Annotated in this window: 118 protein-coding genes, 1 other RNA gene and 1 pseudogene (1 of these 120 running past the window's edge); 12 read left to right on the top strand and 108 right to left on the bottom strand. The window is 31.1% G+C overall.

Annotated elements, in window-relative coordinates; genetic code table 11:
* The 14 genes from FVE72_RS05790 to FVE72_RS05730 form a co-directional block, all read right to left on the bottom strand.
* Nucleotides 1-688: the beginning of a hypothetical protein gene (locus tag FVE72_RS05790; RefSeq protein ID WP_026737616.1), read on the bottom strand. 752 nt of this gene lie to the left of the window's left edge; 688 of the gene's 1440 nt are visible here — the first part of the coding sequence; the start codon lies at nt 686-688; its stop codon lies beyond the left edge, outside the window.
* Between the two features lie 20 nt (nt 689-708).
* On the bottom strand, nt 709-2550 hold the full coding sequence (locus tag FVE72_RS05785; protein ID WP_026737615.1) for a hypothetical protein: 1842 nt from the start codon (nt 2548-2550) through the stop codon (nt 709-711).
* 53 nt (nt 2551-2603) lie between these two features.
* Nucleotides 2604-3140, bottom strand: coding sequence for an autotransporter-associated N-terminal domain-containing protein (locus tag FVE72_RS11455; RefSeq protein ID WP_026737614.1), 537 nt, complete (start codon nt 3138-3140; stop codon nt 2604-2606).
* A gap of 349 nt (nt 3141-3489) precedes the next feature.
* On the bottom strand, nt 3490-5919 hold the full coding sequence (locus tag FVE72_RS05780) for an alpha-amylase family glycosyl hydrolase (protein WP_232049422.1): 2430 nt from the start codon (nt 5917-5919) through the stop codon (nt 3490-3492).
* Between the two features lie 11 nt (nt 5920-5930).
* Nucleotides 5931-6524, bottom strand: coding sequence for a ComF family protein (locus FVE72_RS05775; RefSeq protein WP_081724183.1), 594 nt, complete (start codon nt 6522-6524; stop codon nt 5931-5933).
* A 100-nt stretch (nt 6525-6624) separates the two neighbouring features.
* Entirely contained in the window at nt 6625-6825 is a 201-nt protein-coding gene (locus tag FVE72_RS05770; protein WP_006807293.1) for a zinc ribbon domain-containing protein, read from the bottom strand.
* Between the two features lie 10 nt (nt 6826-6835).
* Nucleotides 6836-7195, bottom strand: a complete 360-nt coding sequence (locus FVE72_RS05765; RefSeq protein WP_026737611.1) for a YraN family protein — start codon at nt 7193-7195, stop codon at nt 6836-6838.
* A gap of 20 nt (nt 7196-7215) precedes the next feature.
* A complete protein-coding gene (locus tag FVE72_RS05760) occupies nt 7216-7833 on the bottom strand; it encodes a ribonuclease HII (protein ID WP_051411756.1) in 618 nt (205 codons plus the stop codon).
* A gap of 1 nt (nt 7834) precedes the next feature.
* Complete coding sequence (locus FVE72_RS05755; protein ID WP_146966440.1) at nt 7835-8875, bottom strand: RluA family pseudouridine synthase; 1041 nt, start codon at nt 8873-8875, stop codon at nt 7835-7837.
* Nucleotides 8876-8911: 36 nt separating this feature from the next.
* Nucleotides 8912-9334 carry an HD domain-containing protein gene (locus tag FVE72_RS05750; protein ID WP_006807291.1) on the bottom strand — a complete coding sequence of 141 codons (423 nt, stop codon included), beginning with the start codon at nt 9332-9334 and terminating at the stop codon, nt 8912-8914.
* 82 nt (nt 9335-9416) lie between these two features.
* On the bottom strand, nt 9417-10313 hold the full coding sequence (locus FVE72_RS05745; protein WP_026737609.1) for a pseudouridine synthase family protein: 897 nt from the start codon (nt 10311-10313) through the stop codon (nt 9417-9419).
* Nucleotides 10310-11380, bottom strand: a complete 1071-nt coding sequence (locus FVE72_RS05740; protein WP_026737608.1) for an asparaginase — start codon at nt 11378-11380, stop codon at nt 10310-10312. Before FVE72_RS05740 ends, FVE72_RS05745 begins: the two co-directional genes overlap by 4 nt.
* Before the next feature lie 153 nt (nt 11381-11533).
* The gene (locus FVE72_RS05735) at nt 11534-12199 is read right to left on the bottom strand and encodes an HAD family hydrolase (RefSeq protein WP_146966438.1); all 666 of its coding nucleotides are present in this window, start codon (nt 12197-12199) and stop codon (nt 11534-11536) included.
* A 25-nt stretch (nt 12200-12224) separates the two neighbouring features.
* Complete coding sequence (locus FVE72_RS05730; RefSeq protein ID WP_006806996.1) at nt 12225-12446, bottom strand: DUF896 domain-containing protein; 222 nt, start codon at nt 12444-12446, stop codon at nt 12225-12227.
* Nucleotides 12447-12591: 145 nt separating this feature from the next.
* Between FVE72_RS05730 and FVE72_RS05725 the strand changes: the two genes are divergently transcribed.
* Nucleotides 12592-12966, top strand: a complete 375-nt coding sequence (locus FVE72_RS05725) for a carbonic anhydrase (RefSeq protein WP_026737607.1) — start codon at nt 12592-12594, stop codon at nt 12964-12966.
* Nucleotides 12967-13087: 121 nt separating this feature from the next.
* Here FVE72_RS05725 and FVE72_RS05720 read toward each other — a convergent pair whose 3' ends face one another.
* The 3 genes from FVE72_RS05720 to thrB all read right to left on the bottom strand — a co-directional run bounded on the left by FVE72_RS05720 (nt 13088) and on the right by thrB (nt 15513).
* Complete coding sequence (locus tag FVE72_RS05720) at nt 13088-13396, bottom strand: DUF898 family protein (protein ID WP_026737606.1); 309 nt, start codon at nt 13394-13396, stop codon at nt 13088-13090.
* A gap of 25 nt (nt 13397-13421) precedes the next feature.
* Nucleotides 13422-14507 carry a thymidine kinase gene (locus FVE72_RS11565; protein ID WP_026737605.1) on the bottom strand — a complete coding sequence of 362 codons (1086 nt, stop codon included), beginning with the start codon at nt 14505-14507 and terminating at the stop codon, nt 13422-13424.
* Between the two features lie 97 nt (nt 14508-14604).
* Complete coding sequence (gene thrB, locus FVE72_RS05710; protein WP_026737604.1) at nt 14605-15513, bottom strand: homoserine kinase; 909 nt, start codon at nt 15511-15513, stop codon at nt 14605-14607.
* Nucleotides 15514-15732: 219 nt separating this feature from the next.
* Here thrB and FVE72_RS05705 point away from each other — a divergent pair, with 219 nt between their 5' ends.
* Complete coding sequence (locus FVE72_RS05705; RefSeq protein WP_006806988.1) at nt 15733-16296, top strand: C40 family peptidase; 564 nt, start codon at nt 15733-15735, stop codon at nt 16294-16296.
* Between the two features lie 179 nt (nt 16297-16475).
* Here FVE72_RS05705 and dnaN read toward each other — a convergent pair whose 3' ends face one another.
* The 28 genes from dnaN to FVE72_RS05565 form a co-directional block, all read right to left on the bottom strand.
* Entirely contained in the window at nt 16476-17603 is a 1128-nt protein-coding gene (gene dnaN, locus FVE72_RS05700) for a DNA polymerase III subunit beta (RefSeq protein ID WP_006806989.1), read from the bottom strand.
* Between the two features lie 19 nt (nt 17604-17622).
* Nucleotides 17623-18444, bottom strand: a complete 822-nt coding sequence (locus tag FVE72_RS05695) for a sigma-70 family RNA polymerase sigma factor (RefSeq protein ID WP_026737603.1) — start codon at nt 18442-18444, stop codon at nt 17623-17625.
* A gap of 39 nt (nt 18445-18483) precedes the next feature.
* Entirely contained in the window at nt 18484-19503 is a 1020-nt protein-coding gene (locus tag FVE72_RS05690; RefSeq protein ID WP_026737602.1) for an NAD(P)H-dependent glycerol-3-phosphate dehydrogenase, read from the bottom strand.
* 27 nt (nt 19504-19530) lie between these two features.
* Complete coding sequence (gene plsY / locus FVE72_RS05685) at nt 19531-20151, bottom strand: glycerol-3-phosphate 1-O-acyltransferase PlsY (protein WP_026737601.1); 621 nt, start codon at nt 20149-20151, stop codon at nt 19531-19533.
* A 2-nt stretch (nt 20152-20153) separates the two neighbouring features.
* Nucleotides 20154-21614: an MATE family efflux transporter gene (locus FVE72_RS05680; protein WP_026737600.1), complete on the bottom strand. Its 1461-nt coding sequence runs from the start codon at nt 21612-21614 to the stop codon at nt 20154-20156.
* Between the two features lie 24 nt (nt 21615-21638).
* Nucleotides 21639-22775 carry a lipid-A-disaccharide synthase gene (gene lpxB / locus FVE72_RS05675; protein ID WP_006807002.1) on the bottom strand — a complete coding sequence of 379 codons (1137 nt, stop codon included), beginning with the start codon at nt 22773-22775 and terminating at the stop codon, nt 21639-21641.
* Nucleotides 22768-23574 carry an LpxI family protein gene (locus FVE72_RS05670; RefSeq protein WP_006806985.1) on the bottom strand — a complete coding sequence of 269 codons (807 nt, stop codon included), beginning with the start codon at nt 23572-23574 and terminating at the stop codon, nt 22768-22770. The genes lpxB and FVE72_RS05670 overlap by 8 nt, the downstream gene beginning before the upstream one ends.
* On the bottom strand, nt 23574-24353 hold the full coding sequence (gene lpxA, locus FVE72_RS05665; RefSeq protein ID WP_006806991.1) for an acyl-ACP--UDP-N-acetylglucosamine O-acyltransferase: 780 nt from the start codon (nt 24351-24353) through the stop codon (nt 23574-23576). The genes FVE72_RS05670 and lpxA overlap by 1 nt, the downstream gene beginning before the upstream one ends.
* 33 nt (nt 24354-24386) lie before the next feature.
* The gene (gene fabZ / locus FVE72_RS05660) at nt 24387-24812 is read right to left on the bottom strand and encodes a 3-hydroxyacyl-ACP dehydratase FabZ (protein WP_006806992.1); all 426 of its coding nucleotides are present in this window, start codon (nt 24810-24812) and stop codon (nt 24387-24389) included.
* Nucleotides 24813-25328: 516 nt separating this feature from the next.
* Nucleotides 25329-26168, bottom strand: a complete 840-nt coding sequence (lpxC, locus tag FVE72_RS05655; protein WP_026737599.1) for a UDP-3-O-acyl-N-acetylglucosamine deacetylase — start codon at nt 26166-26168, stop codon at nt 25329-25331.
* A 14-nt stretch (nt 26169-26182) separates the two neighbouring features.
* Nucleotides 26183-28384 carry an ATP-dependent helicase gene (locus FVE72_RS05650; RefSeq protein ID WP_026737598.1) on the bottom strand — a complete coding sequence of 734 codons (2202 nt, stop codon included), beginning with the start codon at nt 28382-28384 and terminating at the stop codon, nt 26183-26185.
* A 161-nt stretch (nt 28385-28545) separates the two neighbouring features.
* Complete coding sequence (locus FVE72_RS05645; RefSeq protein WP_026737597.1) at nt 28546-28902, bottom strand: TM2 domain-containing protein; 357 nt, start codon at nt 28900-28902, stop codon at nt 28546-28548.
* Between the two features lie 113 nt (nt 28903-29015).
* Nucleotides 29016-30254 (bottom strand): GNAT family N-acetyltransferase, encoded by a 1239-nt coding sequence (locus tag FVE72_RS05640; protein WP_026737596.1) that lies wholly within the window; start codon nt 30252-30254, stop codon nt 29016-29018.
* Nucleotides 30255-30343: 89 nt separating this feature from the next.
* Nucleotides 30344-30609, bottom strand: an RNA gene (gene ffs / locus FVE72_RS05635) — signal recognition particle sRNA large type.
* A gap of 225 nt (nt 30610-30834) precedes the next feature.
* Nucleotides 30835-32097 (bottom strand): dihydroorotase, encoded by a 1263-nt coding sequence (locus FVE72_RS05630; protein WP_026737595.1) that lies wholly within the window; start codon nt 32095-32097, stop codon nt 30835-30837.
* Nucleotides 32097-32855 carry an orotidine-5'-phosphate decarboxylase gene (gene pyrF / locus FVE72_RS05625; protein ID WP_026737594.1) on the bottom strand — a complete coding sequence of 253 codons (759 nt, stop codon included), beginning with the start codon at nt 32853-32855 and terminating at the stop codon, nt 32097-32099. The genes FVE72_RS05630 and pyrF overlap by 1 nt, the downstream gene beginning before the upstream one ends.
* Nucleotides 32856-32874: 19 nt before the next feature.
* Nucleotides 32875-33330 carry an aspartate carbamoyltransferase regulatory subunit gene (gene pyrI / locus FVE72_RS05620; protein ID WP_006807008.1) on the bottom strand — a complete coding sequence of 152 codons (456 nt, stop codon included), beginning with the start codon at nt 33328-33330 and terminating at the stop codon, nt 32875-32877.
* Nucleotides 33331-33340: 10 nt separating this feature from the next.
* A complete protein-coding gene (pyrB, locus tag FVE72_RS05615; protein ID WP_026737593.1) occupies nt 33341-34276 on the bottom strand; it encodes an aspartate carbamoyltransferase in 936 nt (311 codons plus the stop codon).
* A 50-nt stretch (nt 34277-34326) separates the two neighbouring features.
* Nucleotides 34327-34524 carry a hypothetical protein gene (locus FVE72_RS05610; RefSeq protein ID WP_026737592.1) on the bottom strand — a complete coding sequence of 66 codons (198 nt, stop codon included), beginning with the start codon at nt 34522-34524 and terminating at the stop codon, nt 34327-34329.
* A gap of 110 nt (nt 34525-34634) precedes the next feature.
* A complete protein-coding gene (locus FVE72_RS05605; RefSeq protein ID WP_036056107.1) occupies nt 34635-35165 on the bottom strand; it encodes a type III toxin-antitoxin system ToxN/AbiQ family toxin in 531 nt (176 codons plus the stop codon).
* A 298-nt stretch (nt 35166-35463) separates the two neighbouring features.
* Complete coding sequence (locus tag FVE72_RS05600) at nt 35464-36828, bottom strand: B12-binding domain-containing radical SAM protein (RefSeq protein WP_026737591.1); 1365 nt, start codon at nt 36826-36828, stop codon at nt 35464-35466.
* A 75-nt stretch (nt 36829-36903) separates the two neighbouring features.
* Nucleotides 36904-37317 carry a hypothetical protein gene (locus tag FVE72_RS05595; protein WP_006807011.1) on the bottom strand — a complete coding sequence of 138 codons (414 nt, stop codon included), beginning with the start codon at nt 37315-37317 and terminating at the stop codon, nt 36904-36906.
* Nucleotides 37318-37536: 219 nt separating this feature from the next.
* On the bottom strand, nt 37537-37725 hold the full coding sequence (locus FVE72_RS05590; RefSeq protein WP_026737590.1) for a hypothetical protein: 189 nt from the start codon (nt 37723-37725) through the stop codon (nt 37537-37539).
* A gap of 87 nt (nt 37726-37812) precedes the next feature.
* Entirely contained in the window at nt 37813-38487 is a 675-nt protein-coding gene (locus FVE72_RS05585) for a hypothetical protein (RefSeq protein WP_146966436.1), read from the bottom strand.
* Nucleotides 38488-38809: 322 nt separating this feature from the next.
* Nucleotides 38810-39439 (bottom strand): orotate phosphoribosyltransferase, encoded by a 630-nt coding sequence (gene pyrE / locus FVE72_RS05580; protein ID WP_146966433.1) that lies wholly within the window; start codon nt 39437-39439, stop codon nt 38810-38812.
* Nucleotides 39440-39463: 24 nt separating this feature from the next.
* Nucleotides 39464-40108: a transcriptional regulator gene (locus tag FVE72_RS05575; RefSeq protein ID WP_036056383.1), complete on the bottom strand. Its 645-nt coding sequence runs from the start codon at nt 40106-40108 to the stop codon at nt 39464-39466.
* Between the two features lie 23 nt (nt 40109-40131).
* Nucleotides 40132-40635, bottom strand: coding sequence for a hypothetical protein (locus FVE72_RS05570; RefSeq protein ID WP_026737586.1), 504 nt, complete (start codon nt 40633-40635; stop codon nt 40132-40134).
* Between the two features lie 21 nt (nt 40636-40656).
* Entirely contained in the window at nt 40657-41010 is a 354-nt protein-coding gene (locus FVE72_RS05565) for a MerR family transcriptional regulator (RefSeq protein ID WP_006806993.1), read from the bottom strand.
* A gap of 81 nt (nt 41011-41091) precedes the next feature.
* On the opposite strand from FVE72_RS05565, the gene FVE72_RS05560 reads away from it, so the two are divergent.
* Complete coding sequence (locus FVE72_RS05560) at nt 41092-41880, top strand: SDR family NAD(P)-dependent oxidoreductase (RefSeq protein WP_026737585.1); 789 nt, start codon at nt 41092-41094, stop codon at nt 41878-41880.
* A gap of 58 nt (nt 41881-41938) precedes the next feature.
* Here the strand turns inward: FVE72_RS05560 and FVE72_RS05555 are convergent, their stop codons facing one another.
* The 43 genes from FVE72_RS05555 to FVE72_RS05350 all read right to left on the bottom strand — a co-directional run bounded on the left by FVE72_RS05555 (nt 41939) and on the right by FVE72_RS05350 (nt 86777).
* Nucleotides 41939-42922: a BMP family ABC transporter substrate-binding protein gene (locus tag FVE72_RS05555; RefSeq protein ID WP_026737584.1), complete on the bottom strand. Its 984-nt coding sequence runs from the start codon at nt 42920-42922 to the stop codon at nt 41939-41941.
* Nucleotides 42923-43004: 82 nt separating this feature from the next.
* Nucleotides 43005-43463, bottom strand: a complete 459-nt coding sequence (locus tag FVE72_RS05550) for an NUDIX hydrolase (protein ID WP_026737583.1) — start codon at nt 43461-43463, stop codon at nt 43005-43007.
* On the bottom strand, nt 43460-44041 hold the full coding sequence (locus FVE72_RS05545; protein ID WP_036056380.1) for a hypothetical protein: 582 nt from the start codon (nt 44039-44041) through the stop codon (nt 43460-43462). Before FVE72_RS05545 ends, FVE72_RS05550 begins: the two co-directional genes overlap by 4 nt.
* Nucleotides 44042-44045: 4 nt before the next feature.
* Nucleotides 44046-44627, bottom strand: coding sequence for a DUF1003 domain-containing protein (locus tag FVE72_RS05540; RefSeq protein ID WP_036056104.1), 582 nt, complete (start codon nt 44625-44627; stop codon nt 44046-44048).
* A gap of 159 nt (nt 44628-44786) precedes the next feature.
* A complete protein-coding gene (gene lon / locus FVE72_RS05535; RefSeq protein ID WP_146966431.1) occupies nt 44787-47177 on the bottom strand; it encodes an endopeptidase La in 2391 nt (796 codons plus the stop codon).
* An 89-nt stretch (nt 47178-47266) separates the two neighbouring features.
* On the bottom strand, nt 47267-48496 hold the full coding sequence (gene clpX, locus FVE72_RS05530) for an ATP-dependent Clp protease ATP-binding subunit ClpX (protein WP_146966429.1): 1230 nt from the start codon (nt 48494-48496) through the stop codon (nt 47267-47269).
* A 20-nt stretch (nt 48497-48516) separates the two neighbouring features.
* A complete protein-coding gene (clpP, locus tag FVE72_RS05525; protein ID WP_026737580.1) occupies nt 48517-49086 on the bottom strand; it encodes an ATP-dependent Clp endopeptidase proteolytic subunit ClpP in 570 nt (189 codons plus the stop codon).
* Nucleotides 49087-49121: 35 nt separating this feature from the next.
* Nucleotides 49122-50405, bottom strand: a complete 1284-nt coding sequence (gene tig, locus FVE72_RS05520) for a trigger factor (RefSeq protein WP_026737579.1) — start codon at nt 50403-50405, stop codon at nt 49122-49124.
* A 2-nt stretch (nt 50406-50407) separates the two neighbouring features.
* Entirely contained in the window at nt 50408-52087 is a 1680-nt protein-coding gene (gene recJ / locus FVE72_RS05515; protein ID WP_309299796.1) for a single-stranded-DNA-specific exonuclease RecJ, read from the bottom strand.
* Nucleotides 52088-52102: 15 nt separating this feature from the next.
* A complete protein-coding gene (gene rbfA / locus FVE72_RS05510) occupies nt 52103-52465 on the bottom strand; it encodes a 30S ribosome-binding factor RbfA (RefSeq protein WP_026737577.1) in 363 nt (120 codons plus the stop codon).
* 39 nt (nt 52466-52504) lie between these two features.
* Nucleotides 52505-55471 (bottom strand): translation initiation factor IF-2, encoded by a 2967-nt coding sequence (gene infB / locus FVE72_RS05505; protein WP_146966426.1) that lies wholly within the window; start codon nt 55469-55471, stop codon nt 52505-52507.
* Nucleotides 55449-56000, bottom strand: a complete 552-nt coding sequence (locus tag FVE72_RS05500) for a DUF448 domain-containing protein (protein ID WP_026737575.1) — start codon at nt 55998-56000, stop codon at nt 55449-55451. Before FVE72_RS05500 ends, infB begins: the two co-directional genes overlap by 23 nt.
* Nucleotides 56001-56022: 22 nt before the next feature.
* Nucleotides 56023-57120: a transcription termination factor NusA gene (gene nusA, locus FVE72_RS05495; RefSeq protein ID WP_026737574.1), complete on the bottom strand. Its 1098-nt coding sequence runs from the start codon at nt 57118-57120 to the stop codon at nt 56023-56025.
* Nucleotides 57120-57608, bottom strand: coding sequence for a ribosome maturation factor RimP (locus tag FVE72_RS05490; RefSeq protein ID WP_026737573.1), 489 nt, complete (start codon nt 57606-57608; stop codon nt 57120-57122). Before FVE72_RS05490 ends, nusA begins: the two co-directional genes overlap by 1 nt.
* Before the next feature lie 188 nt (nt 57609-57796).
* A complete protein-coding gene (locus FVE72_RS05485; RefSeq protein WP_006806399.1) occupies nt 57797-58441 on the bottom strand; it encodes an HIRAN domain-containing protein in 645 nt (214 codons plus the stop codon).
* A 19-nt stretch (nt 58442-58460) separates the two neighbouring features.
* Complete coding sequence (locus tag FVE72_RS05480; RefSeq protein WP_232049490.1) at nt 58461-59213, bottom strand: HAD family hydrolase; 753 nt, start codon at nt 59211-59213, stop codon at nt 58461-58463.
* A 174-nt stretch (nt 59214-59387) separates the two neighbouring features.
* Nucleotides 59388-59864, bottom strand: coding sequence for an AAA family ATPase (locus FVE72_RS05475; RefSeq protein WP_026737571.1), 477 nt, complete (start codon nt 59862-59864; stop codon nt 59388-59390).
* Between the two features lie 29 nt (nt 59865-59893).
* On the bottom strand, nt 59894-60043 hold the full coding sequence (locus FVE72_RS11210) for a hypothetical protein (protein ID WP_154669370.1): 150 nt from the start codon (nt 60041-60043) through the stop codon (nt 59894-59896).
* Between the two features lie 252 nt (nt 60044-60295).
* Nucleotides 60296-60736: a hypothetical protein gene (locus tag FVE72_RS05470; protein WP_026737570.1), complete on the bottom strand. Its 441-nt coding sequence runs from the start codon at nt 60734-60736 to the stop codon at nt 60296-60298.
* Nucleotides 60737-60751: 15 nt separating this feature from the next.
* The gene (gene typA / locus FVE72_RS05465) at nt 60752-62569 is read right to left on the bottom strand and encodes a translational GTPase TypA (RefSeq protein WP_081724181.1); all 1818 of its coding nucleotides are present in this window, start codon (nt 62567-62569) and stop codon (nt 60752-60754) included.
* A gap of 228 nt (nt 62570-62797) precedes the next feature.
* The gene (gene secA, locus FVE72_RS05460; protein WP_026737568.1) at nt 62798-65476 is read right to left on the bottom strand and encodes a preprotein translocase subunit SecA; all 2679 of its coding nucleotides are present in this window, start codon (nt 65474-65476) and stop codon (nt 62798-62800) included.
* Between the two features lie 166 nt (nt 65477-65642).
* The gene (locus FVE72_RS05455; RefSeq protein ID WP_051411754.1) at nt 65643-66044 is read right to left on the bottom strand and encodes a hypothetical protein; all 402 of its coding nucleotides are present in this window, start codon (nt 66042-66044) and stop codon (nt 65643-65645) included.
* A gap of 72 nt (nt 66045-66116) precedes the next feature.
* On the bottom strand, nt 66117-67028 hold the full coding sequence (locus FVE72_RS05450) for a deoxyribonuclease IV (protein WP_006806378.1): 912 nt from the start codon (nt 67026-67028) through the stop codon (nt 66117-66119).
* Nucleotides 67016-67795 carry a TrmH family RNA methyltransferase gene (locus tag FVE72_RS05445; RefSeq protein ID WP_146966424.1) on the bottom strand — a complete coding sequence of 260 codons (780 nt, stop codon included), beginning with the start codon at nt 67793-67795 and terminating at the stop codon, nt 67016-67018. The genes FVE72_RS05450 and FVE72_RS05445 overlap by 13 nt, the downstream gene beginning before the upstream one ends.
* A gap of 13 nt (nt 67796-67808) precedes the next feature.
* Entirely contained in the window at nt 67809-68150 is a 342-nt protein-coding gene (locus tag FVE72_RS05440; RefSeq protein WP_006806414.1) for a histidine triad nucleotide-binding protein, read from the bottom strand.
* Between the two features lies 1 nt (nt 68151).
* Nucleotides 68152-68586: a ribose 5-phosphate isomerase B gene (gene rpiB / locus FVE72_RS05435; RefSeq protein WP_006806411.1), complete on the bottom strand. Its 435-nt coding sequence runs from the start codon at nt 68584-68586 to the stop codon at nt 68152-68154.
* Between the two features lie 168 nt (nt 68587-68754).
* Nucleotides 68755-69141: an acyl-CoA thioesterase gene (locus tag FVE72_RS05430; protein ID WP_026737566.1), complete on the bottom strand. Its 387-nt coding sequence runs from the start codon at nt 69139-69141 to the stop codon at nt 68755-68757.
* A gap of 10 nt (nt 69142-69151) precedes the next feature.
* Nucleotides 69152-69394, bottom strand: coding sequence for a KH domain-containing protein (locus FVE72_RS05425; RefSeq protein ID WP_006806396.1), 243 nt, complete (start codon nt 69392-69394; stop codon nt 69152-69154).
* 52 nt (nt 69395-69446) lie between these two features.
* A complete protein-coding gene (locus tag FVE72_RS05420) occupies nt 69447-69707 on the bottom strand; it encodes a DUF4911 domain-containing protein (protein WP_026737565.1) in 261 nt (86 codons plus the stop codon).
* The gene (rsmA, locus tag FVE72_RS05415; protein ID WP_006806390.1) at nt 69691-70527 is read right to left on the bottom strand and encodes a 16S rRNA (adenine(1518)-N(6)/adenine(1519)-N(6))-dimethyltransferase RsmA; all 837 of its coding nucleotides are present in this window, start codon (nt 70525-70527) and stop codon (nt 69691-69693) included. The genes FVE72_RS05420 and rsmA overlap by 17 nt, the downstream gene beginning before the upstream one ends.
* An 11-nt stretch (nt 70528-70538) precedes the next feature.
* Nucleotides 70539-71093: a hypoxanthine phosphoribosyltransferase gene (gene hpt, locus FVE72_RS05410; RefSeq protein WP_026737563.1), complete on the bottom strand. Its 555-nt coding sequence runs from the start codon at nt 71091-71093 to the stop codon at nt 70539-70541.
* A 197-nt stretch (nt 71094-71290) separates the two neighbouring features.
* Nucleotides 71291-72430 (bottom strand): trans-sulfuration enzyme family protein, encoded by a 1140-nt coding sequence (locus FVE72_RS05405; RefSeq protein ID WP_026737562.1) that lies wholly within the window; start codon nt 72428-72430, stop codon nt 71291-71293.
* Between the two features lie 14 nt (nt 72431-72444).
* Nucleotides 72445-73824 (bottom strand): APC family permease, encoded by a 1380-nt coding sequence (locus FVE72_RS05400; RefSeq protein ID WP_006806392.1) that lies wholly within the window; start codon nt 73822-73824, stop codon nt 72445-72447.
* A gap of 234 nt (nt 73825-74058) precedes the next feature.
* Entirely contained in the window at nt 74059-74508 is a 450-nt protein-coding gene (locus FVE72_RS05395; protein WP_026737561.1) for an META domain-containing protein, read from the bottom strand.
* A 259-nt stretch (nt 74509-74767) separates the two neighbouring features.
* Nucleotides 74768-75757, bottom strand: a complete 990-nt coding sequence (locus FVE72_RS05390) for a Fic family protein (protein ID WP_026737560.1) — start codon at nt 75755-75757, stop codon at nt 74768-74770.
* Nucleotides 75758-76062: 305 nt separating this feature from the next.
* On the bottom strand, nt 76063-76971 hold the full coding sequence (locus tag FVE72_RS05385; protein WP_026737559.1) for a hypothetical protein: 909 nt from the start codon (nt 76969-76971) through the stop codon (nt 76063-76065).
* 156 nt (nt 76972-77127) lie between these two features.
* A complete protein-coding gene (locus FVE72_RS05380; RefSeq protein ID WP_026737558.1) occupies nt 77128-78063 on the bottom strand; it encodes a Kiwa anti-phage protein KwaB-like domain-containing protein in 936 nt (311 codons plus the stop codon).
* 12 nt (nt 78064-78075) lie between these two features.
* Complete coding sequence (locus FVE72_RS05375; RefSeq protein ID WP_146966419.1) at nt 78076-78615, bottom strand: hypothetical protein; 540 nt, start codon at nt 78613-78615, stop codon at nt 78076-78078.
* Nucleotides 78616-78641: 26 nt separating this feature from the next.
* The gene (locus FVE72_RS05370; RefSeq protein WP_146966417.1) at nt 78642-79364 is read right to left on the bottom strand and encodes a hypothetical protein; all 723 of its coding nucleotides are present in this window, start codon (nt 79362-79364) and stop codon (nt 78642-78644) included.
* Nucleotides 79357-80589 carry a restriction endonuclease subunit S gene (locus tag FVE72_RS05365; RefSeq protein WP_146966415.1) on the bottom strand — a complete coding sequence of 411 codons (1233 nt, stop codon included), beginning with the start codon at nt 80587-80589 and terminating at the stop codon, nt 79357-79359. The genes FVE72_RS05370 and FVE72_RS05365 overlap by 8 nt, the downstream gene beginning before the upstream one ends.
* The gene (locus FVE72_RS05360; protein ID WP_026737556.1) at nt 80582-82219 is read right to left on the bottom strand and encodes an HsdM family class I SAM-dependent methyltransferase; all 1638 of its coding nucleotides are present in this window, start codon (nt 82217-82219) and stop codon (nt 80582-80584) included. Before FVE72_RS05360 ends, FVE72_RS05365 begins: the two co-directional genes overlap by 8 nt.
* Nucleotides 82220-85303: a DEAD/DEAH box helicase family protein gene (locus tag FVE72_RS05355; protein WP_026737555.1), complete on the bottom strand. Its 3084-nt coding sequence runs from the start codon at nt 85301-85303 to the stop codon at nt 82220-82222.
* A 505-nt stretch (nt 85304-85808) separates the two neighbouring features.
* Nucleotides 85809-86777: a tyrosine-type recombinase/integrase gene (locus FVE72_RS05350; RefSeq protein WP_036056098.1), complete on the bottom strand. Its 969-nt coding sequence runs from the start codon at nt 86775-86777 to the stop codon at nt 85809-85811.
* A 521-nt stretch (nt 86778-87298) separates the two neighbouring features.
* On the opposite strand from FVE72_RS05350, the gene FVE72_RS05345 reads away from it, so the two are divergent.
* Complete coding sequence (locus FVE72_RS05345) at nt 87299-87505, top strand: hypothetical protein (protein WP_026737553.1); 207 nt, start codon at nt 87299-87301, stop codon at nt 87503-87505.
* 157 nt (nt 87506-87662) lie between these two features.
* Here FVE72_RS05345 and FVE72_RS05340 read toward each other — a convergent pair whose 3' ends face one another.
* Both FVE72_RS05340 and FVE72_RS05335 read right to left on the bottom strand, forming a co-directional pair.
* Complete coding sequence (locus tag FVE72_RS05340; protein ID WP_026737552.1) at nt 87663-89423, bottom strand: 1-deoxy-D-xylulose-5-phosphate synthase; 1761 nt, start codon at nt 89421-89423, stop codon at nt 87663-87665.
* 16 nt (nt 89424-89439) lie between these two features.
* Complete coding sequence (locus tag FVE72_RS05335; RefSeq protein ID WP_026737551.1) at nt 89440-89787, bottom strand: MerR family transcriptional regulator; 348 nt, start codon at nt 89785-89787, stop codon at nt 89440-89442.
* Between the two features lie 158 nt (nt 89788-89945).
* Here FVE72_RS05335 and FVE72_RS05330 point away from each other — a divergent pair, with 158 nt between their 5' ends.
* The 6 genes from FVE72_RS05330 to FVE72_RS05305 all read left to right on the top strand — a co-directional run bounded on the left by FVE72_RS05330 (nt 89946) and on the right by FVE72_RS05305 (nt 95212).
* A complete protein-coding gene (locus FVE72_RS05330; protein ID WP_026737550.1) occupies nt 89946-90893 on the top strand; it encodes a PASTA domain-containing protein in 948 nt (315 codons plus the stop codon).
* The gene (gene rsgA, locus FVE72_RS05325) at nt 90880-91806 is read left to right on the top strand and encodes a ribosome small subunit-dependent GTPase A (protein WP_036056096.1); all 927 of its coding nucleotides are present in this window, start codon (nt 90880-90882) and stop codon (nt 91804-91806) included. Before FVE72_RS05330 ends, rsgA begins: the two co-directional genes overlap by 14 nt.
* Nucleotides 91807-91832: 26 nt before the next feature.
* Nucleotides 91833-92468: a ribulose-phosphate 3-epimerase gene (gene rpe / locus FVE72_RS05320; protein WP_146966413.1), complete on the top strand. Its 636-nt coding sequence runs from the start codon at nt 91833-91835 to the stop codon at nt 92466-92468.
* 33 nt (nt 92469-92501) lie between these two features.
* On the top strand, nt 92502-93164 hold the full coding sequence (locus tag FVE72_RS05315) for a MarR family winged helix-turn-helix transcriptional regulator (RefSeq protein WP_006806482.1): 663 nt from the start codon (nt 92502-92504) through the stop codon (nt 93162-93164).
* A gap of 111 nt (nt 93165-93275) precedes the next feature.
* Nucleotides 93276-94859 carry an Rqc2 family fibronectin-binding protein gene (locus FVE72_RS05310; protein ID WP_146966411.1) on the top strand — a complete coding sequence of 528 codons (1584 nt, stop codon included), beginning with the start codon at nt 93276-93278 and terminating at the stop codon, nt 94857-94859.
* Nucleotides 94860-94951: 92 nt separating this feature from the next.
* The gene (locus tag FVE72_RS05305) at nt 94952-95212 is read left to right on the top strand and encodes an HPr family phosphocarrier protein (protein WP_006806484.1); all 261 of its coding nucleotides are present in this window, start codon (nt 94952-94954) and stop codon (nt 95210-95212) included.
* A 130-nt stretch (nt 95213-95342) separates the two neighbouring features.
* Here FVE72_RS05305 and abc-f read toward each other — a convergent pair whose 3' ends face one another.
* The 16 genes and pseudogenes from abc-f to FVE72_RS05230 all read right to left on the bottom strand — a co-directional run bounded on the left by abc-f (nt 95343) and on the right by FVE72_RS05230 (nt 112341).
* The gene (gene abc-f, locus FVE72_RS05300) at nt 95343-96806 is read right to left on the bottom strand and encodes a ribosomal protection-like ABC-F family protein (protein ID WP_026737547.1); all 1464 of its coding nucleotides are present in this window, start codon (nt 96804-96806) and stop codon (nt 95343-95345) included.
* A gap of 347 nt (nt 96807-97153) precedes the next feature.
* The gene (locus FVE72_RS05295; protein ID WP_146966409.1) at nt 97154-98764 is read right to left on the bottom strand and encodes a CTP synthase; all 1611 of its coding nucleotides are present in this window, start codon (nt 98762-98764) and stop codon (nt 97154-97156) included.
* Nucleotides 98765-98973: 209 nt separating this feature from the next.
* A complete protein-coding gene (locus FVE72_RS05290) occupies nt 98974-99960 on the bottom strand; it encodes a class II fructose-bisphosphate aldolase (protein ID WP_026737545.1) in 987 nt (328 codons plus the stop codon).
* A gap of 118 nt (nt 99961-100078) precedes the next feature.
* Nucleotides 100079-100786: a glycoside hydrolase family 25 protein gene (locus FVE72_RS05285; protein ID WP_026737544.1), complete on the bottom strand. Its 708-nt coding sequence runs from the start codon at nt 100784-100786 to the stop codon at nt 100079-100081.
* A gap of 27 nt (nt 100787-100813) precedes the next feature.
* Complete coding sequence (serS, locus tag FVE72_RS05280; RefSeq protein ID WP_026737543.1) at nt 100814-102085, bottom strand: serine--tRNA ligase; 1272 nt, start codon at nt 102083-102085, stop codon at nt 100814-100816.
* A gap of 17 nt (nt 102086-102102) precedes the next feature.
* Entirely contained in the window at nt 102103-102870 is a 768-nt protein-coding gene (locus FVE72_RS05275) for a hypothetical protein (protein ID WP_026737542.1), read from the bottom strand.
* A 52-nt stretch (nt 102871-102922) separates the two neighbouring features.
* The gene (lpxK, locus tag FVE72_RS05270) at nt 102923-103879 is read right to left on the bottom strand and encodes a tetraacyldisaccharide 4'-kinase (protein WP_026737541.1); all 957 of its coding nucleotides are present in this window, start codon (nt 103877-103879) and stop codon (nt 102923-102925) included.
* Between the two features lie 26 nt (nt 103880-103905).
* On the bottom strand, nt 103906-104817 hold the full coding sequence (gene whiA, locus FVE72_RS05265) for a DNA-binding protein WhiA (RefSeq protein ID WP_026737540.1): 912 nt from the start codon (nt 104815-104817) through the stop codon (nt 103906-103908).
* A gap of 24 nt (nt 104818-104841) precedes the next feature.
* Nucleotides 104842-105657 (bottom strand): toxin-antitoxin system YwqK family antitoxin, encoded by an 816-nt coding sequence (locus FVE72_RS05260; protein ID WP_146966406.1) that lies wholly within the window; start codon nt 105655-105657, stop codon nt 104842-104844.
* Nucleotides 105658-105671: 14 nt separating this feature from the next.
* Nucleotides 105672-106247 (bottom strand): TMEM175 family protein, encoded by a 576-nt coding sequence (locus tag FVE72_RS05255; RefSeq protein WP_026737538.1) that lies wholly within the window; start codon nt 106245-106247, stop codon nt 105672-105674.
* Between the two features lie 18 nt (nt 106248-106265).
* Complete coding sequence (locus FVE72_RS05250; protein WP_006806628.1) at nt 106266-106763, bottom strand: hypothetical protein; 498 nt, start codon at nt 106761-106763, stop codon at nt 106266-106268.
* Nucleotides 106764-107045: 282 nt separating this feature from the next.
* On the bottom strand, nt 107046-107309 hold the full coding sequence (locus FVE72_RS11440) for a GH36 C-terminal domain-containing protein (protein WP_232049504.1): 264 nt from the start codon (nt 107307-107309) through the stop codon (nt 107046-107048).
* Nucleotides 107310-107420: 111 nt separating this feature from the next.
* A pseudogene (locus FVE72_RS05245) lies at nt 107421-109258 on the bottom strand (alpha-galactosidase); the annotation flags it as partial.
* 45 nt (nt 109259-109303) lie between these two features.
* Nucleotides 109304-110134 (bottom strand): carbohydrate ABC transporter permease, encoded by an 831-nt coding sequence (locus FVE72_RS05240; RefSeq protein WP_036056094.1) that lies wholly within the window; start codon nt 110132-110134, stop codon nt 109304-109306.
* 36 nt (nt 110135-110170) lie between these two features.
* Nucleotides 110171-111058: a carbohydrate ABC transporter permease gene (locus tag FVE72_RS05235; protein WP_232049489.1), complete on the bottom strand. Its 888-nt coding sequence runs from the start codon at nt 111056-111058 to the stop codon at nt 110171-110173.
* A 47-nt stretch (nt 111059-111105) separates the two neighbouring features.
* Nucleotides 111106-112341: an ABC transporter substrate-binding protein gene (locus tag FVE72_RS05230; RefSeq protein WP_026737535.1), complete on the bottom strand. Its 1236-nt coding sequence runs from the start codon at nt 112339-112341 to the stop codon at nt 111106-111108.
* A 204-nt stretch (nt 112342-112545) separates the two neighbouring features.
* Here FVE72_RS05230 and FVE72_RS05225 point away from each other — a divergent pair, with 204 nt between their 5' ends.
* Both FVE72_RS05225 and FVE72_RS05220 read left to right on the top strand, forming a co-directional pair.
* A complete protein-coding gene (locus FVE72_RS05225; RefSeq protein ID WP_332069765.1) occupies nt 112546-113331 on the top strand; it encodes a helix-turn-helix domain-containing protein in 786 nt (261 codons plus the stop codon).
* A gap of 21 nt (nt 113332-113352) precedes the next feature.
* A complete protein-coding gene (locus tag FVE72_RS05220) occupies nt 113353-113934 on the top strand; it encodes a histidine phosphatase family protein (RefSeq protein WP_026737533.1) in 582 nt (193 codons plus the stop codon).
* Between the two features lie 84 nt (nt 113935-114018).
* Here FVE72_RS05220 and FVE72_RS05215 read toward each other — a convergent pair whose 3' ends face one another.
* Together FVE72_RS05215 and FVE72_RS05210 are read right to left on the bottom strand one after the other, a co-directional pair.
* Nucleotides 114019-114630, bottom strand: a complete 612-nt coding sequence (locus tag FVE72_RS05215; RefSeq protein WP_146966404.1) for a flavodoxin family protein — start codon at nt 114628-114630, stop codon at nt 114019-114021.
* A 61-nt stretch (nt 114631-114691) separates the two neighbouring features.
* Nucleotides 114692-115168 carry a DUF302 domain-containing protein gene (locus FVE72_RS05210; protein ID WP_051411751.1) on the bottom strand — a complete coding sequence of 159 codons (477 nt, stop codon included), beginning with the start codon at nt 115166-115168 and terminating at the stop codon, nt 114692-114694.
* Nucleotides 115169-115343: the final 175 nt, after the last annotated feature.

The following is a 115343-nucleotide window of genomic DNA, read 5'->3' as shown; positions in this document are numbered from 1 at the left end:
GAGAAGCAACTTCATTAGTTTCTGCATATATTCCTATAGATTTATCTCCTGCAACATTTATTGTACCGTCATTGATTTTTTTATCAGTTTCGTAAGGTAGCAAAGAATTTTTAGCTGAAGCAAAGGCTGCAAGTCCCGCTCCTTCTGTTGTTATACTTATTTTTCCGTTAGTATTATTATGTAAAGAACTTCCGTTAATTCCGTATGCTCCTATTCCGCTGTCAACTATAATTTCATTTTCATTATTTATTGTTCCGTAAGCAATACTTAGTGCAGGACTTCCTTTAGTCGCAAAGTTTCCTCCTGTTATATTGACAATTCCTTTGTTAATGTATTGATTAGTAGTATTGTCTGTTGCTGTTGCTAAAGAGCCCATTGCAAGCCCCGTTCCATCAATAGAACTTACTGTTCTTCCGTTTAAAATTGTAAACTTCTCATTTGCCAATCCCACGTTATTAAAAGCATCTGTGCTGTTTGAATTTAAGTTTACATCAGTATCCAAATTAAATTCCGAGTTAGTGTAATAAATCTTATATCTATGCCCATTTGTGTTAAAAGCAGCCAACTTCATTTTATCTTTAATATCCGACGAAGTTCCTGAAGTCGAAGTCCAAGTTACCGGAGCATGATGATCATTTATACTGATAACAACATTATCTTTTTTAAGATTTACGGTTACATTGTTCATCCCTTTGTATTTTGCAGTTGCTAAAGGTGTTGCTCCTTCATAATCGGAACTGTTGTTTTATCTTTTTTATTCGGATCCAATGTTTTTATATTCTTCCAAGTTTGAGCAGGATCAGGCTTCATATCATAAACTTCTTCTGTATGAAGGTTTGTCGGCATAGCAACATCTAAAACAGTACCTTTTTGAGAAACCATCATGATACCGTTTTTAGAATATTTTCCAAAATGAATATTTACATCATTTACTTGCAAAGAGTGCACAGGATCCTTATCAAAAACTACTCCTGCCATTTCATCTTTTGCTCCTAAATCTTCACTTGGAACTATCCCAACTCTTTGTCCTGATCTGGCAAATATTCCTATATTATTTTCTACATATTTCTTATCGCCTTTGGAATCTCCTAAAGCAGTTTGCTCTGTCGCATTATTATCAATAGCAAGTTTATTTCCTATAATAGCATTTGCTCTTATTTCTCCTTGATAGATTCCTACTCCTGATTTCTGCCAATTAGCTTTTCTTGTTGCAGGATTTCCGATAGTGCTTGATGAACCTCCGGGTCTCCAACCATGGTTATTCTGTCCTATCATTTGTCTCGGTGCATCATAAGTATTTACAGGATCTAATGTTATTCTGTTATTAAAGAGTAAAATAACATTTTCATCTCCGTAAGATTCAGGTGCCTTAGTCAATTTTATAGAAGGTGTCATTCCTTCTAAAGTTCTGTCTACAATTCTTCCGTCATCTCCCGAAACATCACTTGTACCTTCTCCTATCAGATTTTGATAGTTAGGAGTATATCCTAACCCTGAATAAACAAGATTTCCGGAACCTTCCAGTTTATATGTTCCTTTACTGTCTATATCAAACGACCCTTGTGCTCCATAAGTTGAGTAAACAGAGTTTTTATTTGAAATAATGTTCGCATCAACTGTTCCTTTAAATGCTCCACGCTGTTTAGAGGAACCTGACCAATAGTTATGGGTAGTTATAGTTTCATAAGTTGCCGGATAGATATAGAAAATCGTATTTTCATTAGGTACTGCATTTGCATTTCCTAAATTAACTATATCTGCTGTCGTATTTTCAAATTCCAGCTTACCTGCGTGCCATGTTTCCATTGAAAGGAAAACTGCTCTTCCATATAAATAGCCGTGTATATTATTTAAAGTTCCATCCCATACTGTATGAATACCTATTACCCCATCTTTATTCCAGTTAGTTTTCCCTATTCCTCCGACATTTCCTGCTGCATAGACTCTAAAGTTTTTAACCTGAAAACCATTTTTCTTAACTCCGTTTTCTACATAATTATTTACAGCAGAGTTATTAAAATAGAGAACTGCCAGTGATCTGGGAACGTTTCTATATAAAGTTCCTTCACTGTATCTCCATCCTCTTGTATTTTGATCTATTCCTGATTCATTTACCAATGTTCCGTTTTTTCCTTCATTGTCGTTTGCATCAGGTTTAAAACCTGACCAAAATTGATGGTTATCTCCGTCATTATAGTTAGGTCTTGTATCTTCACCGACATATGAAGGCTTATTATCACCGCTTCCTATATTGTGTTTTGATGTTTCAAATTTTTTCCATGCTCCATAACCGTCAGGATCTATATGTGCCGTCTTACCGTAACTGTTTACCATTCCACGATCAAATAAAAAATCTGCAAATGGTTTTGTATTTGGTTCCGGTAAATCAAGAGCAAAATCAGGTGTTGCAGGCTCAGGTACATTTAATGAAGGCGGATCCATATCAGGAATATTTAAAGGATCTAAACTTGGTGTTGCTATGCTAACTGTCGGTGCAGGTACCGGATCCAGTTCAACAGATTTCGGTCTGATAGATGCATCTACTTTCAATTCAAGTATCGGCTCCTGAGCTTGTGTTGTACTCCTTATTCCGTATCCCGAGTTCAGTCCCTTTCTTGCACTTGAAGATGCCGAATAAGGATTGTTGATTGCGGCAACTTTTTATAATTAACACTTAAAGGTGAAACTGCTCTTTCAAAAAGGTTATTGCTTCTTGCAAATACACCTTCATAGGGATATTTTTCAGCTTTATCCCCTCTTCCCTTATATGTTCCTCTCGAACTGTTATAAAAATAATTCATTCCATATTGCCAGCTGCTCCATGGAGATTTTACTACGTGATCTCCCTGTTCCATTAACTGAATCAATTCTAAATTTGAATTTCTCAGTAATCTGTTATTTTCTCTTTTTGCCTTTTTAAATGCTATATGCAAGTCATTTATTGACGTATTTAATTCTTTTTTTGTCTGATTTATCACATTTTCCGTGTTCTTAACTTCAGGCGATGTCAATGTATCCGAAAAAGATAACGTCCCTACCAAAAGAAATGTTAATAACAAACTTTTAGTATATTTGATATTTTTACATCTTTTGGCAAATGTTCTTAAAGTTTTTTCAATTTTTTTCAAATTATTTTTCATCTTTTTTGTATTTCCTTTCTATAATCCATCATTTAAAATTAAGCCATTAAAATAAAATATAACTCCTTTTTTAAGCAGTCCCGAATTTATATTTTTTATTTATCTTTGTAATTTTATCATATTTAACATTTAATATAAAGCCCTATTTTATGAATACAAAACAAAAAACTAATGTTTTTAAAATGTTATTTTTCAATAATATAAAGATTTTTAGAATTAGATATACAAAAATGATAACTAATTATTTTCACATACAAAATATATATTTTTAAAAGTGAAAAATGGAAATTTAAAAAGAACCGCCGAAACAGAAAACATCTCTGTTAAAAGCAGTCCTTTTGTTATTAAACTATTTAAAAGAATCAAATATATTAGTGTCTTTACTGTGCAACACTTTTACTTCATAAGGTTTTACAATCAGATTTATTTTTTTATCCGAAATCGAATATTTTTCTCTTGTATTCAGCTGATTAGTGTAAAAACCGAACAACTTAGGTACAAATAAACTCAAAGGATAAGAGTCTCCGCTATTATTTACAACTACTATTATCGAATCTTTTTTATTCGAGATTTCATAGGTTATAAAGTCCACATTAGGAGTTTGAGGATTAATATCTTTTCCCTGATAAGTTTTTGCCTTCCTTTTTTCTTCACTCAAATATCTGCTTATTTCAGCATCTATTCTGCCTTTTGTTTTAGGATCATTATACACTTCCAAAACTTTGAATTTACCGTTTTTAAACAGCTCTTTATAATCTTTTCTTATTTTAAGCAGATTTCTGTAATGATTTTCAATCTCCGTATTTATAGTTACAGGATAAGAAATCGTCTTATTTACTTCGTTTATCTGTACATTCTCAGGTAATGTTCTTAGTCGTGTTTTGTACTTATTAATGTCATCTGTCTCATTCTCATAAGGCATATAATCTTCCCATAACATAGGTTTTCTATTTCTCGGTGAATCGGCTCCCCACATACCTTTTTCATCTCCGTAGTAAATAACAGGCGACGCAGGCAGCATCATCTGAACAGATATTATTTCTTTAAATTTATTTACTGCATTTCCGTCATACAAATCAGGTCTTATGTTCAAATATCCCTGATTTGACTGGTTATTTCTGTCAAAAACTCTGTTAGGATTAATTACTCCGCTGTATATTCTGTCTGTATCCAGAGAGTCTGCAAAAATTTGCGTTGCATTAAATCTCTCACTGGAATATTTATTATATATTTCGTTGAGTTTTGTAGCAAATTCCACACTTCCTATTTTATAATTGGAATTGGTATTTATCATATATTTTGTTAAATCATTTATAATATTATAGTCGGCACCGCTGTCATAAACTCCCGCAGTTATGTCCTCACCGAATTTATTGGTAAATTCTCCTGAAATTAGTAAATCCTGCTTATACTTTTTCAATGATTCGGTTATATTAATCAAATATTTCTTATTTTTGTTGTCATAATACACATATCTTATTCCGTCAATTCCGTCATCATCGGAATAATTTTTAAAAGTCCCGTCAGGACCTAAAACCCACTTTTTCATCGAATTTTCTATATAATCTCTCACATTTTTATTGGAAAGATCTAGTCTTAAATCACTTTCATCAAGATACCAGTCTTTGTATCTCGAATCCATTCTTGCGAAAAATCTGTTGGAAGTAATATCCGGAGCTACTTCGAGTACGACTTTAAATCCTTTTTTATGAGCTTCTTTTACCAAACTTGCCAACTCCAAATCCGAATCAGTCCACACCCACGTACTCGGGTCCGTCATATTTTCATCCAGTAAATCTTTTCCCGTTTTGCTGTTATATATAAGGAGATTCAGCTCTTTATCGCCGTTTTTATTGTGAACTTTCCCTTTAATGTCCAGTCCTTTATTAGTTCCTGTCTGCTCCAAATGTCCAAAATACGGATCTACGTGATTAAAATATATCGTGTCGTATTTATGGTTGGATAAAGAATAAAAAGGCGACGAAAGAATCAAATATTCCACTCCCAATTCTTTCAAATAATCAAGTTTGTCTTTTATTCCCTGTAAATCTCCTCCATAATATCTGGAATAGTTTTTTACCTCATTTAACGCATTTTCTTCCCACACATTTTTCGTCTCATAATTTCCATTCCAGTCATTTACGGTAAATTCGGTATTATAGGCTCCTGTTCCCCACTGTGCGGCTACAAGGTCCTTTTTTTGAGTTCCCGAACGTATCTGCCCTGTCGGAGCTATAAAATCATCTGTACCAAACTCATTAAATATAGGATCGTTGTCAGGATTACCGTTTCTGAAAGAATCTATATATATCTGGTATCCTACGGAACTCTTGGACCAGTCGGGTACATTAGTCAGACTGTCGGACTTTTCATAATGAAATTTATACACGGCATTTTGGGAAGTAACCATGTTTTTTCCGTAAAAATATTTAACTTTATTATCGACAAGCCTGAAATAATAATCCGTACTGTTATTCGGAATTTCTCCTGTAAATATTTCTTTTCCGCCGTAATTTCCTATACTTCTCATCATTACGGTTTTTCCTCCGTAGATAATCTCCGCCGAATAAACATCATTATTTTTAGTTTCCAGTATTATTCTGACATTTTTCTCTTCTTCTACTCTGTATTCAGGACTTTCTTCATGATAAACCGATTCAGTGTCTATATAATTATCATCTCTTTGACTGTATTTTGTCAAATTTTCATTGGCAGTATTTCCTGCAGAATATAAAACTGCCGCATTTGTTAATATAAGTAACAATATTATTTTTTTCATTTTAGATAATATCATATTTCTCCCTTATTTATTTTGATTTCTCTTGCAGCTGCAAGGCAAAAAACCGTAATTTCCGTCTTAGACTTATTTGTAATTTCCGCATCTTCCTTAACTGTTTCCAAAATACTCTTTTTTATTTCTCTTAATGTAGCTCCTGTTGTTATTATATCGTCAATTATAAGTATCTTTTTATTTTTAAAATTGGTATTTTTTCCTATATAAAAGCTTCCTTTAATATTTTGTTCTCTCAGCTTTTCATCAAGCAATTTATGCATTTTTTGGGTGTTTTTCACACGTTTCAGCTGAATATAATTGATGTTGAGATATTTAAGAATCTCATCGACCTGATTATATCCTCTTTCATTCATCCTTTTTCTGTTTACAGGAACACTTACAACATAGTCTATTTTTTCTTTCTTTAAAACAAACTCAAATTCTGCTTTTATCATTTCGGCAATTAATTTTGCCAAACTCTTTTTCCTATGATATTTATACGAAAAAATCAACTTTTTAAACTGCTCGTTATAATCCCAAATATAATATATATTATTTAATTTTCTCAATTTTTTCAAATTTAAAAGCTCGTTTTCAGTTTTATCCGACACAATCCCATACCCGACTAACTCCTCCCCCGAAATTATATCTCTATTTTTAAATAAAAGACCTTTAAAATTGAAAATGCATTTATATAAATATGATTTTAAATCAGTAATTTTTAATCGGTTTTTTAACCTTTTCAATTACTTTAGCCGAGTATGTTTCAGTATAACCGCAATTCTGACATATTTTCAAATAAAATGTATCAAGTGTGATTTTTGCTTCTCCGAGTTTTTTCACAGGTAAAACAGTTGTTTTTATTTCACAACTTGTCGACCCGCATTTCAGGCATTTATCGTTGTTTTTCATCTTTATCACCTCAAAACGCATTTTTTATCCAGTTAATATCATTTTTCAGTTTATTCCCTATAATTCCTATAACATCATATCTGACACCGTTTTTCCATTTATTTTTGGAAATATATATCTGTGATGACTGTATTATTTTTTCCTGTTTTCTTTTATCGACTGCTTCTACAGCTTCCCCGTAAATATTGTTCTTTCGGTATTTCACTTCTACAAATACCAAAGTTTCCGAAGACTTTTCCAAAAAAATCAGATCAATTTCTCCGTATTTGGTATAATAGTTGCTTTCAACAAATAAAAGATTTCTCTCTTCCAAATAATTTTTAGCAATTTCCTCATACTCAAACCCTACTTCCCTTTTACTTTTTCTCAAATAACCTCAACCTCCCGTTTTTATTTTTTATTTTCTTTTTCCCCCAATATTTTACTTAAAAAAGATTTTCTGTGATATTTACAAGGACCTTTCTCAAGTAATATTTCTCTATGTAATTTTGTTGCATACCCTTTATGCTTATCAAATCCGTATTCAGGAAATTCTTCGGACATGTCTTTCATCATTTTATCTCTTGTTACTTTTGCTATGATAGATGCCGCTGCAATGGACAAAGACTTGGAATCACCTTTAATTACAGCTTCCTGCTCTCCTTCATATTTACGAATCTTATGATTTCCATCCACAAGCACTATATCAAAATCCGATTTTTCCTTTATTTCATTTATTGCTCTTCTCATTGCCGAAAAAGTTGCATTAAGTATATTTATATCATCTATTTCTTTTTCATCGGCAATTCCCGTTCCTACAATACATTTTTCTTTTATAATCTCAAACAGCTGTTCTCTCTTCTTTTCACTCAATTTTTTTGAATCGTTTATTTCATCCAGTTCTTCAAAATACTGAATTATAATTACCGCCGCAGCTACTACGGGTCCTGCCAGAGGACCTCTTCCCGCTTCATCTACCCCTACTATTATTTTGTTATAACTATTATCAAATTCTGCTAAACTGCCCATCCTACTCCTCTAAACTGCTCAAATCGACTTCGAGCTTTGTATTCTTCAACGCATTTTTAAAGTCTTCGGGTATTTCTCCGATAAATTTCATCGGCTTTTCTGTAACAGGATGTAAAAACTCAAGTTTATAAGCATGAAGCATCTGTCTTTTTTCGCTGTCTTTTCTCCCGTAAACCTGATCGCCCAATATCGGATATCCCAAATATTTCATATGAACCCTTATCTGATGTGTTCTACCTGTTTCTATATAAACTTTGACAAGAGTAAACAATTCATTTGACAAAATCACATTATAGTTTGTAATTGCTTTTTTTCCTTTGTCATTTTCTTTCAAAACGGACATTTTTTTTCTGTCATCGGCATCACGTCCTATTTGAGTTTCCAATCTTCCGCTTTCCCGATTCAATTTACCTTTCAATATTGCAAGATAAGTTTTCTTTACTTCCTTTTTCTGAAACATTTCTGCCAGTTTTATATGAGCCTTATCATTTTTAGCTACTACTATAAGTCCACTCGTATCCTTATCCAGTCTATGAACTATTCCCGGTCTTATTTCTCCGTTAATTCCCGATAAATCTTTTATATGATACAAAATCGCATTTACAAGTGTTCGGGAATAATTTCCGTGAGCAGGATGTACTACCATTCCCGCTTTTTTATTTATAACGGCTATATCTTTATCTTCATAAATTATATTTATATCTATATTTTCAGCTATTATTTCCACTTTTTCCGCTTCAGGTATTATGATTTCTATCTTATCGTTTTCCTCAACTTTATATGAAGACTTTACACTTTTATTATTTACCGATACATTTCCGTCTTTTATCAGCTGTTGTATTCTGCTCCTCGTCAAATCCGTCTTTTCCGACAAAAAGCTGTCCACTCTTTTATTTGTTTCCTCCGTAGAAACTGTTACTGATATTTTTTCTTCGCTCATTGCCTTTTCTTCATTTTGTTCGGAAAAATCATCAGAAAAATCTTCAACAATTTCTATTTCTGTATTTTTTCTGTCCGAAATTTTTTCTTTTTTTCTTCCCATTTCCCCTTTTTTTAGCCTCCGTTTCTTTTAAAAAACTCAACTTGCATCATCACATTTCTGAAAAATTTTCATTTTTCTTGAACAGTTCTTTTTATGATGATTTCTGATTAAAATACTCAGTTCTTTATCAATATTTTTCATTTTTTCAGAACCTTTTTCGGCATGATTTCTCAATCCTGTTTTTATTCCGATTTTATGAAATATCCTTGTTATAAATAACACTTTCCCTTTACCGCAGTCGTGGAGTAACGCCAGTTTTAAATATAGTCTGTCATCTTTCAATCCTGTATTCTTAAGTTTTTTATATACTTCCAGCGAATGAAATTTATCGTATTTACTCATATTTTGAAAAATTTTACGCTCCTGAACAGTCAAATATTCCATAGCTTCTTCCGACAACTCTTTATTTATTTTAGGGAAAAAATACTCTTTCCCCTTTTTCACTAAATAATTTATCATTATTTTATACTTTCCTTTAATAAGTCCTCATAAATCATTTCTAATAATTATACCCTATAATTATACCCTATTTTCCTTAGATTTACATAATATCTGAATTTTTTTCTTTAATAACAATATTTCCTATAAATTTTCTCATTTTTTTTATATTTTTCCCATTTTTTCCGATTATTTCACTTTTATTTTTTTTACTCACATAAAACACATAAAAATATTCATTTTTCTCAATATTCTCTATTTTCTCCGAAATATTTCCTAATTCCGACAAAAATTCCTTACTATTCATCAACATATTTTTATCAACTTCTTTAAAAATGAGTTTTTTCAGTTCTTCGGACATTTCAACTTTTTCCAAAGTCAAATATTCTCCCGGCAAAGACTTCATTTTATTATTTAAAATAAAATTACTCATTATTCTCACCTGTTGAGGTAAAAATCCGTCTCCTTCAAAATATAACTTCCCGTTTTCAAATCTGACAAAAACTTCTCTAATATGATTTTTCAGTTTTTCTCCTTTTTTTGAAGTATATTTTTTAAAATTCTTTTTTCCTGACAATTTTTCACAGTTTGATTTAATTTTCTCCTCATCATTTTCTATAAGATTTTGAGGATATTCATAAATATAAAAGCGTTTGCTTACCATTTGAGGAAATTCGAGAAAAGGCACTGTTCTGACAATTTTTCTTATTTTCAGTCCATCAATTTCTTTATGAAAATTTTCTATATATTTTTTAGAATTTATATATAAAATATTTTCTTTTGCACTTACATCTTTATCAGTTCTTCCCGCCTGCTGAATACCCTTGAATATCTTTAGACCGTTCATCTCAAGTAATTTTCTAAACTCTGATTTTAGACTTTTTCCTTCAGGATTTTCATCAAAAGAATCAAATTTTTTTCCGTCATACTCCACAAAAAACAGATATCCGAAATAATTTGTATTTTCAAAGCCTCTTATTAATTTATCAACTTCATTCATTTAGTAAGTTCTCCCACAATATTTGTTACAAGTCTTTCTTTTATTTTCTCTCTATCGTCATACTTTCCTAACAGGCACATAAATTTTGTAATTGCCGCTTCAGGTGTCATATCATAGCCGTTCACAACACCAAGTTGAGTAAGTACAGCATTTGATTCGTATAAACCCATTTCCACACTTCCCACAGTACATTGAGTTATATTCAATATTATTACTCCGGAATTTATTATGTACCTTATTGTTTCCAAAAATTCTTCATTTTGAGGAGTATTCCCGCTTCCATAAGTTCTCAAAACGAGTCCTTTTATATTGCTATTATCTTCAAATATTTTCTTTAAAATTTGAGGATTAAAGCCCGGAAAAACATCCATCATTAAAACATCCGTACTTATTTGATAATCTACATAAAACTGTCTATCCGATTGAGGCAAAAGCCTTTCTTCATAAACTTTTATCTTAGAACCTGCCTGTCCCAAAGGCAGATAATTCGGTGAAGAAAATCCGAAATAATTTGTAGAATCAAGTTTTCTCGAGCGATTTCCTCTAAAAAGATGATCTCTGAAAAATATACACACTTCGGGAACTACCGGCAGACATTCTTCGCCATTTTTAAACTCAGGATTGTCAGCCTGTTTTTCAATTATTTCGATAGAAGTCAGCAGATTTTGGAGCCCGTCACTTCTCATTTCCCGAATAGGTCTTTGAGCTCCTGTCAATATTACTGTTTTATTAAGATTTTTCAACATAAAAGACAGTACACTTGCAGTGTATGACATAGTATCCGTTCCATGTAATATTACAAATCCTTTATATGCTGCATAATTTTCCTCGATTATTTTCCCAATTTCGAGCCATATCTTATAATCCATATCCGATGAATCAATAATTTTGCTTGTCTGTGCATAATCTATATTCAAACTCTCCAGAAATTGATAATTCTGTATGACTTCTTTCCATGACTTTGAAGGTTTTAAAACACTTTTATTGTCATTTCCGTCTGAATGAACCATACTTATCGTTCCGCCTGTATTTATTATCAAAATTTTTCCACTATTTTCAGACTTCATAATTTATCTCCATTCAGTTATTTCTTTACAAAAAAACATCTCAAAATAGAAATGTCTCAAAATATTTATTAATGCCTGTTTCTCAAATCAAAAAATACTGAAAAAAGAAACAGCATGAGAAAAAACAATCGTTATAACATCTTTCATCAGGATTTATCCTTTAATTTTAGCGATTAATTCATCTACACTTGAAACTTTTATATTTTCAGGGATATTTTTTTCTTTTTTATTTTCTCCAAAGCCCCAATTACAGTAAACTATATCTGTTCCTGAGTTTTCTGCAGTTTTAACATCCACTTCCATATCGCCTACATAAAGTATTCTATTTTTAGGTATTCCAAGTTCTTTCGAGATCTTATCTACACCGTATGAATCAGGCTTTCTCGGATGATTTTTATCATCAGACCCTATTATATCTGCATAACTCCATTTTTCCAAATGACTTTTCACGGTAGCTGTTGCCAATTCCTGATCTTTATTGGTAACAATACCTTTTTTAATATTATTTTTTTCAAGAAAATTCATAAGTTTGTCAATTTCAGGATATAAAAATACATTGTAATCAAAATATTTTTTATAATATTTTCTTACAACTTCTTTTGCTTTTTCTTTATTAAGCTCTTCAGGATTATATTTTTCCAGTTCAAAAACTCTATCTATAATTCCTGCTACTCCATGACCGATTAAGTTATAGCAATATTCCACAGAATAAGTTTTCAAACCTAATTCTTCCATTGCACAATTAACAGATTTTGAAATGGCTTCAACAGTATTTACAAGTGTTCCGTCCAAATCAAACAACACTAAATCATATTTCATAATTATTTCCTCTTTTTATTTTTTATTAAGCCTGATCAGGGATTATATTTCCTTCTTCATCTATGGGATTTCCATCGTCATCTACTCTTATGACTTTTATACTGTCCAGATGCCCTCTCACGCTTTCTTTAAATTTATCAATATACATTCTTCTGTATTTTTCTCTTTCTTTTGCTTCTTCTTCAGTTAGTTCTCTTTCCTTGGCTATTTTTGAAAATTCATTTATTTTTTTTACTATATCTTCCATCCCGGTTCCTCCGTTTCTTTTCTTCCATATTTATTATCTTTAACTGAATTTATATTAACTATATATTATATATACTGGATTTATTTGCTAAATTATTGTATCATATATTCCGTAACATTACAATAACAAGAAACAGGAGGGCGATATGTTTTGTACTTTAATCTGTTGTATGGATGGCAGATTTATTCATATAATAAATAACTATATAAGAAATAATTACAGATATGACTATGTTGACACTATAACCGATGCAGGACCTGTAAATAAAATAGTTTATGAAGACTATTTACAGGCGGTTGAAGATAAAATTGTACTGATCTCCATTAATAAACATAAATCCGATCATATTTTCGTGGCGGGACACAGTGATTGTGCAGGTTGTCCTATTGACGACGAAACACAAAAAGGATATATAATTCAGTCAGTCAAAATGATACATGAACATCTTCCTGATATTGCGGTTACAGGATTATTTGTCGAAGAGTCGGGAGATATGGAAGTGTTGATTGATTTCTTATAATCTTTATCAAAAATAGAAAGGCATTAATTTTAAAAAACGTAAATAAAATATTTTAGGAGACGGCTTATAATAACAAAATTAAGTTTTTGATATTTGTTTAAAGCGATCCCTTATTATTTTTTTAATTTTCAAAAGAAGTATTTTTTACTTTCCACTGTTCCAATTTTATATGTAACCATAAACCGTATATTCCAAGGGTTATTACAGTCAGCAAAAACCATTTTATCCAATTCCCGAACAATCCTATTGCAGTTCCGTTGAATTTAAGCCTTCTTCCTTCAATAACCGTATGATTTATTTTCCATCCGTACACTAAACAAAGTGCCCAGGGATAACAAATTCCAAAAGTAATTGAAGTAATTATTGCTCCTAATATAATAACTCCTATAAAAGTCAATAGTTCTCCATCAAAATAACTTTCGTTTCCCATATCTGTCTCCTTTATAATATTTTATCTAATCAATTACTCTATAATCCAATTTTGTTATTTCCTTTATTTTTTCAATAATTTCTATATTTTCTTTATCTATGACATTTTTATTCGTATAAACGATTTCTCTGAAATTCAAATCGGATTTTCTCAATAAATCTACTGTCAATAAAACCTGATTCAATACACCTTTTTTATTTTGTGAAACAAGAATTATTTCTGAATTTTTTCTGTATTCACACATAAAATCCAGTACATTGTAATTTCCTTCGATAGGAAGCAACAAACCTCTGACAATTCTTACAAAAACAAAGTCATTTCTCATCAGTTCCTTTTCTATTTCTTCTCTTAACTCGGATAATTTATTTTCATTATTTTCATACTTTTCAATTCCCGACGTTATTACTACCGTTTTTGTTTTTTTATCTTTCAGTATATTTTTCGAGTACAGTTTTTCGACTGACTTTTTCCCGACACCTATGTCAGTTCCTACCATAAAGTAGATTTTTCCCATTTTATTTTCTCTGTATTTTACAATGTGATGTCTTCGGCATCTGGCCTCATAATTTTCCGAAGCCCCGACCATTACAAGCGGATCGTCATAATATGCAGGCTCTCCGTCAATAAGTCTTTGACTGGCATAAGCAGGCTTACCGCAAACAGTACATATTGCATGAAGCTTATCTACCTGATCTGCAATCCCCATTAATTCAGGCATAGGATGATAAGGTTCTGCTCTAAAACTCATGTCCAACCCTGCTACAATAACTCTTTTCCCGTATTCTACGTATTTTTTACAAAAATCCACTACGCTTTGTCCGAAAAACTGTACTTCATCTATTCCTATCACTTCGGCATCATTATTTTTAACCATTATTTCTTCCATTTGTTCTGTTGAACTTGCGGGATAGGCTTCCAAACTGTCATTCCCGTGAGAGAAAATACCTTTTTCTCCGTATCTGTTATCAATAGCATGTTTAAAAACTATTACTTTCTGTTTTGCATATTTTGCCCGACGCAATCTTCTTATTAATTCTTCACTTTTTCCCGAAAACATACTTCCTGTAACTACTTCCAAAGTACCTATATTGCTTTTCAAATGAAATTCCATTGTTAAAATTCTCCCTATTCAAATTTATCGTTTAAGTATTCTAACATATTTTTTCGATTTATTTTACAATCATAACTATTATATATAATTCTTTGTTTTAAACAGTTTCTTCGTCAAAAATCTCTGCACCCTTTAAGTTTATTCTTTTCTTTTCTATTGTCCATTTATCCGAAAATTTTTCCAATTCTTTTTCCATATTTTCCAGAAACTCGTCATTATCATAATTAAGCGAAATAAGTGTAGGTCCTGCACCGCTTATGTATTCTCCCAATGCTCCGTATTTTTCCGAAGCTTCAAATATTTTTTCGGAATTATTTATCAACGCAAATCTGTACGGCTGATGAAGTTTATCTCCCAATAAAAATCTCAAGTTTTCATATTCTCCTTTATTAAAAGCATTCACCAGTAATCCCAGTTTCGACATATTATTTATCGCATCAGAAACTAAATAGGATTTCGGCAAGACACTTCTGGCTTTCTCTGTAGACAACTGAAAATCAGGTATCATAACATAAAAATACAAATCATCGGAATTAAGTAAAGTGCTGTAAATAACTTTTTCTTTGTCATGGGCTGCCAAAACCATACCTCCGAATATTGCAGGTACTACATTATCGGGATGCCCTTCCATATCCACAGCCAATTTTGCGATTTTATTAATATCCAAAGGACTTCCCGCAAATTTATTCGCTATCATAATTCCTGCAACAATAGCACTTGAACTGCTCCCCAATCCCCTTGCAATAGGAATTTCATTTTTTATAATATTTACTTTGTAACTTGGAATATTTTTCACCAAATGTTTTTCGGTATATTTTATCGCTTCAAAAATCAGATTTTCTTCGATCGGTATTGAAAAAGGAGCTCCGTTTTCCAAAAATTCGATTTTATCACTTTCTTCCACTTCAAGCTCCAATAAATAATCAAGAGCCACTCCTAAACAATCATAACCTACTCCTATATTTGCCGATGTTCCCGGCACTCTTACTTTAAATTTTAAACCCATTTTTCCAACCTTTCTTTTAAAAATATATTTTTTATATGAATATTAATTATTTTATATTTTGTATATAATATCACATTACCTCTTATAATTCAACCACTTCACTATTTTTAGTAAATGTATTGTATTTACAATTATTTTTCTAAAATTCACATCTAATGTTTTTCAAAGTTTTTAGTGATAAAATAGTATTACCAAAATTCTTGGTAGATTGGAGGTTACATGAAAAGAATAGTAATACTGGCTGGTGCACTGTTATTATCAACAACGATTTTGACAAGTAAACCTAAAAACCCTTCTGATGAATTAACAAACATCATAGGAAATTATTATAAAAACGATTCTATGTCTTTAAACGTAAAAGATAACAGCAGTAAATCGGAAAGAAGTTCTCATACTGCTAGAGCAGGCGTAAGAGATCAAATTATTGAATTTGCGTCTAACAAGCTTGGTTCACCTTATGTATGGGGAGCAACCGGACCCAACAGTTTCGATTGTTCCGGTTTTGTCGGATACGTATTTAAAAAAGCGGCTGACTTGAACTTGCCGAGAGTTTCCAGTGATCAGGCAACATTCAGACCAAAAATTTCATCAATGAATATGAAAAAAGGTGATTTGGTATTCTTTGAAACTACGGGAAAAGGTCGTATATCACATGTAGGAATTTATATGGGTGGTAGACAATTTATTCACGCTTCTTCCGGAAGTAGAAGAGTTACTATATCCAGTTTAGACAGTGATTTTTACAGTAGAACTTTCAGATGGGCTATAAATCCTTTCAGTTAGTTCTTATTATTAAGTAAGTTTATTTAATTTTGGTTTGTTAAATGGCGGGGGTAAAAAAATTCGATAACTCGGGAATTTCAATAGAAATTGAACTTCCTGCAGCTAACGAATTTTTTTAATTTATAAACATATTTTCAAAACAAAAAAATATGAGGGCAAAAACCCCCATAAATATAATTTTATCCTTCTCTTAAAGCTAACGGCATTGTAAAGTAAAGTGAAGCATCACTCTCTTCGTCTTTTACAAGTACCGAACTTTTTGAATTCATCAATTTCAGTTCTGTTACTTTTCCGTCAAGTATAGAAATATAATCCAGTAAAAACTTAACATTCAGAGAGATTTTCAAATCTTCTCCCTCCTGTATAGTTGCCAGTTCTTCTTTTATTTTCGCATTTTCATTTATTCCTGTCAATACCAGTTTATTATTTTCAAAACTGAATATTCCTCCGTTTTTCGCATCTTTATTATCTCTGACAAATATAAGTGTTCTTTTCAAAACTGATAAAAAGTCTTTTGTATTCAATAACACCTTTTTATCATGCTGAGCATTTTTCAATATTGACTTGTAATCAGGAAATTGAAGTTCAATAACTCTTGTAAGTATTTCAACATTGGAAAACTTGAAAAATACTTTCGTTCCGTCAGATTTGAAAATTATATTTTCTTCATCTATAAGTCTCATTATTTTGATTAATCCCTCTATCGTTTTTAGAGGAATACTCACGCTCAGACCTTCTTTGTTTTTTTCATTTTCTTCCAGTTCTTCTTCAATATAAGTCAATCTGTATGTATCGGACGAAACAAGTTTAAGTTTATTTTCTTCTATTTCAAATCTTATACAGTTCACCGCCAGATTTTCCGGATCTGCCGAAGCCGATATTTTTACATTTTCTATATAACTTAATAATTTATTTTTATTAAATGTATATTCCAATCCCAATTCCATTTTTGACTGAGTAGGAAAATTTTCCGCATCATATAGTGAAAATTCAGTATTTGTACTGTCTGTTTTTATAACAAGTTTTCCCTGTTCTTCTATTAATTCTATTTTTTCATCTAAAATCTGCTTTAAAAATTCTTCTATCAATTTATGTTTTATTACGATTTTTCCCTCAGAAATTATTTCTCCTGAAATTTCAGTATTTATGGATAATTCCAAATCAGTTCCCTTTAAGATAATTTTGTTTTCTTTTGCTTCTATATATATTCCTGAAAGGACTTCTCTTATTTTATTTTCCGTTACTGCATTTTCAACTATCTGTATAGCTTTTAACAGTTCTTTTCTGTCAACTTTAACATTCAGCATTTTATTTCTCCTTATAATTTTAAAATATCTCTTTGTATTCTTTAAAATGATTTTTCAATTTTGTTATCGCTTTTTTTTCGATTTGTCTGACTCTTTCCCTTGTAATATTAAGCTTTGCTCCGATTTCTTTCAACGTATGGATTTTATTGTTATAAAGTCCGTATCTGAGTTCCAGAATTTCTCTTTCTCTGTCAGTCAGAATATTTTCCAGAAGTTCTCTCATTTCCGATAACTGATCTTCTTTTATTATTTTTTCTTCCACATCGTCAGTATTTCCGACAATATCTTCCAGATATATATTATCTCCTATTGTTTCATTAAGAGATATTACATCCTGAAATTCATTTAAAAGCAATATTACTTTGCTTTCTTTCAAGTCCACTTCTTTTGCTATATATTCTGTAGGAGGCGATTCTCCATATTTGGCAACATAATCTGTAATAACTTTATTTACTTTTGATAACTGCTCGTATTTATATGAAGGGATTCTTATATCTCTACCCGTATTAATAATAGCTTTCTTTATAGACTGCTTTATCCACCAGACAGCATACGTACTGAATCTATGCCCTTTCTCATAATCAAATTTATTTATAGCTTTAATCAGACCTATATTTCCTTCACTTATAAGATCTATTAAAGGCAATCCGTTACCAAGCAGCTTTTTTGCTGTACTTATAACCAGTCTCAAATTTGACAAAATTAAGAGTTGCCTTGCCTGCTCATCATTTTCCTCTCTAATTCTTCTTAAAAGTTCATATTCTTCTTCTTTTGACAGCAAATTAAATTTCTGAATATCACTTAAATACAAAGAAATTAGATTTAAGTTGTTCTCTTCCATTATCATCTCCGTTATAATGTTCTTATGTTAGAATAATTGTTATATAAACTCGGATCTGAGATCTCTGCTCATAAAAGTAGATGCCAGTTCCGTAACAGGTTTCCCTTGATAAATTACTTCATAAAGTGCCGTAAAAATAGGCGATTTTATATTTTTCTCTTTTATAATTGAATAAATAGCCTTTATTGTTGCAGCTCCTTCGGAAACCATTTTCATATTTGAAAGTATTTCATCTATTTTTTTACCTTTTCCCAATTCTTCGCCTACAAATCTGTTTCTGCTGTGTTTACTTGTACATGTTACAATAATATCTCCAAGTCCTGAAAGACCCATAAAAGTCTTCGGATCTGCATTATAGTATTTTCCGAATTCCAGTATTTCATTCAGTCCTCTTGTCAGCAATGCCGCTTTTGAATTATCTCCGTATCCCATTCCGTCAGCTATTCCTGCAGCTATTGCAAGGCAGTTTTTCAATGCACCTCCAAGTTCCGCACCTGTTAAATCTGTTCCCGTATAAACTCTGAAATAAGGCGAACTGAATATATTTTGTACTTCAATAGCCGATTTTTCATCTTCAGATACGGACAAAATAGCCGAAGGAAGTTTTCTCGACACTTCTTCAGCGTGAGTAGGACCTGCCAATAAAACGTAATTATATTCTTTTCCATCCAATTCTTCTGCTACAACTTCGGATATTCTTTTATTCGTTGCCACTTCAATTCCTTTTGCAACGTTTGCTAATATTATATTATAATCCAGACAATTTTTCAATCTTTTTAAAACCGATCTTATAAACTGTGTCGGAACTGCAGATAAAATCACATCTATCTTTCCGTACTTTTCTTTATTTGAAAGAATTTCACAATAATCATCTATCAGAATAATTTCTTCAGGAAGTTTTATTCCCGGAAGATAAGTAGAATTTTCATGATTTTTTCTCATATCTTCACGAACATCTTCACTGCGTTCCCATAAATAAACTCTGTGTCCATTTTCTGCAAGAAGTTTGGAAAGACATGTTCCCCAACTTCCTCCACCCATGACCAGTATGTTTTTCATAATTCACCAACTTTCTTCCAATGGATTTTACTTTTTATTTATCGTAAATTTTGATTCTGTTCCGTTTTTTATTCTTTCTATATTACTTTTATGTTTTACTATTATAAGCACTGCTATTACAATCCCGAAAACAGTAAGAGGAATGTTTTTGTAAAAAATATATATCGCTATCGGTAAAGATACTGCAGCAGTTATCGACGAAAGGGAAACATATCTTGAAACTGCAAATACGACAAAAAACACAATAGCTGCAACTAGTATTGCTTTAGGAACAATTACTGTAAATACTCCTACAGTTGTTGCTACCGCTTTTCCTCCTTTAAATTTCATAAATACTGAAAAACTGTGTCCTATTATCGCAAATATTCCTATAAAAATTGTATCAATATTGGATATTCCTGTTAATTTTTCTAACATATCCGCATGTAAAAATAATGCTGCAGCTGTAGGCAAAGCTCCTTTCCCTATATCAAGCAGCAGTGTTAAAATTCCTAATTTTGCTCCCAATACTCTGGCAGCATTCGTCGAACCTGTATTTTTACTCCCGTGTTCTCTGACATCTATTCCCTTAAAAACCTTTCCTATCCAGAGAGCATTCGGAATACTTCCCAATAAATATGCGATTATTACTAATAAAACTGTTTTCATTTTTATACATCCCTTTCGATTATTTTATCAGTTTCCTCAGATTTTTGAACATTTTTTCCATTTTCTGTTTCCGCTTCTTTCATTTTAAGTTTCCTCAATTCTCTGAATAAAAATACTGTCAAAACCAATGCAAACATTAAATCTGTAAACGGTTGTGCATACCATACTCCATCTAGTTTCCATATATGAGAGAAAATTACAACTACAAGCAGAAATATAACTACCTGCCTTAACAAATTCAAAGTAACCGAATATCTCGGTCTGCCTGTCGCCTGAAAATAGTTAGGCAGAATAATTCCCAAAGAGGCAGGTATTATAAGAGCAAAATAGATTCTAAGTGCCTTTATCCCTTCTCTCAGACCTTCTTTTGTACTTTTTTCATTAAAGAAAAGTATAAGATTTTTCGGAAACAGTATTACCATAATCCAGAATACTGCAGATAAAAGAAATCCTGAAAAAACAGCGGTTAAAAGTGATTTTCTCACTCTTTTGTAGTTTTCCGCTCCGTAATTAAATCCTATTATCGGCTGTATCGCCTGTGCAGCCGAATAAACCGTCATTGTCATTATCGGAAGATAAGAGTTTATTATTGTCATAACGGCAACTCCGTAAGTTCCTCCGTTTGTTTCGACAATCTTATTCGTTATAAGTCCTACTCCCGAGCTCGCCAGTTGTAAAAGAAACGGCGACATTCCTATTGTAAATATATCCCTCACTATATCCGATGACAATTTCAAATTCCCGAATCTCAATCTTATGGGACTTGTATCTTCAAGCTCGTATCCGAAAAGATTTATTTTAAAAGGCAATTTTCCCACTGTTATAAAATACATAACAAACAGTGCAGAAAGCACATTTCCGATTAATGTAGCGTAAGCAGTACCTTCTATCCCCGTTTTCATTATCATGACTGCCACATAATCAAGAATAATATTCGTAATGGCTCCTAAAATCATTGAAAACATTGCAATTCTAGGTGTTCCCGCAGCATTCAGTATATTCGTAAGTCCGTAAGAAAAGAACAACGGAAATATAGCATAAAGTATTATTTCGAGATATGTTCTCGCATAAGGTAATGTTTCACTGTTTGCTCCCGAATAAAGCAATATAGTGTCGAGATTTATCTGTAACAGTACAAACAGAACCAAGCCCAATATTCCGAAAATTGTTACCGCATTTCCCAATATTTTTTCGGCTTCGTCTTCTTTCCCTTGCCCCAGTCTTATAGAAACTATAGTTCCACTTCCTACTCCTATTAACATGGAAAAAGCTATCAGTATCATAACAATATAAAAAGATACTCCGGCTCCCGCCAATGCTTTTTCACTTATTTTCCCGACAAAAAATCTGTCTACAATATTATAAAGAACTACTACAATCGAACCTATAAATGTCGGTATAAAATATTTTATAAATAATGTTAAAACAGAGCTGTTCAACAATTCATCACGTTTTTTTTCCATGAATTTTTCCTTTTTCAAAATTTATTATTTTCTGTCCGAGTCTGTTATTTTTTCCAACAGATAATCGGAAATTTTTCCCAAAACTCCGTTTCCCCCGAGTTTTTCCCGTTCTTTTTTAAGTTCTTCAACTATTTTTTCTTTTTGTTTTTCCATTATTTGACATTGCTCCGATAATTTTTCGACATTAAAATCTTCCTGTAATAATTCAGGGAATATTTCTTTATCGGCATTCAGATTAGTCAATGTAATATACTTTATTTTTACTATTTTTCTTGCAATGAAAGCATTTACAGCCGATGTTTTATAAACAGTTATCACAGGCAGTCCTGTCAGCGACAGTTCAAAAGTTACCGTTCCTGAAGTTGCAACAGCGTACTTACATTTATCTCTTAATGCTTCTATCGAATCAAAACTTATTTCGAGATTTTTTATTTCCGTCAAATTTATATTGGAATTTTTCACTGCATTTTGAGCATATTCCAAATGCGATTTATCGGCAAATTTCATTATAAACTTCTCATTTTTCATTTTTTCATTTCCGATTAAATCAACTATTACCGGAATAAATTTCCCAATTTCCTGCTTCCTGCTTCCCGGCAACAACATTATTTTCTTTCCCAATTTTTGAGAAAATCTGTATTTATCTACTAAAGGATTGCCGAAATACTTCACATTCAATCCCGATTTTTTTTCTATTTTATCAAAATATTCCTTTTCAAAAGGGAAAATAACTATTACATCATCAAATTTTTTAATTGTTTCTATTCGTTTTTTCCCCCAAGCCCATATTTTGGGTGGAATATAATAAATTGTTTTTATAGAAGGAATATTTTTTTTCAATAATTTGAAAAATCTTAAATTAAAGCCTCCGAAATCTACAAAAATAACAGTATCAATATTGTTATTTTTTATATATTCCATATATTCAAGAGCTTTTTGCTTAAAATACTTATATTTTTTCAGTGCTTCTACAAAGCCCATTATATCATTATTTTTTATATGAGTAATTTTATTTGCCCCTACAGCTATGGATTTATCGCCGACTACACCGTAAAAAGAAATATTCGGATCTTTTTTTCTTATTTCTTCTATAATATAAGATAAATGGAGATCTCCCGACATTTCTCCACAGGAAACAAATACTTTTTTGATATTATTCATATTTTATCCCTTTTATAAAAATTTTATTTTTATTTGCATAGTTTATGACTTCTTCCTGATCTATAAACAGCATTTTATCTGCTTCGACAACTATGCCTCTTCCTTTTATTTCCGCTACTTTTTTTACAGTTTCAAGACCTATTGTCGGAATGTCTATTCTGTAATCCTGATTTTTTCTTGCCATTTTCACAACAATACAGTTTTTCCCTGCAAGTTCTCCCCCTCTTAAAATAGCTTTATCAGTACCTTCTATTCCTTCAAGAGCTATTACAGACTGATTTTTCACTACAACAGTTTGCCCCGCATCAATATCCGTAAGCATCTTTGCGGCTTCTATTCCGATTTCTATCGTTTTTTCTTCCTCTGCTGAAGGGGAATATTTTGTATAAACAGTCTGTTTTACCATATAGTCATCCATTAAATAATTTTGAGGTAAAACAGTTATTCCTTCGGATTCTATATAATTTATAATTGCTTTCAATATATTTTTATCTTTTTTATTTTTTGCAGAAAGTAAAATTTTTGTAGCTGTAAAATCAAACTTCAGGTTGGAAAAAATAAGATCTTTTTCAACTTTTCCGAGCATAATAATATGAGAAAGTCCGTTTCTCTTAAAATGAGAAATTATCTTTCCCGGTTGTGCTACACTATATTTTACCGAATTACTGTGGTTTTTTATGCTTTCTTCCACACTGTCGAAAAGGTAAACCGAAAATAATTCGATTCCCTTTTTTTGACACTGTTTCAAAAATAATTCAGGTAGTTTGCCGTTTCCGGCTATTAATCCTACTCTATCCATTATCTCGTAATTCCTCTTTTACTTTTTCTTATAAATTCTACTACTTTCATCGCTTCATCAAAATGACTGTAATCTCTTTCAAGTATTTGCAATGCTTCTTCCAGTTTCAATTTTTTCTTGAAAATAATTTTATAAACTTCTCTTAAAGTTTTTATCTGCTCTTCGGAAAATCCCCTTCTTTGAAGCCCCACAATATTTATATATACTGCTCTTGCTTTATTTCCTTCAGACAGCATATAAGGAACTACATCCTGAGTTACTGCAGAACATCCTCCTATCATTGCGTGTCGTCCTACTCTCGTGAACTGGTGTATTGCAGTCAGTCCTCCCACAACGGCATAATCTTCGACTTCCACATGTCCCGCAAATGTAGCCGCATTGGCAAGGACACAATTATCTCCTATTATACAGTCATGAGCAATATGCACGTATGCCATTATCAGACAGTTATTTCCTATTCTTGTTTCATATTTATCGTCCGTACCCCTGTGAATAGTAACAAACTCTCTTATTTTATTATTATTTCCTATTACTGTTCTTGTTTTTTCTCCCTTAAATTTCAAATCCTGAGGAACTTTCCCGATAGAAGCAAAAGAAAATATATAATTATTTTCCCCTATTATTGTTTCTCCTTCTATTACTACATGGGATTCCACAACTGTTCCGTTTCCGATTGTCACTTCGGGACCTATAATCGAGTATGGTCCTACCGTTATATTCTCTCCAAGCTTAGCTTCTTCAGCTACTATTGCCGTCGGATGTATATTATTTGTACTCATAATTATACCTCTTCTATAATTTTATCGTATTAACTATATTTCCTGTATTGCAAACATCAAGTCGGCTTCACATGTAACTGCACCGTCTACTGTACATTTTCCTTTGGCAACTATAACATTTCTTTTTACTTTTACTTTTTCCACTTCAATTCTTAACTGATCCCCCGGAACTACTCCTTTTCTGAATTTACATTTATCAATCGACATAAATAGAGGTATTTTCCCCGGCTCCAACATCAAAAGCCCCACTGCCTGAGCCATTGCTTCCACTTGCAAAACTCCCGGCATTACAGGTTTCCCCGGAAAATGCCCGTTAAAAAACTCTTCATTCATAGTTACATTTTTTATTGCTACTAAAGTTTCAGTCCCGTTTTTTTCTATTACTTTATCTACTAATAAAAACGGATATCTGTGAGGCAATATTTTCATAATATCCTCTATTTTCATTACAGGTTCCATATATTTTTATCCTCCTAATTTTTTAGTTAAAATTTCGATTTTTCATTATGTATATTATATTGAATTTTTGTATAAATTACAACTTTTATTTCACGCTTTTTGAAAAAAGCTTGGCAAAATTTTCCGACTCAAAAGTTCTACGCTTTTTAAAAAAAGCTTTGCAAAAACTTTCCGACTCAAATTTTTCTTCACTCAAAAATACTTCTTTCGTTTGAAAAATCATAAACTCGCTTCGCTCAAACAATGATTTTTCATCACTCACTCCCGTATTTTTTTCGTGGAAAAATTTGAATGTCGGATTAAAAATCTGAATAATACTCTAATCCTAATTGACAATTAGAAATACAGGAATTCAATAACAAAAAAATCCTATAATTAATAGCAATAAAAATATTTTTCTTTTAATTGATTTTATCCTGTACTTTATGTTTTTCTCCCCGCATTTTCGGAGTCGACGAAGTCGCGTAGAACGCGGGTAGCGGGAGTTATGAGGGCGGCAATGAGCCCTCATAAAATTTATAAAGTTTGAGCAATTAATTCCGTCAATTTTGCATTTACATAATGTCCTGCTTTTATTGCTATAATATGGGTTTTCAAAGGTCTTCCCAATACATAAAGATCCCCTATTATATCTAAAATTTTATGTCTTACAAATTCATCAGGGTATCTAAGTCCTTCGGGATTTAACAGCCCGTCTTTCCCCACTACTATGGCATTTTCAAGACTGCCCCCCAATGCCAGATTATTTTTTTTCAGAAAGTCTATCTCATAATCAAAAGCAAATGTTCTGCATCTTGCTATTTTCTCGATATATTCTTCTAAACTCGGACTTATTTCAAAATACTGGGATTTTAAAAAACTGTGGTTAAAATCTATCGTATACGAAATTTTAAAACCGTCATACGGTAATGCCAAAACATATTTTCCGGCTTTTTCATCACTGAAAATAACGGGCTCTTTTATTACAACCGGCTCTATTTCGCTTTCCAGTTCCTGTGTTCCGGCTTCTTTCAGTTTAGCTATAAACTGTATGGAGCTTCCATCCAAAATAGGAAGTTCGTTACCGCTTATTTCTACCAATATATCGGTAATTCCGAAAACCGAAAGGGAAGACAGAAAATGCTCTATCGTATGAACTTTTACATCATCTTTATTTCTTATATTCGTTCCTCTTTCCAAGTCAAACAGATTTCTGTAATCCACTTTTATAATATTGTTTTTATCTGTAACATCGACTCTTTTAAATACTATTCCACTATTATCGGTATTAGGCTTTAAAGTCAGTTTTATCTGCTCCCCTTTATGAAGTCCTATACCACTTATTTCCACTTCATTTTTAACAGTTTTTCTTTTCATTGGATTACCTCCGATTATTTATCTTTTAATATTTTTTTTACTAAAACAAGTGCTATTTTTTTCTCTCCGACAGGAAAATCGACTGTCATACTTTTGCTGTCAATGCTTTTGATTTTTCCTTTTCCAAATTTAATATGAGTTACAATGTCTCCCGTTTTATATTTCAAATCATGTCTATGTTTCAATTCCGAAGTTCTTACAGATTTTATGGAAAAAGGATTGAAATTTTCTATTTTCGTTTTTTTCTTACTGTCTATTACTGAAGTTTTTTCCATTTTCTTGGTGAATTTGGCAAATTTTTCCGATAAATATTCAAGATTATCCTGTTTCATCTCATAAATAAATCTTGAAGGCTTTATCATAAAATTCATTTGTCCCCAAACCATTCTTTCCGAAACATGAGAAATAAAGAGTTCTTTTTTTGCCCTCGTTACTGCAACATAGCAAAGTCTTCTCTCTTCTTCTATATCCTCTTCAGGCGTTTCAAAATTACACGAAGGGAAAAGTCCGTCTTCCATTCCTGCGATAAACACATAATCAAATTCAAGTCCTTTGGAACTGTGTACTGTCATCAGTTTTACAAAATTTTCTTCGTCTTCCATTCCGTCTGTCGACGTGCTCAAAGATACCATATCCAAATATTCACTTAAGGAAAGTCCTTCATTCTGTTTTTGTGCTTCTGTAATACTGTTTAAAAGTTCTTCAATATTTTTTACTCTATCCTCTTTATTATCTTCAATAAAATCAATATATTTTGTTTTGGACATTACTTCATCAAATACTTCTTTTACTGACAACTCATCCAAACTTTCATAAATTTCCTGCATCATGTTATAAAAGTTTGCAAGTGTTTCTCTGACTCCCACTCTAAGTTCCGAAATTTCATTTATAAATTTCAGCGAGTCAAACATTGAAAGCCCTTTTTTCTGAGCCAGATTATTTATTTTCTCTAAAGTTTTATCTCCTATAGAACGTTTAGGAACATTTATTATCCGTAAAAAATTATGATTGTCATTTTTATTATTGAGCAAACTTAAATATGCCAAAATATCTTTTATTTCTTTTCTCTGGAAAAATTGCATTCCACCGTATATTTTATAAGGAATATTTGAAGCCAGAAGCTTTTCTTCCAAAACCCTCGATTGTGCGTTTGTTCTGTATAAAATAGTCATATCCTTGTATGCTTTTCCCTGTAAATGTTTAGCTCTTATATTTTCTACAATATAATCAGCTTCGTCATAAACATTTTCCGCATTGAATATTTTTATTTTTTCTCCTTCGTCACCGTCAGTCCATAATTTCTTCCCTTTGGAACTCTTGTTATTTTTTATGACTTCATTGGCAACATCAAGTATTCTTTTTGTAGATCTGTAGTTTCTTTCCAGTTTTACTACAAGAGCATCGGGATAATCTCTCTCAAAATTAAGTATATTATTAATATTTGCTCCCCTGAAAGCATAAATACTCTGATCTTCATCGCCCACAACACATATATTTTTATATTTCGCAGCGATTATACTTATTATTTGGTACTGAATATCATTTGTATCCTGATATTCGTCCACAACAATATATCTGTATCTGTCCTGTACCCTTTCAAGGACATAAGGATCATCAAGCAATTTTCTCGCATTCAGTAATAAATCCGAAAAATCCATAGCATTATTGGCTTTCAAAACTTCATTATACTGTTTGTAAATATCATAAAAAAGTTTATTCCAAGGTAATTTCAAATCAATCTCTTCTTCCAATTCATTAATACCTATCCCCTGTTCCTTAAGTTTACTTATTTTCCCTGCAATTTTCCCCGGTGTCAAATCATCATTCCCTGTATTCAAATCTTTTTTTATCTTGGTAATGATACTTTTCTGATCGTCCACATCATATATATTAAAATTTCTTCCGAAACCTATTCTATCTGCATAAGTTTTCAAAAGTCTTACTGAAAAAGAGTGAAATGTAGATACTACAAGATTATAGGAATCGGCTCCGATAAGAGCTTCAGCTCTTTCTTTCATTTCTCTTGCGGCTTTATTTGTAAATGTCAACGCAAGAATATTCATAGGAGAAATCCCTATTTCCTTTATCATATGAGCTATTCTGTATGTGACAGTCCTTGTTTTTCCGCTTCCTGCACCTGCCAATATTAAGATAGGTCCTTCGGTTTTTTCTGCAGCTTTTTTCTGCTCGCTGTTCAGTTCATCTAAAATACTCATTTTTGTATGCCTTCCTTCTCTTTCTTATTTTTTAAAATTTAAAAGAATAAAATTCAAAAATATTTTTCCTGTATCATATTTATTAACTTATTTTGTTATATTATACCATAATCAAACAATAAAAAAAAGAGTTGTTAAAACTCTTTTATATGTTACAAAAATTATGATATTCTTCCAAACTCGTCTGATTTTTTAAATAAAGCTATTAACATTTGGACAAAAGAAGTTATTCTTAATATCATAATTATAAATACTCCTATATAAAATGCCGCCGTTATAATACCAATTATTGCAAATACAACAAATATTATTCCTTGCATTGTTTTCTTTGCATAAAATAAATGTATTCCAAATACACCTAAAAAGAAAGCTAATATACAGTATGCTACTTTACTATATTTTTTTTCACCGCTTTCTACTTTTACTTCTTTAACTTCCTGCAAATATTCATTCTTTTCATTTGATCCTACTTTTTCCTCAAATTCTTCAACTATTACTTCATCTTCCATATTTTCCATTTTTCAACTTCTCCTCTCACTATCTGAATATAACACAAGTAATTTTTATTTATATTAACATATACATACTTCAAAATCAAGATTAAATTTTATCAAATTATATAAAACCTGTACTATTCACTCTCATACACCGGCTCCAAATGAATCAGAACTTTTTTCACATTTATGTATTTATGCTTTATAAATTTTGAAATTCTATTCGTTACTTCGTGAGCCTCATGAACTGACATTTCTTTATTTACACGAATATCCGCAAAAATATAAATATCTTTTCCCGAAGTAGTCATTCTGAAGTCATGGGCATTCTCTATTTCTTCAAAATCAAAAATATCCTTTTTTATATTTTCAAGCAACTCCTCATCCTGAGAATCAAGCAATATCAAAGCATTTTCTTTTATGAGTTTATATCCTTCTCTGACAATATAAACGGCTACGACTATTCCCACAAAAGTGTCAAATACAGGATTGAATTTTGAAAGCATAATTCCCAAAAGCACTGCAGAAGATATAACTATATCCGATTTATAGTCTTTCAGCAAAGAATTTATAAGCTGACTTCTGTAATCTCTAGTTTTATATTTCATAAACATTAATTGGAATATTTTTATTATTATAGCAACAATCGTTACAATTACAGGAACAAATCCGAATATCATCTTATTTTCAGGGCTTATCAAATTTCCCATATTTTCTCGAATCAAATCAAATGCTGTAAGAATTATAAATGTTCCTATTATAACACTGAAAACCGACTCTATTTTCCCGTGTCCGAAAGGATGATCCTTGTCTTCGGGATTTGCACCGACTTTCAGTCCGATAATTACTAGAATATTGGTAATCAAATCCGACAATGAATTTATCCCGTCAGCCAGTAAAGACGTACTTTTAAATATTGTTCCCGAAACAATTTTCAGAAATGCCAGTATTACATTTATTCCTATGGCAAATTTCGACACAAAAAGCATTCTTTTTTCCTGCTTTTTATTTTGAGTGAGATTATTTAAAATATATCCTTCCTCATTTTTCACAAATCTCTGTTCTTCCAGAAAATTGTTCATTTGCTTATGATTTACTACAATGAGCGAATCATAATTATTATTTATAAGCCAGTTTATCACATATTTCAGTAAAATCGTACCGTAACCGTTATTTCTCAATCTCGGCATTATAAATATCTTTTTCAGTTCTACAACTTTTTCCAATCCGATTACTGCATAGCCGTAAATTTTATCTCCTGAGTAAAGTATAAAAAGTTTATCGATATTTTCAACAAAAGTAAAATCTTTATCCATATTTTTTAATTTGTTGATTTCGGTCTTGTCGGATTTACCACTCCATTCTATAATATCCACGATTTCCCCCTAAAATGATAAAAAAATAGCAATCAAGTATACTTTCCTGCTATTGTTTATAAATATTTATGTTTTTTATTATTATTAAGTCATACATCGGACATTTGAAAAAATTTTACCGCCTGTTTCTCAAACAGAAAGCTCAAAAACAGCTACCCCGTAAACCTGAAGAAATCGATTTAGTGCTGCTTCGTTCCCAACCTGACACGATTCACCGCTTCTCCACAATACGGGACTATTTTCTCAACACTTTACAGTTTAAGGCATTGACACTAAAATCATCCGCAAGTCCGACATCACCTCTACTAAAGCGGGTTGTAGATACAGGGCACCGCTAACTCCCCGGCTAGTATGACAAAAATTATTTTATCATTTTTTCTTATTGTTGTCAATTTAAAAATTTTACAACTTTCACACCATCTACAAGTTTATCTAAGCCATTTTATCAAATATGGCGTAGATTTTTCTCGCCACATTTGATTTATATACGCCAAATATGCTATAATGGCTATGAAAAGAGGTTATATTTTGAGAAAATTTGACTATAAAAAACTTATGAATTTATCGTTACCTGTTGGTACTATTTAACCTCCACATTCCTTCCTTTTCCCTCATTCTCCCGAATTTTTTCATTCTCGTAGACTATATTTCCGTTTACTACAGTCATTATATTTTTCCCTTTTAATTTCCAATTTTCATAAGGACTCCATTTACACTTAGACTCGCAATCCTCATTTTTTACTATCCACTCTTTATTCAGGTCGATCACTATAATATCAGCATAATATCCCTCTTTCAGTTTTCCTCTTTTTTCTATTTTCATTATTTTTGCAGGATTTTCACACATCACTTTCTGAATTTTCTCAAGAGTTATCTTTCCTTTATTATATTCGGTAAGCATGAGAGCGAGAGATGTTTCCACTCCGGGCATTCCGAATGTTACTTTTTCAAGCTTTTCACTTATCAAATGAGGAGCATGATCAGTTCCCACAGTATCAATATCTCCGTTAATCAGTGCTTTCCATAAAAATTCATTATCTTGTTCAGTTCTCAATTCAGGCTTCATTCTCAAAAGCATTTTATTTCTTTCACTGCTTTCCCGAATTTTTTCATTTAAAAACAGATGATGAGGGGTAACTTCCACGTAAACAGGATGTTTTTCATTATTCATTTTAGGATTATTCTTTGCTTCTATAACTTTCACAAGTTCCTCTTTTGACGGAATATGACACACATAAAGTCCATGCCCGTATTCTTTATTCAGTAATAATGCCTTATCTATCATTTCATGCTCTGCATGAATCGGCACCAAATCCGAATTTCTAAATATCTCTTTCAGTAATTCTTCATCTTCTATAAGCATCTCACCTGTAGTAACATTCATAAATATTTTTACAGTGTTCGCTTCTTTTTCTTTCAAAACTTTTCTAATTTCCTCTATATTGTTATTTTTACTTCCTCCGAAATGAAATCCGAAATTAACAATGGACTTTTCTGCTGCCGCTTTCTTTTTCATAATAAGATTTTCAAGAGTTACCGTAGGAGGAACTGTATTCGGCATATCATAAAACGTAGTAATTCCTCCTTTGGCACAAGCTTTTGACCCTGATTCAAAATCTTCTTTATGAGTTATTCCCGGCTCTCTCATATGTGTATGAATATCTATTATTCCGGGCATTACAAGATTTCCTTTTAAATCTATAATTTTTAGATTTTCTGCATCTTTTCCTGATATTTCTTCGGATATTTTTTCGATTTTTTCTCCGACAATTAAAATATCAATCTTTTCTCCGTATATATCTTTTCCGTTTTTTAAAAGTAAAGTTTTCCCTTTATTTTCCATCATTTCTCCAATTTATTTGATTTTTTGTTCAGTCCTTTTGAAATTTCTTCAATTATAAATTTTACAGCTTTTACAGGATTTTCAGACTTTGTTACAGGTCGTCCGACTACAAGAAAATCGGCATTATTCATTATCGCATTATAAGGTGTCATTATTCTGCTTTGATCGTCCTCTTTATTTAAAGTAAATCGCGGTCTTATTCCCGGACATACAGTAACAAAATCATTTCCGAGTTTTTCTTTTATAAATTTTGCTTCATCTGCAGAACATACAATACCGTTCATTCCGCTATTTTTAGTTATTGTCGCCATATTCAAAACAAGTTCTTTCAAATTCATCTCACTTTTAAACATCTCCTGAATATCTTCTTCGGACAAATTTGTAAGCACTGTAACTCCTATTAAAATTGAGTTTGAATTATGTTTTTTTACAAGTTCGGCAACCTTTCTCATCGTTTTACTTCCGTTGGAACAGTGAATATTGAACATAAAAACATCTCTTTTTATAGCATATTCACAGGCTGCTTTTACGGTATTCGTTATATCGTGAAATTTTAAGTCTAAAAACACTTTTTTATTTTTCTCATGCAAATAATCAATGATTTTCCCGTTTGTATTCAGAAATATTTCTAGCCCGACCTTATATATGTCTACGTTATTTCCAAGATTTTCAACCGACTCTTGAGCTTCTTTCAAATCATCATAATCAAGAGCAATAATCAATTTACTTTTTGCTTTTTCTTCAATATTCAAATTCATTTCCTCTTTTCTCTTTGATTTATAAAGGTTTTAACTCAATTTCATGTTCTGCTATAACTCTTTCGCAATAAAAACATTTGTATTTTATTTTATCTCCGTCTGTGATTTTAATAAATTTTGATTCTATATTTTCATGATTTGATATACATTTATTGTTATTACATTTTATCAATCCGACAATTTCATTAGGTATAGACAATTTTATTTTCTTTACTACTTTAAAATTTTCAATAATATTAATCGTTACATCAGGTGCCAGGATCGCGATTTCTCCCAGTTCTCTGTCTCCCAAGTTTCTGTCCGCTATTTTTATTAATCCTTTTTTCCCTAACGAGCTGCTTTTCAAATTACACGCTACCGTTATCACTTCGCCGTATTCTCTCAAACGAAGTATTTCCAGAATGGGAAAAGTTTTTTCTGCAGGAATGTGATCTATAACTATTCCGTTTTTTAAAGCCGTTATTTGTAATTCCATTATTATCCTCCTATTTTATATGATTTTTTATTTCGTCCAACACTGTCATTAACATCGCCTGTCTCACAGGAATACCGTTTTTAGCCTGTTTAAAGTATAATGCATATTTTGTATCATCCAAATCCGTAGATATTTCATCCACTCTTGGCAACGGATGCAGTATTATCATATCTTCTTTACATTTCCCCGCTATATTTTCTTTATTTATCACATAAACTCCCTTTACCTTTTCATAATCTTCTATATCAGGAAATCTTTCACGCTGTATTCTCGTCATGTAAAATACATCTATTTTATCCAGACAATCTCTGAAATCTCTCAAAACTTCATATTTAATATTATGTTTATCCAAATCATCAAGCAAATATTGAGGCATTTGCAATATTTCGGGAGATACAAAATAAATTTTCGGATTGAAATGTGTCAGTGCTTTTACAAGAGAATGTACAGTTCTTCCGTATTTCAAATCTCCTACAAAAGCTACGGATATGTTATTCAACGTCCCTTTTTCTTCAAGAATAGTATACAAATCAAGTAACGTCTGACTCGGGTGCTGATTGGAGCCGTCTCCTGCATTAAGCACGGGTTTTTTAGAAGTATTTGCCGCAAGTCTTGCCGCTCCGTCAAAAGGATGTCTTACTACTATGGCATCCGAGTAGGATTCTACCATTTTTATAGTGTCTGTAAATGACTCTCCTTTTTTCAGTGATGTCTGTTCAAGGGGAGGAAAATGAAGTATCTCAGCCCCCAATCTCAATGCTGCCGACTCAAAGGACATCTTCGTTCTCGTACTCGGTTCAAAAAACAGTGTTGAAACTATTTTCCCTTGTAAAAATTTTAATTTTTCTTTTTCAGGCGTTTTCTCTATCTTCCCTGCAATCTCCAAAATACTCAGAATCTCTTCTTTACTCATGTCATTCATTGAAATAATGTCTTTCTGTTTCATTACCGCCTCCTATAAAATTTTTATTTATAAAAAAAGAGAATAATAAATATTTAAAATAAAATATCTTTATTCTCTCTATTATCAATTATTGTGAGAAAATCCGAAATCTGAATCTCAAATTTTCTTTTTTTGTATAAATTATATGAAATAAAATATGAAACTGAATGAAATGAAAAATCGGGTTTTTCCTGTTTCAGTTTGCTGAATATTCTTTTGAAATTATTATTTTCAGTAAAAATTCCAAGCATCACAATTTCTCCTATTTCAAATTTTTTTATCTCAAATTTTAAATATAATATCAAATTTTTTTCTATTTTTCAATAGGATTAGACTTTTATTTTAATAATATTTTTTTATTTTAGTAAAATTTATCCGTTTTAGTGAATATTTTTTTATCTTCGATTTCAATTATTTTTTCAAGTTTTTTAAAATTTACACATCTTTTTAGGAGGGTATTCTGGAATTTTGTTCTTTTCTTTTTCAATATTAATTTCTCAATCATTGTATATAGTACTTCTGCCTTCTGAAAAATTACTGTTTTATTATTTTTTATCCAATTATACTGATTTTGTAAAAGATATTTATACTTTTCATCTTCATTTTTAAAAACCACTTTTATATAATTACTTTCACCTCTTATCGGTATCATATTATTGAAATTAATTACTCCTAATTTACCCGAATCTATCTTCATAAAATCAATTTGTTCATTCATTTTCATATGCTTTTCTTTAGGAGAAGAAAGAGGTGCAAAATATTTTATATTATTTATCTCTAATAAAACTCCTATCCAAATTCGATTTTTCTTTTGTGCAACCTTATTTTCATATCTTGATAAATACTCAATATACTTTTCATCAATTTTCACAAATATTAATCTATTTTTCATTTATATCCCCCATGTATAATAACAGGGCGAAAAAAAATCATCGCCCTTTTCAGTTTTTTAATTTCCGTTTTATCAGTATGCTTCTACTGAAAAGCAGGATACACTTGCACTCCTGTCAGTTTCCGTTTTATCGGTATATTTTTACCGAAAAGTAGGATACACTTGCACTCCTGTCAGTTTCCGTTTTATCGGTATATTTTTACCGAAAAGTAGGATACACTTGCTTTTGTAAATTTATTATACAACATTTTTATCTTTTTTTCAACACAAAAATTATAATTTCATTAAAGTATTTATATTAATGATTTTTCACTTTGCTTAAAATACTTTCCAATACAGGTGTCATATTATTCAAATGTCGGCTTTTTATAACAAAATTCCAAAAAGGCTCAAATTTTTTCCAGCCTGCAGTATAAAAAAAGTGTTTTAATTTATGTTTGACTAAATTATGATTACTGCTTGCTTCAAATATATTTTTCCATGTATAAAATTCTTTATAAGCCCAGTTATATCCTTCTTTCAGTTCCTGAGGAGTCAGATTTTTCGTTTTATAAACTACATTTCTCGTATCGTACAAGTTCCAATTTCTCGTAGTTATTCTCCCGTCTTCTTCCATTCTTTTAAAGAGCCTTGTGCCGGGATAAGGCGTCAGTATATGATAAGTCGAAGTCGTTATCGCATTTTTTACTCCCCAGTCCACAGTTCTTTTAAAAACATCTTTATCATCATTATCCAGTCCGAATACAAAACTTCCGTTAATCATAATTCCCAATGAATGTAACCTGTTCACCACTTTTATATAATCTCTCTGTAAATTCTGACTTTTATTGCTTTGTTTCAGATTTTCCGGCGAAAATGTTTCAAATCCTACAAATATACTCCTAAGTCCTGCTTCAGCAGCTTTTTCTATAGTATCTCCCGTCAATATCGAATCAATAGTCGCTGCTCCCTGAAATACACGATTCATTCCTTTCATTCCTTCAAAAAGTTCTTTTGCGAACTTAGGATTCCCAAGTAAATGATCATCCAAAAAATATAAATGTCTTCCCGGCAAACTTTCAATTTCTTTTAATGCGTCATCTACCAATCTTGTATAAAATGATTTTCCGTTTTGATAAAAGGCATCTTTATAGCAAAAATCGCAATGATGAGGACATCCTCTCGTTACTACAATAGAATTAGGCACTAAATATCGTTCTCTTTTTATTAAATCTCTTCTGACAACAGGAATATTTTCCAAACTTCTGTGTACAGAAATATACATTTTTTGAGGCTTTTTATTTCTCAAATCTTCAAGAAACTTGGGGAAAATATCTTCTCCTGGACCTAGCATTATTGTATCTGCATGCTCTATTGCCTCTTCGGGCAGTGAAGTAACATGCAATCCCCCTAAAACTACATATACTCCCTTTTTTCTGTAATAATCAGCAAGTTTATAAGACCTGTATGCATTTGTAATATAAACCTGAATTACTACAAGGTCGGGACTGTCATCCAAATTCAGTTCTTCTATATGCTGATCCTGTAATTCTATTTCGTCATCTTCGGAAAAATATCCCGCCAATGTTGCAAGTCCCAACGGAGGAAAGAGTGAATATTTTATCGGTCTCCAAAAAGGACTTTCGGCTTCTGTCAATGCAGGTAGTATCATTTTCACTTTCATACAATTTCTCCCCTTGATTGTAATTTTAATTTATTATACTAAAAAAGACGGAATTTCTCCAGTCTTTTTTCGAGTTTAAAATAATCTTTTTTTTGAGTTTAAAAACCATTTTTTTGCTAATTTCAAATTTTTAAAATCGTTTGTTTCTCCCTTTATTACAACCATAATTTCTTCATCATTCCAAGCCTTAAAATTGTATTCACTTTTGGAAGTTGCTACAAGATATCTGTCATAAACAGGATTATCAACATATCTGTTATCAGGATTTCCTACTTTAATTTCCACATCTACAAGAATATTTTTATACATTTTTCCGCCTAAATAGCAATATTCATAAGTTCTCAATGCAAAATTCCCGTCTTTTGAGAATTTCACTCCTCTCAACTCTGTCCTTTCACCACCATAACAGTAATCTCTTTCTTTCCATACTTCCCGTGCCAAACTTACTGCACCGAATAATAGAAATAATATTAATAACGATTTTTTCAATTTAATCATCTCCTAATTTGTTATTGTTTATATTTTTTTAATTTTATATATCAGTATACTCGTTATCTTCATTAAAATAGAAAAATCTATTATTTTTGAAATATTAGACAGTTTTAGAATAACTAAATTGTAGATTATATTTCTATTTTTATATTGGGGTAGTCTATATTATGACAGTAGTATTAGAAATAAGCATAAACTATATCATCAACTTTGTCATTAATATTCCCAGAAGCTGTCACGTGCTAAATCCCACAGAGTCTCATCATATATACCTTTAGTGAAAATTGCTCTGTCAATATACACTTTATTTAATATTTCTTGAGGTGCTACTTTGCAATCGGCATATTTCCAAAGCTTTGACAAATTAAGTTCCCCATACTCTTCTTGTAAATCAGAAGGAAACATTTGTTTACTGTATTCCGCTAGAGCAACTGCTAATCCTGCTCTCCAAGTCCCTCTACCATCAGGATATCCTAAAGCTGTATTCTCGTATCATAACATTAATTGTTGTCCTACATTTTGGCAGAACTTATTCTTTCCAAATAACTGTCTTAATTCTTCATCAGATAAAGATACTCTTTTATAATTCTTAGATGTCCATTTCCAATTATCTAAATCAGGTAATTTCCCATGTCCGTTAAACCATTCTCTCTTAACATTACTTTCATTAACATGAGCAAGTACATAGCCATATTTATTTTCCTGCTCTTTCATCCAAGCCTGCCAAGCCTCTTCGTCTTTTTCCTCCTGAGTTTTTTCCGGCACTTTAGCCTTTTTTTCCTGCCTTTTTTGTTCTTCTGCTGCAGCCGCAGCTTTAGCTTTAGATACCTTATCTTGATACCACATATATCCGTATCCTCCGGCAAATAAAAATACTACTAATAACAGGGCTACTGCCCATTGAATAGTATCACTCTTTTTCTTTTCTTCTTTTTCTTTTTTATCTAATACTTCCTCAATATACTCTATGTCAGCAGGTTCCGGTTCTCCTGCCAGTCGTCTTTTCATTTGTTCTATTTTTTCTTCTAATTTTTTAGCTTCTAACTGTTCTTCCAAAGAAGCTAATTCTTTTTCTAATTCTTCCTTACTTTTAGGAACAGATTTTATCTCTTCTACTGATCCGTCCTCTTTTAGAGTTACTTCATACTTTTCATTATCATTCTTCATATTTTTCTCCTTTTATATAAAATTAATTATTTTTATAATTTTATTATACATAAAAGTTTGAAATATATCCAGTCTTTTTTATTCTAAACTTATTCAATTTTATTATAGCATATTAATGCAAAATATAATCGCTAAGCCAACATCACTATAGCAATACTAGTTTAATCATCTTTTCCGTAACTTTTTTAACCCTTATATAAATATCTTCTCTCTTTTGTTCTTTTAAATTTTTTGTTTCAAGAAATTGTAAAAACATTTTCTAACCCTCTATCCTTGATATTCTAATTCTTTATTTCTCAAAATATTTATGTAAAAATTATCCCTATCTCCCCCATCTCCCAGGATTTCTGCTCCATTCCAAAGCTATTTTAGCCTCTTCTTCTGTCAAGTATTTCGACTGTTCCAGTATTTTTATCAACGTATCAAAATTGGAAAGGGAACTGAATTTACAATTATACTTCTCATAATTTTCACTTGCCTTATCAAAACCGTAAGAAAATATAGCCATTACTTCCTGTTCAGCAACTCCTTCTTTCTGCAGAACTTCCACAGCGATAAGACTACTTTTCCCTGTAGTTATAAGGTCTTCTATTACAACTACTTTTTTTCCTTTTATATCCGCTCCCTCTATCTGTTTTCCACGCCCGTGTTCTTTCGGTTTGTTTCTCACATAGGAAAGAGGCTTTTTCATTCTGTCGGCAATAAACGAAGCCCAAGGTATTCCTGCAGTTGCCACTCCGACAATCACATCTGCATCTTTGTCTATTTTCTCGACAAATCCGTCAATTATAATATCTCTTTCTTCAGGAAATCCTAAAATATATCTGTTATCACAGTAAATAGGACTTTTTATTCCCGAAGCAAAAGTAAAAGGCTCATTTACACTGATTTTTACAGCCTTTACATCAAACAGCACTTTAGCGATTTTTTCTTTCAACGACAAATCATTCATAAATTTTCAGTTCCTTTCTATTTATTATCTTATTTTAGTCATTTCGTAATAAGGATAAAGCAGTTTAAAACCTTTTAAAAATTCATCTGTTAATTCATCAAGATTTTTAAAACTCTGTATATTATTTACATCGTATTTTACAAGAACTTTTCTTACTTTCCTGTCAGTTACATCTTTTATGAGTTTTTGACGATTTTCCTCATTCCCGTTCATTCGATAGTTTTCTCCGTCAATCTGCGAAAAATAGTACAAAGGCTCTTTTATAGGTATTTCAAGAACTTTATTCTGTTGATGAATTGTATTTTTTCCTATACCTCTTTCAAGAAAACTCACTTCCAATGAAATTCCTGTATTTTTTCCTTCTCCAAACACTCTTAATGCAAATCCCGATTCGTCACGAAGCTCATCAGGTCTTTTAAAAAATACCCAAAAATAAGGACGTCCTATTTGTGCCTGATTCATCCAGCTGCTGACTTTCTGCATTTTAAAGTCTTCGAGTTTACTTTCAAAACTTTTTGCAATTTCAGTAAACGTCTTTCTTGCAGACTGTCCCGCCTCTTTAAATTTTTGCATACTTTCTTTATCTGCTCCGGCTTTATCGGGATTAATATACTTCCTGTTTAAATATGAAACATATTCAATCAAAGGCTTATAATTAAAATTTCTCATGATTGTTTCTTTTCCTTTCATGTTTATTTTGTATAATACAATAATTTTTTCATTGCAAAAGAAAGAGTCTTTTCTCTCTTTTTTCCTTTTTTTAAAATACATTTGTCAAATATTATCTTTCTTTTTTGAATTTTTAAAATATATGTATCATAAAAAATTGCTTTTTTCTTCGAAGTTAACTGTTCGATACTTATTTCCCCTTTATTTATCATTATTTCTTCTCCACGATAATATAAAATAGCATATTCTTTCCATAAACGAATACAAGCTTTATCTTCTTTTCTGCTCCAAAACTTAAATATAATAAACGCAGTTGATAACATGAAAAACGGAATAGAAAGGAATATAATCCAAACTGCAATATCAGGATTTTCCTGAAAAAAAGCAGGAGCCGTTTCATAATTAGTTATTCCTAAAAAATACAAAAACAACCAAACTAATATTAAACTGATAAATTGTCCTACAATAATCATAAAATTTAACACACGATGAGAAAGTCTGTTATAACTAAATATAATTTCAGTCATAAATATCTCCTTATAAAACCTCTAATTTCTTATTTTCGATTTATAAATTTCTATTTTATTATCTAAATTACTTAAATAATTTTCCCATATCTTTATCTGGTTTTTTACATATTTTCTATGCTTTATAAGAAGTTCCATTCTTTCAGATATTGTTCCGTCTCCTTTATATCTCAAATCAGAATAAACTTTTATATCTTTCAATAACATCCCTGTATCCTTCAGTTTTTTTATGAATTTAATCCATTCTATATCACTTTCGTCATATATTCTTCTATTTTTATCATCTCTTTTTACTTTTATCAAATTTTTCTTTTCGTAATATCTTATTGTATACGCTGTTAATCCTGTCTTTTCTGAAAATTCACTTATATTCATAGCATCTCCTAAAAAATATATTGACTTACACTATACTCTAACTGATAAACTTTTTCTATCAAATAAATTGGAGGTAATTTTATGTCAAAAAAATATGTTACAATTACAGGAGCGAGTTCGGGCATCGGTAAAGCCGCTGCGAAACTGTTTGCAAAAAAAGGAAAAAATCTGATCTTAATAGCAAGAAGAAAAAATTTAATGGAAAATCTGAAAAATGAAATCTTATCTGATTACCCTGATATTGATATTGTTATTAAAGATTTTGATTTAACAGATACAGAAAAAATTCAGGATCTTTATTCTAGTCTTAAAGAATATAATATTGAAATTTTAATTAATAATGCAGGCTCCGGATTATATCAAAACGTTAATGAGCATAATATTGAAAAAACCCGGAATATGTTAAAATTAAATATCGAAGCTCTGACATTACTTTCGATTCTTTATGTTAAAGATTATCACAATGTTGAAGGAAGCCAATTAATCAATATTTCTTCGGCAGGAGGATATACAATCGTTCCGTCTGCCACTGTTTATTGTGCAACTAAATTTTATGTAAGTTCATTTACCGAAGGATTGGCAAGAGAACTGATTAAAAACAACTCAAAATTAAAAGCCAAAGTTCTTGCTCCTGCAGCTACGAAAACAGAATTCGGAAATATAGCAAACGATGTTACTGATTATGATTATGACAAAGTCTTCGGTACATATCACACAAGTGAAGAAATAGCCGATTTCTTATATCAATTATCCGAAAGTGATTTCACAGTAGGTATTGTCGATCGTGAAATTTTCACTTTCAGTTTATCTTCTCCCGTTTTCAGTCATTCTTATAATTCAAACAAAAATCAAAATTTGAATAACGATTAGATTTTATCAATATCCCTAAAAACCTGAAATAGAGGGCTTTCTCGCCCTCACATTTTTTCTAATCCCTCACTTTTATCTTCCCGCTTCTTATCATTTCTTTTATTTCTTCCAATTTTTGTAACTTTTCTTTTCCTATCGTATTTTTTGTATATGTGAAATCAGTAGTTTTTATAGCATTTTCAGAAAGCCCGAAGTAATATTCTTTCCCTTGAAAATTACCATTCACTACACTTTTTACTATCGTGTAGACAGGTGTGCTCAAATCTGTCATGACCGAAGTCAAAACTGTTCCCGGAGCGAGTTTATCCTCATTCTGTTCTGACGACACTGCGAATATTTTATTTTCCTGTGCCGCATTCAGTACTCCTATTCCGCTGCCCGAAGCATCGTGAAATATAACTCCTGTTTTATATTTCTTAATCATTTCTTCGGCTTTCTTTTTGCCTAAAGGAATATCAAAATAAGGATTTTCGCCGTCAATATACGAACTTACTGTTACTATATTTTTATTTATATATTTTGCTCCCTGCTTAAATCCTGTTTCGTATTTTTTCACATTTTCCGTTTCTGTAGAACCTATAAATCCTACAGAACAAGTCTTATTCATCATTGCTGCCAATGCTCCTGCCAAAAATCCGCCCTCTTCTTCTCTAAATAGAATAGTGGCAACATTCGGGATTTTACTGTCCAATCTTTCATAAGCCACTGCAAACTTCTGCTCGGGATATTCTCTTGCCATATTTCTGATTGCCATTTGTGTTTCGTGCGGTATTCCTATTATCAGGTCGTATTTCCCGCTTTTAGCCAGAAATTTTATCTGATCTTCAGCATCAAGAATAGAAACTTTCTGTATAATCTCTTTAAACTCTATTCCGAAATCTTTTTTTGCTTTCATAAGTCCTTCATAAGCAAAGTCATTTCTCGATTTATCGCCTTTTCCTCTAACAGAATAAATTACCGCAACATTTATTGTTTTACCGTTTGCTCCGAAAGAAATAATCGAACAAAGCATTAAAATCACTAAAAACAATTTATTTTTCAATTTAAATTCCTCCTTATTGCTTATTTATTTTTTTGATATGTAAAATTTGCAGTTTCTATAAAGATTTTAGGAAAAAATTCCCCTAATAGAAAATAACTTCCGATTTTATGAACTTTCCTTTATCATATGTGATTTTTCCTGAAAATATTCTATCTTTTTTCATCCATTCAAGAAAATCAATATCTCCTTCCCACATATTCAAGTCTTTAATCTTATCATCTTTTATCCACGCCAGTTCTCCTTCTGGAGAATCTATAAGTTCTCCTTCAAAATCAGTTGATTCAAACGCAAAAGAATACCAGTCTTCTTCATCTTCAAACCCCGGAAAACTTAAAAAACCTTTTAATTTTAAATTTTTTAAAGTCAACCCTGTTTCTTCAAACACTTCTCTTCTAATGCAATCTTCAGGGCTTTCTCCCATTTCCATTTTTCCACCTACACCTACCCATTTCCCTTCGTGTATGTCATTTTTCTTTTTTGTTCTTTTAAGCATAAGCGTATATCCGTCTTTCTTTATATAGCAGATTGTAGCTATTTTCATAAATCTTTTTTTCCTTTCGTTTTTATTCCTGCATAAATTAATACTATACATAAAACTAATCCCGTAAATGCAGGTAATATTATTTTTTTACCTCCATCTCCTCCGAATCCGATACTCCAAATTATTTTCCCTACAGCAATAATAACCAAATTTATAATTCCCAATAAGATATTTCTTTTCCAAAATGCTATTGATAAAATAATAAGCGATAAAGGAACTACTGATGATATCAGAATCTTTGAAACGGTCCAATCTGTCATTAAATAATTTTTTTCCATATTCAAAAAGTTACTTACCTGTTCATCTACTCTTACAGGTTCAGGGAACCAGAACATACTTGTCAATACTCCCAATATCGTTATCGCAATACCGCTAAAACTCCTTTTATAAGAAAAATAACAAAAAGGAATCAAAAACAAAGGTCTTATATACCAACTTAGAATATTCTGATGCCTTTTAAAAGCCCAGTTGAAAAAATCTTTATTCATAAAAAATATTATTAAGAATAACATCATCAATAAGCATAAAATCAAACTTATTTTTTTATCGTATTTTTTCAAAAATCCCGTTTTATTCATATTTTTATTCCTCAGCTTTTTTATCTTTTTCAAAAATATCTTTCATAAATTTATATTTTCTTTGTTCAGGATCAGGCTTTCTTCCTTCCAGATAAATAATTCTTTCAATTATTTCTTCCTGTTTTTCCAGTAACTCATCAAGCTTATAATGAATATCTTCTACCACAATTTCTGTTTTCAGATTCACTTTATAATCATTTTCTTTTTGCTGTCTGTCTATATCACGCTTTCTTTTTTGACTCATCATTATCAGAGGTGCCTGTATTGCTGCGACACACGATAAAATCAAATTAAGCAGAAGAACAGGATACGGATCGAATGTTTTTCTCATTAAAAAATGCACATTCAAAGCTATCCAAAATACCAAAAACAAGCCTAAAAGTATAATAAATTTCCAACTTCCGACAAAATCTCCTATTGCATTACCCAATTTTTGAGAAAACTTCAATTTCTCCTTTTTCTCGGTTATCTCCGAGACTTTCTGCTCTAACAGCATGTGCATTTTCTTCTCATTTTCTATTTCTTCTTTAAGATTTTTTACTAATTTCCCTCTTTTTTCTTCAGATAAATCGTTTAAATCCGTCATTTCACTCACTCCTAATTTTGCATTTATTTTTTATATTTTAACATAGAATAAATAAAAAAGAAATATTAAAATACTCCCGCATCATCACAGTCTTTCATATAAATGAAAGAAGGATTTACGGGAGTATAATATGTCTATAAGTACTCAATAAGACATTTATTATTTCTTCGATGTTTTTGCTGATTTACTTTTTTTTGTAACTTTTGTTTTCTCTGTTTCTTTTTTCTTGGACTTTTCTTTTCCTTTTACAAAAACTACTTTTTTTACATCATCGTAAGTTTCCGCATAATGGAAAGTCATGTCTTTTGTTATTTCTTCAGGTAACTCTTCCGCATCTATTTTGTTATCTATCGGAAGGACTACTTCTCTTATACCCACTCTGTGAGCTGCAATGACTTTTTCTTTTACTCCTCCTATCGCAAGAACTTCCCCTGTAATAGTTATTTCTCCTGTCATTGCTATATCCTGTCTGACTTCTTTATCGGCAAGTACTGATATTATAGCAGTCGTTATAGTTATCCCTGCCGACGGACCGTCTTTCGGTACTGCTCCCTCAGGAAAATGCAAATGAATATCTGTTTCTTCATTAAATTTATTTTTTATGCCCAATTCATTTTTTATATGTCTGACATAAGAATAAGCAACTTTAGCAGATTCCTGCATTACACTTCCTAATTTCCCTGTAAGTTGAAGATTACCTTTTCCTTCCATTTTTACAGCCTGTACTTCAAGCATTGTTCCGCCTACAGCTGTCCAGGCAAGTCCATTTACAACACCTATTTTTCCTGTTTTTTCTTTTATCTTGTCTTCCCTGAACTTAGGATTTCCGAGATAATCTTTTATCTTAGCTTCTGTAACCGATAGTTTTTTTGACTTGGAAGTCAAAGCTTCTTTAGCCATTTTTCTGAACAATTTGCTTATTTCTCTTCTTAGATTTCTCACTCCCGCTTCTCTTGTATACTCATTTATTATTTTGAATATTGAAGCATCGGAAAACGGTATTTTATAGTCTTTAAGTCCGTTTTCTTCCTGTGTTTGCGGTATCAGATATTTTTTCGCAATATTCAGCTTTTCAAATTCCGTATAAGATTCTATGGAAATTATTTCCATTCTGTCCCTAAGCGGACCGGGTATTCCTCCCAAATCGTTTGCCGTACATATAAAGAACACTTTGGATAAATCAAAAGGATAATCTATATAGTGATCCTCAAAAGTATGGTTTTGAGCAGGATCTAGCACTTCCAGCATCGCCGAAGCGGGATCTCCTCTAAAGTCCGAAGCCATTTTATCTATTTCGTCAAATAACATGACAGGATTATTTACTCCTACCTGTTTCAACGAATTTATAAGTCTTCCCGGCATTGATCCGATATATGTTCTTCTGTGTCCTCTTATTTCGGCTTCATCTCTAAGTCCTCCAAGAGATATTCTCGTGAATTTTCTATTCATCGAACGGGCAACAGAGTTCGCAAGTGAGGTTTTCCCGACACCCGGAGGTCCTACAAGACAGATAATCGAGCCTTTCAGAGTATTATTCAGTTTTTTCACTGCCAAAAATTCCAAAATTCTCTCTTTTACTTCTGTCAGTCCGTAATGATCTTCATTAAGGATTTTTTCAGCTTTCTCAATGTCTATTTCATCTTTTGTAGATTCGTCCCAAGGAAGTTCGAGAACAGTTTCCACATAAGATCTTATAACTGAAGATTCTGCCGAAAAGTCGGGCATTTTTTTCAATCTCGAAAGTTCTTTGAAAAGTTTGTCTTTCAGCTCCTGAGGTACTTTCGACTCATGGACTTTCTGGTCAAGTTCTTCAAGCTCCTCGTCCGAATCGGAGTCTTCTCCCATTTCCTCTCTCATAGCCTTTATTTTTTCTCTTAAATAGTAATTTTTCTGAACTTCCGACATCTGATCTCTTACTTTCGATTCTATATCTTTTTCGATAGTAAATATTTCCACTTCTTTTTCAAGGATACTTAAAATTCTGTATGCTCTTTCTTCCACATCAAGTATTTCAAGTAATTCCTGTTTTACTGTTGTCGCAATCATAAGATTGGTACATATCAAATCAAAAACTTTATCTATATTTCTGATTTCTTTTATATTATATATAACATCCGATAATATTTTCTGAGTAGTTTTTGCATAATTTGAAAATTCATCTATAACTTTTCTTTTCAATGCTTCTGCTTTGCTTTCTTCTATAGGTTTCGGAAAAATTTCCTGATATTCCGTAAACTGTACTCCGTTTCTCTCGGAAAATTCCCCTATTAACACTCTGTGCTTAGCTTCTACCAGAACTTTTACAGTACCGTTAGGCATTTTTACCGTTTGTATTACATGCACAAGAACTCCTGTTTCATAAACATCTTCAGGTAATTTGGGATCTTCCACATTGGCATCTTTTTGCGTAGAGAGAATAAGTTTATTCTCAAATTTGTCCAATGCTTCTTCCAAACTCGCCAGACTTGACTGTCTTCCTATAAATATCGGCGTTACAACACCCGGAAAGACCACAAGTTCTCTTGTAGCAATAAATGGTTTCCTTGACATAATTCCCCTTTCTTTTCAAATCTGAAATTAAAATTGTCAGCTTTTCAACTCATATATATTTTAACATACAAATTTAAAAAATCATAGTCCTACTTTTTTCCTTTTTTTATAATGACCTTACTTTTATCTTCTACAGCTTCTTTCGTAATAATAACTTTCGCTACATTTTCCATAGACGGAATTTCATACATTAAATCGAGCATTACACTTTCAATGATTGATCTGAGTCCTCTTGCACCGATTTTTCTTTTAAGTGCCAGTTTTGCTATCTCGACTATTGCATCGTCTTCAAAACTCAATTTAATATCTTCCATTTCAAAATATTTTTTATACTGTTTTACAAGCGAATTTTTTGGTTCAGTCAATATTTTTATCATTGCCTCTTCGTCCAATCCGTGCAATGCAGTTATTATAGGCAGTCTACCTATCAATTCAGGTATCAGTCCGAATTTTATAAGGTCTTCAGGCAATACATTTTCAAATAAAGTCATTTCATCTAATTTCTGCCCGTTATTTTCCAACCCGAATCCTACCCTTTTTTCATTTATTCTGTTTTTTAATTTGCTTTCAAGTCCTTCAAATGCTCCACCCACAATAAACAATATATCCTTCGTGTTTATTTCGATCATTTCCTGATTGGGATGCTTTCTTCCTCCTTGAGGAGGTACGCTGGCAACAGTTCCTTCTATTATTTTAAGTAAAGCTTGCTGCACTCCCTCTCCTGAAACATCTCTCGTAATAGACATATTTTCAGACTTTCTGGCAATTTTATCAATCTCGTCTATATATATTATTCCGTGTTCGGCAGTTTCAATATCATAATCTGCAGCTTTTATCAATTTTAAAAGTACATTTTCCACGTCATCTCCTACATATCCCGCTTCGGTCAATGTAGTCGCATCAGCTATGGCAAGAGGTACATTCAGTATCTTTGCCAAAGTCTGAGCCAACAATGTTTTTCCGCTTCCTGTAGGACCGACAAGTAAAACGTTTGATTTCTGCAATTCCACATCGTCGATATTTTTCATTTTATGTTTTATTCTTTTAAAGTGATTATACACCGCAACAGACAATACTTTTTTTGCCGTTTCCTGACCGATTATATAATCGTCCAATTTTGCTTTTATTTCTGCAGGTTTCAGTAAAACTATTTCACTTTCGCCTTTTTTTTCAACACCGTCATAATTATCTATCAAATCCAGACAATCATCAATACACCTGTCGCATATAAACGAATGATTATCAGGACTTCCTATAAGATTTTCGACTTCGTCTTCCCCTCTGCCGCAAAATGAACATATATGTTTGCTTTTTGCCAAATTTTTTCACCTCATTAAAATTACAATATTTTATCTATGATACCGTATGCCAATGCTTCTTCCGAAGACATAAAATTATCTCTTTCGGTATCTCTGTATATTTCTTCCACAGGCTTTCCTGTCGCTTCGGACAGTATTTCATTCAATGTTTTCTTTATCTTTTCGATTTCTTTAGCCTGTATCTGTATATCCGTTGCCTGTCCTCTGGCACCGCCCGAAGGCTGGTGTATCATAACTCTCGAATTAGGCAGCGAATATCTTTTACCTTTAGCTCCTGCCGCAAGTAATACTGCTCCCATACTTGCAGCCTGTCCTATACAGACAGTAGATACATCGGCTTTTATATGCCTCATCGTGTCATAAATAGCCAATCCTGCAGTTACCACACCGCCCGGACTGTTTATATACATTACTATATCTTTTTCTTTATCCTGGGCATCTAAAAATAAAAGCTGTGCTATTATTGAATTTGCAATATTGTCTTCTACTTCCCCTCCCAGAAATATTATTCTGTCTTTAAGTAATCTTGAATATATGTCATAACTTCTCTCGCCACGACCGTCATTTTCGATAACTACCGGACTGTACATTTTTGCCTCCTTTAGTCTGTATTTCCAAATAAAATTTACTTAGCTTCTTTTACAAGGAAATCTACAGTTTTTCTGTTTACTATCTGATATTTAGTGTTTTCAACAAATCTAGCATAATTTCCGGATTTTTTTACATCCTCTAAAATTACATCTTTGTCAACACCGTACATTTCAGCCATTTTTTCCACTTCTGCGTTCACGTCTTCATCTGAAGCGGCAATATTTTCAGCTTTTGCAATTTCATCCAGTATTAATTGAGTTTTCAAAGATTTTTTCGCAGGCTCTCTCAATGTTTCTCTCATTTTTTCCAAGTCCTGTCCTGTCATTTCAAAATATTGATTTAAAGACATTCCTTGCATTTGTAATTGTTGAGCGAACTCATTTACTTTGTATTGGATTTCTTTTTGAATAAGTCCTTCAGGAACTTCCACTTCAGTACCTTCAGCCACTTTTTCCACTACTTTGTTTCTGAAATCATTTTCTATTCTGCTTTCTTCTCTTTTAGTAATGTTTTCTTTTGTTTTGTTTTTCAAATCTTCCATTGAATCAAATCCCAATTCTTTTGCAAGATCGTCATTAAGTTCAGTTTCTTCTCTTCTTTTTATGGAATTTACTTTTACTTTAAATACTGCCGGTTTTCCTGCCAAATTTTCTGCTCCGTAATTTTCAGGGAAAGTTACATTTACATCAAATTCATCGCCTTTTTTATGTCCCACGATTTGATCTTCAAATGTATCTATAAAGTTTTTTGATCCCAATGTCAAATCAAATCCTTCGGCTTTTCCTCCTTCAAATGCTTCTCCGTCTATAAATCCTTCAAAATTTATATTCGTTACGTCATTTAATTCAGCAGCTGCATCTTCCTCAACTTCTTTTAATTTCGCAGCACCTGCTCTTAATCTTTCTATTTCTTCATTTACTTTTTCATCAGTTACTTTCAATTCTTCTTTTTCTGCTTTTACACCTTTGTATTCTCCCAATTTTATTTCAGGCAATACAGGTATTGTAAATACCAATTCAACTTTATCATTTTCATTTTCGTATTTTTCTAATTTTATATTATCAATAGGTTTCAAATCATTTTCACTTACTGCTTTTGAATATTCTTCAGAAATTATATGATTTAAAATTTCGTCTTCTATTTCTTTTTTAAAAGTTCTTTCCAGTACGTCTTTAGGAACATGTCCGGGTCTGAATCCTGCTACTTTTGCATCTTTGAAATGAGTCAATACATGCTCTTTCATGTGCTTTAATTCATCTCCCGTTCTTGATACAGATACCTCATAAGTTGTTTCATTTAATTTTTTTACAGTTGCCATTTTTATCCTCCTCTATTTTCTCTAAAATCTTTTAATTTTAATTCTATAAATAAATCCGTTCTTACTGATTTAAACGAAGGTGTATAAACTATTTCATATTTTTTATTAATATTTTTAAACTTAAGTTTATGCCCTAAATTATATCCGATTACCGATATTATTCTGTCATTCTTTTTTATAAATCCTTTAAAATGACGGTTATTTACTCCGAATTTTGTAAAACTTATAAATTTTATTCCTTTATCTACAAAATTCGGTTCCTGATTGTCCAGACCGAAAGGCGACAATCTGTTTATATCCAGCACTTTACTTTTATTTATCTGCTCTATATTCAAAGCCGAATCTATATACAATACTTTTTCAATATTCGATTTGTTTGCAGTAACAAGTCTTTTTTTCAGATAAATTTCTATCTCTTTCAAATATTTTTCCGAAACAAGAAATCCCGCAGCAAGATCATGCCCTCCGAATCTTTCAAATTTATCCGAAGTTTCTTTCAGCATATCGAATATATTAAGTCCCTCAATACTTCTGCACGAAGCTTTTCCGTATCCGTTTTTTATCGAAACCAGAATTACGGGAATATTGTATTTTATGGATATTCTCGAGCAGACTACTCCGATAACTCCCGAATGCCATTTTCTGCTCTTCATAAAAATATATTTAGGTTTGTTTAATCTTTGTATTTTTTCCTCAATTTCATTATATATTTCTATTTCAAGGTAACGGCGTATTTTATTGGCTTTTTTCATTTCTTCGATTATTGAAAACAGTTTAAAATCATCTTCTTCAATGAAAAATTCCACTACCATTTTGGAATTATCAATTCTACCGAGAGCATTGAATATAGGTGCTATATAAAATCCTACATCGCTCGTAGTTATATTATTGGGATTAATTCTTAAATAATTTAAAATGTATTTCATCCCTTTTATTTTAGTTTTTCTTAAATTATACAATCCCTTTTTTATTATAAATCTGTTTTCATCAGTCATAGGAACTACGTCAGCCACAGTTCCTATCATTACAATGTCCAGATAATCATAAAGTATCTTTTTATTTACACCGCATTTTTCATATACCGCATCAGCCAGTTTAAAAGCTACTCCCGATCCTGATAAATTTCTATTGGGATAATTATTGCTGATTTTGGGATTTATAGTCGGAATATTGAAATTTTTTATTTCTTCCGTCTGTCTATGATGATCCGTAATAATAATATCTATATTATTTCTTTTCAGCATCATCACTTCTTCATAACTCCCGATATTTGTATCCACAGTAATGAACAATCCTGCATTTCTTTTAGTCAGATATTTTATAAGATTACTGTTTATTCCTACGCCTTCATGAGCCCTGTTGGGAATGTAGTAATCGACATTCATTCCCAACTTTCTGAAAACAATTACGAGATAAGCGGCCGCAGATATTCCGTCTACGTCATAATCCCCGTAAATAATGATTTTTTCTCTGTTTTTTTTTGCTTTAAGTATTCTTTCCGTTACTTCATCCATATTTTCAAGTAAAAACGGATTCAATAAATCATTTTCACTGGAATTCAGAAATTTTTCCACTTCTTCTTTCGAGTTTATTCCTCTGTTCAAAAGAAGTCTTGTTATAAGCTCACTTTCTCCAAATTCTCCGCTTTTAAAAGTCAGATAATCCCTATCATAATTTTTCATTTCCCAGTTCACGGATTATTCACTGTCCTTCTGTTTAATTTCATTCAGTATGGAAGATATTTTTACTCCGTACTCTACACTGTCATCTATATGAATCCTTATTTCAGGAACAAATCTTACTGATAATTGGGATCCTATTGTTTTTCTGAAAAATCCTTTCAGTTTTTCCAGATCTTCAACTACTTTTTCTTTATTTACATTATTTTTCAGGTCTAAAATCGAAAATGTCAAGTCAAGATATCTTCCGTCTTTAGTGAGTTCGACTTTATGAATCGAAATCAGATTTTTTATTTTTTCATTTTTAACTTCGGTTAAAAGTGTCATTCCCACTATTCTTGATATTTCTTTTTCAAGACCTTTTTTTCTTCTGTCATTCATATTTTCACCTCATAATTTAACTTCGTCGGTAAAATATAACTATCTCGGTATTTCTTCCAAAATATACGATTCTATTATGTCGCCTTCTTTTATATCATTGAAGTCTTTAATTCCGATACCGCATTCCTGTCCCATAACGACTTCTTTTGCATCGTCTTTAAATCTTTTCAGTGATTCAAGCTCTCCGTCAAAAATTATTATTCCGTCTCTTATAATTCTTATTTTCGATGTTCTGCTTACTTTTCCGTCTACGACTATAGCTCCTGCTATATTTCCTACATTGGAAATTTTAAACACCTGTTTTACTTCTATTCTTCCAAAGTAAATTTCTTTAAATTCAGGATCAAGCATACCTTTCATCGCTTTTTCTATTTCTTCGGTTACATGATAAATTACGTTATAATTTCTTACTTCTACTCCTGTTTTTTCCGCTTCTATTCTAGCAGGAGTAGTCGGTCTTACATTAAATGCTATAACTATGGCATTTGAGGCTTCGGCAAGTTTCACATCCCCTTCGGTTACCGCACCGGCACTCGCCTGAATAATGTTTATCATAACTTTATCATTGGATAATTTTTGTAAAGATTCTTTTAAGGCTTCTACAGAACCTTTGGAATCAGCTCTTATGATACATTTAAGTTCTTTAAGCTGTTGTTCTTCCAATTCCTGAGATAAACTTTCCAACGAAATATGTTTCTTTTTATTCTGTTCGTTTACTTTTCTTTCTTTTATAAAGTCTTCGACTATTTTCTTAGCCTGTTTATCATTATTTACACCGTAAAGCACATCTCCTGCATTAGGCACATCACTGAATCCGGTAATTTCCACAGGTTGGGATAAAAGTCCTTTTTCTATTTTGTTTCCTCTGTCGTCGACCATGGATCTTACTCTACCGTGAGCTTCCCCCGCTACAAATATATCTCCGATTTTAAGTTCACCTTCCTGTATAAGTATATCCGCAACGGCACCCATTTTCGGATCCAGTCTTGATTCTACGACTACAGCTTTTACTCTTTTTTTTGGATTTGCTTTCAACTCAAGTAATTCCGCAGTAATCAATATTGTTTCAAGTAATTCTTCGAGGTTTATTTTCTGTTTTGCGGAAATTTCTACAAATTCAGTATTTCCGCCCCAGTCAGGAGACATTAATCCGTATTCTGTAAGTTCCGTTCTGACTTTCATAGGATCGGCTCCCGGTTTATCTATTTTGTTTATTGCAACTATAATAGGTACGCCTGCTTCTTTCGCATGGGAAATAGCTTCTACAGTCTGAGGTTTTACACCGTCATCGGCAGCAACTATCAATATGGAAATATCAGTAATATTCGCTCCTCTTGCTCTCATTTCCGTAAAGGCTTCGTGCCCCGGAGTATCTATAAATGTGATTTTTTGACCTTTCCAGTTTACCTGATAAGCTCCTATTCTTTGAGTAATTCCTCCCGCTTCTCCTTCTATTACGTTTGTATGTCTTAACGCATCAAGCAGTGAAGTTTTTCCGTGATCTACGTGTCCCATAATTGTTATAACCGGAGCTCTTGTTATCAAATCCTGTTCTCTGTCTTCTATTTCAAGATGATATTTTTCTCCGTAACTTATTTCTTCTATTTCTTCTTTTTCCACAATTACTTCATAATCAAGAGCCACTTCTTCAGCTTCTTCAAAAGATAAAATTGCATTTGCAGTCAGCATTTTTCCCTGCATAAAGAATTTTTTTATAATATCCGAAACGTTTATTCCAAGTTTTTCCGCCAGATCTTTAATAATAATTTCTTCACCTATTGTTATCATTCCTATACTTTCGCCTTCAATTCTTATTATCTCGTCCTTCATAACCTTTTCCTGTTTTTTCTTACTTTTTTTCTTTTTATCGTCTTTTCTAAAATCCGATCTTAATTCTCTTAATTTTTTTTCTTCTTCTTTCTGTTTCTTTTCTTTTTCGTATTTCTTTTTATCGAATTTAGCTTTTCCTTTTGTATTTACTTTAGGCTTTTCGGCTATAGGAGCAGCTCCTGCAGAATCGCTTTTCGGCACTTCTTTTTTATTTTTATTTCCGAAACCTCTGTCATTTCTGTCATTTTTGTAATCATCTTTTTTGCCGTCAAAAGATTGACGATTATCTCTTTTTTTGAAATCTTTTTTATCGTTATCAAATCTTTTAGTACCGTCAAATCTTTTGTTATCTCTGTTTCCCTGATTACTTCCCTGACCTTCTTTATTTCTGAAGTTTCCTTTATTCTGGTAATTTCCTTTATCGTTTCTGTCGAAGTTTCTGTTGTTCTGACCTTCCCTGTCTCCCTGATTATCTCCGGCATTCTTATTATATCTGTCTCCCTGACGCTCTCTGTTTCTATCTCCGGACTGATATCTGTTTTCTCTTCCGTAATGATTATCTTTATCAGATTTCTCAAAACTTTTTCCGAAATTCTTGTCACGATTTCTGTTATCGTTATATCTGTTATTATCCTGATTTCTCTCATTATGCTTATTATTAAATTTCTTTTCGTTTCTGTTGAAATTATTTTTTGAAGCATCTTTATTATCGGCTATCGTTTCTTTCACAACACTCTCTTTTTCAATTTTGATTTCTTTATGCTGATTTTCCTGTTTATTCACTTCTTTTTCCGGTTTTGCATTTACCTCTGCAACAGATTTTCCTGCATTATCCGAATTTACTGTTTCTTTGTTTTTTACCGGCTCTTTTACATTATTTCTATTTTCAGGCTTCCTGTTTTTTGTACTGAAAACCAGTTTTTCTTTTATAACGTGTCCTTTATTGGTATTTTCTTTATGCTCGGTTGTTTTCGATTCGTTATTTCCGCTTTTTTTGTGACTGTCTTCATTATTACTTCTATTTTCATTTGAAAGTTTTTCTTTTATTGAATTTACTTCATCATCTTCTAACTTATTATTAGGATGATTTTTTCCCTGAATTCCGATTTTATGGAGTTTTTCAATAAAATCCGCAGTTTTATAGCCCATAAACTTAGCCAATTCGTGTACTTTCATTTGTCACCTCCACTTTATTCAATATCCCGTTCACGACCTTTTTATCTACAATCCCTATTACATTTACATCTTTTGAAAAAATTTCCTCCAACTGTGATTTCTTTTCAATTTTGATGACTTTAAAGTTAAACTTTTCTTTCAATCTTTTAAAGTCTTCGATATATTTTTTATTAATATCTTCAGGAATTACAAGCAGTTTAACTTTATCCTTTTTTATTCCTTCGATATTTTCATCTATTCCGAACACAAAATAATCGGAATTTTTCATAGGTCGTAAAATGTCAATTATATTTTTTTTATTTTTCTCTATTTTTTTTAACATTTTCAGTAATTCTTCTATTTCAATATTATATTTTCTATGTTTTGAAAGTTTATGAATACATTCCGAGTTCTTACAGATATAAGCTCCTCTGCTTTGTATTTTATTATTCTCATCAAAAACATATTTATCATTAATCATTGAAATTCTGAAAAATTCACTTTTTTCTTTTTTACTTCTACAACATATACATGTTCTTTCGGGTATCAAATATTCTCACCTTCTGTTTTAGTTATTCTTCTTCGTTCTCTTCTCCGATTTCGTCAACTTCTACATTTTCTTCGGATTTTACCGTGTGAATATCTATTTTTATGCCGCAAAGTCTTGCAGCCAGTCTTGAATTTTGTCCCTTTTTACCTATAGCTAACGAAAGCTGTTCTTCGTCAACTTCCACTCTTGCAATCTGCTCTCCGTCTTCTTCTATTATTTCTACGGATATTACTTCGGCAGGATTCAAAGCATTTTTTACAAAATATCTTATATCCTCATCCCAAAGAACCACATCGACTTTTTCTCCTTTAAGCTCATCAATGATACTCTGTATTCTCATTCCGCTTTTACCGATACAGGCTCCTTTTACATCCAGATTCGGATCTTCGGAATAAACTGCTATTTTCGTTCTGCTTCCTGCTTCTCTTGCAATCTGTTTTATCTGTATCGTACCGTCTTCAATTTCAGGGATTTCCAAATTAAGCAGTCCTCTCATCAACTCTTCCACTTTTCTCGAAAGGAAACATTTTGTATATTTTGTAGACTCTTCAACAGCTCCGACATATACTTTCAATCTGTCTCCCTGAACAAATTTATCTGCTTCGGATAATTCTTTTTCGGGAACGATTGCTTCCAAACCGTTTATATCAATATAAAGATTACCTTTTTCATCGGTTTTTCTAACAACTGCCGATACAATTGATTTTTCAATCTGCTTGAATCTGTTAAAAATATTTTTCTTTTCACATTCTCTTACTTTCTGAACGATAATCTGCTTAGCATTTTGAATAGCATTTCTTTTAAAGTTTTCAGCATTAATTTCAAAGTCTATAGTTCCTCCCAATTTGGACTTTTTCTTTAAAGCCGTTGCATCTTCAAGGCTGATTTCTTCTTCGGGTCTTTCGACTTCTTCAACTATTGTTTTTCTTGAAAAAACTTTTACTTCTCCTGTTTCTCTGTTTATAGAAATTTCAGCATTATCTTTATCTCCGTAATTTTTTTTGTATGCCGCTAAAAGAGCTGTTTCAACTGCTTCCAGCAATTCTTCCTTGACTATTCCCTTTTCTTTTTCCAGTTCATCAAGTGCTTCCAAAAAGATTCTTTGATCTTTTGATTTCATTACTCCTCCTCTTTCTCCAATGTGTCATTTGGCAATTCATATATTAAATTTGCTTTTTTCAATTTTGATAGCGGTATTTCAACTGTTTTACCGATATTCTCATCACTCAGAAAAATTGTATCATTTTCAAATTTCTCAAGTTTTCCCTCAAAGGTCTTTTTTCCTTCAATCTGACTTTTTGAATGAAGTTTTATTTTTTCTCCCGAAAATCTTATAAAATCTTTTTCTTTTTTCAACTTTCTCTCGACTCCGGGTGTAGAAACTTCCAAATAAAATTTTTCATTTATTAAATTATCAGCTAAACCGTCTATTTTACTGCTTAATTCAATACAATCATCCAAACTTGTAGTTCCGTCTTTTTTTTCGACATATACCCTTAAATAATTATATCCCCCTTCCTGAATATATTCCAAATCTGAAAGTTCCAAATCAAGACTGTCTAAACTGTCCTGAATTTCCTTTTCAAATTTACTTAAAATTTCTTCCAAAATTATCACCTCATATACAATTTCCTGTTTCAAAACCACTCTTTTCACTGAGTATTACCTAAAAGTAAAGAGTGGGACAACCCACTCTTTCTGTCAAATATTCTGTTCTTAAATTTATAATATCATATTTTTAAGTATTTTGCAACTTTTATTTTAAATTTAAAAATCTATTCCGAATCCTACCATATTTAATCCGACATATATATTTTCAAAGCCACTTCATCGTCAAAAGGAATAGGAATAGCAACTATCTTTTTCCCTGCGTCTATCAATCTTGCGATAATTTCATTCTGCTCTTTCGGAACATATCCGACTTTTTCCTTATTTGCATTAAAAGCAGCTACCGCATTTAACGACACCCCGTTAAATTCTCTGTAAAGATCCAGTATGTGTGCATCTTTTATTTTCAACCCGAAATTTCTTATATATTTTGTTCCCGACAAATATGTATCCAGCAAAAAAATACGTTTGGATTTTGGAATGTACTTATCAATAAGTATTTTAGAATATTCAAACATCATTTCTTTTCCCAGTCTTATTTTTTCTTCTCGACCGTTTTTTTTCTGTATAACAAGTATTCCGTTCCCGAACTGATATTCATTTATCATATAATTTCTCTGATTTTTAAGAAACTCGAAATAATCCATCATTTCTTCAAAAATCATTACTTCTTTCTGAGTTATCTGAAAAGAACCTTTTTTTATTTCCACAGCATCATTTTCAATATACGAATAATAAAATCTTCCGTCAGAAAAAATTTCTATATCGTAATTTCCCCCGTAATACAGCCCCTCAAATTCGAGTTTTATCCCACTGAAAGTATTTGACAGCATATTTCACCTCTTCATTATTTTATATTATTTCCACATTAGGTTTCAGTTTATATATTACATCTTTTCTTTCGACTATAATTGTTACTTTCTCTTTTAATTCCTTATCTTTTTTCAGCCTCTCCAATAACCTTTTAGCAGGATTTATAGCAACAGCATTTCCTGCTTTTTTGAACATCGTTAAATCTCCCGTAGTATCTCCGTAAGCATACGATTTTCCCAAATCAATATCATATTTCCCGCAAAAATCTGCTATGGCTTTCTTTTTACTTTTAGCATCCCACATAGGTATTACTTCCCCTGTAAATATACCTTTATCGTTAACAAGGTATTCTGAGCCTCTGTAATCTTTGACTCCGTATCTTTCAGCCATTTTTGCCACAAGAAAATCAGGACTTCCTGAAATTATAATTACTTTATGACCTTTGTTTATGTGATATTCCAGTCTTTCTCTCGTGTATTTATACACTCTGTTTCCTCTTAGATCTATAACTCTCTTCGCAATAAAATCCATATCCTCTTTTTTGAAATTTTTCAATGCTTCGACATAAGTTTCCACTAATTCTTCCAAATAATCGTCATAATCTCCGGTCCTTGTCTCCCATTTGGAAAATTTTTCCTTTACTTTACCTTCCCATGACATTATATCTATATACTCATATTTTACAAGCATTTTAAAATGCTCTATAAGCAATGAATTTCTATGAATTGTACCGTCTATATCAAAAAATGCAGCTATATTTTTTGCCATTAGATCACCTTCCATTCCTTTCATATTATCCCCACCCTTTTCCCTTTATTTATATATTATATCATATTTTAAGTTTTTCTTCTAACTTATTCGCCTTTATTTGCTATATAATCTCTAAAAAATTTCATTAAAGTGCAAGACAAACTAAATTGATTAAACATATTATCATAAAATATTCCAATAGCTGCATGTTACCGATTATACTTCATCAATAATTAGCTTTACTTTATTAAAAACTTCATGTATTTCTCCATCTGTCTGAATTATATAATCAGCTCCACGAATAAGTAACGGCTCAATTTCCTGTTTGTTACGCACTATCTGCTCCCATTCTTCCTTATCTTTTCCATAATTATTATTTTGTCTTTTATTAATTCTTTCCTTCATTACTTCTAACGAAGCCGTTAAAACAATGACCGCACTCATCAAAGGATAAATTTGACCCTGATTAGCCTCGCATACCGCAAGAATCAGATTTTTATCCGAAATAGAATTTATATATGACAGCAACTTATCTATAGAGATTAATCTCTCCTTCGTTTCAATATCTACCTCGATATAATCAGTCTCATCCAAATCAATGCAAATTGTATTTTCATCCTGCAACATCGACAGGATTGTTGTTTTTCCAACACCGGACATCCCTGTTAAAAGAATTCGTTTTTGACAGTTCATGACTTTACCCTCCGTTACATAATTTACATCTACAAATTCTTCGGATTTTTTAATCCAAGTTCAATATATCCTGACGGTCTCATTCTATTTTCATTTTCCAATAACCAGTCATGCAATTCATCTCTTGTTTCAAATAATATTACAGGCAACTTTTCGTGTAATTCGTCTAATTTATTCATATAAAATATCCCTATTTTCAAATATTTTTTAATGTATTATAGCATATGCATATATTAATGTCGATTGAAAAATGTACCGTTATTATCACTGTAGTCATCTCAAATTAAAAAACTATCAGTAATTTTTACTTTACTAAAAAAGACTGTTCCAAAACAGAATTTTTCTATTTTTACAGTCTTTTTTTAATTAAATGTCTTCGATTTCACTATCAAAATACAAATAATAATATAATTTCAATTTTATAAAATAAATCAAACATCTTTTTCCGAAAAACTCTCCAAGCATTCCAAAAGTTTATTAAAAACCTCAACATTTCTTATTTGTTGCAAATATCGCAAATCAATTATTCTTTCAGATTTTATATGCCGAAAAAACTCCGCATCCCATAATTCGGTTTTGCAAAAACCCTTTTCAGGATCGTATTTAAGAAAATCGTATTTGTCAAGATTTTTTCTGAAATATTTCAATTTGGCAAAACAAAGTTGATATTTTCTCGATATTATTTCCAGCATACCGTTATTTAAAACAAATTTATGTGAAAAATACACCCGCTCAGGCGTCTGATTTTTCTTGCATATCCAACGTCTTCGGGAATTCAGCTCCAATCTGTATTTATCTATAAACTTCAATTCCTCTTCAGATAATTCACTTCTCAATTTTCTTTCCAGTTCTGCAAGTTTTTCATCTTTCATAACTTTCCCCGTTTATTATGAATTTTTAGAATTTTCGTATTTCTTTCTCTCATTTCCGTTCAAATATTTTTTTCTCAATCTTATATTATTAGGAGTAATCTCCACAAGTTCATCATCGGCAATATATTCCAAAGCCAATTCCAGCGTAAACTCTTTCGGCGGTGCAAGTTTCAAGGCATCATCACTTCCCGCAGCCCTCATATTCGTAAGTTTTTTACCTTTACATACATTTACTATCAAATCATTTTCTCTGGAATGTTCTCCGACTATCATTCCTTCGTATACTTCAACTCCCGGACCTATAAACAGTATTCCTCTCGGCTGCAGATTATTCAAAGAATATCCGATACTTGTTCCCGGTTCAAGTGCTATCAGCACACCTTTTCTTCTTCCTGTAACATCTCCTTTATAAGGTTCGTATTCATAAAATGAATGGTTTAAAATTCCTGTTCCTCTAGTTTCTGTCAAAAATTCATTACTGAATCCTATAAGCCCTCTCGAAGGCACTTTAAACTCAAGTCTTGTGTATCCGTCACTTCCCTGAGCCATATTTATCATTTCACCTTTTCTCAATCCCAGTTTTTCAATAACTACTCCTACAAATTCATCGGCAACATCAATTATAGCAAGTTCCACAGGCTCCATTTTTATACCGTTCTCTTCTTTATAAATAACTTCAGGCTTGGACACTGCCACTTCATAGCCTTCTCTTCTCATATTTTCGAGCAAAATGGATAATTGAAGTTCCCCTCTTCCTTTTACTATAAAAGCATCGGGAGAGTCGGTCATTTCAAGCCTCATACTCACGTTATGATTTACTTCCTTAGTCAATCTTTCCAAAAGATTTCTAGAAGTTACGTATTTCCCGTCTTTTCCCGCAAAAGGAGAATCATTTACTAAAAACGTCATTGCCAATGTAGGCTCATCTATATCAATCAAAGGCAATGCTCTCGGATTTTCCTTGTCTGTAACCGTTTCTCCTATATCTATTTTATCAATCCCTGCAATAGTAATTATATCCCCTGCGACAGCTTCATCCATTTCTATTTTTTTCAGTCCGTCATAACCGTAAATTCTTGAAACTTTACTGTTTACAAGTTCTCCATCCCTTTTTATCAATATAACTTCCTGATTTTTCTTTATTTTTCCGTTATAAATTCTTCCCGTTCCTAATTTTCCTACGTATTCATCATACTCGGTATTTGTAACAAGCATTTGCAGCGGCTCGTTTTCATCTCCGTCAGGATCTTCCACATGTTTCAAAATCATATCGTACAAAGGTTTCATATCCTTGTCTTCATCTTCAATATTGATTTTTGCAAAACCGTTTTTTGCCGAAGCATATACCACAGGAAAATCAAGCTGCAAGTCATTCGCTCCCAAATCCACAAATAAATCAAATACAGAATCCACAACACCGTCAGGATCCGAATTCGATCTGTCTATTTTATTTATTACTACAATAGGTCTGAGTCCATGCTCAAGTGCCTGTTTCAATACGTATTTTGTCTGAGGCATTACCCCTTCAAACGCATCTACAAGCAAAAGTACCGAATCCACCATTTTCAATATTCTTTGCACTTCTCCTCCGAAATCCGCATGTCCCGGTGTATCTACTATATTTATTTTATATCCTTCATAATGAATGGATGCATTTTTGGAAAATATTGTAATCCCTCTCTCTTTCTCCAAATCATTACTGTCCATTACTCTTTCATCGACTTTTTCATGCTCGCCGAACGTTCCCGACTGTTTTAATAATGCATCTACCAAAGTCGTTTTCCCGTGATCTACATGGGCTATAATTGCTATATTTTTAATTTTGATACTCATTTTTACTCCTTAATTAATTTTGTGTTTTTCATTATAACATACTTTTTTAAAAAGCAAAAAAACTTTCTCAGATTTTACTGATTCAAAAATTCAAAAAGGAGATGTCTCCCCATAGAAAATATATTTTCTAAAAATCCTCTGTGTTTTGAAAATAAACCGATCACAGTAGGAGGAAATATGAGAGTAATGTTAAACTCTCATTTGAGACATCCCCTTATAAATTCACTATTATTTTTTATTTTTTCTTTCAAGTTCTCTTCTTTCTCTTCTTGATAAAGGTACTTCCTGCTGAGCTGCATCCTGTCGTCTGTCAGATTCTGTAAATTCTCCGTCATTCTCGTCAATATTTTCATGTTCGTATTTTACATTTTTGACTTCTTCACGTCTCAAATTTGCAGTTTCTTCCTCTTCCCTCAATCTCAATTTTAATATAAAGGAACTTGTTTCTCTTTTGATTGCATCTATCATTTCGTTGTAAATATCAAATCCTACGATTTTATAATCGTGAATAGGATTTCTCTGACCGTAAGATCTTAATCTTATTCCTTCTCTCAATTCTGTCAAATCTTTTAAATGCTGTCTCCACTTCTGATCCAATACTTCAAGCATTATATATCTTTCTATTCTTCTGAATGTTTCTTCTCCGATTAACTGCTCTTTCATATTGTATCTTTCGCTTAAATCTCCGTAAACTTTATCTATTATAGTTTCTTTATCTTCATTTCTGAGGTTTTCAGGCAATTCATAATCAAAGATTTCTCTGAATTTATCCTGCAAAAGATTCATTTCCCCTTCTTCGTATCCTTCGCTTACAAGAGCAGAATTTACAGTTTCTTCTACAGTTTCTCTCATCATACTTAAAATCAGTTCTTTCAATTCCTCATTTTTAAGCACCTGATCCCTTTGAGTGTAAATAACTTCCCTTTGAGTGTTATTTACATCATCGTATTCAATAAGGCTTTTTCTTGACGAGAAGTTTCTGCTTTCTATTCTTTTCTGAGCATTTTCCACAACTTTCGTAATCTGTTTATGTCTTATTTCCTCGTCTTCATCAAGTTTCAGGAATTTCATCATGGATTTGAGTTTATCTCCTCCGAACAATCTCATTAAATCGTCTTCTGCCGACAAATAAAATTCCGATGTTCCCGGATCTCCCTGTCTTCCCGCACGTCCTCTTAACTGATTGTCTATACGTCTGCTTTCATGTCTTTCAGTACCTAAAATAAACAATCCACCGGCTTCTATAACTTTCTTTTTATTTTCTTCACAATCTCTCGCATAAGCACTGTACGCTTCTTTATATTCATCAGTACCTTTTTCAGCCACTTTCAATGCAAACGATTCAGGATCTCCTCCAAGTTTTATATCCGTTCCCCTACCTGCCATATTTGTAGCGATAGTAACTGTTTTATATCTTCCTGCCTGAGCGACTATTTCCGCTTCTCTTTCATGATGTTTTGCATTCAGTATTTCATGAGGTATTTTCTCTTTTTTCAATAATGCCGATACATCTTCCGAATGTTGTATAGACGCTGTACCTACAAGCACCGGTTGACCTTTAGTATAAAGTTCTTTTATTTTTCTTGCGATAGCTCTGTATTTTGCAGCCTTTGTCATATATATTACATCAGCCAGATCCTGTCTTATGACAGGCTTATTCGTAGGAACTTCTATAACTCTCAATTTATAAATTTGCTTAAACTCGTCTTCTTCCGTTTTTGCCGTTCCCGTCATTCCTGAAAGTTTTGTATACATTCTGAAATAATTCTGTAAAGTAATCGTTGCTAAAGTTTGGTTTTCGCCTGCTACTTCCAGTTTTTCCTTAGCTTCTATCGCCTGATGAAGTCCGTCGGAATATCTTCTTCCTTCCATAAGTCTTCCTGTAAACTCATCTACGATAATTACTTCTCCGTCAGCATTTATAATATAGTCTCTGTCCAGTTTAAATAACTCTTTTGCTTTCAGTGCCTGTGTAAGAAAGTGTGTCAACTCCACATTTTCAGGCGAGTACAAATTATCAATTTTCAATATTTTTTCTACATTTTTAATACCTTTATCAGTAATTGTAACTGTGTGGGATTTTTCGTCAACTTCATAATCTTCCCAATCTTCATCAGGTATTACAGTATTTTTCTTATCTTTTATTTCTTCCGTCTTATAACTTCTTTTCAATCTTGTCGCTACATCTGCGAAAGTATTATACCATTCTGTAGTTTCTTCGGCTGCTCCCGATATAATTAACGGTGTTCTTGCCTCATCTATCAAAATCGAATCTATCTCATCGACAATGGCATAATTATGACCTCTTTGAACTTTGTCTTCCAGTTCTCCGACCATATTATCTCTCAAATAATCAAATCCGAATTCATTGTTTGTTCCGTAAGTTATATCCGCATTATATGCTCTTTTTCTCTGTTCGTTTGTAATGTTGGCTATAATAACTCCCGATGTAAGCCCGAGAAAATCATAAATTTCTCCCATAGTATCTCTATCCCGTTTTGCCAGATAGTCATTAACAGTTACTACGTGAACTCCTTTTCCTGTAAGTGCATTCAGATAAATCGGCAATGTCGACATCAGAGTTTTTCCTTCTCCGGTTTTCATTTCCGCAATTCTTCCGTTATGAAGTATCATTCCTCCGATTAACTGAACATCGTATATTCTCATTCCTGTAAGCCTTTTAGCTGTTTCTCTCACTGTAGCAAAAGCCTCTACAAGCAAGTCGTCAAGGGTTTCCCCTTTTTCGATTCTTTCTCTGAATTCGACCGTTTTATTTTTCAATTCATCGTCCGTCAATTTTTCAAATTCAGGCTCTATATTATTAATATGATCCACAAGCCTTCTCATTCTCTTTATTTCACGCTCATCGGCAGTTCCGAATATTTTTTTCCCTAAACTTTTTAACATTTTATTATTAATTAAAGACTGTTTCAATTATCCGTAAGCTTTTTACTGTACGGACTTTATTCTGTTTCAGCTTCTACACTGCAATTCAATACTATCCTGAAACAATCTTTTCTCCCTTCTTTAAAATTCTATTTTTATAATCCAAATTATTAAAAAATAAAATTTTCTATTCAATCAATCTCAGATTATTCTGCCCTCTTTTCAAATTTCCTATACTTAAAATATCTGTTTTAAAAACATTATTTATAGTTTCCCCGATAAAAGACATAGAAAAATTGGAAATCATATTCCTATTTCCAATAAAAAATTTATTTTCAGCTGATTTTTTTTCTTTTTCTTTCTGTCTTTCAATACGTTTCAGCTCTTTTTTCAGCTGTTTATCGTATTTTATACTTTCTATCCGATTTACTTCGGATATTAACTGTTTTATATCTTCGTAACTTAGATTATTCTCATCTACAAGAACGTTTAATTGCCTGTTAAAACCTGCTGTTCCCGAAAGACTCGAATAACTCATAACAAAAACAAAACACGTTATTATAAAAATTATTCTTTTATTTTTCTTCATTTACATTCTCCGAATTTTTTGACATTCCAAAATATTATATCATTATTTCTACCCAATGTCTATTCAATAAATTTACCCCTGTTTTCTTATTTTTTCCAGAACATCTTTATCAAATTTTTCTTTTTTTAACATTTCTATCTCAAACTTATAAGGCGGAACTGTCTTCGCTCCTTTTTCTTCTGTCAACCCGACATATGGAGTTTCCAGTATTTTCGGCAAATGAGCAAATTTTTCATAATGAGCTATTTTATTTAAAGCTTCAAAGCCTATTGTTCCGAATCCTAAATTTTCATGTCTGTCTTTCATTGCTCCTCTGGGATTTTTACTGTCATTTAAGTGAATAACGGATATTCTGTCTATCCCGACTATTCTGTCAAACTCTTTTATTACACCTTCAAAATCATTCACAATATCATATCCTGCATCATTTACATGGCATGTATCAAAGCATACGGATAATTTATCTTTTAACTTCACTCCGTCTATTATTTTGGCTATTTCCTCAAAACTTCTTCCGCATTCGCTTCCTTTTCCTGCCATTGTTTCGAGTGCAACAGTCGTTTTCTGTTCTTTTGTAAGAACTTCGTTCAGCCCTTCTACTATCTTTGCTATTCCCACTTCTGCCCCTTCTCCCACGTGAGCTCCCGGATGAAGGACTATTCTCGGTGCACCTATTGCGTCTGTTCTTTCTATCTCCGTTCTCAAAAACTGCACTGCTATTTCAAAGGTTTCAGGCTTTACAGCATTTCCAAGATTTATTATGTACGGTGCATGAACTACAATATCATCTACCGAAATATTATTTTCTTTCATTAATTTAAGTCCCGCTTCAATATTAAGTTCCTCTATAGGCTTTCTTCTCGTATTTTGAGGTGCTCCCGTATATATCATAAATGTATTTGCCCCGTATGAAAGAGCCTCTTCCACAGAACCTAAAAACATCTTTTTCCCGCTCATTCCCACATGGGATCCTATTTTAAACATCTTTCCTCCTGTTTTTCTCTCATTTTATATAAAAATATTCCCACAGCAATACTCACATTCAACGACTCTATATTTCCGTATATAGGAATAATTGATTTTATATCCGAATTTTCTATAAAATAGTCGGACACTCCGCCCCCTTCATTTCCGAATATATAAGCATTCTTTTTCTTTAACTCTATCTTTCCGTAAGAAACGGCATCCTCATGTAATGCCGTCGTTATTATCAAATATTCTTTTTCTTTTAAAAATTTCAAAATATTTTCAGGAGTTTCATATATTATGTTCAAATTAAATATTCCTCCCATTGTAGCCCTCACTGTTTTCGGATTATAGACATCCACAGAACCTTTAGTAAGTATGAGATTTTTAAATCCCGCCGCTTCCATAGTTCTCATTATTGTCCCTAAATTTCCTGGATCCTGAACATCATCAAGAACTACGACATCTTCTTCTATATCATTAATAGAATTAAGGTCTTTGGAAAATAAAAATATTATTCCCTGACTGTTTTCCTGTGTGGAAACTTCTTCAAACAAATCATCTTTCAGTACAGTTACATTATTATACTCTTCAATATTGTATTTCTCATTGAAATAATCATATTTCGACTCTTTTATAATAATTTTATTGAAATTGATATTTTCATTTAAAAATTTTTCTCCTTCAGTCTTGAAAATATTATTTTCATCTCTGTATTTTTTTTTATCCAGTTTTTTTAGCAATTTATAAAATTTATTATCAGGACTTGTTACTATATTTTTCATTAATACTCCTAAATTATCTCACATTCATTCCTATAGGCTCTCCGCCGAGTATATGATAGTGAATATGATAAACCTGCTGTCCACCGTTTTCATTTATGTTTGTTACTACTCTGTATCCTTCTTCATTGATACCGAGTATTCTTGCTACTTTTGCCACTGTAAGTTGCAGTTTCCCCAATAATTCCAAATCTTCTTCAGTCGCAGTATCAAGATTTTTTATTTCTTTTTTAGGTATAACAAGAACGTGAACTTTCGCTGCAGGATTAATATCATGAAAAGCTAAAAATTCATCGTCTTCATAAACTATATTTGCAGGTATTTCTTTATCTATTATTTTTTTAAATATTGTCGACATATTATTTTTCCTCCTCTATTTTTCCTACTCTTCTTGCATGTCTGCCACCTTCAAATTCAGTATTTATAAATGTATCGACACACATTGCCGCAAGTTCATCTCCTAAAACTCTGGCTCCCAATGCAATAACATTGGCATCATTATGAAGTCTCGACAGTCTTGCCGTAAATTCATTATGTACAAGTGCCGCTCTTATTCCTTTCACTTTATTTGCAGAAATTGAAATTCCTATTCCTGTTCCGCAAATCAACACTCCGTATTTCGCTTCTCCACTCAATACTTTTTCAGCAACTTCTTTTGCAATGTCCGGATAATCAACAGAATCAAGAGTATCCGTTCCGACATTAGTTACTTCATGTCCTTTTTTTCTCAGAAATTCTACAATTTTATGTTTTAAATCGACCCCTGCATGATCGTTTCCTATGGCTATTTTCATAATTCTAATTATCTCAACGAGGACTTATTATCGCCCTTCATACTCCCTCTGTCCGTGTTCCTGACTCCTTTCATCGGATGAGAAAACGTGGAAGTTTAAAGAAAAAAATTTATTTTTTCTTTTTGAAATAATTTACTCCTTTCTATTTATAATCGAATAATTTTCTGTTTATTTCAATATATCCAATATCTCTTTCGGCAATCTTTTCAATTTGCCCGATTTATCCACCATTACATTTAATGTTTCGGCAGTAGCTTTCAAAACATTATCTTTTCCGTATATCTCATAAGAAAATTTTATTTTAATACTTGTTAATTCTTTTAACTCAATAAAAATTTCAACATCCTCATCATAACCTACCGAATTTATATATTCTATGCTTAAAGACTTTACAGGCATCATAATTCCCATATCTTCTATTTCTTTGTAAGGCAATTTATCTCTGAAATATTCCGTCCTTGCGATTTCCATCCATTTCAGATAATTGGCATGATAAACAACACCCATATGGTCAGTATCATAATAGTACGTTCTTATTTTAAAACTCTTTTTCATTTGCCTGTTACTACATCTCCTTAACTTCTATTTTTACGATTTTTTTCTCTTTTTTTGCAATGGAAGAAATAAGAACTCTCAAAGAGCTTATAACTCTGCCGTTTTTCCCGATTATTTTTCCTATATCATCTTTTATCACATTAATTGTAATATCTACAACTTTACCTTTTTCATTGCTTTCTATTGTATAATTTCCGTTTGATTCCAATAAATTTTCAAGCCAGAAATTAACTGTTTCAAAATATTTATTCATCATCATCTCCCGTTTTTTAAGTATTTTTCTGTTTTTTTAATTATTCTGAATGTTATAAAATTCCCAACCATTCTCTTTTTTCGATAATTTCTATAAAAATATCTTTTTTCCTCAATCTTTCGATTATATTATCAATATCATCAAGAAAAAAAGAATTTGTAATTATTTTTATAAGACCGTTTCTGTTATCCAGTGTTCTTACATTTCCCACATCTTCATAAGCTTCCACTATTTTATTTATAAAATCTATATGTTCCCTTTTCGTTTGAATTATATATTCCCAGCTTTTCACTTTGCTATTCTCCCGATTCATTTTCCAATATTTTTATGAAGTCTATAAATTCCTGAACGGAAAATTCTTCAGTTCTTGCTAATGAAGTTTTTCCGACTTTTTGCAAAACACCTGATATTTTTTCTTTTCCGAATCCTAATTCCGACAAATTATTTGAAATACTTTTTCTTTTATTGGAAAAAGCCTTTTTCAAATATTTAAAATATTTTTCTTCGGATATTTGACTTTCATATCTTTTATCTTTCAATAAAACTATTTTCAAAAAAGCCGAATCCACTTTAGGAACGGGATCAAATTTTTCTTTTGGAACTGTAAATAAATATTCAGTTTCTGCAAAAAATTGCACCGCATGAGTAAGTATACTCATATTTTTACTGCGAGGCTTTGAAGAAATTCTTTCGGCAACTTCCTTTTGAACCATAAGATAAATTTCCGATATATTATCTCTAAATTCTATAAGTCTGTTTATAATAGGCGATGTTATATAATAAGGAATATTCGCAACAACTTTTATATTTTCTCTGTCTTCCAAATATTCCCCAAGATTTATTTCCAAAAAATCTTTATGCACTAATAAAAAATTATCTTTATCTTTAAATTTCTTATTCAGTACAGGAATCAAGTCATCATCTATCTCGAAAGCAGTAAGATGTTTAGACTTTTCAATAAGTTTTTCCGTTAAAAATCCAAGTCCCGGTCCTATTTCCACCACTTCGGTATTTTTATCAATATCCGCCTCTTCCAAAATCCTGTCGGACAGCTCGCCGTCAGTTAAAAAATTCTGTCCATATTTTTTCTTAGCAATATTTTTTTCGTTTCCGTATTTTTTATTTTTTCCCAATTTTTCTCCTGTTATTTATACAATTCTTCGGCTGCAAGAGCAACATAAGGGATATTTCTGTATTCTTCCTTAAAATCAAGTCCGTATCCCAAAACAAATTCATTCGGTATTTCAAAACCTACATACTGAACATCAATTTCCACTTCTCTTCTCTCTTTTTTATCCAGCAAAGTACAGAGAGAAACTTTTTTAGGTCCACGACCTCCCAATAATTTCAATATTTTCTTCAAAGTTAATCCGGAATCTATTATATCTTCAATTACAAGTACGTTTTTCCCTTGAACCGAATTTTCCAAATCTTTTAAAATTTTTACTTCCCTCGTAGTTTCAAAACCGTTTCCGTAACTCGAAACTTCCATAAAATCCATTACCAAAGGAAGTTTTATTTCTCTCACAAGATCTGCCATAAAGATTATAGACCCTTTCAGCAATCCGACTACAACTAAAGGTGCATCATCATCTTTAAAGTCTTTTGTAATTTCTTTTCCTAACTCTCTGATTCTGCTTGCAATCGTTTCTTTTGTGATTAATTGTCTGGCAATACCGAATTCCCAATCCTTTTTCATTTCAATAACTCCGTTCTTTTTAAAATTTTTCAAATATAATTTGAATAACTCTAATCAAATTGTGTATTTAAAGGATTATATCATTTTTTTGACGTGAATTCAAGTTTATTCGACCTTTTTTAAATTGGGAATTTCAGCTGTATTTGCTGGTAAACTTAATATTTTTCGTATTTTATGAATATACTTTTTATTTGTTTTTATATGCTTTGTAATGCTTTTTCAATATCTTCTATCAAATCTTCCGCATCTTCTATTCCTACTGATAATCTCACCAGCCCTGAAGTTACTCCCATTTTAAGCCTTTCCTCTTCAGGAACACACGCATGAGACATTTTCACAGGATAGGAAAGTATTGATTCTACTCCTCCCAAACTCACAGCTACAATAGGATATTTCACTTCTTTGAAAAACTTTCTCACTTTCTCACAGCAACCCAAGTCGAAAGACAATACCGCTCCGCCGCTTAATGACTGTTTTTTATTTATTTCGTATCCTTCATGACTTTTAAGTCCCGGATAATAAACTTTTTCTACCTTCGGATGTTTTTCCAGATATTCCGCTATTTTCAGAGCAGTTTTCGAGCTTTTTTTCATTCTTATTTCCATAGTTTTCATACCACGCATTAAAAGCCAGCATTCTTCCACTCCCGGTAATGCTCCCAAAACTATTTGCTGCTTTTTCAGTTCTTTGTATATATCTTCATTGTCAGTTACTATCATTCCCAAAACTACATCACTGTGTCCGTTTAAAAATTTTGTAGCACTATGTATTACTATGTCTACTCCCAAAGGGATAGGATTTTGATATTGAGGTGTCATAAATGTATTGTCTATTATTGTCAACAATTTATATTTTTTCGCTATATCAGCCACTCTTTTTATATCCGTTATTTTTAACAAAGGATTTGAAGGAGTTTCCATATAAAAAGCTTTCGTATTCTCCTTTATCGCTTTTTTCCATTCATCAAGATTTGTTTCATCAACAAAAGTTACCTCTATTCCAAACCTTGGAAATACTTCGTTTGCGAGCTGAAAAGCCCCTCCATAAACATCTTTACACATTACAATGTGATCTCCATGAGAAAATGACAACAAAACTGCCGTTATAGCTGCCATTCCCGAAGAAAATGCCAATCCGTATTTCCCTTTTTCAAGACAGGCTATAGCCTCTTCAAGGGCTTCCCTCGTCGGATTCCCGAATCTTGAATAAGTATATTTCTGATCATCGTCAATATTGCTCTGATGAAAAGTAGATGCCTGACATATAGATATTGATGAAGCTCCCGTTGATTCATCAATCATATTATAACCGTGTATAATCTTTGTTCCAAATTTCATTTCATTTCCATCCTTTAATCTTTATTTTTTTTATATATAAATAATAATGCCGGAAGAATTATATATCCTATAATCATTGCTGAAACTGCATACCAGTTAGTCATTTGTTCTCCCATATCATTTTTCAGAGAAAATTGTGCTATCCAGTTGAATTTTACTAACAAAAATATTGTTAAGATTAATGATAACACAGAAAAAACAACATCCGTAATATAGTTTTTGTTTGCATTAAGTACCTCTTCTTTATTTTTCCCGTAAAAGAAAGATATTACGCCCAAAGGAACTATAATAAACTGAACAAATCTCGAAATAGAGCTTATAATCATTATTCCCATCATGTTGTAATTAAAAGCCATAGGAATGATTATAGCCAATGCCGCTGTTACAAAAAATGCTCTCATAGGTAATCCGCTCTTAGTTCTTTTATCAAAATAAGTAGGAACCTGTTTTTCTCTCGCCATTGCTTCAAATACTCTCGGAGTATGAAATGATGCAGCAACGTTTATACCGAACATAGAAACTAAAGCTCCGTAAATTATAATATTGGAAATAATTTTATTTTTAAATACTGATGCTAATACAACAACTTCTTTAGACGTTACCAGAGATACGGGATCTATAAACATTGAAACCAACACTATTCCAAAATATATAGCAGCTATAATTCCTATAGCTAAAGGTATCGCTCTTGGAAGATTTTTTTCAGGATTTTCCATATCACTCGCTCCGCTGGCAACACTTTCAAATCCTGTAAAAGCATAAAATGCAGCTATTACAGCTGTAACAAATCCTGTTGTAGTCAAAGCCGGCACCAATTTTTCTCCTGCAGCATCTTTCAACAAATCAATTTCCGCTATATGATTTTGTCCTGTTTTTACTAAAATTACAACACCTGCAATAATAGTTATTCCTAATGCCGCCAATTTTCCTAATGTAGACAAATCACTAATAAAAGTCAATACTTGAGTTCCAACTAAATTTATAATTAAAAGAATTGCCATTAAAACTAAAAATCCTATTGTTATATTTACTGCATTTCCACTGTCTATATTAAATATTGATAATGTTGTTTTTACTACTCCTGTAGCCATGACTCCCCAAGCTATACTTGCTGCAACGAATCTTGTTATTCCGACATATAATCCTACATTCTCTCCAAATGCTGCTTTAGCATAAGCATAACCCGCTCCGTTTTTTGTTACATATTTTGCTGCAGATGCGAAAGTTATAGCCAATACTGCTGCGAAAACTGCTGCACACAAATATATCCAAGGTGCTAAGCTTCCTGATAATTTTGCTACACTTCCTGGAGATAAAAATATCCCCGTTCCTATAATTGAGTTTATTGTCAATAACACTATCGACCAAAATTGCATTTTCTTATTTCCTTCCATTGATGTTACTCCCTTCTAAGATTTATTATATGTTTAAGCTTTTACAATATCCCGATATTTTCATTATTAAAAATTATCAAGATAATATTTTTTTCTCATCATATTTTACATCATAAATTTTATTTTTGTCAATACGATATAATAATATTTTACAATATTTTTCGACTTTTGTATATATACAAAAACAACCCTTTAAAATCAGGGCTGTTTTATTATTATTTCTTTTCAATATCTTTAATAAGGGATAAAATCTTTTTCTCTTGTAAATGTAAGAATTTCTCCAAGATCAGTTTTCATTATCAATTTATCATTTTGCAATTCTATTCTTTTTACATTTTCAAGAATATCAAGATAATCCTGTTCAAGATCCATTTTTTCATTGGACCCTGCCATTGCAGTAACAGCTAATTTGGACACGGATATTTTCTTTCCGTTCACTTTATATCCTCCGAAATAGTTGTTCACTCCCGATTTTCCGCTTAACTCATCTTTGGATATATTAAGCGTAATTCCTCTTTTACTTACATCATCATCGGAAATTTTAATCAGTTTCCATTGAGTATTAACTATTTTTTGCTTAATATTACTTGTAACTGCTCTCTTTCTTGTTCTTACAGAAGCTGAAAAAGAGATATTGAATACTAAAAAGATTGAAACTAAAATCAAAATAATTTTTGTTTTCATGATTCCTCCTAATTTTTTTATTTCCAATCCAAAAATACCACAGTAAAATTTGAAATTTCTTTTAATATAGAAATAAAACAATTAGAATTTTTTTTAGTAATAATTTATTATTTTAAAACTGATAAATTAGTAACTTCTATAGCATAGTTATCAATATTTTGACCTGTCATCATAAAGATAAAATAACTTTCATTTCTAATAATTATAAGTCTTTTTGAATTTTAATTTCGGGCGTATTTGCAAAAATTATTCTATATAACTATTCTATTAAAGTGTAAGTTCTGTTTTTATTACTGCCATGTGCTTCCATTAATCCTAAAGATACAAATAATGACAAATATTTTCTAGCCGTAGGGGATGACTTACTGATTAACTTACTCACAACATTTGCTGTAACGCTCACATGAGTGTTTAAATACTTTTTAACTAAAAGATAAACTTTACTCTCGGTTGAGGTTAGTCCTTCAGGCAAATTCATTACTTTATCACTATAAATATCGCCCGTTTTATAAGCGATAAATGTTTCAAGTATGATATCCAACATAAATTCAATAAATAAATTTGAACTGTTTTCTTTATCTGCTTGACCTAATACATCATAATATGTTTGTTGATGTTCGTAAATTATTGTTTCAATAGGTAGCCAAGTAAAAATAGGATTCCAGTTAGCTAAAATAACTGTTTGCCACAATCTTCCCATTCGTCCGTTTCCATCTTCAAAAGGATGAATCATTTCAATTTCATAATGAAACACACAGCTTTTGATAATTTCCGGCGTATCATCTATTTGTCCCCAATGAAATAAATCATTCATCAATCCGGCAATAAACTGTGGTCTGGCTCCGATGTGTACAACATTACCTTTTTCATCACATATACCTACATCTTTGCTTCTATATTTTCCACTTTCATTAACAATATCTGCTGTCAATAGACTATGTGCTTTCAAAAAATCCAATTCATTATATGGATTTAATGTTAAAATTTTTCCATAGACGTCATAAGCATTTTTAACTTCCCTAATTTCTTTTGGATTTCCTAACACTCTTTTCCCATCAATAATAGCTGTTATCTGTTCAATGGTTAGAGAATTTTGCTCAATAGCTAATGAAGAATGAATAGATTTTATTCGATTTTCTTTTCTTAATTTCAAATCTTTTTCAATTTGAAACTCTAAGTTACCTATAGTTTTAGAAATTTCCACTACTTTATTCAGCATTGAGTTTGTAACTGTAAAGGGCGGTTTCATCTATATCTCCTTTAATTTTTTATTTTATTATACCATAAAAATAAATTTATCGCTCGTTTTTTAAGCGATAAAAGTAGCGATAAATGAGCGATAAAAAATTTCTGAGTTTTTCGAGTTTCGTAGTGAAAAGCATGAAAAAAGAGCAAAAAACTTTTTATTTATAATATACACAGAATTTTTGCTTTTGGGTTTTACTTTGTTAGAAAATTACTCTTTTTCTTACTTCATCTTCTTTCTGTATTTCCATATTTATTTCTATCTACTAAATATTTTTTAATGTCAGGTATGTTGAAAATATCATAAAACTAATAACCGTCATCTCCGTCATACGGAGTTTCTCCACTGTCTATACTGTCATAATCTTCCAATATTTCTTTTTCATATTCGGGATCATCAGAATATTGGGGGTCATAATCAGAACTGAACCCTGCATCTTCAAATTCTTTTTGAGTTTTTTTTATTTCCTTATCGTACTTTTTGCTGTCATACCCTCCTCCATAACTGTTATAACTTCTTCTATTTCCTGTATTTTCATTTTTAGATGAACTGTCTTTTTTATTTAACTCTTCCTGACTTACAGCTTTACAATCAAAAACAAGTGCTCTTTTATAAAAATCTAATATATCATTACTCAGTATTTGAAAGTTATTAAATTTTTTATTCTTTCTATGAATATAGAAGAAATCAGATAACTCCACACCTCTCAATTTTTTAATTTGTCCATTATCAAAAATCTGAACTTCACCGGGAATTATAATATTATCTCCCTCCCCCCCAAGAAACGTTTCAATAAGCACTTCCGAAGCCGAATATCTATATCCGTTTTTTTCCATAATTTTTACATTTCCTGATAATACAAAATAAGTTTTATCATTATACATTTTTTTATTCCATTTTTTAGAAGATGTTATAATCACATTTTTAGCAATATATGTGTAATCATTATATAATAATGTTTTCTCTTTTTTTTCACACTCATAAAGAGAACGTTCCAATCCCTCTTCATAAAAATTTTTATCGGAGAAATCACATCCCGTTTTTTCACAAATCTCTTTATATTTTTTCTGAAATTCAACATCTCTGTTTTTGTATATCACTACAAAAGTTGTAACGATTCCTGTTAAAAATAACAGTAATAACAATAAAAATAATAAAATATATCTTCTTTTAACTTTGTTATTAATAATTTCTTTTAATATATCGATTATTTTCATTTTTCATCACCTGTTTTATTGATTTATTTTTTATTTTACCAATTCTTTCCTAAACTTCTCATAGCTGTTCACCCAACCAAATTTTACAGTATCCGTTTTTTCTATATTTTATCAATAACAAAACAAATAAAAATTTCTCAAACCCTAAAGACTTTTCTATTTTTTATCTCCTATTTTAATTGCTGAGCTAACTTCTAAGATATTATCAGTCCTTTTTTCTTGCACTATTTTATAACATAAGTATTTTGCTAAGGTAGTAGCTGCTTCTCTGTTTTCAATTATAAAATTATTATTTTCATCTAATTTCAATTTTAATAATTCAGCTATTTCTATTCTTTTTAAACTATTTCTTAATTCTTCATTTCTTTCATTACTAAATGTTAAAAACATATTTCTGGATTGATTACTTTTCATTAATCTTTCTACTTTTTCTTTATCGCTAAATATTTCTAGCTCTAAAATTTGACTTATCTTTTCTTCTTTGATTTTATTTATTGCTTTTTCTAATTTAAAAAATTTCTCAAAATTATTATTAAAAACATACAATATGTCATTTAATACTATAAAATCAGTTTTAAAATAAAGTCTACACAATTTATCTGTAATTTCTTCTAATTCATCATAATCCGTTTTAAATAAATTTTTACCATTTTTAAAATTATAAATAGGATTTGCAGATTTCCCAAAAAATATGACATTTCCCCGATGCTCACCTCTTATTATATAGCCTTGATACTCTAATTTAGTATCCATTGTCCTAACGGAATTATTTATCGAATCTAATAGATATCTCCATTTCAATTTAATCAATTCATTATTAAGTAAAATTTTATCACACGAAGTTTTAGGATTATTTCCATTATACTCCATAACAGTTTCTAATTTTTTAACTTGATATTTTTTTACGCATTCTGTTAAAGATTTTATATACTCATTTAATTCTTTAATTTCTTTAAATGAATGTTTGTGTACTGTATATAAATTTTCCTCATCCGATCTTACTTTTCTTATATTGACAAAATATAAGTTCCAATCATATTTAATTAATTTTCCTTGATATTCTAGACTTTTTTCTAAAATTTCTTTACTCATTTATATAGCCTCCTAAATTTCTATTAATACTGTATTTTCAAAATCAAAATAATCAATTAATTTTGGTAACGATTGAGTCAAATTATTTCTACTCAAAACTAATACTTCTTTATTTTTCTCATCTTTTTCTATTTTACATTCATATATACTATATCCAATTATTTCTAAAATTATATTTGTATAAAAATTTTTATTTTTTATGCATAAAAAACTCAATGTTATAAAATATATTAAGAAAATTACTATCCCTTTCAACTCAGTAAAATCAAAAGAAATCATTGGCAATATATATGCTAATAGAAACTCTGATGTTAATTTATTTGAATTTTTTGCTTCTATAATTTTTCCTTCCTCTTTACCTTTTTTACCTCTTCTTATATTTCTTAATAATAGAAACATATAGATAAAACTACTAAAAACTAATAATGATAAAATAATTAGTAATATTATTTCAATATTATATTTTTCAAATTTTTCTTCTTTTTCATATATGCTCCAAATTTCTATTATTATTATTGAAATCCATAATGGAAAAAATGAAGTTATAAACATATTCCACTTAAATAGTGTGCTCATATTTATTCTCCTAAAGTTTGTATAATAAATTTAATCATAATACTTGTTTGTTCCATAATATACTTTACTTCTAAATCATTTATTTTATCATTATGTTTTACATTATTATTTTGATAATCAAAATAATAATTCAAAACTTTTTCAAACATATTCATAATTTCAGGTGAAATTCCTTTTTCCTTTAATCTTTTTCCTAATTCACTTTTTTGGTTTTCAAGTGATTTTTCATTCCCTAAAATTTCTTTTAATAGCAATTCTAAAGATAATCTCATATCATCTAAAATATGCCTTTTATCTTCATTTTTCTCAAAATATTCAATACCTAATTTATATTTTTTATGAGATTCTTCATATTTTCTCAATTTTTCTTCTGTTTCAATAATTAATAATTCACTACTTGCTTTATTGATAGATAATTCGCCATATCTATTGTAAATTTTTTTCTTTAATTCTAAAATTTCTGTTTTTTCTTTAATCTCAGGAGCTTCACATAACTCAGTTAAAATATAAAATTGTTGTTCTGCTGAAAACTTTTTTAAGTTATCAAATAATAAACTTCTTTTATTAGGGAATTTATCATCTATTGATATTTCTACATCAAATTCTCCAGAATATTCAGTCATTTTTTTCTTTATTTTTTCCCCAGTAAGCTTACTTTCAGTATCTGCTAGTATATCGCTTGCATATTTTAAAAAAGAATCCAGTATTTCTTTATTTTTATTCACTTTCTTTCTTTCCTTTGTCTTCAATTTTTATCTGCCCATTCATCAACATCGGCAATAGCCAATCTCTTAATCCAATTAATTTTTCATTTTCTTCTTTTATTTTTCTTATTTTTTTTTGATACGGAACTACTATACTTAAGAATTTATTTATAATATTATTTTTTATTAAAATTTTTTCTTTTGCTATATCATTATATACAATATATGGAATAGCTGAGCCATGAGTTCCCCCAGATACTTTAGGAACAAAATATTTTAACATTGAAAAAAATATATAATAAAGAATATCATCCTTTTCATCTTTATTTACACAAGCATAAGTCCTTTGATAAAGGTCAAACTTATCTTCTATAAAAATGGTTCTTCCTGTATACGAGCCATTGCCTGAAATCAAAATCGCTTTTCCACTATATAATTTTTCATTTGAATAACGATATTCGGGTGCACATGAAAAAAATTTATATTTTCCACATTCTAAAGATTCCGTAACATTTTTCTTTCCTGTAAAAATATTACAATAGTCTTCTATTTTCCTAACCTCCCATCCCACTGGCACTTCTCTCCCAATTCTTTCATCAAACACCATTCTCCCTCCGGAACTTTTATAAGGCTCTCCATTCTCATTCGGAAAATCAAACTGCACAAACCAATAATCATAAAGAGTTTTTGCCATTTCTTCTAATTTCTGATTTAATTTGTTATTTAATTCTATTTTATTATCTAAATTTGAAAGAATTCGAGATATTTTTCTTTGTCTTTCTATAGCTGGAAGTTCAATCTCCAGTTTTTCTAAGTCTTTTTGATATAAGTGTAAAATAGTACTACCTAAAGCCTTATTTTTATTAATAAATCTTTTAAAAATATTACTTTTTAAATAGTGATACATGTATTCTGTATCTAGTATTTCATTCTTTGTATTTCTTAATACAAATATACCTGAAGCAACTGTTGTCTTTTCTTCCAAGTTATTTACAAATCCTATTTTACCCAAAGTGCCATCTTTTGATATTAATATATCCTTTTCTTTCAACATTATTTCTGGTGATTCTTCATAACGTTCTTTTGAAATATATCCACTTTTTCTCCAATCAATTATTCTATCTTCAAGAGCTGTTGCATTTATAATTCTATATTCACTTTTTTTTAAATATTCGTCTTTTTTTAAACCTTTCCATCCTATTCTTCCCTTTAAATATAAATCTTTTCCTATATTTATTTTACTCAATTCTCAACCCCTCCAAACTCTCTAAAATTTCCCTCTCAAGTTTTGCACTCTCTTCAAACATTTCTTTTAAACTTTCTTTGTAATTTTTCATTTTCTCATCAAATTCCTCTTTCGTTATATCTACATACTCTATTTTTATATCAAAATATTGCCCTACTGATAATGAATTGTTTTTTTCTTTTATTTCTTCATAGCTTACTGCTTTTGAAAAATCTTCTATTTCTTCTTTATTTCGGAAAGTGTTTATTATTTTTTCTTTTTCTTCTTCGGAAAGTACGGTTTTTTGGTTTTTTCCGTCCTCTTTTACTTTGCTTCCCAAGTTTGAGGCGTCTATTAAGATTACTTTTTCATTTTGGGTTTCTTTGGTTTTGTCTAAAAATAGTATGCTTACGTTTGTTCCTGTTGTGGCGAAAATGTTTGATGGCATTGAGATTACGCCTTTTATTATTTTGTTTTCTACCATGTATTTTCTTACTTTTGAGGCAATTCCCGACTGAGCAGTAATAAAACCTGTTGGCACTATTATTGCACCTTTTCCTTTTTCGTTTAGTGAATTTATTACGTGTTGGATAAATAATAGATAGATTTCCATGCTGTCTTTTTTCTTTTTCGGAACGGTTGGTACTCCTGCAAAAAATCTTTGAGCGTAACTGTCGCTTGCAAGTTGTTCTCTTGTTGTGGAAAAATCCATTTTAAAAGGCGGATTTGATATTACATAATCAAAAGTTCGCAGTTTTTTTCCATTATCCGTCGTATGTTTCGGATTTAATAAAGTATCTCCCATTATTGCGTTGTTCAATGAATGTGTCAAATTGTTCAAAATTAAGTTTAATCTCAAAAATTCATTCGATTTTGTCGAAATATCCTGTGTATAAACCGAACATTTATTTTCTCCGATTTCGTGAGCCAGTGCCAAAACTAATGTTCCTGTTCCTGCACTTGGGTCGTATACCGTTACATTTTTTACGCCGTCTTCTATCATTATTTTGGAAATAATCGAAGCAATCACGTGCGGGGTATAATATTCGGCATATTGCCCAAAATCTTTGTTGTAATCTTTTATCAAATATTCAAATATTTGTGAAAAAAAGTCATATTTTTCCGAAAACAGTTCTTCAAAATTCACTTCCACCAATTTATTTATAATAGCTTTCGCAAATCTTTCTCTTTCCATCGGGTCAATCACATAATTACAAATTGACTCAAACAATCTGATTTTTTCTTCTCCACTTGTTTTTACAGAAAAAATGTCAATATTATCATTTGCAATATTTATAAGTGTATCATCCAATATTTCATTAAATTTTTTATTGTTACTGTTTTGTTTATTGTATAATTCGGAAATTAAATATTCAGGTTTAAATTTAGCTGTTTCAGGCGATAATTTATACTCAGCCATTTTATATTCCTCTTTATTTAATTCTTTTAAATTTTTCTCAAAATTTTCGTCATTCAATTTAGGTAATATCTTTTTCATTTCATATAAAAATTTATCATTTAAGTACTTGTATAAAAATGTTTCCGTTATTATTCTATATTCTCCTGGAGTTCCTCCCAATCCGAATAAATTCGATATACTTTTTAAATCATCTATTAATTTTTTTGTCTTTTGTTTTACTGCTTCGTTCATTTAATTCTTTCTCCCTTCGCTAGTGTATTCTTCAAATATATATTTTCTTATTATTTTTAGCTCTTCTAATGAATTTTTTGTCTCATTTTCTTCTGAAGAATCTATAATTACAGGCATTATAGTTCGTTCAAAATAGGCAGACTTTTCCATTATTTCTATATTGTTTTCTATTATTTTATCTATTTGACATTTCGTATTTTTCAATATTGAATTTAATTTGATATCAGACATATCGTGAATTTTTTGATTTTCTTTTATTCTTTTATGTATACGCATAAATTTGTTATCTCCATCATATTTAATAGCTAAATTATAATCATTTCTGTTTAATTCTTTTATTCTCATTTTTATATTTGTAAGATTTTTCATAACATCTTTCATTTCATCAGTAGTAAATTCTTCTAAATTTTTCTTTTTAAATAATCTTTTCAATTCTTCCATTAGAGTTATATATTCTTTTGATTTGGGATCTCTGCTTCTTTCAAATTCAGCTCTTGTTTTTTCAAGTTCGTTTTGAAAAGCATCTGCAATAATCATTTCTTCCTCTTTGATTTTTTTAAAATTGAAATTTATTTTATCTAAAGCTGTATTTATTATTGCTTCATTATTTCCTTCTTCACTTAAACTTTGATTCAAATTAATAATGGAAATTCTATTAGTGATCTCATTTAACATTTTGTTAGCATATTCAATATCCAATTTTTCAAAAAGATTTGAATATCCGTGTAATTTTATTATATTTCTTAAATCTTTATAGTCTTCCAATACTTTTTTTATTTCATTTAAAATATTTTTATCTTTTATCTCGCCCATTTGTTTTCTAAATATCTCAATATTTTCAGTGTCATATTGAAATAATTTTTCTTTTATATTTTGTATATCTTTCTCTATTTCTTCTTCTGTTTTAAATATATTACTGTATTTATCAAATTCATTCCCTAATTCTTTTTGCAATTCTTCAAAATATCTTTTATTTGTTTTATCAAATTCTTTACTAATATCTGCAAAATCCACTACATATCCATATCTGAATTTTTTATATGGTCTATTTACCCTAGTTAATGCTTGTAACAAATTATGAGCTTTTATTACTCTTCCTAAATATATTTTCTTTAATCTCGGTGCATCAAATCCTGTTAGTAGCATATTGAAAACAACTAATATATCTATATTTCCCGCCTTAAAATTTTGTTGTTCTGTTTTTCTTATTTCTTTAGTATCGACATCATGTAATATTAAAGCTGCTTTTTTTGCTTTTTCTCCATTTGAATTAATAAAGTCCTCATTTTTTTCTATTGCAATATTTGCATTTATATAGCCTTTTTCCATAAGATTATTAAATATCTCTTTTGCCTGATTTGAAGAATCACAGACAATCATTGCTCCTATCGTATTATCTCCAAAAGAAATTTTACTTTCTTCAAGATCTTTTGTAATATATTCAACTAAAGCATTTACATATTTGGGATGTGAATATATTTCATTTTTATTTATACTTCCTTCAAGAATTTCAAGATTTTTTATATGTTCTTCCAATTTTTCTTTATATTCAGTTTGAATACCTTCTCTTATAAGTTTTAATGTATATCTGTCCTGAATAGAACTATTGTAATAATAACGATGTATGTAATCCCCAAATACGTCTGTAGATTTATAATCAGGATTATTTATTAATGGTGTTCCTGTAAGTCCTATGAATACTCCGTCCTTATCTGAATTTATCAAATTTGATAGAAAAGAGCCTGTAGGTTTATATGATCTGTGTGCTTCATCAAGAAAAAATATTCTCTGAATACCCAAGTCATAGCTAAATTTAATAACTGTAGAATCTTCAGAAAATTTTTGAATATTTACAACTGTTATTACAGATTTTCCCTGACTATCTCTTACTTTAGGACTTTGCATTGCTTTTATAAACTCTTCTCTTGAATTTACTTTTTCGATAGATAAACCTCTTGAAATAAATTCTGACGATGCCTGTTCCAATAATTCAAGTCTATCTACAACAAAGAAGAATTTAGCTGCCTTACCTTTTTTAAAGAAATAATCTTCCAAATATTTTACATTAAAGTATGAAAGAGCAGTTTTTCCACTTCCCTGTGTATGCCATATGATCCCTTTCTTTATTCCTTTTTCGAGAGTATTCTTAATCGCTTTAGTAGCAAAATATTGAGGATATCTCATTACGTGTTTTTGTATTTCAGTAATTCCCATATTATTAATTTTTTTGACATAGACAATTCCATATTTTAAAAATTCTTTTATTCTATTTTTTGAATAAAGTGAAGTTATTATTTTATTAGCAGGGGTATCTTTTTCCAAATTTGTCCTAAATTCAGGATTCGATTTTATACTAATTAAGTTATTATCATTTAAAATCATCCCGATAAGTTGCTCATCCACTTCTGTTAAATTATAAAATATATTTTTATCTTCTTCTCTGAAATAATTGAAAAATAATTTTTCATAACTGCTTGAAGCATAAAAAGAACCACTAAGAGGAACTACTTCTGTATCATCATATTCAACATTATTTGAAAAAACAGTAAACTGCGTTATATTAGTGAATCTTCTGTATTGCTTTTTGGAAAATCTCATATTCATTCTTTCGTATTCTGCTTGTATACCTTCTTTGTTATTAGGTTTTTTCACTTCCATAAATGAAAGTGGCAGTCCATTTATCAAAACTGTAATATCGGGTCTAAATTCTTCATCTTCGTTTTTGTAAATCAATTCTGTGACTACTCTGTAGTCATTTTTATCTTCTTCAGAAAAATCTATTAATTTTAAATCTTCATATCCGTTTATCAGAAAATTATAAAATTTTTCTCCTAAATCATCTCCTGATAACTTCAATTTAAAATCTTCTATTATCTTTCTTGTTTCTTCCAATGTAACTTCTCTATTATTCAATTTATTGAGTGCTTTATGAAAAAAAAGTACAAAAATATTTGTATCTGCATCTATTTCATTTTCAGCCAATTTGTATTGTTTAATTGACTGATAAGTATAACCTAATCTTGCAAAATGGACTAATGCAGGTATTTTTACTCTGCTGTTTTCATTGTAAATTTTATTTCCCATAGAATAAAACTCCTTTATTTATTTTAAAAATAAACCCCAAGCCCTTTTTATTCCTTTTTCAATATAATGTTTTCTGCTTTTATTTTGTCGTTTAGTTTTTAACTAAATACCTTAGAATAATCTTTATTTTATTATACACTATAATATAAAAATGTCAATATATGTTCATTGACGTAATAAAAAATAATCTTCAAAGTATATAGTAAAACAGATAATCGTACTTGATTTTTTTATAAATAAGTGTTATCATTCTTTTGTAAACTCTTAAAGTGACTTATTTAAGATTAGATAAAATAGCGACAATCAAGATTGGATTTTTCCAGTCTTTTTTGTTATAATAATTTCATGAGTTTAGCTAACTCACTAATTTTAAATAAGAAGGTATGCTATATGCGTACTCTGATTTTTGTATTAGTATTACTTTTATTAATATAAAGAACTTTATACTGATTAGGATTCTTAACTCTTAGGGGTACTTACCAAATATTTTACTACATTTTTCTCATTATCTTTTTTCAAAATTCTGAAAAATCAATTCAATACACTTTTTCTTATGCTCAATTTTAGGATGAGTATACAGTTCGAGAGTAGTATTTACTGAAGCATGCCCTAATATTTCCGAAACAGTTTTATAATCTATGCCTGATTCAATAGCTGTCGTTGCAAAAGTATGTCTGAGAGAATGAAATTTTAATTTCCTGATTTTTAATTTTTCAAGAATCTTATAATAGTATCTTCTATATGTTTTCGGCTCTATATATTTTTCATTATTTGAAAGAAAATAGTTGTTTTTATCATTGATTTGAAAAAATTTTAATAAATTTATCAAGTCCCTGCTCAAGGGAATTATTCTGTATGAACTTTTACTTTTAGGTGTAGATATTATAATTTCTGATTTTCCTTCTTTTTTTCCTTTAATATATATTCTTTGAATAGTTTTATTTATAATTAAAATTTCATTTTTCAAATCTATATCTTTCCATTTTAGACCGCATAATTCTCCTATTCTTAAGCCTACACTCATTGCTAATAAGATTCCGACAGATTTTGAAGTCGGATTTGAAGCAATATATTTGAAAAGTAATGATTGTTCTTTTTGAGTGAATATGCTAATTTCCCTGATTTTATCAGTTTTTGGTATCTTATATTTTAAACTTTTTTCTTTTATAATATTTTCTCTTACAGCGTAGTTAATACTAATTTTAATTATCGTCATAATATCTTTTACCGTTTTTCTTGACAACCCTCCGTTTCCGTCCAATCTTCCATTTTTCAATTTATCAAATATAAATTGTTGTAGTGATTCGTTCGATATGTTGCCTATAAATTCGTTTCCAAATACAGGTTTAATGTGAGTTTCGTGTAGATTTTTATATGTGCTGTAAGTCGAAATTTTTAAAAAATTTTTTTCTCTTTCTAACCATAAATCTGCTAATTTTTCGTATTTCATATCTTCAATTTTGGTTTTTTCCATTTTCTATCACATCCTTAAATAATATATATTTCGTATTTTATATTATTTTAGAATTTTAAGTTTAGAAAAGGTATTTAGTTAAAAACTAAACGACAATAAAACTATTAGTACATTTTTTATTGACTTTTTTCTTTTTCCAAGCTATAATATTTTTGTAATTTAGAAGGTTATACATGGTTAGTGGCGATTTCATCGCCACTTTATTTTTCGTTTAATTTTATTTTAATTTTATAAGAAATAGTGTATAATGTATTTGTGGATGGCTACAAACCTGACCAGTTTGTAAACTCCTGAAAGGAGGGATTCCATATGTATAGCCTTCTTATAAAAAAACTTATAGCTCTGATATTACTTCTACTTATTTTATTTGTACATATTCTTATTGTAATATCATCTATTTAGTTTTTTGAGGTACTTAATTAAGTACCTCTTTTTTGTTTGAGACTGACTGCTTCTCCTTTTATCTCTTTTATAGTATAATAATATTAATAAAAAATATTATCTAAAAAGAGGTATCTCAAATGAAAGAACAAACTAAAAAGAAAAAAGTAAGTAATGTATTTTTTATAATCTTATTAGGAATTTTCGGATTTATATGCTTAATTCCTATATTAGTATTATTTTTTTTACTCTTAGGATTTTTATGGGTAATCAGTCCGGTTTTAATGATATTGACTATTATTTTCCTATTATTAAAGCTCATAACAATAAAAGAAGATTGGTTCTAGAAATAAAAAAATAACCTTCAAATTTTATAACATAAAAAATGTGTTAGCAAGCCTAACAAAAACATTGCTTTTTTGTAGCAAACAGGTATCTTTGAGCATATGAAATTTGAGATTACAATCGGAAGTGTGAGGGTAACTAACCCTCACGAATTCAATTCTACTTATTTAATACTCCCATAATATCTTCCACTATCTGCTCTTTTGTCAGATGATTTCTTTTCAGTATTTCCTCTGCGGGAACTCTGTCAGTAAATTCCTTTTTCCCTCCGAAGTTTATTACTTTCATATTTGAAGTTCCGTAATATCTCGTAACTTTTTCTCCGAAACCTCCGTCAATCAACGCACTTTCCAAAGTAATTACAAGTTTATGATTTTCTTTCAGTTTTTCCAATACTTCTTCATCTATTCCCGATATAAATCTTGGATTTATAAGTGTTGCGTTCATTCCTGCTTTTTCTTTTAAAAGCTCTTTCACTTCTTTACCTAAGTGATAATAATCTCCCAGACCGATAATAGCCACATCATTTCCCGTTTCTGCTATAACATATTTATTCAACTCTGAAAAATCAGGCTTTATTTCCTCTCCTGAAGTTACTACATTCATAGGAACTCTGATTGCTACAGGATGAGATTGCTGCTCTATTCCCCATTCAAGCATGGCAAAATATTCTTCCCTGCTTGTCGGCGATAAATAAACCATGTTAGGAATATTCCCCAATATCTGCTCATCGAAATATCCCAAATGTGTTATGTCATTCATTCCTGTCATTCCACCCATAAACACGAGTATCACCGCAGGATTATTATTAATACACAAATCCTGAGAAAGCTGATCGTAAGTTCTTTGGATAAATGTACTGAATACACCGTATACAGGTTTACCGCCATTTGCAGCTATTCCCGATGATAATGCGACAGCATGTTCCTCGGCTATTCCCACATCTACAAACTGTTTTCCCGCTTTTGCTCTTCTTTCAGGAGTAAATCCCAGTACAGTAGGAGTTCCGGAACTTATTGCGACTACTTTAGGGTCCTGTTCCATTTTTTTCAGCAAATATTCTCCCGTTAAATTTGAATAATTTTCTTTCCCGCCGCTTTTAACTTTTACCTCTCCTGTTGCAGCATCAAAAGGTGCATTGTAATGCCAAGGTTCTTTGTCTGTTTCGGCGAAAGGAAGCCCTTTTCCTTTTATTGTATGTATATGTAAAACTACAGGATGATCAATGTCTTTTACACTTTCAAATACTTTTATCAATTCATCTATATCATGCCCGTCCTTTACATAAATGTAATCAAGTCCCAATGCTTTAAAAAGGTTGTTTGGAGATTTACCGTCAGTTTCTCTCAATTCTTTCAATGTTTTATACAATCCCCCGTGATTTTCAGCGATAGACATATCATTATCATTGGCAATAATAATCATATTCGTTCCCTGTTCCGAAGCGTTGTTCAGTCCTTCGTAAGCCTCTCCTCCGCTAAGTGATCCGTCCCCTATAATTGCAATAATATTTTCCTTATCTCCTTTCAAATCCCTTGCTTTTGCGAGACCTGTTGCCAAACTTACCGATGTTGAAGTATGTCCTACTTTGAAAAAATCGTGTTTACTTTCATTCTGATTTGTATATCCTGAGATTTCCGAAAACTTATCGGGATTTAAAAATCCTTCTTTTCTTCCTGTCAGAATTTTATGCGGATAGCATTGGTGCGACACGTCAAATACAAATTTGTCCTTAGGTGAATCAAATACATAGTGCAATGCTATTGTTACTTCGACCATACCGAAGTTCGGACCTATGTGTCCTCCTATTTTTGTCAGTCTGTTCAGCAGTGCTTCCCTTACATTTTTTGCCAATTCTTTCAGTTCCTCTTTTGACAGTTTTTTTACATCTTCCGGCGAGTTTACTTTTTCAAGTGCCATTATTTACCTCCTAAATTTATATTTTTTCATACAAAGAAATTTTGTTATTTATTTTTTCCAGAGCTGTGTCAATTTCATTTTTCTGCTCCATCAGACGCTCTCTCTGTTCTTTGAGCAACTCTATACGTGCCTGTACCGTTGTATCTCCTTCACGATATAATTTCAGATATTCCACAATAGCTTCCACCTGAAGTCCTGCACTTCTCATACATTTTGCGAATTTTACCCAATTCAGATCATTTTCGTTATAATCTCTTATTCCGCCGGCAGTACGGTTTACAGGCGGTATCATTCCCACACGCTCATAATATCGTAAAGTATCTTGAGAAATATCAAATTTTTCGCTTACTTCTTTGATTGTCATTTCGACTCCTTTCTATAAATTTTAAATTATTATACTCCTTAAAGTGTACTCCAAGTCAAGCATTTTTTTACTTTATTTTATCTTTGAGATTATTGTTTTTTAAGGATATTTGTGCTATCATATATAACAAATATTTGAATGGGCAAAGAGGTGCAAAAATGGCAAAGAAATTTAAGTTTAATATAATAAAAACGGTAATTACCATAGTGTGTCTGATTATTTTGGGAACTATCGGAAAAGAAGTTTTTTTCAGACACTTTTTTAACGAAAGACATACAATAATACCCAATGTTGTAAATCTTCATGAAAAAGATGCGGTAAAATATTTAAAGGATGCGGGACTTAATGTTAAAATTATAAATTCAAAAACTGAAAAAGTTCCTCTCGATACTGTATTTATACAGTTTCCTCTCGCAGGAAAAGAAGTAAAAGTGCATAGAACAATACAAATATGGGTAAACAACGGTGAAGGTCAGGAAGTACCTAACTTAGTGGGGCTTGAGTTGCTTGAAGCACGTTCCAAATTACAGGAACAGAATATTCAGATTGAAAAAATCGACTATCAGCCTTCCAACCAGAAGTATAATACTATAATCGGTGTATATCCTAAACCGGGAACAAAACTGGAAATAAATCAGAAAATTTCTATACTCGTGTCTTCCCAAAAAATACTCGATGCTTCGGTTATGCCTAACTTAATCGGACTTGATATAAATGATGCCAAAGTATTGCTTGAACAGATAGGACTTTCGGTAGGAGAAACTTCCAAAGGAGAAGATTCTACACTGCCTGTAAATACTATTATATCTACTTCCCCTGCTCCGGGAGCTAAAATTTCCAAAGGACAGAAAATATCCCTTGTAATCAATGCAGGTGTGAAAGTTCAGCCTACAGGACCGTCAGTTGAAGAGATTATAAATCAGACTAACCAGGATTTACAAAATCAGGAAATTGAAAATATTATAAACGATACTCTGAATAAAATAGATAAACGTGATAATTCAGGAAACAATCAGAATAATAGCGGACAGCAACAAAATAATAATCAGCAAAAACCTAACAATATCGGTTCGGAAACTGAAAGAACTCACAATGACGGCGAGTAATAACGGAGGTAATCTTATTAAAGGAAAAATAATCAGAAAAATTAAGGGTTTTTACTATGTTCTTGATGAAAATTGTACTGACCTGAAAGAAGAAAATATTTACGAATGTAAACTCAGAGGTACTTTGAAAGTAAAAAATGATAAACTCAACTGTATTATAGGAGATATTGTAGAATTTGACAAAGATGAAAAAGTTATAACAAAAGTAGAAAAAAGAAAAAACTTTCTTTACAGACCTTTACTATCAAATATTGATTTTATCGGAATACTTTTTTCCGTTGTTACTCCGAATTTTGATTTTACAGTTTTTCAAAAGATGCTTTTAAATGCCGGACAGCAGGATATTCCTGCAATATTGATTCTTTCAAAAATCGACTTGATTTCAGACGAAGAACTGCAGATATTTTTAAATAAAATACAGGAAAACTTCGGGAATACGATTCCCGTTTTTCCTGTTTCTGTTGAAAAAAATATCGGTTTGGACAATCTTTTATCTTATATCAAAGGTAAATCCGTTACTGTATCGGGACCGAGCGGTGCCGGAAAATCCTCGTTAATTAACACTTTTATCGGAGAAAATATTCTCGAAACAAACGAAATCAGTGAAAAAACTTCCAGGGGTCGTCATACAACTACTGAAAGCCGATTTTTCAAAATTGATGCAGACACTTATTTGATAGATACTCCGGGATTTTCCACTCTCGACTTTCCCAAGTTAAAAGAAAAAAAAGAGTTGGAACTTTTATTTCCCGAGTTTTCTGAATATATCCTCCAATGTAAATTCAGGGATTGTCTTCATATAAACGAACCGGGCTGCAGTATAAAAGAAAATCTTGAAAAAGGTAATATTTCTGAAATGAGATATAACTTTTACTTATATTCTTTTGAAAATATATTTTCAGACAATAAATAATAATATGAAAAAGGCGGTAAAAACTTATGGCAAAAAAAATAATTATAGCTCCGTCGCTACTTGCTGCGGACTTCAGTGATTTGAAAAATGAAATACAAAAAGTGGAAAAAGCGGGTGCAGAATATCTTCATCTTGATGTGATGGACGGGGCATTTGTTCCTAATATAAGTTTCGGGGCACCTGTCATTTCATCTATAAGAAAACACAGTAATCTTGTATTTGATGTTCATCTTATGGTTGAAAATCCTGACAGATTTATAAAAGATTTTGTTGATACGGGAGTGGATATAATAACTGTCCATGTGGAAGCTACAAAGCACCTGAACAGAACTGTTCAACTAATAAAATCTTACGGAAAAAAAGTCGGAATTTCTTTAAATCCGTCTACACCTTTGGAAATGATAAAGCACGAATTGAAAAATATTGATATGGTTCTTATTATGACAGTAAATCCCGGTTTCGGAGGACAGGCTTTCATAGAAAATATGACTGACAAAATAAAAGAACTCAGAGCTTTGGACGCAAATATAGATATTGAAGTAGACGGCGGAATAAATGCCGAAACAGGGAAAAAAGTGAAAGAATCCGGTGCAAATATATTAGTTGCAGGCTCATATATATTCAGCGGAAATTACAAAGAAAAAATTGATTCTTTAAAATAATGAATAAATTCTATTCAGAATCGGAGGGAAAAAATGTACTCTAAAATCGAGTCTTTACTGGATGAGTTTTACAAAACGTATTATAAAATTGAAGAAATAAATCTTAATCAGGTTATAAAATGTCTTACCACTACCGAGCTTCATGTAATCGAAGCGATCGGGGAAAAATCCATTACTATGAACGAACTTGCCGAAAAACTCGGCATTACTATGGGAACTGCTTCAGTCGCAGTAAATAAACTTACAGATAAATATTTTATTGAAAGAAGCAGATCTGACGATGACAGAAGAAAAGTATATGTCCAGCTTTCAAAAAAGGGACTGATTGCCTTTAAATATCACGGAAATTTTCATTCCAATATTTTGGAAAAAATAACGACTAAAATTCCTCAAAAAGATTTGGATACGTTTATAAAAGTATTTGAAGCTATAGTTGATAATCTGAATAAAGTAAAAAAAGAAATTCAGCCCGAATCTATACTGAGTTTTGAAAAAGGTGATACTGTTCAGGTATCTTCAATAAAAGGAAGTACCGCAATAAAAAAGTATCTTAACGAAAAAGGAATTGTCATGAAATCTTTGATTAAAATACTTGATATTGACAAGCATATTATTATTTTGCTTGTAAACGGTGAAGAAAAGGTTATAAATATTGACGATGCTACAGATATAATGGTTACGAAAAATTATATTTAACTAAAAAGCTCTTATATTAGGTACTTGAGTTTCAGGACCGAAAAATCAGTCTTTATACTGTCAAGAATCCGACTTTTTGCTAAATCTATCTTAAAAAGGAGCAAACAAACTATGCTATATATGGATGGTATCGGAATATCGTTTTTACTCAAAGAAATAAAAGAAAAAATTATTAATTATAAACTTACGAAGATTTATCAGTACGATAAATCTTCTCTTTCATTTTATTTCGGAAAAAATAATCTTTTATTTCAGGTAAAAGATAATTCGACTATTTGTTATTTAAAAAATGAAAAAGATTTAAACACCGACTTTCAGTCAAAATTTTTACTTTCTTTGAAAAAATACATATTGAACTCTATTTTAATAAATATAAGACAGGAAGACTATGACCGTATAGTTTATTTTGATTTTGAAAAATTGAATCAGTTCGGAGATATAGAAAAATATACTTTAATTTTTGAAATTATGGGAAGAGCAAGTAACATTTTTCTGACTTCTCAGGGGAAAATCCTATCCGCTCTTTATTTCTCATCTTTTGATGAAGGAAACAGAATTATAATGACCGGAGCAAAATATGTTCTTCCTTTTGAAGAAAAAAAAATCTCGCCTGCATACCTTGAAAAAGAAAACTTTCCTTTTGAATCTCCTGAAGATTTCATTAATAAAATAGAGGGAGTAGGAAAAACTTTTTCCAAAGAATGTTTTTCCGACTACAATATTTTTAAAAAATATATTTCCGAATATGAAGCTGTAATGTATGAAAGTAAAAAGCAGAAAATTATGACTTATAACAGATTTTCGGAATATTCGGAAAATGATTTTATTTCCTTTTCTTCTGTTAACGAAGGACTTAACGAATATTTTAAAACTACTATTACTTCCAATGTAATAAACGAAAAAAAGAAAGTTTTATTGAAATACATTGATTCTCAAACAAAGAAATTTGAAAAAATACTGAAAAATATAAATATCGACTTGAATAAAAACAAAAATTATGATAATTACAAAAAAATCGGAGATATTCTCGCTGCAAATATGCACGTTTTAAAGCAGGGTATGAAAGAAATAAAGACTTTTGATTTTTATAATAACAACGAGATAACTATTTCCCTCGATCCGTTATTGTCTCCCAACGATAATCTGAATTTTTATTATAATAAATACAACAAAGGAAAAAGAACAATTACAGCCCTTGAGGCAAGATTTGAAGATATTCGGAATGAGATAAAATATTACGATGAAGTAAAACTGTTTATTGAAAAAGAAACCGACTTTATAGGAATTGAAGAAATTGAAAATGAACTTAAATTCAGTAACAAAAATAAAATTAAGTTAAATAAAGCGAAAAAGCGTGATCTACTCTCTTTTGAATACAAAGGATTTAAAATTTTTGTAGGCAGAAACAATAAAGAAAATGAAGAAATCTCTTTTTCCAAAGGAGGTCCCACAGACATATGGTTTCATGTAAAAGATATTCCCGGAAGTCATGTTTTACTAATAAAAGATAATAAAAATCCCGATTCAGATATTTTGAACTTTGCTGCAAGTCTTGCAGGAAAGTATTCAAAAGGTTCCGAAGGAGATAAAGTAACGGTAGACTATTGTGAAAGAAAGTTTGTAAAAAAAATAAGAAGCTCCAAGCCGGGAAATGTAACTTATTCAAACTTTAATTCTATCAATATAATCATTTAAGTTATATATCGTTAAGTGATTAATTTTATTGACAAATGTTCAAAACTAATGTAAAATTAGAAATATATAAAGATATCTAAGGAGGAAAATAAATGGCAAGTAAAACAGTAGTTATGACAAATCCTACAGGATTACATACAAGACCGGGTGGGGTATTTGTTGCAAAAGCAAAAGAATTTGAAAGTGATGTTTTTGTTGAACACGACGGAAAAAAAGTAAACGGAAAATCATTGTTGAAATTATTATCTATAGGAATTAAAAACGGATCCGAAATTACAGTTCACGCTGAAGGACCTGATGCAGATAAAGCTGTTGAAGTTTTAGGAGAATTATTAGCTACTATCAGAGATTAATTTTGCTGTTTTATAAAAATAAAGAGCTTCGTTCATTATGACTTGGCTCTTTTTTATATTTTCTATATTTTTAATCCAAAATTTTGATTTACATTAAATTACCCTAATTGAAAAATCCGACTAATTTATTTTATAAATTTATGAATCTATCTGCAACTTTCTTATTAAATAATTCATCATGTTCAACAAACAATAATGTCGGTCTGTAATTTAATATCAATTCTTCTATTTGTATTCTACTCATAATATCTATAAAGTTCAAAGGTTCATCCCAAATATACAAATGTGCCTTTTCACAGAGACTTGCTGTTATTAAAATTTTCTTTTTCTGACCTTCACTGTAATCTGAGATATCCTTTTCAAACTGTAAGCTGTTAAAATCCATTTTACTCAGTATTGATAGAAATAATGTTTTATCTATCTGTTTTTCTTCAATGTATTCAAACAAATTCCCTTTTAAATCGGAAGTATCCTGAGAAACATAAGAAATTTTTAAATTTTTTGCACAATAAATATTTCCTGTGTATTTAACATTTTTTCCTATTATCAATTTCAAAATTGTTGATTTTCCGGATCCGTTTTTTCCTGTCAGAGAAATAATTTCTCCCTGATTAATTTTAAAATTTATATCTCTACAGATTAATCTGTTATTGTAAAATAATGAGACGTTTTTAAATTCAATTAATCTTTTGCTGTGAAATATTAAGGGACTTAACTTCAATTTTTCATCTATGTCAATATTGTGAAGTAATTGGGATTTTTCTTCTATTAATCTATCACTTCTTTTTTCTATTGATTTTGCTCTTTTCATCATTTTGGCAGCCATATGTCCGATATATCCTTTATCTCCCATTCCGAGATTTTTTGTTTTTTCTACCTTATCGGACCAGACAGCAACTCTTTTTGAGGATTTTACAAGACGTTTTATCTCCTTTTTCAGTTTCCTATTCTGATATATTTCCAGTTCATCCTGTTGCCGTTTATTTTTTTCCCATGTTGAAAAATTCCCTTTTTGAATTTCAATATTTGTTTTATTAATTGAAAGTATATGATCAATACAGCTGTCTAAAAGATTTCTGTCATGTGAAACGAGAATAAAGCTTTTCTTTCCCTTCAAGTATCTGCTCACAATTTTTCTTGCATTTATATCAAGATGATTTGTAGGTTCATCTATTAGTAAAAAATTATTCTCTTTTAAAAATAAAGCTGCCAATAGTACTTTTGTCTTTTCTCCGCTTGATAAAAGAAAAAACTGATGATTAATTATGTCTTCCTCTATTTCTAAAAGTGAAAATTCTTTCAAAAATTTCCATTCTTCACAATCAGGGCAAATTTCCCTTAAAATTTCCATAGTGCTAAGTTTTTCATTTTTTACTTCATAAGGAAAATATTCAAATGTAACATTTGATGAAACAGTCCCTCTATAATTATATTTCCTCATTAAAATATTCAGAAAAGTTGTTTTTCCTTTTCCGTTTCTTCCTATAAATCCTAATTTCCAATCTGTATCTATTTGAAAGCTGACATTTTCAAAAATCATTTCATAATTATTATCATAGGAAAAAGATAAATTTGATATATTAATTAGTGACATATTTTCCTTTCTTTATACTAAAACTTATTTTTATTACATATTTGATTTATTTTTATAATCATCATCTGTTATTTCTTTTATATAGTTGACTATACCTGTAATAAACTCTTCATTATTTTCAGTATTTCTGCATTTCACACAGCCATTTCCCTGAAAATATTTATACTTGTTATTCTTAAATAGTCTGTTATATATTGAATCTTTTTTTATTGTAAAAGAGATATCGGTATATTTAATTATTTTTTGACCAAAATCATCGTCTGATATATTTGAAATAAAGTAATTACTACTATGTTCAACGCAGGAAGCAAATATATATTTTTATTCTTTTAAAAATATTATTAATATTAAGTCCATCTTTTCTTCAACACAGCCTTTATCCAACCTGTAAATAACGGATGAGGTTTCGTCGGTCTGCTTTTAAATTCAGGATGATACTGGACTGCAAGAAAATAAGGATGTTCTTTAATTTCAATTACTTCCACATAATTTCCGTCAGGCGATAATCCTACTATGTCCATTCCCGCCTGTTCAAATTCATTTTTATATTTACTGTTAAATTCGTATCTGTGTCTATGTCTTTCACTTATTGAAGTTTTTCCGTAAATATTTGCCGCTATACTCTCATCTTTTAAAATACACGGATATGCTCCCAACCTCATTGTTCCGCCCAAATATTCAAGCCCTTCCTGTTCTTCCATAAGGCTTATAATCGGATATTCGGTATCTCTGTCAAATTCTGTGGAAGTAGCATTTTTATGTCCTAACACATTTCTCGCAAATTCCACACATGCCATTTGCATTCCCAAACAAATCCCGAAAAACGGAATTTTATTTTCTCTCGCATATCTTACAGCATCTATTTTTCCTTCTATTCCTCTATCTCCGAAACCTCCCGGAACAAGTATTCCGTCATAGCTTGAAAGTTTTTCTATATCAAAATTTCCCGCTTTAAGATAGTCTATTTCCACTTTCGTATCCAAATTAAATCCTGCATGCTCTATTGCTTCATTGATACTTATGTAGGCATCTTTCAATTCCACATATTTTCCCACAACTGCAACTTTTACAAGTTTTTTCGGATTTTTAAATTTTTCAACCATTTTGCTCCACTCAATCAAAGCAGGTTTTTTATTTTCAATTTTGAAATGTCTGCATATAACATCGGCAAGTCCCAATCTTTCCATTGTCAAAGGTATTTCGTAAAGTGTATCGGCATCCAATGATTCTATTACCGCTTCTTCATCTATATCACAGAATATGGATATTTTTTTCTTAATATTCTGATCTACAGGATGTTCACTTCTCACTATAATTACATCAGGCGAAATTCCCAATCCCTGAAGCATTTTTACACTGTGCTGCGTAGGTTTTGTTTTTAGTTCTCCTGCGGCTTTTAAATAAGGAAGCAAAGTAACATGGATATAAGCTATATTTTCTCTTCCTACTTCTCTTTTGAGCTGTCTTATCGCTTCTATAAAAGGATCACTTTCTATATCTCCTATAGTTCCCCCTATTTCAGTAATAACTATATCAGATTCGCTTTCTTCGGCTGCTTTTATAATATTATATTTTATTTCGTCTGTAACATGAGGAACTGTTTGAACCGTTCCGCCTAAAAATTCACCTTTTCTCTCTTTGGAAATTATTTTAGACATTATTTTCCCTGTTGTAAGATTATTATACTTCGTCAGATCTTCATTTATAAATCTCTCGTAATGTCCCAAGTCTAAGTCCGTTTCCGCACCGTCTTCAGTTACAAAAACTTCTCCGTGCTGATAAGGGCTCATTGTTCCCGGATCTACATTGATATACGGGTCAAATTTTTGAATCGTAACTTTATACCCTCTTTCTTTCAGAAGTCTTCCCAATGAAGAAGCCACAATTCCTTTTCCAAGCGAAGAAACAACTCCGCCCGTAACAAAGATAAACTTTGTCTTGTCGATTTTTACTCTCATTTTTCCTCCTATAATCAAAATTTCTATATGAAAATCCACAAATAAAAAAGATGAAAAAAAAAATTTTCACCTTTATCATGGTTCTTTTTTTAATACCGTTATCGGTTTTAAAAATTTACCCCCGCCTTTTCGAAGTCGACGCAGTTGCGTAAAACCGCGGGTAGCGGAAGTATGAGGGCGACAATGAGCCCTCATATCCATATAATTTCTTATTTTCTTGGAGTTCCTTTTTTGTAAGCTCCTTCAGATCCGAATACTGATACTATTTTTTCTTTATAATAATCTTTCATATAGTTTTTAGCAGGACCTACATATTTTCTAGGATCAAATTCTCCCGGTTTAGTTGCCAAAACTTCTCTGATTCCTGCAGTAAATGCCAATCTTCCGTCAGTATCAACATTTATTTTGGAAACAGCAGATTTTGAAGCTTCTCTTAATTGTTCATCAGGTATACCGATTGCATCGGCAATTTGTCCTCCGAATTTGTTAATCATATCAACAAATTTTTTAGGAACTGATGAAGACCCGTGTAATACTATAGGGAATCCAGGTATTCTTTGTTCGATTTCTTTCAAGATGTCCAATCTGATTTGAGGTTTATCTCCCGGTTTGAATTTGTGAGCCCCGTGAGAAGTTCCTATTGCGATTGCCAATGAATCCACACCTGTTTTTTTAACGAAATCTTCAACTTCATCAGGTTGTGTATAAATGTGTTTATCAGCTACTACATCGTCTTCAACTCCTGCCAACACACCTAATTCAGCTTCTACAGTTACATCATGTTTGTGAGCAAAGTCTGCAACTTCTTTAGATTCTTTTACGTTTTCATCGTAAGGATGATGAGAAGCATCTATCATTACTGAAGAGAATCCGTATTCTATACAATCTTTAGCTTCTTCAAAATTTGGTCCATGATCCAAATGTAATGCCACAGGTATGTCCGACCCTGAAGCTTCAACATAAGCTGTAGCTGCTTTTGCCAACCAAGGTAACATTTCTTTTCCTATGTAACTTCTTGCCCCGGTGGATACTTGAAGTATTACCGGCGACCCCATTTCAACGCATGCTTCAATAATTCCTTGTAACTGTTCCAAATTATTAAAGTTAAAAGCCGGAACTGAGTACCCTTCTTTGTTTGCTTTTGCAAACATTTCTTTTGTGTTGCTTAATCCTAAATCTTTAAAATGATATTTCATTTTACAGCCTCCTAAAATATATAATATTATCTGTTTATTAGCTTAAATACATACTATCAGATTTTTACATAAAAATCAATTTATTTTTACTTATTATTTTCACTTATTTCTCAAAAAGTTATTTTATCCTGCTTTCCTCTATCAGCTGTTCGACAGAATTTCCCCGAAGAACGTTTTTATCTGTAAATCCCGGAATACCTTCCACTCTTCCTCTGTTGGAAAACTGCCACATTACCCATCTATCATCTTCAGCCAGTTGAGGTACAAACTTTATATCTCTTATCCACAGTTTATTTTCAGGAAATTCTCCCTGAATATAGGCTTTATAAGTATAGTATGTAACATATATTATCACTCTTTTCTTATAATGCTCTTCTAATTTCTCTATCAGATTACGCAACTCGAGCAAAACCCTTTTTTTAGGATATTTTGTCGGTATTTCCAAATCGATTATCGGCGGCAAAGCCTTGTCATAATCAGGCACTTTACTTATATAATAATCAGCCTGTGCATTTCCGCTGCTGAGCATAGAGAAAAAATGATACGCTCCCACAGTAAAACCGTTTAATCTCGCATTATTCCAGTTATATGAAAAATCCGTATCGAGAAAATCTTTACCTTCTGTCGCTTTCATTATTACAAACTTATACTTTTTACTCACTTTTTTCCAATTTATTTTTTCCTGATGATGAGATATATCTATTCCCTGTATTTTGTATAACTTGGCAAAAATATCGTTATGATAGAAATATCCTGAAAATTCAAGATAAATCGCTGCACATCCCAAAACAACGAGAAAAAATAAAAATTTAAAAATTTTCTTCATTTTATCTCCTATCCATAGCCATGGATATTACTTTATAACGGTCAATCCTCCCATATAAGGAACTAAGGCTTCAGGAACTTTTATACTTCCGTCTTCCTGTTGATAGTTTTCCATTATAGCAAGTAATGTTCTTCCCACAGCTAATCCCGATCCATTTAATGTGTGAACAAAATAGCTTTTTCCGTTTTCTTTCGATCTGTATTTTATCATCGCTCTTCTCGCCTGAAAATCTTCAGTATTGGAACACGAAGAAATTTCTCTGTATTTATCCTGACTTGGCACCCAAACTTCTATATCATAAGTTTTTGACGCACTGAATCCTATGTCTCCGCTGCATAATGCTATTACTCTGTAAGGTAATTCCAGTTTCTGCAATATTCTTTCTGCGTTGGAAACCATTTTTTCCAATTCTTCGTAAGAACTTTCAGGATGCACTATTTTTACCATTTCCACTTTATTAAACTGATGCTGTCTTATAATTCCTTTTAAATCTTTTCCTCCCGAGCCTGCTTCTTTTCTGAAACATGCAGTAAATCCGCAGTAATATTTAGGAAGTTCTTCTTCGGACAGGATTTCTCCGTTATGAAGATTTGTCAATGTAACTTCTGCTGTAGGTATTAAAAACAAATCTTCTTCTTCGATTTTATACATATCATCTTCAAATTTAGGCAATTGACCTGTTCCTGTCATTATTTCTCTTTTTGCCATTTGAGGTGTCATTATTTCTTCAAAACCGTGTTCTGTCGTATGAGTATCAAGCATAAAGTTGATTAATGCTCTTTCCAGTCTTGCAGCCTGCCCTTTATATACTGTAAATCTTGACCCTGCCAATTTTGAACCTCTTTCAAAATCTAAAATTTCGAGATTTACACCTAATTCATCATGAGATTTCGGAGTAAAATCAAACTTTTTAGGTTCTCCCCATTTTCTTATTTCTACATTGTCATCTTCACTTTCTCCTACAGGAGTTGTTTCGTGAAGTTTATTAGGTATAGTAAAAGTAAGTTTTACCTGTTTTTCATCTATTTCAGCAAGTTTTTTATCAAGCTCTTTTATTTTCCCGCTCACTTCCTGCATTCTGTCCAGTAACTCCGCAGCATCTTTTCCTTCTTTTTTATATTTTCCTATAAGAGTACTTGATTCATTTCTCTCTTTTTTAAGCATTTCGACTTCCTGTAAAACATTTCTTCTTTCTTCATCAAGAGCCAATAAACCGTCCAAATCAAAGTCACTTTTTCTGTTTTTCAGATATTCTCTTACTTTTTCGGCATTTTCTCTTATATATCTCATCTCCAACATACTTTTTCTCTCCTTTTCTATTTTTTATTTTTTAAATAATTATATAATATTTTTTTGCTTTCCGATAATTTATCATAATCTTTTTCATTTATTTCGAGTTCCAATTTTGAAATACTTTGAATATTATATTTTTTCACAATCTTATCATAATTTTCATTATAAATCTTTTTATAAAGTAAATCTGTTTTATTATTAATAAAATATTCAATGCTGTTTTTACACGAATAGTTTATATATTCATTTTCCGATTTCACAAAATAATTTATTATGTTTCTCACAATTTCATCTGTCTGTTCCCTGTTTTTATTAAAATCTCCGACTTCATCAAGTAAAAACTCTACAAAAAAAGTTTTTATAAGTTTATTGCAGTCACTTGAAATTAAAGAAATTTTATACATTATTTCCAGAAATTCTTCTTTATTTCTGTGAAGCAACTCATTTCCGAGTTTAACTGAATGTATCGAGTCTTTATTCACAAGAGAACGCCTGAAACTTTCTTTCAGCCTGTTTTTTTCATACTTTGAAAGTCTGTCTATTCTTTTGTTTTTCTCTTTATATGTATATAAAAACTCTTCTTCTACAACATTTTCTATTGTTTTATCTTTTGTCTGAAAATAGATATATCCCAATTCCAAAAGAAAAGAAGGCTCTCTTTTTGTTATTTCATATTTTTCATTTATTACAAAATACTTTCTTTTTTCAAAACAGTTTTTATGCTGATCTACAAACTCTGAAAATGTTTTTATATGACACAAACTCTGTTTTTGCTCTTTACTTTTTTCCAACAGTATACTTCCTCCCGAATTTTGCCTTTAATTAAAAATTATACTATTTTTTTCAAATAATTTCAAACTCCATTTTTAAAACAAGCAAATTTTCTATATCACGATTTATTTTTACAATATCTTTTTCAGTAGTTATCACATAATCATAATTTTTGCTTTCAACAGATATTTCCTCTATTTCCTCTTCATTGTAAGAATGATGATCGGCAAATTTTATTTCATCAATTTTTTCAGGCCCGACTTTTTTCACAGTGTCATAAAAAGTTTTAGGATTGGCTATTGAAGAAAATATAAGCACATTTTTATTTTTAATTATATCCGACTCAAAAATTTCGCCTTTTACATTATAAAAATGATTTTCTTTAAATACAGCAACAGAAATCGGCTTATTATATTTTTTTATTCTGTCTTTTATCATTTTCACAACATCATTTTTCACATAGTTACTTTTCGTAATTATAATTTCATCGGCTCTTTTCAGTTCATTTATCGATTCCCGTAATCTTCCTTTCGGCAAATATTCATCTCCTCCGAAAGGATTTGTCGCATCTATCAGAACTATGTTTTTATCTTTTTTCAGCTTTCTATGCTGAAATCCGTCGTCCATTATTATAAAATCGACACTGCATTTATTCCTCAAATAAACAGCTCCTTCGTATCTGTCTTTAGAAACAACTACAGGCACTTGAAGGTTTAAAGCATGAAGGTACGCTTCATCTCCCGATTCCGAAGGCTTTGCAACTATCTCTTTTTCATTTCTGACAAGCATAGTGTCCACAGCTCTTTTGCCCTTGTATCCTCTGCTTAAAACACCGACTTTTTTACCTTCACTCAAATATTTTCTCACAAAATACTGAACTGCAGGAGTTTTTCCCGAACCTCCTGCTACTATATTCCCTACGCAAATAATTTCTACATTTTCTACTTCTCTTGTTTTCAACAATTTCAGGTCATACAGTTTATTCCTTATAAAAACTGCAAATCCGTATAATAAAGATAAAAATTTCATTTTGAATACTTCCTCCAAATACTGAATTAATCCCCGTTGCTCTCTCTTAAACTGTTGTAAATTTCCTCGATTCTGCGAAATCTGTTTCTTATTCCCGACTTGGAAACTTCAAGCAAATCTGCCAGTTCCTGCAAAGACATTTCTTCATTTTCCAGTCTTATTTCAGCAGTTTCCCTTAAAATACCCGACAACTCCGCCAATCCCATTTCACTGTCAATATATTTTATCATTTTTATCTGTTTTTCCGAAGTTGAAAGCTTTTTAGTTTCATTGGCAATTTCCCAATTCATGTTTCTATTTATTTTATTTCTTATTTCTTTATTAATAGTTACTTCTTCAAATTCAAAAAACGAAGTAACTCCGCCGATGAGAAAAATAATATCAAGTATATCTTCGGAATTTCTTAAGTAAACCAGACTTTTGGACTTTTTGTCGGTATGGGAAACTTTTTTCCCCATCTGTTTAAACAAATAATATAAAAAAGTAGCCGAATCTTCAGTATCTATAAAAAAATCCAGAGCATAACCTTTTTCGGGAGATTTCACATAACCGCAACTTATGAAAAATCCCCTTATTATTCCTGCCAGTTGATGCTCAGTTTTTTCTTCCGAAAAGTTTTTATGTGAAAACAATTTTTTCAATAATTTATCATATTCTTTTTTATTATTCTTAGTAACAATGATTTTTACTTCATATATTTTATGTGCTCCAAGTCTGTTACTCATGGAATATTTCAAGTAAATATCCATTTCAGTAATCGCCTTTAAGTTTGAATAAACTCTTTTTGCAAGGGAAACATTCTCGGTGCTGAAATTTACTCCTTTTTCGCTTATAATATCTTTGGAAATAAAAATCCCGAAAAGCTCTGCGTAAATTTCTTCTTTATTTTCTATTTCTTTATTAAAAAGTTCTCTTTTCAATGTTGCCGAAAAGGACATATTTCCTCCGTTTCCGATTATAAATTAATATTCCACTTTATTTGATAGATTTCCGGCATTATCATAAAAATTCCATGTTCCGCGTCTTTTATTATCGGATACTTTCCCTTCAAAACTTACATTTCCGCTTTGATAGTAACCTTTTACATTGCCTTCTCTTCCAACTATATCCGCTTCATAAAATAATGTTCCGTTCTCATAATAAACATTCATTTTACCGTTTATTTCATCGTCGGCATAGTTTATCACGGATTTTTTAATTCCGTTTGAAAACCATTCGGTAAATACTCCATTCTTTTTACCGTCCTGATAATCTCCGCTTTTTCTTTTGTTTCCGTTAGAATAATATTCATTCCACGCTCCGTCAAGTTTATCATTTTTATAATTTCCGACTGTTTCTTTTCCGCCTGTACTTGTGTAATATAATATATATTTACCGTTTAATTCATTATTTTTGTATTCATAACTTTTCCAAAGGAGTCCGCTTTCAGTATAGATTTTCCATAATCCTTCTTTTTTCCCGTCACCGTACTTTCCTGTTGTAAACATATTTCCGTTACTGTAATACTCGTTATACTGCCCGTCGATAATCCCGCCTTTCAATGTTACATCTAGCAGTCTTCCCCCTGTATCATGTATTCTGAAATTTCCGGAATTGGATATTTCATATGTTGAGTCGCTGACTCTTTTCAGTTTTAAATTATCGCTTTCAGTCTGTACATAATTTGTAATATAAATCTTATTAAAATGTATTCTGTAATCTGCATATACATCCTGTCCGTAAGAAATTACAGCCATTAAAAATAATAATACCGTTAAAATAATATAATTTTTTTTCATTATTTAAAATCTCCTTATTTTTTATTTCTTTCATGGGTAAATACCGTGAGCACCAAAATTGAAGTTACAAGTACGCTTAACATCATTGCAGGAGGATAAACAAATATAGAAATTATAAGTCCTGCAATTTTTATTAATATATCTATATGCAACCAATTTCTTCTTTTTACTGTTTTTTCTTTTAATTTTTTATTATTTTCATTCGCTTTTTCCAACGCTTTACTCAATTCTATATTTACATAAGTAACCGCAAGAACTATAATGCCGTAAAATACCTGAGCTGTGCTGCTGTAAAAATATGAATTTACAAAACTTGTCGTGTAAGGAAACCATGATGAAAAGAACAATAAAATTACACTCCACCATACTACACTTTTGGAAATTTTTTCTACTTTATGCCATTCATTATGCAGATTTACCCACATTGTTCCGAGCCAGAAAAAAGAAAGCGTATAAGAAAAATAGCTTGTTCTTAATTCCCATATAGCTCTTAAAGTAGGCTCCGAAGGTTTTTCCAGCTCCAATACAAGTATTGTCATAATAATAGCAAGTACCGCATCTGTAAATGCCGTTAAACGTTCCTTGTTCACTAATTTCTCCTTTATCTTTTAATTTGCAGCACTATCCAGCCATAAAAGATGCTCTTTTATTCTTTTTTGTATATTATCATCGACTTTTTTAGCGTTTCTTTCTTTTAAAAATTCTTCCAACTGTTCGGCAGTCAATGTTTCATAAGTCATTCTTTCTATTTTTTTCCCCTCTTTAACATAAGTGCCGGGCTGAGCCGAAAAATAAGTAAAATAAACTTTATCAAATTCTTTCGTTACAAAATCCAGTCTCGGATAACCGTCTTTATCATAGTAACTCGGAGAGTTTGCTTTCAGATAGCTATATGCCACTTTATATTTATCTCCGTCTTTAATAACATGAATAATGTAATTGGTGTCTTCCCAATTATCCTCTTCCATTTCAAATCTAAAATTTGCAGGCATTTTTTTATTTGTATTGTAAATTACAGCCTGCGGTGTATTAAAATCCTTACTTTCCAATGAAAATGATATTATTCCTATTAAAAACAATAGGAAAAATGCTAATTTTTTTAACATTATGCCCTCCTTGTAATATATTACTTTATACCTGATTTTTTAAAATAACTTTTCAGAGTTCTCTGCACTGTAAATTCCGGTCAGCAGAAAACAAACATTTATTTAAGATATATTTTACCATTAAAACCCTTAAAAATCAATATTATGAAGTTATTTCTTTTATATATCGGGATTCCTGTAAAATATCCCTTCACTAAAACACCCGAACCGAACTCAATTTATCCATAAGTTCAATTTGGGCAAAAATATTTTATAAAACAGGTTACTTAAAAAATATAATAATTACTCGGCTTTCAAATAATACAGTTCAGTATAGTAATCTCCCTGCATATCTCTATGCTCTGTATTTGCTTCTCCTATAAATAGTCCGACATTCATAAGCTCATCTCCTCCGACTTTATTGAGGGTGCCTTTATTTTTCTTATTTACTGTATAATCAAGATTTTCATTTAATCCTGTCAGCCTTACTCTTTTAAATCCTTCGTTCACTTCGACCGATTTTCTGTAATATCCTACTAATGCTTCTTTTTTATCCTTGCTTACCATCATCCAAACTGTATCATTACTTTCAAAAGGTGATTTTATCCTGTAAAAATCTCCCTCAGCTATAAGCTCTCTATAATTTTTAAATTCTTCTATCTGTTCTTTTACTTTCTCTTTTTCTTCTTCGCTCAAATCTTTCGGATCCATTTCATATCCGAATGTACCGAACATCGCTACGTTTCCTCTTATATCAAGGCTCGTATTTCTTGAAGTCTGATGATTCGGAGTTATGGAAACATGGGTGAAGGTACAGGATATACCATAGATGTTCCGTATTGTATTTTCAGTCTGTCTACAGCATCGGTATTATCACTTGTCCAAGTTTGCGGCATATAATAAAGCATTCCGGGATCATATCTGTTTCCTCCGCTTGCACAGGATTCAAAAAGTACATCAGGAAATTCCTGTGTTATTTTTTCAAGTACCGAATAAAGTCCTAAAATATATCTGTGAGCCGTTTCTTTCTGTCTGCATGCACATCTTCCTTTGGAATATATTTCCGTCATACATCTGTTCATATCCCATTTCACATATTCTATGTTTGATTCTCTCAGATTTCGTGCAACAGATTCATACACATAATCTGCCACTTCTTTTCTCGACAGATCCAGAGTGTGCTGATGTCTTCCCGGCGTTTCAAATCTGTCGGGAGTCGATATTATCCAGTCGGGATGTTTTCTGTATAAATCGCTGTTTTTATTTACCATTTCAGGCTCGAACCATAATCCGAATTTCATTCCCATTTGATTTACTTTTTCTGCCAAACCTTTTATCCCGTGAGGAAGTTTTTCCAAATTCGGCTCCCAATCTCCAAGTCCTTGAAAATCATCATTTCTCGTTCCGAACCATCCGTCATCCAGAACAAATAATTCCACTCCGAGTTTTTTCGCATCTTCAGCTATTTTTAGTATCTTTTCCTCGTTAAAATTAAAATACGTACCTTCCCAGTTATTCAATAATACAGGTTTTGCTTTATTTTTATATTTTCCTCTTATCAAATTATTTTTATATAAATTATGGAAAGTAAGGCTCATTCCGTTTATCCCCTCATCGGAGTATACAAGAACCGCTTCAGGCGACTGAAATTCTTGACCCGGTTCCAAAAGCCAGTTAAAGTCAAAATGATTTATTCCTATATTTACTCTTGTAACATCATACTGATCTACTTCTACTGTCGTCGAAAAGTTTCCACTGTATATAAGATTAAGTCCTATTATTTCTCCCGAAGTTTCTGTAGTATTTTTTCTTTTCAGGCTTATAAAAGGATTGTTTAAAGCACTGCTTGTCCCTCTTTTACTGTCTATTACAGTTATTCCTCTTTTTATTTCCCGTTCTGTTACATATCTTTCTCTTCCCCATGCACCGCTAAGTTGTGTGAGTATATATTCCGAATCGGGCAAATCCAGAGATGCACTCATTATTTTTTCTATATTCAGTTTTTGATTTCCTTTATTTATGATTTTTACATTTCTCATTATTGCAGAATATTTTTCAAAAATTGAATAACTTAATATCAGTTCTGCATCAATTACTTCATCTTCAAGAATAATTTCCAATGTTTCGACTTTATCATCTTCATTTGCATAAACAGCAGGCAATCCCGTCAACTTTTTCTTTTCATTTTTAATTGAATGACTTTTATATTTAAAGTCGACTATTCTGCTGCCGTTTTCCTGCAAAACAGCAAATGCAGGCTCTCTGTAATCTCCTGTACCGTAACTCGGATACTCCTGTTTTATCATATCAAGAGAAAATCCTTTTCCGTCCGTAGAAGGAGTAATCGCAGGTTCTCCACCGATTTTTTCAAACAAATGTGAAAAATCTTCCCTGTATCGGACTTTTTTCCCGAAATAATATTGTCCCAAATGACCGTTTTGGAGTATTCCGATTATATAACTTATATGCTCATTACCGAGATAAAATTCCCGGCTTTTTTCACTGTATTTTATCATTTTTTGAAATCTCCTTTTTTATTTTCAGTATATTATTATCAATTCTTATTTTCCTCCATTAAGTGCCACACCGCTTATAAACTGTTTTTGGAAAATCATAAATATTACTACCATCGGTATTATAGCAAATACTGATCCTGCCATCAATACAGGATAATTTGTGTTAAACTGTCCTATTAACTGTGCCAAGCCTGCCGAAAGAGGCATTTTATCCAGATCGGTATTTACAATCAAAGGCCACATTAGTTCTTTCCATGCAAATAAAGCAGTAAATATACTTAACGAAATCATTCCCGATCTAGCTAGAGGAAGCATAACCTGAGTAAATATTTGCCATTGGTTTGCTCCGTCAATAATAGCAGCTTCTTCCAATTCTACAGGCAGCCCCATAAAAAACTGTCTCAATAAAAATGTTCCGAATGCAGTTACAATCCCCGGAAGTACCAATGCGGAAATACTGTTCAATATTCCCAATTTATGGGCTATCAAATATTGAGGTATTACAAATATTTGAGAAGGTACCATCATCTGTAATAAAACAAGCATAAACAGAACATCTCTTCCCGGAAATTTTAATCTTGCAAAAGCATATGCCGCCATTGCCGCAAAAAATGTAGATACAATAACTCTTATAATGATCACTGCCATTGTGTTAAAGTAAAAATTAAAAAACGGCAACATCTGAACTGCTTTTTTATAATTATCGAAATTATAGTTTTTAGGAAATATCGTAGGCGGAACACTTATAGATTCAGGCAATGTTTTAAAAGATGTCAGCATAGTCCATACAAAAGGACCTGTCATAAACAATGCTCCTATTATTAATAAAATATGTACTATTATTTTGTTTTTGTCTTTATATCCGTATTTTTTCATATCATTCTCCGTTCTTTTCAGTTGTATTTTTTAGCTTTATGACATATAATTGACCCATTTCTTCTGTAATTTTAACTGAATATAAGTTATAAGAAGTATTACAAGGAACAGCATCATTATAATTGCCGAACCGTATCCTTTCATATTTCTTTCAAAAGAATAATTATAGAAAAGTACAACTACAGACTGAACTTTAGGTAATACTACATTTGCCCTTCCTATCATCATATAAATAACATCAAAAACCTGAAGACATCCTATAAAAGTCGTAATTATAATAAAAAACAATGTAGGAGTTATCAAAGGCAATATTATTGAAAAAAATTTTTTTACAGGACCTGCACCGTCAATCTCAGCTGCTTCATAATAAGTCTGGGCAATTTCCTGCAGTCCCGCAAGTATAACTATCATATTATAACCTACCATGCTCCATATTCCTACTATCACTATAGATATCATTGCAGACTTGGAATCTGTAAGCCAGTCTACTCCCTTCAATCCTACAGCTGTTAATATTGTATTTATAATTCCGAATTTCGAGTTAAATATCCATTTCCAAACAAGAGCCACTGCTGCAGGAACAGATACAACAGGAAGAAAAAACAACGTTCTGTATATTGTCTTTCCTCTGATTTTGGCATTAAGCAGCACAGCTGTAATCAAAGATAAAAATACTCCTGCAGGAACTGTCAAAATTGTATAAATAAAAGTATTTATAAAAGACTGCATAACAAGTTTATCCTGAAATAAATTCACATAATTTTTTAATCCTATAAATGTAACTTTACCGAATGCTCCCGACTTTGTAAAACTTAAATATAAAGTTTGAAATATAGGCAGTATATTAAGTATAAAGAGTCCCAACATTGTCGGGGTTATCATAAAATAGCCCCAAACCATATTTTCCGTTTTTTTGTTTTTCATATAATTTGATTTTATGTTATTCATATTTTCGCCTCATTTCAAATTATCTATTTTGCTTCTATCATTTCATTCATTTTTTTTGCATATTCTTCAGTCGCAGTTTTTACATCAACTTTTCCGGCAAATACAGGTGCAAATATCTGATTTCCCAAATCTCTCCATTTTCCTCCGTTACTTGCAGACGGATAAACTACACCGTATTTCAACTGATCTATAAATATTTTCAAATCCATATCTTTATTATGATCTACCCACGCCTGCTGTGTTCCTTCGTATGCAGGTATAGCCGAAACATATTTAGCCTGTAATAAATTCGCTTTTTCTGTTGCTAAAAATTGAAGGAATTTTTTAGCTTCTTCAGGATATTTTGTTTTTGCAGAAACTGAATATCCAAGACCGTTATATATAGTTGCCTGTTTTTTCCCTCTAGGTAAATATGTAACGCCTACTTTTTTAGCAAATTCTTTATCTTCTTCTATTCTCGGCAAATTCCATGAACCTAACTGAGCCATGGCTACTTTTCCCGAAGTAAACATTTGAACATATTCCACTTCGTCAAATTCTTTTTGCAAAGGGGAAACTTTTTCTTTCAAACTCAAGTCTACCCACCATTGGATGGCTTCCTGTGTTGCAGGATTATTATAACCTGATTTATCGTCTTTTATTATATAACCCTCATTTTGATATACTTCATTCCAAAAACCTTCCTGAAAATTCAAAGGTGCACTTAGTCCGTAAATACCGTCTTTAGTTAATTTCTTAGCCGTTTCCAGATATTGTGCCCAGTCCCAATTTCCGTCAGGATAAGGCACTCCCGCTTTATCAAATAATTCTTTATTATAAAATACTCCTATGGTGTCGAAATCTTTCGGTACTGCGTATTGTTTTCCGTTAAACTGATACAGTTTTACCAAATCCTGAGGAAAATGTTTAAATCCCTCATCTATATTTTTATCTACTTCCATTAACATACCGTTTGAAGCATAATCGTAAAATCTTTCCGAATGCATCCAGAATATATCCGGCAATGTTCCTCCTGTAGCCGATGTTTCAAGTTTTGTCCAGTATTCTTCCCATCCGACTATCTGTAATTTTATTTTTACTCCCGGATTTTCTTTTTCAAACTCATCTATAATAGCTTTCATTCCCGCTTCCTGGCCTTTATCCCAAATCAGATAAGTCAGTTCTTTTTCTCCTCCGCTTTTACTGCCGTCTTTATTTTCTTTTCCTCCGCAACTTAATATTAACAATAAACATGCCATTAAAATAAAAATTTTTCTCATTACCATTACCTCCGAATTTTTTATTTGTTTTCATAAGAAATCTATTGTATAATATATAATAACTTGATTTTACAATAAAAAAAGAGTAAAAAAATAATATAGGGGTAAAAAAATGCTCAAAAAAGACAAAGAATGGATCCTTAATATTTTCGGTTTCAAAAAGCCTTTTCCCATTGTAACAATAAACAGTATCGATCGGCAAAAATTACAAATTCCGATTATTACTGGGACAATATGAAAAGACCACAGGATGGCAATTACTGTTTACTCCAATACACTATAAACGGTTACGGAGAAATAAAGATAGATAATAAAATTTACAGAATAGGTAAAAATGAGGCATTTTTTGTAAAAGTACCCGGAAAACACGTGTACTATCTTCCCAAGAATGCTTCATGGGAAGTCTTATATCTGGAATTTTCCGCAGAAGCAGAAAATTTCCGTAAACAAATCGTTAAAAATGCAGGTTCCGAAATTTTAAAATTTTCTCCTGATTCCAAAAGTATTTCATTACTTTGGGAATTATTTTATGCTGCGAAAAGTAACGAAATCTACAATATTTTTGAATGTTCAAAATATGCGTACAATCTTCTTTTTGAACTTTTAAATGAATTTACAAAAGTTAATAAAAAAATAGATTCTCCTACTGTCGAAAGTATAAAAAGCTATATTAATAAAAACTATGCAAAACCTTTGGCAATAGAAGATCTTTCCAATCACGTAAATTTATCGAAATATCATTTGACGAGGAAATTTAAAGCTGAAGCGGGAATATCCCCGGGACAGTATCTTATAAAAGTCAGGCTTAAAAAAGCTACTTCATTATTATTGAACTCAAATATGACTATTGAAGAAATCTCAGAAAAAGTAAGATTTTCATGCGGAAATTATTTTGCCAAAGCCTTTAAACACAACTTCAAAATTTCTCCTACTAAATACCGAAATTACTATAAACATTTTTGTAAATTAAATATTTTATCAAACGAATAAAAATAAGCTCAAGGAGGATATATGAAAAAGACATTATACTTGATGAGACACGGACAGACACTTTTTAATTTCAGAAAGAAAATTCAGGGAGCGTGCGACTCTCCTTTAACAGAAGAAGGTAAAAAACAGGCTGAAATTGCAGGACTGTACTTTAAATCAAATGAAGTAAAATTTGATCATGCTTACTCATCTACACAGGAACGGGCAAGCGACACACTGGAGATTGTTACTGATTTTAAAATGCCCTATGAAAGACTTAAAGGAATTAAAGAATGGAATTTCGGTTTGTTTGAAGGAGAAAGTGAAGACTTGAATCCGCCTCGGGAAAGTTACAGCGAGTTTTTTGTAAAATATAAAGGCGAATCCGGAAAACAGGTAGAACAAAGAATGACTGAAACATTAACAGAAATTATGGAAAGAGAAAATCACGAAACAGTTCTTGCAGTCAGTCACGGCGGAGCCTGTTATACATTTATGCTTAAACATGCCCCTGATTTCCCTTTCTCAGGAATTCCCAACTGTTCTATTTTTAAATATGAATATGAAAACGGAAAATTTACCCTTATAGAACTTATAAAACACGATTTTGAGAGAGAAATCTAAACAATAACTTTAAAAGGAGCTGTTAAAGTATGGAAAATTCCAATTTCAACAACTCCTTTTTATTTATAATTATAATTTTATTATCTATTTTAAAGTTTCAATCCAGGCATTAAGCTCTTTATCAATTCCCTCTTTTACCTGTTTTCCGCTGAATGCTATTCCTTTTTTAACTTCTTTGGCTTTTATATTTTTTTCAAAATTTATCAGTAAATTCCCGTATGTTCCTCCATAAGTTGTAAATACTGCAACTTTTTTATCAGACAAATTCTGTTCGGATAAATATGTCTGTACAGGTAAAGCTACTTCTGAAAACCATGCAGGCGTTCCTATTATTATAGTATCATACTCTGAAATATCTTTGTTTATTTTTTTTATCGCAACTTTTTCTTTATTTGCCATTTGTTTTTTTACTAATGCTTCCAGTTTAGAAACTGAAGATGTATCGTATTCTTTTTCAGGCTCGATTTTTAAAATATCGGCTCCTAATTTTTCTTTTATCATTTCGGCCACTTTTTCTGTTGTTCCTGTCAATGAATAATAAACTACCAGAGTTTTTTTCGTCATCATACTGTCTTTCATCATATCCGATTTCATATTATCTTTCATTGTCTTTGCGGTACTTTCTTTTGCACATCCTAAAATCGCTAAAGTAAATAAACTCAAAATTGTTATAAGTTTTATCTGTATTTTTTTCATAGTCTGTCTCCTCGGTTTAATGGTTTTTGTTTTTCAGGTTTTGTAAAACGGTTTATTAAATTTATTTTGAAGGTACGATATAATCATATAAATTTGCTATATTAGCTAAGATTTTTTTATTTTTTATTCCGAATTTCTTTTCCCATAATTTTACATTATAATAAATTACTTCAGCTTCGCCTTTCTCATTTTCATAAATTAATATTCTTAAAGGTAATTCAAAAGCTGATTTTTGATTTTCCTGCATAAGGAATGTTCCCACAGAAGGATTTCCAAAAATAATAACTGTTGCAGGTCTTAATTCCAAATGAACTTCGTCAGCATTTTTTTTATGATCCGAAATATAAAATATTGTTCCGCCTTTTTCAATTATTCTTTTTTTTACATTTTCAACAGTTTCTTTAAAATTATAAGAACTTTTTTTCTGAATATATTCACTATCAATCATCATATTGTCTTTCATATTCATTTTCATATTTGCAAATGATAATCCGAAACATAAAATTAAAATTACCGATACTAAAAATTTCTGTTTCACATTTGCTTCCTCCTTTCTTCTAAATTTCTGTTTAACCTTCAACTCAAGTAAGTTTTACCATATAAACCTTATAAATTCAAGCAAATATACCTATAATATAAAATAATATTATCAAAATATATTTTTTCTTTTTTTATATAAACCATATTTTCAAGAAAATAGAATTGAACTTATA

It is taken from the genome of Pseudoleptotrichia goodfellowii, assembly GCF_007990505.1.
Lineage (GTDB): Bacteria > Fusobacteriota > Fusobacteriia > Fusobacteriales > Leptotrichiaceae > Pseudoleptotrichia > Pseudoleptotrichia goodfellowii.
The sequence above is the reverse complement of the archived record's forward strand: the minus strand, read 5'-3'. Positions and strand labels throughout refer to the sequence as shown.

Coding starts and splice junctions, on each gene's coding strand:
- fabZ (WP_006806992.1), bottom strand. CDS start 24,812: ATGGAACCTGTAATGAAAATAGAGGATATTATGAAAATATTGCCTCAC.
- FVE72_RS05770 (WP_006807293.1), bottom strand. CDS start 6,825: ATGAAAAACAACGATAAATGCCTGAAATGCGGGTCGACAAGTTGTGAA.
- FVE72_RS05335 (WP_026737551.1), bottom strand. CDS start 89,787: ATGACAATCAAAGAAGTAAGCGAAAAATTTGATATTTCTCAAGATACT.
- FVE72_RS05350 (WP_036056098.1), bottom strand. CDS start 86,777: ATGGAAAAAACCAAAATTGAAGATATGAAATACGAAAAATTAGCAGAT.
- FVE72_RS05475 (WP_026737571.1), bottom strand. CDS start 59,864: ATGAACTGTCAAAAACGAATTCTTTTAACAGGGATGTCCGGTGTTGGA.
- clpP (WP_026737580.1), bottom strand. CDS start 49,086: ATGTACAGTCCGGTAGTTATCGAAAATGACGGTCGTGGCGAGAGAAGT.
- FVE72_RS11455 (WP_026737614.1), bottom strand. CDS start 3,140: ATGAAAAATAATTTGAAAAAAATTGAAAAAACTTTAAGAACATTTGCC.
- FVE72_RS05730 (WP_006806996.1), bottom strand. CDS start 12,446: ATGGAAGATATAGTAAAAAAAATAAATGAATTTTCAAAAATAGCCAAG.
- rpe (WP_146966413.1), top strand. CDS start 91,833: ATGGCAAAAAAAATAATTATAGCTCCGTCGCTACTTGCTGCGGACTTC.
- rsgA (WP_036056096.1), top strand. CDS start 90,880: ATGACGGCGAGTAATAACGGAGGTAATCTTATTAAAGGAAAAATAATC.
- FVE72_RS05740 (WP_026737608.1), bottom strand. CDS start 11,380: ATGAAGTCTGAAAATAGTGGAAAAATTTTGATAATAAATACAGGCGGA.
- FVE72_RS05430 (WP_026737566.1), bottom strand. CDS start 69,141: ATGAAAAAGAGTTTTAAAATAAGAACGTACTATTATGATACTGACCAT.
- FVE72_RS05605 (WP_036056107.1), bottom strand. CDS start 35,165: ATGAAAAATAGATTAATATTTGTGAAAATTGATGAAAAGTATATTGAG.
- rbfA (WP_026737577.1), bottom strand. CDS start 52,465: ATGAATGACAGAAGAAAAAAAGGTCTTGAAAAAGAAATATCAAGAATA.
- FVE72_RS05360 (WP_026737556.1), bottom strand. CDS start 82,219: ATGAACGAAGCAGTAAAACAAAAGACAAAAAAATTAATAGATGATTTA.
- hpt (WP_026737563.1), bottom strand. CDS start 71,093: ATGAAAAAGGATTGGGAATTCGGTATTGCCAGACAATTAATCACAAAA.
- FVE72_RS05235 (WP_232049489.1), bottom strand. CDS start 111,058: ATGAAAAACAAAAAAACGGAAAATATGGTTTGGGGCTATTTTATGATA.
- FVE72_RS05690 (WP_026737602.1), bottom strand. CDS start 19,503: ATGAAAAACATACTGGTCATGGGTGGAGGAAGTTGGGGAACATGTCTT.
- FVE72_RS05650 (WP_026737598.1), bottom strand. CDS start 28,384: ATGAGTATTTTAGATGAACTGAACAGCGAGCAGAAAAAAGCTGCAGAA.
- FVE72_RS05305 (WP_006806484.1), top strand. CDS start 94,952: ATGGCAAGTAAAACAGTAGTTATGACAAATCCTACAGGATTACATACA.
- lpxB (WP_006807002.1), bottom strand. CDS start 22,775: ATGAATAATATCAAAAAAGTATTTGTTTCCTGTGGAGAAATGTCGGGA.
- FVE72_RS05375 (WP_146966419.1), bottom strand. CDS start 78,615: ATGTTTATAACTTCATTTTTTCCATTATGGATTTCAATAATAATAATA.
- FVE72_RS05440 (WP_006806414.1), bottom strand. CDS start 68,150: ATGTCGACAATATTTAAAAAAATAATAGATAAAGAAATACCTGCAAAT.
- tig (WP_026737579.1), bottom strand. CDS start 50,405: ATGGCAACTGTAAAAAAATTAAATGAAACAACTTATGAGGTATCTGTA.
- whiA (WP_026737540.1), bottom strand. CDS start 104,817: ATGTCCTTTTCGGCAACATTGAAAAGAGAACTTTTTAATAAAGAAATA.
- FVE72_RS05540 (WP_036056104.1), bottom strand. CDS start 44,627: ATGACGGATTTAAACGATTTATCTGAAGAAAAAAGAGGGAAATTAGTA.
- FVE72_RS05310 (WP_146966411.1), top strand. CDS start 93,276: ATGCTATATATGGATGGTATCGGAATATCGTTTTTACTCAAAGAAATA.
- serS (WP_026737543.1), bottom strand. CDS start 102,085: ATGTTGGAGATGAGATATATAAGAGAAAATGCCGAAAAAGTAAGAGAA.
- FVE72_RS05450 (WP_006806378.1), bottom strand. CDS start 67,028: ATGTTTAAAATAGGATCCCATGTGGGAATGAGCGGGAAAAAGATGTTT.
- FVE72_RS05330 (WP_026737550.1), top strand. CDS start 89,946: ATGGCAAAGAAATTTAAGTTTAATATAATAAAAACGGTAATTACCATA.
- abc-f (WP_026737547.1), bottom strand. CDS start 96,806: ATGTCACTAATTAATATATCAAATTTATCTTTTTCCTATGATAATAAT.
- infB (WP_146966426.1), bottom strand. CDS start 55,471: ATGAAAGTACACGAATTGGCTAAGTTTATGGGCTATAAAACTGCGGAT.
- pyrE (WP_146966433.1), bottom strand. CDS start 39,439: ATGAATGATTTGTCGTTGAAAGAAAAAATCGCTAAAGTGCTGTTTGAT.
- rpiB (WP_006806411.1), bottom strand. CDS start 68,586: ATGAAAATAGCCATAGGAAACGATCATGCAGGGGTCGATTTAAAACAT.
- FVE72_RS05725 (WP_026737607.1), top strand. CDS start 12,592: ATGTTTTGTACTTTAATCTGTTGTATGGATGGCAGATTTATTCATATA.
- FVE72_RS05295 (WP_146966409.1), bottom strand. CDS start 98,764: ATGAGAGTAAAAATCGACAAGACAAAGTTTATCTTTGTTACGGGCGGA.
- FVE72_RS05695 (WP_026737603.1), bottom strand. CDS start 18,444: ATGGAAGAGAACAACTTAAATCTAATTTCTTTGTATTTAAGTGATATT.
- FVE72_RS05315 (WP_006806482.1), top strand. CDS start 92,502: ATGTACTCTAAAATCGAGTCTTTACTGGATGAGTTTTACAAAACGTAT.
- FVE72_RS05420 (WP_026737565.1), bottom strand. CDS start 69,707: ATGAATCGGGAGAATAGCAAAGTGAAAAGCTGGGAATATATAATTCAA.
- FVE72_RS05565 (WP_006806993.1), bottom strand. CDS start 41,010: ATGAATATAAGTGAATTTTCAGAAAAGACAGGATTAACAGCGTATACA.
- lpxA (WP_006806991.1), bottom strand. CDS start 24,353: ATGAGTACAAATAATATACATCCGACGGCAATAGTAGCTGAAGAAGCT.
- FVE72_RS05755 (WP_146966440.1), bottom strand. CDS start 8,875: ATGGGAAGAAAAAAAGAAAAAATTTCGGACAGAAAAAATACAGAAATA.
- FVE72_RS05485 (WP_006806399.1), bottom strand. CDS start 58,441: ATGCTGTCAAATACTTTCAGTGGGATAAAACTCGAATTTGAGGGGCTG.
- FVE72_RS05600 (WP_026737591.1), bottom strand. CDS start 36,828: ATGAAAGTGAAAATGATACTACCTGCATTGACAGAAGCCGAAAGTCCT.
- FVE72_RS05720 (WP_026737606.1), bottom strand. CDS start 13,396: ATGGGAAACGAAAGTTATTTTGATGGAGAACTATTGACTTTTATAGGA.
- FVE72_RS05385 (WP_026737559.1), bottom strand. CDS start 76,971: ATGAAAATAATCGATATATTAAAAGAAATTATTAATAACAAAGTTAAA.
- FVE72_RS05575 (WP_036056383.1), bottom strand. CDS start 40,108: ATGAGAAATTTTAATTATAAGCCTTTGATTGAATATGTTTCATATTTA.
- FVE72_RS05355 (WP_026737555.1), bottom strand. CDS start 85,303: ATGGGAAATAAAATTTACAATGAAAACAGCAGAGTAAAAATACCTGCA.
- FVE72_RS05455 (WP_051411754.1), bottom strand. CDS start 66,044: ATGAAGAAAAATAAAAGAATAATTTTTATAATAACGTGTTTTGTTTTT.
- FVE72_RS05290 (WP_026737545.1), bottom strand. CDS start 99,960: ATGAAATATCATTTTAAAGATTTAGGATTAAGCAACACAAAAGAAATG.
- FVE72_RS05390 (WP_026737560.1), bottom strand. CDS start 75,757: ATGAAACCGCCCTTTACAGTTACAAACTCAATGCTGAATAAAGTAGTG.
- pyrF (WP_026737594.1), bottom strand. CDS start 32,855: ATGAATTTGAATATTGAAGAAAAAGCAAAAAGTAAATTGATTATTGCT.
- FVE72_RS05745 (WP_026737609.1), bottom strand. CDS start 10,313: ATGAATGAAGTTGATAAATTAATAAGAGGCTTTGAAAATACAAATTAT.
- FVE72_RS05220 (WP_026737533.1), top strand. CDS start 113,353: ATGAAAAAGACATTATACTTGATGAGACACGGACAGACACTTTTTAAT.
- FVE72_RS05250 (WP_006806628.1), bottom strand. CDS start 106,763: ATGTTAAAAAAATTAGCATTTTTCCTATTGTTTTTAATAGGAATAATA.
- FVE72_RS05570 (WP_026737586.1), bottom strand. CDS start 40,635: ATGACTGAAATTATATTTAGTTATAACAGACTTTCTCATCGTGTGTTA.
- lpxK (WP_026737541.1), bottom strand. CDS start 103,879: ATGAAATTTTTATCTTTATTATACGGATTTGCAGTTTTTATAAGGAAT.
- FVE72_RS05585 (WP_146966436.1), bottom strand. CDS start 38,487: ATGAAGAATGATAATGAAAAGTATGAAGTAACTCTAAAAGAGGACGGA.
- FVE72_RS05215 (WP_146966404.1), bottom strand. CDS start 114,630: ATGAAAAAAATACAGATAAAACTTATAACAATTTTGAGTTTATTTACT.
- FVE72_RS05400 (WP_006806392.1), bottom strand. CDS start 73,824: ATGGAAGGAAATAAGAAAATGCAATTTTGGTCGATAGTGTTATTGACA.
- FVE72_RS05545 (WP_036056380.1), bottom strand. CDS start 44,041: ATGAATAAAACGGGATTTTTGAAAAAATACGATAAAAAAATAAGTTTG.
- thrB (WP_026737604.1), bottom strand. CDS start 15,513: ATGGGTTTAAAATTTAAAGTAAGAGTGCCGGGAACATCGGCAAATATA.
- FVE72_RS11565 (WP_026737605.1), bottom strand. CDS start 14,507: ATGGAATTTCATTTGAAAAGCAATATAGGTACTTTGGAAGTAGTTACA.
- typA (WP_081724181.1), bottom strand. CDS start 62,569: ATGAGTATCAAAATTAAAAATATAGCAATTATAGCCCATGTAGATCAC.
- lon (WP_146966431.1), bottom strand. CDS start 47,177: ATGTCAAGGAAACCATTTATTGCTACAAGAGAACTTGTGGTCTTTCCG.
- plsY (WP_026737601.1), bottom strand. CDS start 20,151: ATGAAAACAGTTTTATTAGTAATAATCGCATATTTATTGGGAAGTATT.
- FVE72_RS05645 (WP_026737597.1), bottom strand. CDS start 28,902: ATGGAAAATATGGAAGATGAAGTAATAGTTGAAGAATTTGAGGAAAAA.
- FVE72_RS05760 (WP_051411756.1), bottom strand. CDS start 7,833: ATGGGCAGTTTAGCAGAATTTGATAATAGTTATAACAAAATAATAGTA.
- FVE72_RS05480 (WP_232049490.1), bottom strand. CDS start 59,213: ATGAAAGGAATGGAAGGTGATCTAATGGCAAAAAATATAGCTGCATTT.
- FVE72_RS05550 (WP_026737583.1), bottom strand. CDS start 43,463: ATGAAAATAGCTACAATCTGCTATATAAAGAAAGACGGATATACGCTT.
- dnaN (WP_006806989.1), bottom strand. CDS start 17,603: ATGCTGAATGTTAAAGTTGACAGAAAAGAACTGTTAAAAGCTATACAG.
- FVE72_RS05780 (WP_232049422.1), bottom strand. CDS start 5,919: ATGAAAAAAATAATATTGTTACTTATATTAACAAATGCGGCAGTTTTA.
- FVE72_RS05230 (WP_026737535.1), bottom strand. CDS start 112,341: ATGAGAAAAATTTTTATTTTAATGGCATGTTTATTGTTAATATTAAGT.
- FVE72_RS05705 (WP_006806988.1), top strand. CDS start 15,733: ATGAAAAGAATAGTAATACTGGCTGGTGCACTGTTATTATCAACAACG.
- FVE72_RS05425 (WP_006806396.1), bottom strand. CDS start 69,394: ATGAATAAATATTTTGAAACAGTTAATTTCTGGCTTGAAAATTTATTG.
- FVE72_RS05735 (WP_146966438.1), bottom strand. CDS start 12,199: ATGAAATATGATTTAGTGTTGTTTGATTTGGACGGAACACTTGTAAAT.
- FVE72_RS05470 (WP_026737570.1), bottom strand. CDS start 60,736: ATGAAAGATGAAAAACTTGCAGAACTGGAAAGAAAATTGAGAAGTGAA.
- lpxC (WP_026737599.1), bottom strand. CDS start 26,168: ATGAAAAGAAAAACTGTTAAAAATGAAGTGGAAATAAGTGGTATAGGA.
- FVE72_RS05560 (WP_026737585.1), top strand. CDS start 41,092: ATGTCAAAAAAATATGTTACAATTACAGGAGCGAGTTCGGGCATCGGT.
- pyrB (WP_026737593.1), bottom strand. CDS start 34,276: ATGAAACAGAAAGACATTATTTCAATGAATGACATGAGTAAAGAAGAG.
- secA (WP_026737568.1), bottom strand. CDS start 65,476: ATGTTAAAAAGTTTAGGGAAAAAAATATTCGGAACTGCCGATGAGCGT.
- FVE72_RS05750 (WP_006807291.1), bottom strand. CDS start 9,334: ATGATAAATTATTTAGTGAAAAAGGGGAAAGAGTATTTTTTCCCTAAA.
- FVE72_RS05590 (WP_026737590.1), bottom strand. CDS start 37,725: ATGTTTCCTTCTGATTTACAAGAAGAGTATGGGGAACTTAATTTGTCA.
- FVE72_RS05345 (WP_026737553.1), top strand. CDS start 87,299: ATGAAAGAACAAACTAAAAAGAAAAAAGTAAGTAATGTATTTTTTATA.
- FVE72_RS05240 (WP_036056094.1), bottom strand. CDS start 110,134: ATGAAAAAATACGGATATAAAGACAAAAACAAAATAATAGTACATATT.
- FVE72_RS05285 (WP_026737544.1), bottom strand. CDS start 100,786: ATGAAGAAAATTTTTAAATTTTTATTTTTTCTCGTTGTTTTGGGATGT.
- FVE72_RS11440 (WP_232049504.1), bottom strand. CDS start 107,309: ATGGTAAGCAAGGATAAAAAAGAAGCATTAGTAGGATATTACAGAAAA.
- FVE72_RS05670 (WP_006806985.1), bottom strand. CDS start 23,574: ATGGATAGAGTAGGATTAATAGCCGGAAACGGCAAACTACCTGAATTA.
- FVE72_RS05260 (WP_146966406.1), bottom strand. CDS start 105,657: ATGAAAAAAAATTATATTATTTTAACGGTATTATTATTTTTAATGGCT.
- FVE72_RS05395 (WP_026737561.1), bottom strand. CDS start 74,508: ATGAAAACAAAAATTATTTTGATTTTAGTTTCAATCTTTTTAGTATTC.
- FVE72_RS05445 (WP_146966424.1), bottom strand. CDS start 67,795: ATGAAAAATATAGTAACAAGTCCTGATAATAAATTTTATAAATTGCTA.
- FVE72_RS05340 (WP_026737552.1), bottom strand. CDS start 89,423: ATGGCACTTGAAAAAGTAAACTCGCCGGAAGATGTAAAAAAACTGTCA.
- recJ (WP_309299796.1), bottom strand. CDS start 52,087: ATGAAAAATTATGATAGGGATTATCTGACTTTTAAAAGCGGAGAATTT.
- FVE72_RS11210 (WP_154669370.1), bottom strand. CDS start 60,043: ATGAATAAATTAGACGAATTACACGAAAAGTTGCCTGTAATATTATTT.
- FVE72_RS05680 (WP_026737600.1), bottom strand. CDS start 21,614: ATGGAAAAAAAACGTGATGAATTGTTGAACAGCTCTGTTTTAACATTA.
- FVE72_RS05610 (WP_026737592.1), bottom strand. CDS start 34,524: ATGCTTGGAATTTTTACTGAAAATAATAATTTCAAAAGAATATTCAGC.
- nusA (WP_026737574.1), bottom strand. CDS start 57,120: ATGAAATCAAAAGATCAAAGAATCTTTTTGGAAGCACTTGATGAACTG.
- pyrI (WP_006807008.1), bottom strand. CDS start 33,330: ATGGAATTACAAATAACGGCTTTAAAAAACGGAATAGTTATAGATCAC.
- FVE72_RS05405 (WP_026737562.1), bottom strand. CDS start 72,430: ATGAAATTTGGAACAAAGATTATACACGGTTATAATATGATTGATGAA.
- FVE72_RS05630 (WP_026737595.1), bottom strand. CDS start 32,097: ATGGAAAATAAAGGGAAAACTTTACTTTTAAAAAACGGAAAAGATATA.
- FVE72_RS05380 (WP_026737558.1), bottom strand. CDS start 78,063: ATGAGTAAAGAAATTTTAGAAAAAAGTCTAGAATATCAAGGAAAATTA.